Below are 114,504 nucleotides of genomic sequence, written 5' to 3' on the forward strand. Positions count from 1 at the left end.
CGGCTCGGGAGCCGGGACAGAGAGTGCTTGGGGAACGAGGTCTTTCGCACGCTCAACGCCCAACCCCGGCCCGAGGCACAGCGCATTCAAACGGTCATCCTGCAGCACATTGGCCAACGCCGCTGCATCCTTAACCTGTTTGAGCATGATGGCGGTGATCTGGCTCGCCACTTCCTGTTGCGCCGCAGGCGGCACGCCCAGGGTGACCAGCCCTGCCCCGATGCGAAGTGCTCCTCTGGCACCAAGACGTGCCGCGCCAGTGTGACCGGGGCCGCCAGAAAGGATGAGGGCGTGGCCGTGGGTGTATTTGTGGCTACTGCTGGATTTTCGGAGTGCTTCTTTCATGGCGGTTGAGCCGGAGACAACACGTGCTTCTCTATACATTTATGCCTCCGGCGGGGATATTTGCGGCAAGAAGAAAGTCACAGGCCGATGTCCTTTACTACGGTTTTGCCGCAAAAGTCGGGGCCAAAGTTGCTTTCATGACCAACTTTTTTCTTGTGAAATGTCACCGTTAGGTCCACGACGAAAATGCTGCAGTCCTCAGCGGGATCAAGTCCGGTATCGCCATTCAAACCACTCGGAACGTCAATCGCAACGGCGCGTTTTGGCCGTGGCCCACCGTAAAGGACAGCGATCTCTTCCCAGATTTCATCTGGTACTGGCCGATTTAGTCCTATTCCAAAAAGTGAATCCACAAGAAGATCTGCACTTCCCGCAATAGAAACCAAGTTTGGCCCCCATGCATTGGTCTTGCCGTCCCACCGCTCATAATTCACCTTTGCATCCGGCGGCAGTTTATCCGGATCGCCGTAGAGAAACACCTCCACCTCCCAGCCCCACTCTTTCAAAAGCCGTGCGACGACAAACCCGTCGCCACCGTTGTTTCCCGGCCCGCAGAGAACAACGGCCCGGTGCGGGGCTTTGGCCAGTTCCGGCCACTCCTCGAACACCGCATCAACCACGCCGCGCCCGGCGCGTTCCATCAGCTCAAGGCCGGTCACTTCTCCCGACTCAATCGCGGCCTGTTCGATGGCGCGCATTTGGGCTGCTGTGAGCAATTCGGTCATCTCTCTCCTGTCCCTCGATTCAATTTCGCCCACTTCGTGGGCAATGTGCCTAAATTTTGGGCATTTATAGTTTCACACCCTTCGTGCGCTGGCCACAGCATCCTATCCGATTGTTCCCCTGAAACAGAAGTGGTCTGCACTTCTGCGAAAGTAAGTCGGAGGAGACGACCATGAAAAAGATCGAAGCCATCATCAAGCCGTTTAAGCTCGATGAAGTGAAGGAAGCGCTTCAGGATGTGGGCGTTCAGGGACTCTCGGTGATCGAAGTCAAAGGGTTTGGCCGTCAGAAAGGTCACACCGAGCTTTATCGCGGCGCTGAGTACGTGGTCGACTTCCTGCCCAAGGTCAAAATTGACGTGGTTCTGGACGATGATCAGGTGGACGCCGCCATTGAAGCCATCGTGGAGGCCGCCAAGACCGACAAAATCGGCGACGGCAAGATTTTCGTCAGCCCGATTGAACAAGCCATTCGCATCCGCACCAGCGAGACCGGTTCGGACGCACTGTAACATCACTCCAAAACAGCAAGGGGATTTAGGACCATGAGCGCAAAAGACTTGCTCAAGACGATCAAGGACGAGGATGTCGAGTATGTTGACATTCGTTTCACTGACCCACGGGGCAAACTGCAGCATGTGACGGTTATGGCCGATCAGGTCGATGAGGACTTCCTCGACGAAGGGTTCATGTTTGACGGATCCAGCATCGCAGGCTGGAAATCGATTGAAGCCTCGGACATGAAGCTGATGCCTGACACCAATTCGGGTTACATTGATCCCTTCTATGCCGAGAAGACCATGTGCGTGCATTGTTCCGTGGTCGAGCCAGATACAGGCGAAGCTTATGAGCGCGACCCGCGCGGTACGGCGCAAAAGGCTGAGGCCTACCTGAAATCCTCAGGCATTGGTGATGTGTCCTACTGGGGTCCGGAAGCCGAATTCTTCTTGTTTGACGACGTGCGCTTCTCAACGTCGATCAACAAGGTGTCTTATGAGGTCGACGCGCTGGATGCGTCCTGGAACACTGACACCGAGTATGAGATGGGCAATATGGGTCATCGTCCCGGCGTCAAGGGCGGGTATTTCCCGGTGAACCCAATTGACGACGCACAGGACATCCGCTCTGAAATGCTTTCGACCATGAAGCGTCTGGGCATGAAAGTCGACAAGCACCACCACGAGGTGGCCAGCTGTCAGCACGAGCTGGGCCTGATCTTTGGCTCGCTCACTGAGCAAGCCGATGAGCTCCAGAAATACAAGTACGTCATTCACAATGTCGCCCAAGCCTATGGCAAGTCGGCGACCTTCATGCCCAAGCCCATCGCGGGCGACAACGGCACGGGCATGCACTGCAACATGTCGATCTGGAAAGATGGCAAACCTCTGTTTGCAGGCGACAAATATGCTGACCTCAGCCAGGAAGCGCTCTACTTCATTGGCGGCATCCTGAAGCACGCCAAGGCGCTGAACGCCTTCACCAACCCATCGACCAACAGCTACAAACGCCTGATCCCAGGCTTTGAAGCACCGGTTCTGCGGGCCTACTCCGCGCGTAACCGGTCAGGCTGTGTGCGCATTCCATGGACGGAAAGCCCCAAGGCCAAGCGCGTCGAGGCGCGGTTCCCGGATCCATCCGCCAACCCATACCTGTGCTTTGCGGCACTGCTCATGGCCGGGCTTGACGGCATCAACAACAAGATCGATCCAGGCGAGGCAATGGACAAGAACCTCTACGATCTGCCTGCCGAAGAGCTTGAAGGCATTCCAACAGTCTGTGGCTCTTTGCGTGAGGCGATTGACGAGCTCCGGGCAGATCATGCCTTCCTGCTGGCCGGTGACGTCTTCACGACAAGCCAAATCGAGGGCTACATCGAGCTCAAGATGGAAGAAATCGAGGCGTACGAACACACGCCGCACCCGATGGAATTCCAGATGTATTACAGCTGCTAAGCGGCTCTGGGATATCTCCCTGCTGGGCGCCCGTCTTGGGCGCCCTTTTTTTGCGCAGTTCGGGCGAGTTTTCAAAAGTCGTTGTCAGGTCAGGCGAGCAGGTTAAACTGCGCCAGTCTTTTATAAGTACCGGAGAAATTTCATGCTGCCTTCTTTCAAATCGCTTGCTTTGGGTTTTGGTCTATCACTCGGCGCGACGGCTGCGCTGGCCGCGCAATGCGGAAACACCTCAGCAGGGTTTGACGCGTGGAAGGCGGCCTTTGCACAAGAGGCCAAGTCGGCCGGTGTGGGGCAACGTGGCCTTCAGGCGCTGGCTCAGGCGCAATACGCCAAGCGCACCATTGCCGCGGACCGCAATCAGAAGAGCTTCAAGTACAGTCTTGAGAAGTTCATGCAGGTGCGCGGTGCGAATGCGATCATCTCAAAGGGGCGCAAACGCAAAGCGCAAAATGCGGCGTACTTCCAGGCCATTGAGCAGCAATATGGCGTGCCAGCCGGTGTGATCCTGGCAATTCACGGCATGGAAACCGGCTTTGGCGGCTTTATGGGCGACAGTTCGGTCGTCTCAGCCATTGTGACGCTCAGTTTTGATTGCCGTCGGTCTGATTTTTTCAAACCACATGCCATTGGTGCTTTGAAACTGGTCGATCGCGGCAGCATAACCGGATCGACCAAGGGCGCGAAACATGGCGAGTTGGGGCACACACAGTTCCTGCCAGGCAATGCGCTGAAATACGGCGTGGATGGCAATGGTGACGGGCGCGTGGACTTTTACAACCAGACGGATGCCCTTGTTTCTACTGCAAACTTTTTGCGTCAGAAGGGCTGGAAACCCGGTCAGGGATATCAGCCGGGGCAACCCAATTTCCGTGCAATTCAGGCCTGGAACGCGGCTGGCGTGTATCAAAAAGCCATTGCGATCATGGCCGCAAAGATTGACGGCTGAAGCGTCAACAGACTGTTTCCTGATGAGGCGCATTATTGCCCGGAAAAGCCATATTTGGCGGCGTTTCCCGGAGCAAAGGTCATGAAGAGGTCAAATTCTTATCCCATCACCGGCGCAGTTTTGGGGAAAACTATTTGTGTAAATTTGTTCGTAGATAAGGGTATTCATGCAAAGCCAGGATCACGGGGCGATAGTAGCGTTTGGATATCGTAGCGCTGAAATTCCAGCGGTGCGTGCCATCGCATCGCGTGTTCAAAAAGCCATGCAGGTGGCCGATGACAGCCCTGCGACAGTCACCTGGGATGGAGAGCAAATCGCCATTCTGGATCATGTTGGTGTGCGCGTGGCTGTTGGACGGCAAGACGCTTCGGTCAAGGGGTATTGCAGCCATTTGGTCATGGCCGTGGGCAATGCCCCAGATATGGAAGGGGCAAGACCCAATCGCAAAACCCACTCAAAACGCGCCGATCGGCTGGCAGCTTGGGTGGAACAGGCCATGCCCTATGACACCATCCTGCGGGCCGAGACGCCCGAAGATGTGGATGGCAAACTGGTGCGCAGTTTCCTGGAACTTCTAGATCATGCTGAAGGCATGATGCCGTCCGAGAAAACCTTTGATACACAAACGATTGTTGACCGCTCTTCAGCCGTTGATGCATCCGTAATCGACCCACCGCCGGTGGGTCACGACGCGCCAGTGCCAAAGCCCGTGCGCGACCGTTTTGACCCCAGCGGCATCATCGAAGTTGAGGATCTCGAAAAGCCTCTCCGCGAAACGCCGCAGTGGCTTCAGGACCAAGCAGAACCAACAGAGCCCTTGCGCCTAACCGTACATACGATGGCATTGTCGTTAATGCTCTACAGCGCACCGCTTGGGGCGTTTTTGTTCACCTATTCCATGCTGCGCGACATCACCAAAAAGAAAGGCGAGGAAACCGCTTAAGTCCTAACGCTTTAGGGGCTGGCTTCCATTCCTGTCTGCGCCCCTTTTGCGATCACGAATGTATGGATCGAAAACACACAAGCCCGCGTTTTCGGCAGACGCAGAATACACTGCCGCTCTGATCGGAAGAACGGAAACACTTCTGCATGCAGACCCTTATACTCACCATGACGGCGCTCCGGCTGAAATAGAACCGGGTCTTCATAGTGCAAAGCATTGAAGCGCCATAATGGACGCTCTGGTTGAACCCCATCAAAAAGCCGCTGGACCCTTTGGGCGATGCTTTCATCATAATCGGGCACCGGATCGTGGATCAGGGTCAGCGGTCGGCCGACCTTTTCTGACAAATACCAATTGGCCGGAAAGCAAAGCGCTGCGGCTGTGAGAACATGCTCTTCGCCTTGTTTTAGCATCAGGCACATGTCTTCCTGCACCAACCGCCCCAGCGTGACCATCGGCTGGTTCCGCTCGACGGGCACCAAGACACCATCAGGACGTGTCACATGTGCAGCTTCGATTTGGTAGTTTGTGCCGTGACTGCCAAGCCAAGTCAGGACAGTCTCCAAGAGCTCCAGCGCACTCTCTTCGCTGCCGTTTTGCATGGCAATGACGTCATCGCGGCGCGTCATGATCAATTCGTCGCGCAAGGCCATTTGCCCGGCAAAGGCGTCATCCTGTATGATCCAGTCGCGCATCTCAAGCGGCGCTGTGCCCGGCAAGGATTTGGACGACACGTCATACGGGATCTTGTCTTGCAGGATTGGGCTCATCTTGGCTCTGAGCCTCGATGATAGTGGCTGGTCATGCAATAGTCTTTGCGTGGGCCTTTCACATGCCACTCAGCCGTCCAATGCGGCCATTGGCCAAAGTCATAGCGCACTTTGTACATATCCGGATCGCACCAATGTTCGGCTTGCGCCGGACCCTTGGTAATGTGATGAAACGGCCGCCTGTCCTCAAAGAAAACCTCTAGCTGACCGCCCTCGCTCGCCGACCAGACATAATCTCGCTCAGCGCGCATGCTTTGCCCGCTGGCCAGCCGCAATTCGCCGCTCTCGTGATACCGCAGGTCGTCTCCATCAGGCGTAAAGACAGCGCGTCCCTCAAACTGCGCCGTGGCGCCGTCGGCATGGGCTATTTGGCGTGTGATGTGCCATTTACCGATGAAATCCTGCAATCGGGGAAACAACTGCCCGCTCCTGCCTTGCTGCGCCTTTCCCAACGGTCTAAACCGCGCGCAACCACACATGCAATTCCAAAGGTCTGCACACTATGATCCCTCGCTATTCCCGCCCCGATATGGTCGCCATCTGGGAACCGGCCACAAAGTTCCGCATCTGGTACGAGATCGAGGCGCATGCCTGTGACGCGATGGCGAATCTTGGGGTAATACCGCGCGAGAATGCCGAGGCCGTATGGAAGGCCAAAGATGTCGAATTCGATGTGGCCCGCATTGATGAAATCGAGGCCGTCACCAAGCATGACGTGATCGCCTTTCTGACCCATCTGGCCGAACATGTGGGATCCGAGGAGGCCCGCTTTGTGCATCAGGGCATGACGAGCTCGGATGTGCTGGATACCTGCCTCAACGTGCAGCTGGTCCGTGCCGCTGACATCCTTCTTGCAGATATGGACGATCTATTGGCCGCGCTGAAGCGCCGGGCGTTTGAACATAAAGATACCCTGCGCGTGGGGCGCAGCCATGGCATTCATGCTGAACCAACCACCATGGGTCTGACCTTTGCCCGGTTCTATGCCGAGATGGATCGTAACAAGAACCGCTTGGAAAAAGCCCGTTTTGAAATCGCCACAGGCGCGATTTCCGGCGCTGTGGGCACCTTCGCAAACATTGACCCGGCGGTTGAGGAACATGTGTGTGAAAAGCTGGGCTTGCGCGCCGAGCCGATCAGCACGCAAGTCATCCCGCGCGATCGTCACGCGATGTTCTTTGCGACTTTGGGTGTAATCGCGTCCTCCATCGAGAACATTGCCGTTGAGATCCGTCACATGCAGCGCACCGAGGTTCTGGAGGGCGCAGAGTTCTTCTCAATGGGGCAAAAAGGCTCGTCCGCCATGCCGCACAAGAAAAACCCGGTTCTGACCGAGAACCTGACTGGGTTGGCGCGGCTAGTTCGTATGGCTGTGGTCCCAGCGATGGAAAACGTGGCGCTCTGGCATGAGCGTGACATCTCGCACAGCTCAGTTGAACGCATGATTGGCCCAGATGCCACCGTCACCCTCGATTTTGCGCTCGCCCGGCTGACCAGTGTGATCGACAAGATGCTGATCTTTCCCGAGAATATGCTTGATAACATGAACAAGTTCCCCGGACTGGTCATGTCCCAGCGCGTGCTCCTGGCCCTGACCCAAGCCGGTGTGAGTCGCGAAGATGCCTATGCCATGGTGCAGCGCAACGCGCTCAAGGTCTGGGAACACCGCACGGATTTCAAAGAAGAGCTTTTGGCCGATGCGGAGGTATGCGCGGCGCTATCTGTCGAAGAGATCGAGGAAAAGTTCGACATGGGCTACCACACCAAACATGTCGACACGATTTTCAAACGCGTGTTCGGTGAACGCTGAACCACCGCACCCAACGCGGCGATAAATCCTGAAATTTAGGGAATTTTAATCCTTATTTAGGGTTTTGTTTCCGCCTTGTTCCTATTCTGCGTCAAATTGAACAAATAGAGAACATCATGGGTGACCACACGCTTGCGCGGCTCTCCGCCCCGGCACCGGCTTCCGCGCGCCTGACCAGACGGCAAAAAGCTGCAATCATTGTACGGTTCCTTCTGAAAGAGGGGGCCGACATTTCGCTATCAGACCTGCCAGACGACATGCAGGCGCAGCTGACCACGCAAATGGGCTCGATGCGCTATGTGGATCGCGGCACTCTCGCTGATGTTGTGGCTGAGTTTGCCGGAGAGCTTGAAGCGATGGGACTGACCTTTCCCAAGGGTGTGGCGGGGGCGCTCAACACGCTTGATGGGCGGATCAGCCCCCAAACGGCTGCGCGATTGAAAAAGGAAGCGGGCGTGCGCCAGTTTGGAGATCCTTGGGAACAAGTGCGCAACGCAGAAACCGAGGCTCTGTTGAACATTGTACAAACAGAGAGTGTTGAGGTTTCTGCGGTGCTACTCTCAAAGCTTGACGTGATGCGCGCCGCTGAGTTGATGGGCGAACTGCCCGGCCAAACGGCCCGGCGCGTGGCGTTAGCCATGTGCCAAACCGGGGCGGTGACCCCAGATGCCGTAGACCGGATCGGCCTGTCACTGGCCGCGCAACTGCACAATGTGCCGGAAACCGCCTTTGACGAGGGTCCGGTAGAACGGGTCGGCGCGATCTTGAACTATTCAACATCCCTGACCCGTGACGATGTGCTGACCGGGCTTGACGAGGAAGACGAAGGGTTTGCCGCCCTTGTGCGCAAGGCGATCTTTACCTTCGCCAACATCCCTGAGCGCCTGAGCCCCATTGATGTCCCAAAGGTGACCCGCGATGTCGATCAGGCCATCCTGGTCATGGCGTTGGCGACGGCGACCAAGGCCGAAGACACGCTGCCTGCAGCAGAGTTCATTCTGGAAAACCTTTCCAAACGCATGGCCGAATCTCTTCGAGAGGAAATAGCAGAACAGGGCAGCATAAAACAAAAGGATGGCGAAGCGGCCATGACGCAGGTCATCAATGCCATCCGGCAGCTGGAAGCGAACGGAGAAATCACCCTGGAAATCCCCGAAGAGGAAGACCAAGACGCAGGTTAAGCCATTGATCGTGACGCGCCCGCGCTAGTCCACTTCAAACAGAAAACACTTGTCGCGCCGGATCATCAGCCAAAGCGGCGTGCCTTGCTTGGGTAGAAACACCGCTGGCACCGTCGCCTTGAAGATTGACCGATCATGTTCCATTCGAAATTCGACCAGGCTTTCGGACCCCATGAACCGCGCGCGTTCCACAACACCACGCACAGCGGTCCCATCGCTGATCGTGGGGGATGGGCCGACCCCGTTGCGGTCAAAGTCGATTTTGACATGCTGTGGGCGCACAACAATATCCACCGATTGCCCATCAGCGATGCCAGGGGCGAGAAACTGACCAAAGGGGGTTTGGGCCAGAGCGCCCGACACTTCGGCGCGCACCACGTTCACATCGCTGAAAAACGCAACAGCGTCACGATCGGCTGGCGCGTTGAAGATATTGTAAGGCGCGCCTTGCTGCACGATCCGGCCATGGCGCATAAGCGCGATATTGTCAGCCATACGCATCGCCTCTTCTGGTTCGTGCGTGACCAGCAAAACAGCTGTATCCGCTTCACGCAGGACCTCTAGCGTCTCATCACGAATTCCATCGCGTAAGCGGTTATCAAGCCCGGAGAACGGCTCATCCATGAGCATGATCCGCGGGCGCGGCGCCAAAGCCCGCGCCAGCGCCACGCGCTGTTGCTCTCCACCAGACAATTCATGCGGAAACTTGGCGGCATAGCCCGCCAGCCCCACGCGTTCCAAAAGCTCTCCGATGCGTTTGTCCTTCGCCGCCTTGTTGCCGCTCAGGCCAAACGCCACGTTCTCGCCCACGCGCAGATGCGGAAAGAGCGCGAAATCCTGGAACATGAGCCCAATGTTTCGCCGCTCAGGCGGGATGCGGAACACCGTGTCGCACACCAAATTGCCATCGACCCAGATCTCGCCCGAGTCCTGCATCTCGACGCCTGCAATCATACGCAAGGTTGTGGATTTGCCGCACCCAGATGGACCTAACAGACACGTCACCTGCCCCGGCTGCACCTCAAGCGAGACATCATCCACCACAACGCGCCCCTCATAGCGACGCATCAGATGCTTGGTCTCAAGCCGAGGCGCGGTGTCTTGCAACTTGGTCTTCTCCGGTTTCCCGATCAAAACAATCGGATAAGTCTTGCGCAGATAGCAACCCCGTACAGTCTGCGCAAGAGAGTGCAAGTTGGTCACGCAACATCGCGTTTGTCTCAAATGCGCGTGAAATGCCCAAAAGGTAGGGGTTTCCTGACTTCGTTTTTCCCCTCGCAGACCCCAGATTATACATCACATTGTTAAGACATCTTATGAAAGACCGAAGACATGCGTACATTTCTGATCGCCTCACAAGTTCTTATCCTGTGCTGCGTGGCCTTGATAGGCGCCACAAGCGGCGCGCAAGACGCCAATGCCTGTGCTGTCAACGAAGTTCCTGCTGCGGGCCACTGCCAGCCGACGCGCTGATCAGTTCTTGGCGCGTTCGATGGCCGGGCGAATTTCGCTGTCCATCACCCGTTCTGTGATCGGACCCGCAAAGCGCAGCACAATCTCACCATCACCATTAATGACATAGGTCTCTGGCACACCGTACAGCCCCCAATCTAGCCCCATGCGTCCAGCGGCATCGGCGCCTATTCCGGCATAGGGATCTCCCAGCTCTTCCAAAAAGCCCAGTGCATTGCTGGAATCATCTTTGTAGTTCACACCGTAAATGGTGATGCCTTCTTCGGCCAATGAAGTGAGATGCGGATGTTCCACTCGACACGGCGCGCACCAGCTGGCCCAGAAATTTACCAGTTTGACGCCATCTTCGCGCAGAGTTGCATCATCAAAGAGCGGCTTTTGCGCCAGCTGCTCCAGTGCAACGACGGGCGCTTCGCGCCCTTCAAAGGCCGACGGCAGTTCATTGGGATTCTCGCGCTGCATTCCGACAAAGAACACTCCGGCCAGAAGCATGAAGATAACGGGTGGCGCGATCATCAATGGGGATACTTTAGCCATCTGATTGTCCTTTACCTTCAATCTCTTCGAGGTCTTTTTTGACTTTCCCAGCCCGCCGCCAGCTGACAATGACGAGCAACACCAGCAGCAAAAGCGACACCGCATAGGCCGACATCACCGCATCGGCGTATTTGCCAAGATCAGGGATCATGCGGTCAGCCTCTCACGCGCCATGAGCGCCCGCATCCGCCGCGCGCGAATTTCGGTCTGGGTGCGCAGGAAGACCAAGGCAACAAACAAGAGCACAAACCCCGCAATGCAGATGAGCAGCGGGTGATAGAAAACGTCATGCACATTCTCTTCCTTATCCAGGCTCAAAGATGCCCCCTGGTGTAACCCCTGGTTCCAGAAATTCACCGCATAACGGCTCAGAAGTGCAAAGACAGATCCGACAAGACACAGGATCGATGTCAGATCCGCCGCGGTATCGTCATTCTCAATCGCTTCCCAAAGCGCGATATAGCCCAGATAAAAAAGAAACAGGATTAAAAAGGACGTGAGCCTTGGATCCCAGGCCCACCAGGTGCCCCACATCGGTTGACCCCAGATCGCCCCGGTGGCCAGAGCAATCAGCGTCATGACCATGCCTACAGGTGCTGCGGCGCGGGCGGCCAAGGCGCTCACGTGATGGCGGCGCACGATCCAGATGAGCGAGGCCACCAGCATCATCAGCCAGGCGTTGATCGCCATCAGCGCCGAGGGCACGTGCAGGTAGATTATCTTGACTGTGCTGCCCTGCCGGAAGTCATCAGGCGTAAAGAAAAAGCCCCAGGTGAGGCCTGTCACAAGACAGATCAGCGCCGATCCGAACAGCCATGGTATAAACCGGCTGGTCGTGTCGATGAACTTCTTGGGATTCGCATATTCCCAAAGTGACGCCACGGGTTCTCCTCCCCTTCTTTCTCAGCGCAGGTTAACTCTCAATACCGCAGCCGCGGCAAAAGGCAAAAGCGCGATGGTGCCGCAGGTGATCCCCGCCAGCATCAGCATGGGTGTGGTTGTGTCAAACCCGTCCACCCCGCGCCGCGCCGCCTCGGCACCAAAGATCAATGTGGGGACATAAAGCGGTAAAACAAGCAGGCTGAGAAGCAGTCCACCGCGTTTTAGCCCCACGGTAAGTGCCGCGCCAAATGTGCCGATCATGCTCAGCGCCGGTGTGCCCAGCAAAAGCGACAGGATCAGAGGGCCGTATCCGGCTGCAGGCAAGTTCAAAAGAACCGCCAGAATCGGTGCGGCCAAGACCAAAGGCAGGCCGGTGGTTAACCAATGCGCCAGCGCCTTGATGGCGGCGATGGCCTCCATTGGCAAAGGCGCGGTGGCCAGAAGATCCAGCGAGCCGTCCTCCCAGTCGAGCGCAAAAATGCGATCGAGCGACAACAGGCACGCAAGAAGCGCACCGATCCAGAGCGTGCCCGCCGCGATACGCGACAAAAGTTCCGATTGCGGGCCGACCCCAAAGGGCACCAGCACGACGACGATCAGGAAAAACGCGAGACCCAGGCCAAATCCGCCCCCAGCCCGGATTGCCAGCCGTATGTCACGTAACAGCAGCGCCTTCACAGGAAGGCCTCGTCAAACTCATCGAGCTGCGCTGCACTGGCGCGGAACGGTGTGACATCCAGCGTCTTCGCCTCATCAAGCCCTAGGTCGATATGCGTGGCCAAAAGTGCTGAGCCGCCCTTTCCCAGATGAGTGCGAATGACTTCGGCGAACATCTCAACCGCACGCACATCAAGCGATACGGTCGGTTCGTCCAGCACCCAGATGGGCCGCCCCGTGACCAAAAGCCGTGCAAGCCCAAGGCGACGTTTCTGCCCCGCGGAGAGAAGCCCCGCCGGACGGCTGCGCAAAGCATTGAGATCAAAAGCGTTCATGGCCGAGGCAATGTCGTTCTGCCCAAAAATCTGCGCCCAAAACTCGAGATTTTCCTCGACCGTCAGCGTGGATTTCAACCCATCCGCATGCCCAGCATAGACCAGCGTATCCGGGGCCGCGTCGACCTGCCCCTCAAGCGGCGGCTGCAACCCTGCGATGGTGCGCAAAAGCGTCGTCTTGCCAATCCCATTGGGTCCCCGCAGCACCAACGCTTCGCCGGGCGACAGCGAAAAACTCACACCTTCGAGCACGCGAATACCGCCACGGGTGATGCTGAGGTTTTGGACGGTCAGGCTCATGAAACGTCCATAGCTGAAAGGATGACGCGCCGAAAGATCGTTCCTTTGTTGGCATTGGGCATAGTTGGACATCTCATATCGGGCCTACAGATACGCTGCGCCAAACTATCAACACATTGATCTAAGACAATGCCATCATTGGTTTTTCAACTTTAGATGTAGTGCCGAGGTGATTGACACCTCTGTTTGAACAAAAGGGCTATTGGACGTGGAAGGCGCGGTTCTGCTTTTGTTGTTGCTCATCGGGGCGGTCGCCACTGCATATAAGATGTGCGGTGATTTTGGCGAGAAGACAGCGCCCAGGGAAGAACCCGCAACAACAGAAGACCTGCCCAAGCTTCGTGCTCCTGGGCGGCATGCGACGTTCGACCCCCAAAGCGCCAAGCCCGTTACCAAGGCACGTGTCATCAAAGGACGGGCCTATATCGTCGATGGTGATACTGTTGTCATCCAGAAGACCCAGATACGTCTCTTTGGTGTTGATGCGCCGGAAATGAACCATCCCTATGGGATCAAGGCCAAATGGGCGCTTGTCGCATTGTGCAAAGGCCACACCATACGCGCCGAAGTCACCGAGATCGACCACTACGGGCGAACCGTGGCGCGCTGTTATCTTGAAGACGGGCGAGACCTTTCTGCGGAAATGGTGAAATGTGGATTGGCGATAGACTGGGCAAAATATTCTGGCGGGTGTTACCGCAGGCTGGAAGTTCCAGATGCGCGCAAGAAAATGTGGCTGGCAGATGCGCGCCAGAAGGGACGCATGTTTGTTTGGGAGCAATTCGAAGCAAAACAGCGCACGCGCAACGCGAACCAATGATGTAGGTAACTCCTCAAACCCCCAAAAGCGCCGCGGCGACCCGGCGGCCTTCGGAGACGAGCACGTTGTAGGTGCGGGCTGCGGCGGGGGAGTTCATGGGTTCGACCCCTATGCCTGCGGCCTCGATGGCCTCGCGAAAGGCAGTGGGCACGTGGGCGGTCTCTGCGCCCGTACCAATAAAGAGCACGTCGATCTCATCTTTGAGCGTCAGCAACGACGCGGTATCTTCGTACCCACCCCAGTCAAACGTGCCGCCAGGGTGGACACAAACAGGCGCTTTGGCCACCTCACCGCCGACGCGAAAGAACCCCGGACCGTAGCCGTCGATGGGTTGGGCATCGGTGAACGTCACTTCGCTGAGGCGCATGTGGTTTATCCTCCCCAGAATGGCAGGCCTATGATGGCAGAGAGCGCAATGACCAAATAGGCGATGCCGCGGTAGATTTTTTCCTGTCCCGGACGGAACAGCCAGCCGCCCAGAATGTTGCCCAAAAGATAGGGCACCATAACGCAAAAGCCCAGCACGAGGTTGCCCGGCTCGAGCCGATCATAAAGCCAGAAGACCCCCAGCATGAGCAGGTCGACCGCTACGAGGTAGAGCATAAGCGTCGCGCGCACCACATGAGCGGGATGGGTGCTGGCCATGTAGAGCATGATAACAGGTGGACCGGGCAAACCCGTCGAGCCGCCCAGAAAACCGCCCAGCATACCTGTGCCGGTGATCAGGCGTGGGGTGAGCGCACCGCGATAGCGGTAGCCGGATATGAGCAATACAAGGAGGGCCAATGCAATGAGTGAAACGGCGTACCGAAAGGCCTCCGCTGGCACTTGCGCGAGGACGAGAACACCGATTGGCAAGGCAATGACCAATCCCAGGACAAGTCGGGACATATCGCCCGGATGGCGATCCCTCAGCGCCCGGGGCACATTGGGCAGCGGCCCGAAAAGATCCATCACCAAAAGCGTGGTGAGGGCGGCAAAAGGGCCCAGGAACGTGCCAGCCACCGGCAGGTACACCATCGCCGTGCCAAATCCCGAGAACCCCCGCACAAGCCCTGCGGCCAGTGCCGCACCCAAGAGCCAGATCAGCCCCGGCTGTGCCAGGGCCTGAGACCAAAGCTCAGGCATCTACGTTGGCGAACTGCGTGCCTGCGGTGGTATCGGGTTTGGACCAGTCGCGCTTGACCCCCAACCAGAGAAGCACCGCACTGGCCACGAAGATCGAGGAATAGGTCCCCACGATCACGCCCCATATCATCGCAAAGACAAAGCCCCGGATCACGTCGCCTCCCAACACGTAAAGTGCCATCAACGCCAGAAGCGTGGTGACCGAGGTCATGACAGTCCGGCTGAGCGTTTCATTGATCGAGATATTGAGCACCTCGGAGAGGTCTTTTTTCTTGTACTTGCGCAGGTTCTCTCGCACCCGGTCAAAAACGACCACCGTGTCGTTGAGCGAATAACCCACAATCGTCAGAAGGGCGGCGATGATGGCGAGGTCAAACTGAATTTGCAGCTCTGAGAATATGCCTATGGTCAGCCACACATCATGCACAAGAGCAAGCACCGCGCCCACCGCAAACTGCCACTCAAACCTGAGCCAGATATAGACCAACACCGCCGCAATCGCGAGCAGCACGGCGATGACCGCGGTTTGAATAAGTTCGCCGGATACTTTTGGCCCAACGCTATCCACTGCAGTGAATTTCAGGTCAGGGACGACCTCTTGAAGTGCCGCCTCCACGGATCGGATAACTTCCGGCGTGACAGCTTCTTCGCCTTCCTGTGCCTGAATACGGATCATCGCGACATTTTTATCCGGACCGAACGTCGGATCAAAAATCTCGGTAATCGACACATCGCCTAACTCCAGCTGTGTGATCGCGTCGCGATATTGGCCGATATCGACGGTTTGCGCGCTTTCGGTCCGGATCGTGGTGCCGCCCCGGAAATCGATGCCGAAGTTCAGACCTTGCAGGAAGAATGAGATCACCGCCACGATGATGAACACGCCCGAAAGGCCCAGTGACATTTTCCAGCGCTTGAAGAAATCGATGCTGGTTTCTTTCGGCACAAGACGCAGGGCGCGGCCCTGAAGCACAGTCTTGGGGCGTTTGCGCTCAAACCAGATGATCACGATCAGGCGCGTGACGAAGATCGCCGTAAAGACCGACGTGATGATCCCCAGACCCAGCGTGATGGCAAAGCCTCGCACGGGGCCAGAGCCCATGGCATAGAGGATCAGCGCCGTAATGAACGTGGTGATGTTGGCGTCGGTAATGGCGCTGAGTGCTTTTTCATAGCCCAACTCGATGGCACGCGCCGGGCCTTTGGCGGTTTTGAGTTCCTCGCGGATGCGCTCAAAGACAAGCACATTGGCATCCACCGCCATCCCGATGGTCAGCACGATGCCAGCAATACCGGGTAGTGTCAGCGTAGCACCAATAAGGCTTAGCAAGCCGAATATAAGACCCACGTTGATCAAAAGCGCGATATTGGCAAAGAGACCAAAGAGACCATAGCTCGCCCACATAAAGGCCAACACGAGGCCGAAAGCGACGATGCTGGCGATCTTACCCGCTTCGATGCTATCGGCCCCTAGTTCCGGCCCGACGGTGCGTTCTTCGAGAAATTCCAGTTCCGCAGGCAAGGCCCCTGCCCTCAAAAGCACGGCAAGGTTGGTGCTGTCCTCAACCGTGAACCGACCAGTGATAATACCGGTGCCGCCGGGAATATGGCTCTGGATGACCGGCGCGCTGATCACCTCGTTGTCGAGCACAATCGCAAAGGGGCTGCCGATATTGGCGGCGGTGTAGTCACCAAATTTGCGGCCACCCGCCGGGTTAAAGCGGAAAGAGACTGCAGGCAGACCGTTTTGGTCAAAATCCGGCTGCGCGTCGACCAGTTCTTCACCAGTGACCACAGCAGCGCGTTCGACGATGTAAAAGACCCCCTCTTCGTCCAGGGACGGCAGGATTTCATTGCCCGCGCCGGGCGGATCACTGGGATCGCCCGTCCGGCCCACGACAGGCTGGAATGTCAGCTGCGCGGTGGTGCCGATGATCTCTTTGAGTTCCGCCGCACTGCCCACGCCGGGAACCTGTATAAGGATACGATCCGCGCCTTGGCGCTGGATGGTCGGCTCTCGCGTGCCCATCTCGTTGATGCGGCGTTCAATGATTTCGCGCGCGGTGCGCACGGTTTGCTCATCGCTGGCCTGCCGCTCGGCTTCGCTCAGCGTGACAACGATTGTGTCGCCTGCGACATCAACGTCGATATCGCTTGAGGACACACCGGAAAGCGGGTCAAAAATGGGTTGCGCAAGACCACGAACAAGACCGGCTGCATATTCGATCTCCTCGGGCTTTTCGACGAGACGCACGCGCAGTTCCGCAGTGTCCGTAGGTTGCAAGCGGATGGGGCCGACACGGCCGCGCTCCTCACGCAACAAGTCCCGTATTTCCGGCCACATGGCCTCGATCCGGGCCTGGTAGACATCCTCGACCTGCACCTCAGCCAAAAGGTGCGCGCCACCGCGCAGATCAAGCCCAAGATTGACAAGACCCGATGGCATCCAGCTTGGCCAGCTGGCTGCCTGTGCCTCAAGCTCTGCTCCCGTCGCGCCCTGTTCGAGGGCGACCATGGCGTCGTTATGCGTCTCGACCTTTGTGTAGAACCCATTGGGCGAGGCCAGCAGCAGCCCAAGCGCCACCAAGCCCCAAATCACCACGCGCTTCCAGAGGTCAATTTGCAGCATTATAATGCCTTTTCAAAAGGATAGAGAGGGTTCCGTGACAGGGTCAGATCACCCTTCGGCAGGCTCGGTTTTGGAGAGCACTTGGGCGATTGTCTGTTTGACCACCCGCACCCGGACGCCATCGGCAATCTCGACCTCAACCTCTTCGGCCTCTTTCACCTTGGTGACCTTGCCGATGAGACCGCCTTGCGTCACCACCTGATCGCCACGCCGCAGGGCCGCCACCATGGCCTGATGCTCTTTCAGCTTTTTCTGCTGGGGACGGATCAGAAGGAACCACATGATCGCGAAGATCAGGATGAGCGGGACAAACTGGGCGAAAGCTTCCATGCGAAAATTATCCTTATTCGGGGGCCGCGGGCGCCCCCGCGAATTGGCGGGAACCTATGTCTGGTGCCGCACATTTGCAAGGCGGAAAGGCGCGTCGGTATCACGTCGGTATTGCGTCGGTATCACGTCGGTGCAAATGGCGTGGCGCGCGATAATCGACTGGTTACATCTCTGCGATAGTTGTTTATCAGGTGCCAGACGATTCACGAGCCAACCAAGGACCTGACCGATGCATGACATTCGTGCCATTCGCGAAAACCCTGAAGCCTTTGATGCGGCCATGGCGCGGCGTGGGGTGTCGGGGGCGTCAGTGGACATCCTGAAGGTTGACGAGGCACGGCGCGCTAAAATCCTCGCCGCCGAAACAGCGCAGGCCGATCAGAACAAGGCCGCCAAGGAGGTGGGCGCGGCCAAGGCCAAGGGCGACGAGGCCGAGTTTGAGCGGCTGCGCGCACTTGTGGGCGAGAAAAAGGCGGAAGTCGCGGCCATGCAGACCGAGGCCAAGGCGCTGGATCAGGAATTGACCGATCTGCTCATGGGCCTGCCGAACCTGGCACTTGATGATGTGCCCGATGGCGAGGACGAGGACGATAATGTCGAGATCAAACGCTGGGGCACGCCGCGCGCGTTTGATTTTGATGCGCGCGAGCATTTTGAGATCGAAGGCGTGAAGCCGGGTATGGATTTCGAGACTGCGGCAAAGCTCAGCGGATCACGTTTCGTCGTCATGTCGGGTGGTGTGGTGCGCATTCACCGGGCGCTGGCGCAGTTCATGATCGACACGCATGTGGAGGAAAACGGGCTCTCCGAGACCTGGACGCCCGTGCTGGTGCGGCCCGAGATGATGTATGGCACCGGGCAGCTGCCGAAGTTCGGTGAGGATTCCTATGAGACCACCAATGGCTGGTGGCTGGTGCCGACCGCCGAGGTGACGCTGACCAATATCGTGCATGACAGCGTGGTGGAGGAAGGATACCTGCCCCGCCGCTATGTGGCGCATACGCAGTGTTTCCGCTCTGAGGCGGGAAGTGCCGGCAAGGACACGTCGGGCATGTTGCGTCAGCACCAGTTTGAGAAGGTCGAGATGGTGTCGATCACACATCCTGACCGGTCTTTGGATGAACATGAACGCATGACGCGCTGTGCCGAGGGCATTCTGGAAAAGCTTGGTCTGCCTTACCGCACGATTGTTCTTTGCACCGGCGACATGGGCTTTGGCGCGCGTAAGACGCATGACATCGAGGTGTGGCTGCCGGGTCAGAACACCTATCGCGAGATTTCGTCAGTATCTGTGTGCGGCGATTTTCAGGCCCGGCGGATGAATGGCCGGTTCAAGCCAGCCGATGGCGGCAAGCCACAGTTTGTACATACCCTGAACGGGTCTGGATTGGCCGTGGGCCGGTGTCTGATTGCGGTGCTGGAGAACGGACAACAGGCCGATGGGTCTGTGGAGCTGCCAGACGTGCTGCATCCCTATCTGCGCGGCAAGACGCGGTTGATGGCGGATGGGGCTTTGGGGTGAGGGTTTGATTTTGTCTGCTTTGCGGACAAAGTGTGAATTCGATCAGTATGTATGTTGGCGGTAAGCGCTTTCACCAAATGGCCGGGTCGTTCAAAGCAGCAACACAAGTGCATTTCCCCTTTAGAGCGTGCAATGGCTCTTCCGACAGTGACTGACCAATCCACCCCATAGGAAAACTAAGTGGCAAGGGTGCCGCGGCAGTGCCTTCGTCGAGGGGAAGGAACCCTACCTTACCATAAAATGCGGGGTCACCGTAGGTAATCGCCACAGAAACGCCGTTGTCACGCAGCACAGCCAATGCGTGCTTCAGGAGACCTTGCCCAATCCCCTGCCCATGCCGATCGGTCACAACGGCCATCGGGGATAGGATGAAAACTGAACGAGGATCGTCTTTGTAGATGAGGCGGGAAAAAATTGCCCCGGCAATGATTTCCCCGCGGTCATGAGCAGTAAAGACATAGATGTCTTCATGTGGAGTGCTGCTCAACAGGTTACTAACGAGGTTGCCGATCAAGGCACCTTCGTCAGCACCTTCAGAAGCGGTAAACGTCGCGGCAAACAGGTCGATAATCTGCTCCTCTACGCCCTCGGTCTTATCAGAAAAAACCACCCTAAAGTCCCATCCAGATCAGTCTGCACAATGTGCTATTAGATCAGACATTCTCCTTGCGCCTGTCAAGAATACCTTAGCCAATCGAACCGACGGCTCCGGGCTCAAACCGGTCATTCCTCCTAAGACCGCGCCAACGGGACGAAAGTTGTAGCCCGGGGTTCACCCCGGCTTTTCCATTGTTGGATATACGGGGCGGACACCGCCTAAAGACCAAGAGGTCCCGGATCAGGTCCGGGACTGGGGCTTGCTTATTCCGCAGGCACCACGCCCCCTGCCCGCGCTTTGGGAAACGGCACCAGGCGTTCGGTCTCTTCGTCCCAGAGCTTGAGCCGGAAGCTGGCGATGGCTTGTGGCCAGCGGATTTCGTCGTGCACGCGCAATTCATCGGGCAGGTTCTTCTGGGCATAGCGCAGCCGATAGGACGGGATTGCCGGATTATAGTGGTGCAGATCGTGATAGGCGATGTTGCCGGTGCCGATGTCCCACCAATGGCCCAGATCGAGACTGGAGGACCCTTCCAGCGTGGCCTTGCGGAAATCAAGATCGGGTTTGCGATCCCAGTAGGTCTCTTCAAAATTGTGCTGCAGGTAGACGAGGAAGACGCCAATGATGCCTGCGACCACCGCGCTGCTGCCCAATACGGCAAGGCCGGTGACGCCTAACGTGGCCCAGACGGCATAAATCCACACCACCAGCATCAGGTTATGTGCAATCACGCCCCAAACACCGACTTTCAGTGTGTTTTTCGGCCAGCGATAGGCGATGAAATAGGTGTAAATCCCGCCCAAAGACAGCATCACGGCCGGATTGCGGTAGGTGCGATACCACAGGCGCGTCCAAAACCCCGCCTCCTGCCATTCGCGCAGGGTCATGGTGTAGACCTCGGTCGTCTCGCGGTGTTCGAGATTGCCGAGATAGGCGTGATGTTGATTGTGGTTGTACTGCATGACGCGAAATGGCGTCAGTGAAAAGATTGACAGGATGTAGCCTGCGATATCGTTAAGCGGCTTGGTGGCGAAAAGTGAATGATGCCCGCAATCATGCTGCAGCACGTAAAGGCGCACCGAGGCAAAGGCGAGGATCACAATCAACGGCAGGCTGATCCACCAGGCGGGCCAGGCAAGGCTGGCGATGATGAGCGCGGCAAAATAGGCCGCCAGAGAGCATAAAAAACTCGTCCAGCCCATGACATCTGATTTATGGGAATAGTCTTTCAAATAGTCGCGTAAAGTCATTGTCCAATGCACCCCCGGGCAGAGAGATCGCCAGATATCGGCGATCCGTCATGCTCTTTCCCAAGAATGTGGAAGAATTTCCGCGAAAACAAGGGGCGCGGCGCGCTTCCGCGCAACTCCGCCAATTCTAACTGCGCGGCGTTTTTTTCGACAAGTGTTTGCGCAGGCGCGAGGGCGTGGATTTCTTGCGTTCTTTGTAAGGGTTTTTGTCCGATTGCGACCGCATTGTCAGGCGAATGGGCGTGCCTGGCATGTCAAAATCTTCTCGCAAGCCATTGACAAGATAACGAGAATAGCTCTCGGCCATCTTGTCAGGATGCGAGCACATGACGACAAATCCCGGCGGGCGGGTCTTGGCCTGGGTCATATACCGCAGCTTGATGCGTCTACCGCCTGGCGCAGGGGGCGGGTGTGCCTCAAGCATGCCAGTGAGCCAGCGGTTGAGCTGTGCCGTGGTCACGCGACGGTTCCAGACATCATAGGCTTTTTCGACAGCCGCGCGCAGACGGTCGAGACCCCGGCCCGTCTTGGCCGACACGGTGATGAGCGGCGCGCCTCTGAGTTGTGGCAAGAGGCGATCAAAAGCTTCTTTGAGATCACGCAGTTTTTGCTGTTTTTCGTTCTCGATATCCCATTTGTTCACCGCCACCACCACAGCCCTCCCTTCGCGCTCAGCCAGATCGGCGATGCGCAGGTCCTGTTGTTCAAAAGGAATGGCGGCATCCAAGAGCACGACCACCACTTCGGCAAATTTCACGGCGCGCAGGCCGTCGGAGACCGAGAGTTTCTCAACCTTGTCCTGCACCTTGGCCTTTTTGCGCATGCCCGCGGTGTCAAAGATCCGAACCGGCAGGCCATCCCAATCCATTTGAAGCGAGATGGCGTCCCGGGTGATCCCGGCCTCCGGCCCGGTCAGAAGGCGATCTTCGCCCAGTATCTTGTTGATCAGCGTGGATTTTCCCGCATTGGGCCGCCCGACCACAGCCACCTGGAGGGGCTTGGATTTGGTGGGTTTGCGAATGCCGGTGTCATCTTCTTCGTCAAGCGAGACATCTGTCTCCGGTGCTTCGGATTCCGTGCGTTTGGTAAATTGATCGGCCAGAGGCATGAGGGCGCTGTAGAGATCATTCATGCCCTCACCATGTTCAGCCGAAAGGCGGATGGGCTCGCCCAGACCCAGTCCAAACGCCTCGATCACACCGGCATCGGCGGCGAACCCTTCGGATTTGTTGGCCGCCACAAAGACATGCGCCGACCGCTTGCGCAGGATGTCAGCAAACATCTCATCCACGGGCGTCACCCCGGCACGGGCATCAATCAGGAACAGACAGACATCAGCCATATCCACCGCGCGCTCGGTCAGGCGGCGCATCCGCCCCTGAAGCGAGTCGTCTGTGGCATCTTCCAGACCTGCCGTGTCAATCACAGTAAAGCGCAAATCACCCAAACGCGCCTCACCTTCGCGCAAATCGCGCGTGACACCCGGCTGATTGTCAACCAAGGCTAGGCGCTTGCCTACCAATCGGTTGAAAAGGGTGGACTTTCCCACATTCGGGCGGCCCACAATGGCAAGGGTGAAACTCATCTCTTTAAGGCTCCGCGCCCGGCGGGTTCAGCGCCGAAAAATATGTTCAAAAGGCCCTAGCGGAAGGCCATAAGCTGACCTTTGGAGGACACGATATAGAGCGTGTTGCCCGCGACCACCGGGTTGGTGGTCGCCCCGCCCGGCATCTGAACCTCGCCCAAAGGCGCGCCATTTGTCGGGTCAAAGAAGCGCAAAAGGCCATCATTTGAGGCCACAATCAGGCGCCCGCTGGCGATGATGGGGCCGTGATGGGCAAAGATCTCGTTTTGTCGCTTCGGCTTGTTCTTGGTGAAGAACGGCAAAGACCGCGCCCAGATGCGCTGTCCTGTTTCAGCTGACAAGCGCAAAAGCTCGTTGCGGTCTGAGACCATGAAAATTGAATCGCCTGCAGGCCAGATAGGTGAAAGCGGCCCATCAGGGGCAGTCCACAAGCGTTCGCCGTTGCCAAGGCTCAAAGCCACGGTGCGGCCAGAGTGGTTGCCCACATAAACGCGTTCGCCATCAATCACCGGATCGCCAGTGATATCGCCAATAAGTGCGGTCGCGAAACCCTGACGCTGGCCAGCAATTTGCGAGTCCCAGCGCCGCAAACCGCCTTTTCTGAATGCGCCCTGAACTTCGCCGGATCCAAAGGCGAAAATTACAAATTTGTCAGAGACCGCAGGGGACGGTGCGCCGATGACGTTCTTGATGTCGGGCGACGCGGACAGCTGCCAGCGGATGCGCCCCGTATCACGCTCCAACGCCCAGGCCAGCTCATCGCCTGCGACGACATACACCAGATCGCCCGCCACACTTGGGCTCCCGGAGCCAGTGGCGCGCAAGCGTTGTTGCCAAACCTGAGCACCTGTTTGCGCGTCGAGCACCGTCAAGGTGCCGAAGCCGGATGAGACATAGAGGCGCCCATCGGCATAAGCCAATCCACCGCCGCTTGCCTCAGTTGAACTGTCATTCGCTGGCGTCAGGTCCTGGCTCCATAGGACTTGACCAGAGGTGGAAACCGCCGACACGAGCGCTTGGGAATCAAGGGTATAAATCCGGCCACCACCGACAACGGGGTCAGCCGTGATACGGCCTCGGCGTCCATCGCCTGTGCCGATATTTACAGACCAGAGTGAGCGCGGTGTGGCGCTCAGCGCGGGATGTGCCACGCGGGTGGACGGGCTTGAAATGCCCTGGGTCCACTCAGTGTTGGCACGTGTTGCAGGTAAGTTGAGCGGCGGGATGACCCCGGTCTCGACCTGCGACGCCAGAATCGTTTCGCCACTATCGTTGGTCAGGACCGAACGAATGTCTTCACGCTCGCCGACCAATACCGTTTCTTTTTCACTACATGCCGCCACAAGACATATGGCGCTCAGACCCAAAATGCGTGCTGCTGAAACCAATGCCGAAGCCCCCGTCATATTCGCGTCACGCCGCGCAATGTCGCGCAGGCGCAGTTATCCGTTTTAGTTGCCGTCGTCCTGACCCGATTCCGGGAGCGCAGGTGCCTGCGTTAACTCCCCTCCCAAGGCCACGACCATCTGTGCGGCGCGTTGGCGAAGGCCAATCGTCGCTTCGGCACTTTCGCCGATCTGACGCAAGCGGTCCAGTGCGGCATCATTATTTCCTGCCTCAATGTCGAGGTAGGCCAGTTGTTCGTCGGCCAGAAGGCGTACAAGGCCGCCACCTGGCAAAAGCCCATCCAGCCTTGAGCGGCGATCTTCCGCGCTTAACCCGTTGTCCGGCAAGGCGATGGCCTTAAGCACTGCAATCTGCCGATAAACCTGCGGAACATTTGGATCATCGGCCAAAGCGAGGAGTTGCGCCGCGGCTTCTTCGGGGGCGTCGGTCCCTGCTTCGCTGGCGGCCAGAAGCCCCAGAATGCCTCGCGCGCCACCCTCTGGTGTCTCAATTGCGGCAAGAGCCGCAGCACGCTCGGCGCGATCATCACTTTCCAGCGCGTTTAAAACCTGATCACCCAGTGCCTGAGCGGCTTGGCGCTGTTGTGATTTATTCCATTCGTTCCAAGCAGTTGCCCCGACCAGCAAAAGCACAGCAGCGACAGCAATCCAGCCATAACGCTTGAGCAGCTTGAACAGCTTGTCACGCCGGACTTCTTCGGCCACTTCTTCAATAAAACTGTCAGTGTTACTCACAGGCTCGCCCTTTGACCTTTGGTGTCTCTTAACGTCTTGCCAGAGCCCTGCCAAGAGGGGCTGGTCACAACATAGTCAGATGCGCAAGGCTGGGCCTTGAACACACATAGGAGAATATATAATCTGAACCATACAGTTTACCGTAGAATGTAAATACTTAAGTCTATTATCAATCAAGCTAATGCCGTAGGCAGGCCAAAGTCGCGCAGAAAGAGTAAAAATGCGTTTGTTTTCGATCTTTGCAGCCATCATTGTCGGGGCCCTGATTTACGGGTTTGTCCTTGAACGCGATCAGATTGCTACGCTTTTTGCGGCGGACAGCTCCTCCGAGGCGGCGACCGACGGCGAAGAGACGCCGACGGAAGGCAAACCAGACGCAACAAAGGTGCGCGTTGTAGCTGTAAGGTCCACAGCGCGGCGTGTGGATACTTCAGTAGTGGTGCGCGGCCAGACCGAAGCCGACCGTCAGGTCGAGCTTTTGGCACAAACCACCGGCGAAGTGGTTTCCAACCCTTTAAAAAAGGGATCTTTTGTCGAAGAGGGTGAAATTCTGTGCCGTTTGGGGCCAGGCACACGCGAAGCCACACTTGCCGAGGCGGTAGCACGGCTGGCCGAAGCGCGCGCGCGCGTGCCGTCAGCGGAGGCGCAAGTGCCGTCGGCAGAGGCCAGCGTCGAAGAAGCGCGGGCGCGGGTGCTTGAGGCCAATGCGCGGCTGCGTGAAGCACAGATCAATTCCAACGCAGCATCACGCCTCAGCGAAGAAGGCTTTGCATCGCAGACACGTGTTGCTCAAACAGAGGCCGAAGTTGAAGGCGCGCGGGCGCAAATTGTCAGCGCCGAGGCCGCGTTAAAAGCTGCTCTGTCCGGCCTTGAGAGCGCTGCTGCTGGCATTGAGGCTGCGAATGCGGGCGTTGAGAGCGCGCGCGCGTCTGTGGCATCGGCGGAAAAGGAAATTGACAATCTGACCATTTCGGCACCGTTTTCAGGACTTTTGGAAAGCGACACCGCCGAGTTGGGCAGCCTTTTGCAAACCGGGGGTCTCTGCGCTACGGTGATCCGCTTGAACCCTATGGTTTTGGTTGGATTTGTAAACGAAACGCAGGTCAACCAGGTCAATAGTGGCGCGCCAGCGGTGGCCGAATTGTCGTCACGCGATCAGGTCGAGGGCCAGGTTGTTTTCGTCTCCCGCGCTGCTGATGAAACAACGCGCACGTTCAGAGTTGAGGTCGAAGTGCCCAACCCTGACTACCTGCTGCGCGACGGGCAAACCGCTGAAATTCGCATCGAGGCCGAAGGTAAAGAGGCGCATTTGCTGCCGCAATCGGCCCTGACACTTAACGATGACGGCATGCTGGGTGTACGCGTGGTTACCCAGACCAGCCAAGCCGAGTTTGTACCTGTGAGGCTCTTGCGTGACACGCCAACCGGCGTGCTGATCACCGGTTTGCCAGACGCCGCAGACGTGATCATCATCGGGCAGGAATTTGTCGGCGATGGTGTGCCGGTTGAACCGAGCTTTCAGGAGCTTAGCCAATGACGGGGATCGTCGATTGGGCTGCCGCCCGCGCGCGGATGGTGATTGCCTTTATTGTGCTGTCGATTCTGGCAGGCACGTTGGCCTATATCAGCCTGCCAAAGGAAGGTGAGCCGGATATCGAGATCCCAGCGCTTTTCGTTTCTGTCCCCTTCCCCGGCATTTCGGCAGAGGATAGCGAGAAGCTTCTGGTGAAGGTCATGGAGACCGAGCTGGCCGATCTTGACGGGCTCAAGGAAATGACCGGCACCGCCTCGGAAGGTTATGCCGGGGTGGCGCTTGAGTTTGAATTTGGCTGGGACAAGACCAAGATCACTGCCGATGTGCGCGACGCGATGAGTGCCGCGGAGGCCGATTTTCCGGACGGGTTTGAAACCTATACGATCAATGAGATCAATTTCAGCACCTTTCCCATTATCATCGTAAGCCTCTCAGGCCCGGTGCCCGAACGCACCATGGCGCGGGTGGCCAAGGATTTGCAGGACCGGCTGGAGGCGCTTGATCCGATTCTGGAGGCCGGGATTGCAGGCAATCGCGATGAGATGGTCGAGGTGATCATCGATCCGCTGGCGCTTGAGGCCTACAACATCACCGCTGATGAGCTGGTGAATGTGGTGACAAACAACAACCGGTTGATTGCCGCCGGTGAGGTGCAAAGCGGTCAGGGGTCATTCGCGGTCAAAATTCCGTCTTCATTCGACGAAACGCTCGATATCTACAATCTGCCGGTCAAAACCAATGGCGACAGGGTCATTACACTGGGCGATCTCACCGAGATTAACCTGACTTTTGAGGATCGTGCGGGTACGGCACGGTTTAATGGCGAGACCACAGTGGCGTTGCAGGTGGTCAAACGCAAAGGCTTCAACATTATTGATACCGCTGCACTCATTCGTGAGGAAGTGGCAAAGGCCGAAAGAACCTGGCCTCAGGGACTACGCTCCGTGGTGCAGGTCGATACGTCCAACGATCAGTCACGCATTATCGAGTCCATGGTGAGCCAGCTGGAAGGCTCCGTTCTGACAGCGATTGCGCTTGTGATGATCGTAACGCTGGCGGCGTTGGGCATCCGCCCGGCCTTGTTGGTTGGCTTTGCGATCCCGACATCGTTCCTGCTTTGCTTCGCCCTTTTGGCCGTGATGGGCGTGTCAGTCTCAAACATCGTGATGTTCGGACTTATTCTGGCTGTGGGTATGCTGGTCGACGGCGCCATTGTCGTGGTGGAATACGCCGACAAAAAGATCGCGGAGGGCGAAGGCCCGATGCATGCCTATGTGGCAGCGGCCAAACGGATGTTCTGGCCGGTGGTAAGCTCAACCGCCACCACGCTCTGTGCCTTTCTTCCGATGCTTTTCTGGCCGGGCGTGCCGGGGCAGTTCATGCAGATGTTGCCAATTACGCTGATCTTCGTGCTGTCCGCCTCGCTCTTGGTGGCACTGGTCTATCTGCCGGTGATGGGCGGTGTGACCGGGCGCACAGAACGGTGGTTTGACGAACGTATTCGCCAGATCGCCAAGGGACACTGGCTATGGCACCTGCTCTTGCTGCCCATCGCTGTGGGTGCGGTCATGCTGGCTGGTGCGGCTGTGCCGTTTTTCATGGAAGCTATCAGCGCAAGATTTGCGGCTCTAGATCCAACGCGTATCCTTGGGTCGGTTGCGCCAACCCTTGTGAACGTCTTTGCATTGGCAATTTGCGCGGTCGTCTCCGGGGCCATCGGTCTGGCCGGTGTGATCGCCTTCCTAGTCAGCCTTATGGCGGTTTTCCGGCGTCTGCGCTATGTGCGTCGCGCAATTGGTGCGCGGGTCATGCCAGAGCGGCGGGAAAAAATCCAATCAGGCTATCAGCGCACCCCCTTTGGCTGGTTCATCCATCTCATCGCCGCCAACCCTATTGCGCCGCTGATCGCGTTTTGCGCGATTTTCGTCTTTGTGGGATCAGTCACGTTCTACTACATGGGCAACAATCGCGGCGTGGAATTCTTTGTCGAGTCCGAGCCAGAGAATGCCATTGTGCAGGTTCGCGCCAGGGGCAACCTGTCGATTGAACAAAAAGACGCTCTGGTGCGCGAGGCCGAAGCGGTTGTTCTGGCCCATCCCAACGTGCTCAACGCCTTTGCCTTTGCCGGGGATGGCGGATTGGACGTGAACACAGGTGGGGCCGCGCCGCCGCTTGATACCGTTGGGCAGGTACAGCTTGAGATCACCAAGTGGGAAGATCGCCCCACAACCTACGAGACCTGGTTCACAATTCCGATCATTGGCTATGACGTGCAGCGCCGTGTCATTGACGACAGTGCCGATGGCAATCGGACCATGGATGAATTGACCGAAGCTCTGCGTGAGATTCCGGGTATCCAGTTTGATATTCTCGCATTGGAGCAAGGTCCGGCCTCGGCCAAGCCGGTGCACCTGCGGCTCAAGGGCGACAACTGGGACGAGTTGCAAGCTTTCACGCAGGAAGCGAGGGCGCAGTTTGAAAACACTGAAGGTTTGAAACTGATCGAAGATACCCTGCCCCTGCCCGGTATCGACTGGCAAATCGACGTCGATGTGGAAAAGGCCGGGCGCTACGGGGCCAACGTGGCCGCCGTGGGCGGCATGGTACAGCTTGTGACGCGCGGGCTGCAGATCGGTACGATGCGCATCCCAAGCTCGGATGAGGAAATCGACATCCGCGTGCGCCTGCCCGAGGATGAGCGTCTCTTGTCGACGCTGGATACGCTCAAGATCCGCACGGCAGATGGGCTTGTACCGCTGTCGAACTTCATCACCCGCAAGCCGGTGCAGAAACTGGCTCAGATCGACCGCGTGGATCAGAAGCGGTATTTCGACGTCAAGGCCGATGTGATTGACGGTTTGACCGCGACGGTCACGGATGAAAAAGGCGAGACCACCGAAGTTCTGATGAACCCCAATGAGCGGATTGCCGAGATCACCAAATGGCTGGAAAGTGGCGTGGTGCCGGCGGGCATCGAATGGGAATGGACCGGTGATACCGAGGATCAGGAGGAATCCGGCGCCTTCCTGATGCAGGCCTTTATGGGTGCCTTGGGGCTGATGTTCATCATCCTGCTGGCGCAGTTCAACTCGATCTATAACGCCGCGCTGGTGCTTTTGGCGGTGATCCTGTCGACCACGGGTGTTCTGATCGGGATGCTGGTAATGAACCAGCCGTTTTCGATCATCATGACCGGCACAGGCATCGTGGCTTTGGCGGGGATCGTGGTGAACAACAATATCGTTCTGATTGATACCTATCAGGAATACTCGAAGTACATGCCGCGGATTGACGCGATCACGCGCACGGCGGAGGCGCGTATTCGACCCGTGCTGCTGACCACAATCACCACGATGGCCGGTCTTGCGCCGATGATGTTCGGGCTCAGCCTCAACTTTGTCGATGGCGGGTATACATTTAACAGCCCCACTGCCTTGTGGTGGAAGCAGCTGGCCACGGCGGTGGTCTTTGGCCTTGGTATTGCGACGGTTCTGACGCTTGTCTTTACGCCGTCTATGCTGGCCTTGCGCATTTGGGCCACCACCTACGTGCTCTGGGCCTCACAGCTTCTGGCCAAGCTGTCCATGGGCCGCACCAGCCGCGCCGCTCGTGACTGGGCACTGGCCCGACAAGCCAAGCGGCAGCGCCTGCCGGAGGTGATCTGGGAAGACGAACGCGAGCCTGCGATTGAGGCCGATCCTGAGCCTCTGCGCCTGACGTTCATTCATCGGGTGGGCAAGGATGATGGAGATGAACCGGGGCCTGGAGGCGTACGAGCGGCAGAGTAGGTGAGCGGCAGGTGCAGATTTTGATGTGCGGGTTTGCGGGACGAAGCGGGCTTTTCGAATGTTCGGCACAAATGCTATGGGTTTCTTAACTTGGGATGATGTGAATATGCGAAACTTAGCTTTGACATTGCTGCTGCTACTTGGTGCGCAATCAGCATCTGCTGACTGCCTTCAAGATGAGGATGTCGAAATCTTTTCCGAGTTGAAGCAACACTTTCTGGATGGTGATTTCGATTTATTTTTTGAAAAAGCCGATCCAGCAGAAGTGCTGACCGCTGAAACTCTACTCGAAACCAAAGTACTGCTCGTACAATATATAGGTGTTCCTGCAACCTGCATTGACATGTACAGGAAGCAATACTCCGAAAACTATGTCACACTGATCACCGTTTTCTTGGGGGAAAACAGAGAGACGGTCTATTTCTTTTTTTCGGCCATCAAAGTGAACGATGTTTTTGAAGTTGTTGGCGTCCAACTCTCAAATGAGTATGAAGAAATCTATAAGTTTTTGAGGTAATTTGTTTCGTTTCCAAACATACAGATTACATCGACAGACCAATCGCTAATGACTTCAAAAACCAACACATTGGAAAGTCCGCTTCGGGCTCAAAGCCGTCGCTTGCTAAATTTCACGCCACCTCATCGCGCTCTCGCGCCTGGCGTCGCCAGAGGCTCGCATAGCGTCCATCCCGCGCCATGAGCCCCTCATGCGTGCCGCGCTCAACAATATGACCGTCCTCCAGCACGACGATCTGATCGGCGTCTGAGATGGTGGACAGCCTGTGCGCGATGGTGATCACGGTGCGGCCTGTGCCCGCCAGTTTCAGCGCCTCTTGGATGCCCTGCTCGGTTTCGGTATCGAGCGCGCTGGTGGCCTCATCGAGAAGCAGGATCGCGGGGTTCTTGAGCAGGGTGCGCGCGATGCCGACGCGTTGCTTTTCCCCGCCGGAAAGCTTCAACCCGCGTTCCCCGACCTGCGTGTCATAGCCCTGTGGCAGACTGGCAATAAACTCGTGGATTTGCGCAGCCTGTGCGGCCTCCTCGATCTCGGCTTGCGTGGCGCCGTCTCGGCCATAGGCGATGTTGTAGCCCACCGTGTCGTTGAAGAGCACCGTGTCTTGCGGGACCACACCGATGGCGGCGTGCAGGCTGTCCTGGGTCACATCGCGCACATCCTGACCGTCAATGCGCAAGGCCCCGTCCTGCACGTCATAGAAGCGAAAGAGGAGACGCCCGATGGTGGATTTACCGGAACCAGAGGGGCCGACCACGGCCACGGTTTTCCCAGCTGGCACCTTAAGCGAAACGCCCTTCAGGATCGGTCTTTCAGGCTCATAGCCAAAGAAAACGTCGTCCAGCTCAACCGTGCCACCTTCAATTTTCAGGCTTTTTGCCCCGGTTTTATCCTCAACATCTGGCGCTTGCTCTAACAAATCGAACATTTCGCCCATATCAACCAAAGCCTGCCGGATCTCGCGATAAACTGTACCCAGAAAGTTCAGCGGCATGGTGATCTGGATCATGTAAGCGTTTACCATAACGAAGTCGCCCACGGTCAGCGCGCCACTCTGCACGCCCATGGCGGCCATAACCATGACGATGACCAAGCCGCTTGTGATCAGAAAACTCTGGCCAAAATTGAGGAAGGCCAGCGAATAGGAGGTCTTGAGCGCGGCGCTCTCATAGCCTTCCATTGCGCTGTCATAGCGCGCGGCCTCGCGGCCCTCAGCGTTGAAGTATTTCACCGTCTCGAAATTCAGTAGGCTATCGATGGCCTTTTGATTGGCATCTGTGTCCTGGTCGTTCATCTCCTTGCGCAGCTTCACACGCCATTCTGTGACCTTGAAGGTGAACCAGACATAGGCGGCGATGACGCCCATCACGACGGCAAGATACCAGAAATCAAAGAGCGTCCAGAGCACGATGCCGATGAGCATAAGTTCAAGGATCAGCGGACCGATGGAAAAGAGCAGAAAGCGCAACAGGAAATCGACGCCCTTAACCCCACGTTCAATGATCCGGCTGAGGCCCCCTGTCTTGCGCGTGGTGTGATAGCGCAGGGACATTTTATGAATGTGCTGAAAAGTTTCCAACGCAAGCGACCGCAGCGCGCGCTGCCCGACTTTGGCAAAGATCGCATCGCGAAGCTGCTGAAACCCCACATTCATCAACCGCGCCATGCCGTAGGCCACAGTCAGGCCGATGGCCCCGGCGGCCAGCATCCACGCGGCCTGCTGGCCCTCACCGGCCAACGCGTCCACGGCAGCCTTGTAGAAAAACGGCGTGCCAACCGCGATGAGTTTGGAAATCAGCAGCGCGATGAGGGCAAAGACCACGCGCCGTTTGACCCATCCCTGCCCATCTGGCCACAGATAGGGGGCGACACGGCGGATTGTGCGCCAGCCTTGTTCAGGCCGCTCCGTGGTCGTGAGCGTGCGTCGACGCATTGGGTCCCCTCAACAGTGTGAACCCAAGAGATAAGTCGGCTGTCCGGGATTGACCACCCGTTATTGGGGAACGGTAAACACCTGCCCGGGAAAGATCAGGTCGGGATCGCGGATGCGGTCGCGGTTGGCCTCGAAAATACGCACAAAGAGCGTGCCATCGCCGTAATTGTCCCGTGAAATGCCCCAGAGTGTATAGCCGGGCTGCACCGTGACAGCCTGTACCAATTCGGATTGCTCAAGAGCGGCCTCGGCCAGCACCTCTTCGTCTTCGCGTTTGAAAGGCGTTTCCACGCGACTGGTGACATTGCCTTCGGCGTCGACCTCGTCAATGCGCAGGGTATAGACCCCTGTGTCGACCTCAGGCAATTCCGAGCGCCAACTGCCATCTTCTTCGATTTGTGAGGTGATGACAGGCGCGTTGTCGATGTAGACACGCACAAATCCCTCCCCGGCCCCGCGGCCGGACAGTTGTACCTCGCCTTCGGTGGAGTATGTGATGGCATCGAGCGCCACGACCGACATAACCTCCGGCGATGTATCTTTTGGTTGCGCAGGTTGCAGGACCTTCACACCTTCGTCGTCTGACAACAGAACGGCAGAGTTTTGCGAGGTGGCATCTTCCGTCGCAGCCTCCGCGGTTTCCGAGGTGGTCTCCGCAGTTTCCGTTTCGGCCTCTGCGGTTTGTTCAGATGCGGCATTGCCTGGCTCGTCCTCGGCGGCAATCACTTCTGGCGCCGCCACGGGAGTGATGATGATATCCCCTTGAGAGTAAAGTACTTCTCCGGTCTCCGGCGATGTCATTGCAAGGCTCAGCACGCGGACTTCGGGGTCTGGCGCAACATCTACAAATTGCACGAACTCGCCATTGCCGTCTGCTACAAATGTGCTCAGCACCTCTTCATCCAACCTGATCGAGGTTTCCCAGCCAGGCTCGGCGCGTCCAGCAACGAGCATCTGCCCATCTGGTTCCAGGCGAAAGGTGCTGACGCTGGGCGGGAGTGGCAAAGAAGGTTTGGGCTCATCCGCAGCAGTGGACTCCGACTCGGGTGCAGGCGTCTTGGGTTGGATGTCGGCCTTGTCCGTCGCGCTTTCGGGTGAGCTTTGCGGGAGCGGTTGGACAGCCAGCTCAGGCGCAGTTGCCGTCTCTGGGTCGTCTGGAAACGGCGCAAAGACATTGGTCAGGTAAAGGCCGGCAAAGATCGCGATCACAGCCCCACAGAAAAGACCCAGCGTCCAGCCGCCAACAGATCCTGTCCACTTGCTCATGACATCCCTTCCCACCCATCGCACATCGCGCGGTTGCAGGAGCTTAGCAACCCGGGCTACATGGGTCAAAACAACCCTTCTCAGCAGTTGGTGATCTTATGAGCACACATTCAATCTGTGTCTTTTGCGGCTCACGTCCGGGGCAAGACCCGGCTTTTATGAACGATGCAACGGCCTTTGGCACGGCCTTGGCGCAAAAGGGCTGGCGGCTGGTTTACGGTGCTGGTGACGTGGGATTGATGGGGGCCGTGGCGCGCGCGGCACAAAAGGCGGGCGGCGAAACCTTTGGTGTGATGCCGGACAACCTGTTTGACCGCGAGATCGGCAAGACGGATCTGACCCACTACGTGGTTACCGAGACCATGCATGAGCGCAAGAAAGTCATGTTCATGAACTGTGATGCGGTCGTGGTGATGCCGGGTGGAGCCGGGTCATTGGATGAATTTTTTGAGGTTCTCACCTGGCGCCAAATCGGACTGCACGAAAAGCCGATATTCCTTTTAAATACAAAAGGGTATTGGGATAAGCTCATTCAGCTGATTGATCATGTGATTGAACAGAATTTTGCAGACAGCTCCTTGCGTGGATTTGCACAGATCGAAGGAACAGTTGAGGGGCTGGTGAAAGGACTGCACGAAGCGTTGAAATGAGGGCCGGCTATGCGGACAGAGCGGCCGTTCGCAGATATAGTCTGTTCAAGACACACGCCAGCGGCCAATGCACTCGAAAACCCTTCGCTCAAGCTGGAAACAAAATGGCACTTTTGATCTATCTGAGAAAAGGCCCGACCGAATCTATCGACTGGGCAAAGCGGGAAATCTACTTGGATCAAAGCTTTTATGAACTGTTATTTCGTCTTCACGAAAACTCAAAGCTGTCTTCACCCCTAAGGCAATTGGTGTCTATCGGTTATGGCGAAGAATGTGTCATAAACAACAAACATATCAGCGCCATGTTGGTGGAAGCCGCTTCTCTAGCTCAAAACAGTTTCGAACATCCTCAACTCGAAGCCTTTTTGGGAGTCTTGCGCAAAGCAGCCGAGGGAAATTGTGACCTAGCAATAGCAGGCGACATGTATCCAGATTTGTCCAACCGAAGGACAACTTGTATTCTTTAAGGCCAAGGCCACTAAAAGCTCAAAGCAGCCATCTGACGGTTTCGGTCGGTCATTTCAGTAGTTTTTGGAGCGCGAAGGTCGGCTCAGTGGACGATGTGACCATATGATAGGATTAGTTGCATAGTCGCTCTTGGATGATCCATGCCATTTGTTGGCGTAAAGTTTTTGAGTGATATAATTTGTATAAAGGTTTTCAAAACAGCTATTGATCTAGCTTTGCCGACAGGTTCTGGCGACTCTGGAAATCAAATGAACATAAACAAACGAGCAAAACTGATAAATTGATCAACAATCTACGTATCATCAGCGGGCTTATTTTATTTGTCTTCGTGCTGGGACATTTCATAAACCATGCGCTTGGTATTATCTCACTCAAAGCCATGAATGACGCGCTTTCCTATTCGATTGCACCTTGGCGTACGTATACCGGCACCATTTTGCTCCTCAGTGCACTGATAACACATGCGGTTCTGGCGCTGTGGTCGCTTTATCAACGAAGAAGCTACCGCCTGAAGACCTGGGAGTACCTTCAAATAATCCTGGGCTTTTTTATTCCGATATTTTTGGCGGCTCATGTCCTTTCTACGCGCGGCATATATGAAGTCTTTGGTATAGAAAAAGCCTATGGATTTCAGTTGTATGCACTGTGGGTTGCCTCTCCATATTACGGGATTCTACTCGCAGTTGGTTTGCTCACGGTTTGGACCCATGCCTGCATCGGCTGGCATTATTGGTTGCGATTGAAACCCTGGTATCAATACATTCAAATGCTGGCATTCGCTTTTGCAATTCTTGTGCCTGCATTGGCGGCGGCGGGCTATGTTTCTGCCGGTCTGAGTGTCACGCGGCTAGCGCAAAATCAGTCTTGGGTTGAAAGGCTGGACAGGAACATTGATACGGATCGGCAGATAATCTTAAACTTCATCTCTGACTATGAAGTCGCGACACAACTTACAGTCATTTCTCTTGTGATACTAATCGTTGGTTTCAACATCTTTCGCCGTGTGATGTCGAGGCGCGGTAACAAAGAAAAACTGAATTACCGAAGCCTTAACCTGAAGAACAAACAGCAGGTCAACCTTAGACAGGGTATCTCGGTTCTAGATCATTTACGCAGTGCCAATATACCCCATGCGTCTGTGTGTGGCGGAAAGGGACGGTGCTCAACATGCCGGGTCCGTATCGATGTGGGCCTGGAAAACCTTCCGCCCCCAAGCCTTGAAGAAAGCAAAGTTTTGTCGCGCATCGCAGCCGCACCAAATGTGCGTCTCGCCTGTCAGCTTAAACCCGATAAGGGACTGGATATCACCGCAATACTCAGCCCCGACGTAGGCGCCAATACGGGATATGCTACTTATTCGGGTGAAGATGGGCAGGAGCTGCAGATTGCGATTTTGTTTGCAGATATTCGCGCCTTTACCAAGCTATCGGAAGCAAAGCTCCCTTATGATGTATCATTCCTTTTAAATCGTTATTTTGCAGCGATGGGCGATGCCATCGAACAAACAGGGGGACATCTGGATAAATTTATTGGCGACGGGGTCATGGCGCTGTTTGGTTTGAATAAATCAATCGAGCGGGGCTGCGCAGATGCTATTCGAGCCACCCAGAAGATGGCTGAAAAACTGGAAGAACTTAATGATGCGCTCGCAGGCGATTTGGATGAACCTTTGCGTATTGGCATCGGTGTTCATACCGGCACAGCGATCGTGGGGAAAATGGGATACAAACGCACATCAAGTCTTACCGCGATTGGTGATGTCGTAAACACCGCCAGCCGCCTTGAAAACGCAACAAAGGAACTCGGCGTCCAAACCATCATTTCGGAAAAAACTGTGCTTTATAGCGGTATGACTTTGCCTCATGCTGAGCAACATGAGGTCACCGTTAGAGGTCGCGAACAACCGATAAAAGTTTATGCAGTAAGTGCTTAGTAGGTTGTTTGCAGTCCTCACTTCTTGGTGCCGCAAAAGGCCACAAGACATGTTGATCCGACAATAAGCTTTCAAAACCATTTGGGCTCTGACCAGCCATTCGGCTGATACCTGGTCGCGTGGGCAGATATCCCTCCGGGCAGGTCGAAAACATAGTTTTCCAAATCAAAAAAAGCCCCGAAGCCAGTCGGGGCTTTTTCATTTGAATTTCGGGTATCTTACATCCGGCTGGCGACGTTTTCCCAGTTGACCAGATTGTCGAGGAAGTTTGTGAGGTACGCAGGCCGTTTGTTGCGGAAGTCGATATAGTAGGAATGTTCCCACACATCGCAGCCCAGAAGCGCCGTTTGGCCAAAGCAAAGCGGGTTGACGCCGTTCTCAGTCTTGGTCACGGCGAGCGAGCCGTCTGCGTTTTTCACGAGCCAGCACCAGCCAGAGCCAAACTGACCCGCGCCTGCTGCGGAAAACTGGGACTTGAACCCATCGACCGAGCCAAAGCTCTCGCTGATCGCTTTTTCAAGCTCTCCAGGCATCTTGCTATCGCCGGGGCCCATCATTTCCCAGAATTGGTTGTGGTTCCAAAGCTGGCTGATGTTGTTGAATATACCATTTTGGGCGACAGCGGAGTTGTCGTAGGTGCCGGTGATGATGTCTTCCATCGATTTGCCGTCCCACTCGGTGCCGGCAATCAGCTTGTTGCCGTTGTCCACATAGGCCTTGTGATGCAGGTCGTGGTGGTATTCCAGAGTCTCGGCGGACATGCCTTTGCCAGCCAGAGCGTCATGTGCATAGGGAAGATCGGGAAGTTCAAAAGCCATGTGGGCCCCCTCAGTGTTTTGCGATGTTTCTGCGCCTACATGGTAGCGCGAGCAGGGCGAGGTCAAGGGGAGATGCTCGGGCCAGCCTTGTATACCAGCCTGATCTGTCCGGTCAGTGACCTCTTGGTCTTATGTGAAAAGCCCCACCTCACCCCCCGGTTCCGCCGCATCCTTGAGCAGGTCAAAGGCGTATTGCGCGACCGAACGGAAGCAGACAACTTCGATACGGGTCTCGGATGTCATCCAGAAGGCGGCCGCGATCTGGGCCATGCGGGTGCGGCGGATCTGGCCAGGGGCGAAGGCGTCAGCGGCCATGTCAACCGGGCAAAGCTTTGCGATGATCTCGCGCGCGGCGTCGCCATCGAGGCTGAATATCGCCCGCGCATCAGATACATTCGCTGCCAGAAAATGTTGACCTTTCAATGCCTTTTCTAGAACACCTAAAGTAGCCTCAACCTCAGCATAAGGCACCATCACCAAGAGCTCATCGGGGGACATCCACGCGACAGCCTTGTTGCCTTCGTGAAGGATCTCACGCTGCTTGGGCAGCTTCGCGCCAGTGGCCTCCAGCACCGCCTTTTTCATTTTGACCGACGCAACGTCTCCGCGCAGAGTGATCATCCCGCGCAGACCCATTTCTTCGACTTTCACGTACCCATCGAATTTTGCGCCTTGCAGGGCGCTGACTGCGCTAGACATTTTGCTTCTCCCCTTCGGCATCAAAGAACACAGGATTCACGATTTTGGCTTTGACGATGGTGCCGTCCACCTTGGGGAATTCGACCAATTCACCCATCCGGTCCGGACCGTGTTTGATCAACCCCATGGCGATGCCACGATCCAGCGTTGGCGAATAGTAGGTCGAGGTCACACGCCCCTGCACGTTGCGCTGACCGTTCTCGTTGGTGCCTTCGGCGGTGCAATAGGCCCCATCTGGCAGAACAGAGCCATCGACGGTTTCCAGCCCGACCAGTTTCCAGCGGTTTGGGTCGGCCATGTGGCTGCGGGTTTGGGCGCGTTTGCCGAGGTAATCCTCTTTCTTCTTGGAAATAGCCCAGTCGAGGCCAAGGTCCTGCGGGATGACCGTGCCGTCGGTTTCGTCGCCGATCATGATGAAGCCCTTCTCGGCGCGCATCACGTGGAGCGCCTCGGTGCCATAGGGCATCACGCCAAACTCAGCCCCGGCCTCCAGCAACTGATCCCAAAAGGCGCGGCCCTGAGAGGCAGGCACAGCAATCTCATAGCTCAGCTCACCCGAGAAGGAGATGCGGTAGACGCGGGCGTGAATGTCGCCAAAGCTGACATCCTTCCACGCCATAAACGGGATGGTCTCGGCGCTGAGGTCGTCTTTCGTCAACTTTTCCAGAGCCTTGCGCGCATTTGGGCCAACCACAGCCACCTGCGCGTATTGCTCGGTCACGTTGGCGACATAGACTTTCCAGTCCCACCATTCGCATTGCAGCCAATCTTCCATATGCGCATGGATGCTGTCGGCGCCGCCTGTGGTGGTGTGGCAGAGGAACGTGTCCTCGTCGATGCGCGCCACCACGCCGTCATCGGTCAGGAAGCCATTTTCGTTGCACATCAAGCCATAGCGGCAGCGCCCCGGTTTCAGCGTGCTCATCATGTTGGTGTAGAGCATGTCGAGTAATTTGCCCGCGTCTGGGCCTTTGACAATGAGTTTGCCCAGGGTCGAGGCATCGAGAAGACCCAAGCTTGACCGTGTCTGGTTGATCTCGCGCTTGACAGCGCTTTCGATATCTTCGCCCGGTGTCTTGCGGAAGCAATAGGGCCGCCGCCACTGACCTACGGGCTCCCAATATGCGCCGTTTTCCTCGTGCCATTCATGCATGGGTGTCCTTCGTAGCGGCTGAAAGATCGGACCACGGGCCTCACCGGCAATCGCTGCCATTGAGATGGGCGTGTAGGGCGGACGGAACGTGGTTGTTCCAGTCTGTGGAATAGGTTGATTTAGCGCATCAGAAAGGATCGCAAGACCATTGATATTGCTCAGCTTCCCTTGATCTGTGGCCATACCTAGGGTGGTGTATCTCTTAGCATGTTCAACGCTTTCAAACCCCTCGCGTGCTGCCAGTTGGACATCTGACACTTTCACGTCGTTCTGATAGTCGAGCCAAGACTTGGAGCGCAGTTTGATATTGGCCCCCTGCGGCATCAGCCAGATGGGTTCCATCGCAGCCATCTTTGGGCTGTCGGCCTCGGGCGCTTTGGTCGTTTTGGGTTTGCCGCCGGTTGCTTTGGCTGCGGCCCGGCCTGCGCTGACAGCATCCGAGACAATGTCCGCCAGATCCATCGCTCCATTTGCAGATCCCGCCACGGACACAAAGCCTTCGCCTTGGGCGCCTGTCGGGGCTTTCTCGGGATCAGGGCGGAACATGGCCTGCGCTTCATCCCAGATCAGTTTGCCCCCGCAATGGGACCAGAGGTGCACCACCGGTGACCACCCGCCTGACATGGCAACCACGTCACACGCCACTTCCTCTAAGGGCATCCCCTCGCCGGCTTGTGAACAAATGGCCACTCCCGTGACCCGTTTGCCGCCTTTGACCTTGGCGATGGCTTTGCCGTTTTCAACGCGGATGCCCAAATCGCGCGCCTCTTGCGCCAAGGCACCGCCGCCATTTGCGCGCGCGTCAACGATCATGGGCACATCAAGACCTGCGTTTTTCATCGCGATGGCCGTCTGATAGGCGTCGTCATTGTTGGTCACAACGACGGTCCGGTCACCAATGGAAACGCCGTAGTTGGCGACATAGTCCCGCACCGCGGAGGCCAACATCACACCAGGGATATCGTTGCCCGCAAAACTCAACGGACGCTCAATTGCCCCCGTCGCAGTGACAATCTGTTTCGCCCGTATCCGCCAGAGCCGGTGACGCGGCGTGTTTTTACTTGGAGAATGGTCGCTAACCCGTTCATATCCAAGTAAATATCCGTGATCATAGACCCCTGCACCCATCATCCGTAAACGCATCGTGACATTGGGCATGTCAGCCAAAGTCGACACGGTTTCGTCCACGAACTTATCCACAGGCATTTGATTGACAGTTCCGGTGTCAACCAGCGCACGCCCGCCCCAATGGGCGGTCTGCTCCATCAAGAGTACCTTGACGCCCGCCTCGCCTGCTGCTTTGGCGGCCAGAAGCCCGGCAATACCGCCGCCGATCACGACAACATCGTAGAACGCATAGAGATGTTCATACTTGTCCTGATCGCGGTCGCGCGGGGCTTTGCCCAGACCCGCCGACTTGCGGATGAACGGCTCATAGACATGCTTCCAGAGGGGCCGAGGATGGATGAACATCTTGTAGTAGAAGCCTGCGGGCAGGAAGCGTGCGAGTTTGCTGTTTATGGCGCCGACATCGAATTCCAGGCTTGGGAAGTGATTTTGCGATGTGGCGCGCAGCCCGTCGAACAACTCGGTTGTTGTGGCGCGTTGGTTGGGTTCAAACGTCTCGTCGCGCCCCATGTTCACCAAGGCGTTGGGTTCTTCCGCACCCGAGGCCACGATGCCGCGCGGACGGTGATACTTAAAAGACCGTCCCACCAGCATCTGGTCATTGGCCAGAAGCGCCGAGGCGAGCGTGTCGCCTTCAAAGCCGCGCAAGCGCTTGCCGTTAAAGGTGAATTCCAGCGCGCGCGTCTTGTTGACCAGACGCCCGCCCGTTGCCAGACGCGTGCTCATGAGAACTCCCTCCAGCTCCAGCCCGGCACCTTGGCCGAGATCTTGTCCTTGATGTCCTGCGGCGGCTCGGTGGTTTGCGCGCTATACGTGCCGTAAACCTCAAGCGTCATGGTGTTGCGTGCCGCCAGAAACCACTTGCCGCAGCCATTGGCATGCCGCCAGCGTTCGAAATGCACGCCCTTTGGGTTTTCCTTGGCGAACAGATAGGTGTGAAACTCATCGTCGCTGGAGCCGGGGCCAAACCGTTTGAGATGCGCCTCGCCGCCGCCTGCAAATTCGGTTTCTTCGCCCGTCACACCGCAGCACGGGCATTCAAGGATCAGCATGGACGTAGCTCCGAGTTGTAATAAATACCACATCCATTACTTTGGAAGTTATGGATGGTTTTTCTTGGCTGTTTGACATTTTTCAATACGTGCCCGTAGTGGCTATCATAGTTGTGGCTGTTTACTTTGCGTTTCGACGGGAGTCGTCCGGCGAACACAGACTTCAAGAGTCGCTCCGCAACAGCGTTTCGCGCGCATCGATTAGAAACAACGTCGATCGGAGTATCGGAGGCGGTGTTCACCTCGATAAGCCGGAGCAAAATTCTAATGGGAAAGATCGCGAAAGTTGAGGTTTTTAAAACTGAAGCGCGATACTGGCTTTTTATCTTGAAGGCTGGGAACTTACGAGAGGCGCGATTGACGCCCCACGATCCCAAAAAATTAATCGCCCGACGTGAAGGTCGCCTTGGTGCCGAATGTGGCTTTGTCGTCCATGGGCTCTGCGTCGTCGGTTGCAACAGAGGTTGGTTGTTGCTCAACTTCTGTTGCAGGCGGGGCTGACAGCTCTCCGCGGACCGAGCCAGTGGCAAAATTTGCGGCAACGAACACGCCCAATGCCACGACAACGACCAGAACCCAGAACAACGCCGCGCCACCGTCATCGTCGGACGGTTTGGGGCTGTAATTCTGGTTTTGCCTCCATTGGTTATAATCGGACATAAACTGCTCTCCACTCGACCTGTGACACCATATTGTGGCGGTACGTTAAGAATGGAAGAACAGCCCCCTTCACCTGGCAAAATTGGGCCGATCCCCGCGTTTTTGAACCGACGGGTTCGGCGCTTCTTTGCCGGATTGGGGGTCAAAACAGTGTTAGATGCCTGGAAATCGCAAGGTGTCATCAATGTGCCACACCCGCTGCTACGGATTCGTCGATGAAACGGCCCTCATAGAACCGGTCGAGGCCAAATTCTGCGGTCAGCGGCGAATATCCTTTGGCCATAAGTTCAGCAAAGCCCCAACCGCTTCCTGGGATGGCCTTGAAGCCGCCGGTGCCCCAGCCGCAGTTGATGAAGCAGTTCTCCAGCGGTGTTTTTGACAGGATCGGAGAGCGGTCGCCGGTGACATCAACAATCCCGCCCCACTGGCGCAGCATCTTGAGCCGTGCGATCATCGGGAAGGTTTCCACCAGAGCGCGCACGGTTTCCTCGACATGGTGGAAAGAGCCGCGCTGCGTGAAGTTGTTGTAGCCATCGGTGCCGCCGCCGATCACCATCTCGCCTTTGTCGGATTGGCTCATATAGCCATGCACGGTGTTGGCCATGACAACCACGTCCATACAGGGCTTGATCGGCTCAGATACAAGCGCCTGAAGTGCGACCGATTCAATCGGAAGCCGGAAGCCCGCCATATCGGCCAGATGCCCGGAATGACCGGCCACCACGATGCCAAGCTTATCACAGTCGATATCACCACGATTTGTGGTGACACCTTTGACCTTGCCCGCTTCAGAGCGGATACCGGTGACTTCGCATTTCTGGATCACATCCATGCCCATGGCCGAACAGGCCCTTGCATAGCCCCAGGCCACCGCGTCATGGCGCGCAGTGCCCCCACGCGCCTGCCACAAGCCCCCCAGCACCGGGTAACGCGGGCCGTCGATGTTCATGATCGGACACAGCTCTTTGACGCGGCTGGGGGATATGAATTCGGTTTTCACACCTTGCAACGCATTGGCATGAGCCGTGCGCTCATAGCCACGCACCTCGTGTTGGGTTTGGGCGAGCATGATCACGCCACGCGGGCTAAACATGATGTTGTAGTTCAGATCCTGGCTCAGCGTTTCATAGAGGCTGCGCGACTTCTCATAAATCGCGGCTGAGGGGTCCTGAAGATAATTCGAGCGAATGATCGTGGTGTTGCGGCCGGTGTTGCCGCCCCCAAGCCAGCCTTTTTCAAGGATCGCCACATTGGTCAGACCGTGGTTCTTGCCGAGGTAGTAGGCCGTCGCCAGCCCATGCCCACCTGCACCGATAATGATCGCATCGTACTTTTTCTTCGGCTCGGGCGACGCCCATGCCCGTTCCCAACCCATGTGATGGCTCAACGCCTCACGGGCGATGGCAAAGGCGGAATAACGTTTCATGCGGGGCCTCCGAAGCTCTGCGCGGATTCGCGATCACTGCGTATTGTCGTGGATATGCGACACTGGTCAATTTTTGTGGATACCCAGCGCGGCATCAAGGCGACAATTTGCGACATTCGCTAAACCGTTTTGCACGCAGATTGTGACTACTTGCCCCTTTTGCTCCACGGGATCGGTGGTTAAATGAAGCTCAAGTGAGGAAATAGCATGATTTTCTGGGCTATAGCAGGTGGACTGGCGCTATTGTGCGCGTTTGTTCTTGGGCTTTTCGGGCTTAAGGGTCAGGCCGGGGATGAACCGCCTGCTGCTTATGATTTGAAGGTCTACCGCGATCAGCTAAAAGAAGTGGATCGCGATCTGGCACGGGGCGTTATTGCCGAGGAAGATGCCGAACGTATTCGAGCCGAGGTATCGCGACGCATTCTGGCTGCGGATGCTCAGTTGCAGGCGACCGAAGCCACCGGAGGTAAACAGCCCCTTGGCCTTCGCATTGCAATCCTGGCGGCAGCTGTTGCTGTGGTGGGCGGTGCCGGAGCGCTTTACGCACGGATGGGTGTGCCGGGATACGAAGACCTGCCATTGCAATTGCGTCTGGCGACCTCGAATGAGGCACGCGCCAACCGCCCCTCACAGGCTGAGCTTGAAGAGGTTTTGCCGGAATTTGAGATCACCGAGGACATTCCGGAAGATTATCAGGCGCTCATCACGCGCCTGCGCGACACGGTCGAAAACCGGCCCGATGACATGCGCGGTCTGCAGCTTTTGGCGCGTACCGAGGCATCAATCGGCAATCTTCCGGCAGCGCATGCGGCGCAGACCAAGCTTATCGAGTTGAAAGGCGACGCTGCGACGGCTGAGGATTTTGCCAAATTGGCCGATATGATGATTTCGTCAGGTGGCGGGTTTGTCTCGGCTGAGGCTGAAATAGCCCTGCGCGAGGCGCTCGACCGCAACCCTCAAGAGCCGCGCGCGCGATACTATATGGGGCTCTACCTGATGCAGGTGGATCGCCCGGATATGGCGTTCCGCACCTGGGACGCGCTTTTGCGTGAGAGCACATCTGACGCGCCTTGGGTGCCACTTATTCGGGGTCAGATCGAAGAGCTGGCCTGGCGCGCGGGCGTTGCGCGATATCAGCTGCCGGATGAGAACCGCCGTTCGGGGCCAACCCTGGCCGATATGACAGCCGCGCGTGACATGACACCCGAAGAACGCGAAGGCATGATCCGCAGCATGGTGGCCGGGCTTGATGAACGCATCCGCGAAGAAGGCGGCACACCCGGCGAATGGGCGCGCTTGATCAACGCCTATGCCGTGCTGGGGGACGAGGACGAGATCCGGGATGTCCTGGCCCGCGCGCGGGAGGCGTTTGCAGGGGATCCGGAGAACCTGGAGATCATGGAAAACGCGGCCAAGGAAGCCGGGTTCGCGGAATGATCATTGACGACATCGCCGAGTTTGCCTCTGCCCTCCCGGGCATGCGGCCGTTGATTGGGTTGGATCTGGGCACCAAGACGATTGGCGTCGCGGCCTCGGATGCGCTTTTGAGCACCGCGACCCCGCTTGAAACTGTGAAACGAACCAAATTCATGCAGGACGCAACCCGGCTTTTGGAGTACGCAACGGATCGTGAAGCGGCAGGCGTTGTTCTGGGTTTGCCCCGCAATATGGATGGATCGGAAGGTCCACGCGCGCAATCCACGCGGTCATTTGCGCAGAATTTGGCAAAATTGACAGAGATTCCCATCACCTACTGGGATGAACGCCTGTCCACGGTTGCGGCAGAAAGAGCACTGCTTGAGGCAGATTTGACCCGAAAGCGTCGCTCTGAGGTGATCGATGCGGTGGCAGCGGCCTATATTCTTCAGGGAGCGCTGGATCGCTTGCGCCATCTGAAGGACCAACCGTTGTGAACGACAACACCCCAGTCTGGACACGCGACGAGATCGAGTCGCCTTGTGTGCGCATCTGCGTGGTGCATCCTGAGGCCCGGATTTGCACGGGGTGTTTCCGCACGATTGACGAGATCAGCCAGTGGTCCAAGATGTCTCGCGAGGACCGGCGCGAAATCATGGAAGCTCTGCCTGATCGTGCGTCTTTACTGCGCAAGCGTCGCGGCGGACGTTCGGCACGATTGAAGCGCGGTTAAGCGGCGCGGCGTGAGCGCCACCAACAGACAGCTTGAGGCCAGAAGGACCGGAAGATAGGCAAGCCGCGCTAAGGAGCTGTCAGCCATTGATCGGATGGCGTGGGCCATTCAGGGCGGAAATAGGCGATCATCCGGCCCTCTTCGGGTGCCTTGGCCTCCTCTCCCCAAGGGGCCACACCGTGGAGGGCTAAGCGATGTACCAGATAGGCCTCCCCTGGGCGCGCAGGCAGCACGCGGCGCTGGCAAGTCTCGAATACCTTCCGGCGGGTCGTTTTGTAGACATCTGTCAGATCCACCTGATCCCATGTCTCTTGCGGCACGTCTTTCAAAGCGTCGGTAAAGGCGGCCCGCATGATGTGATGGCTGCCGTCCCAGACCGTCAGCGGGCTGGCATCCCGACTTGCCTCTGACAGCGGCAGGCCAAGAATATAGGCGTGACGTTCTTTGAGATAGCGCCGCTTGTCTGGTCCCTCCGCCAATAAGCCGTCGACATGGGCCGCATCGCGTTTGAGGCGATAGGCAAAGGCCGCTTCCCCTTCACCTTCGCGGGGGCGAGGGTAGCCTGGGTAAATGACCGAGACTTGTGCGCGGTGCAATGGGAGCGTGCCATAGAGTGCTGATGCCTCGGCAAAAGCGACGCCCGAGAGCGGTTCAGATCCGGCCACTTGTCCCGAAGGATCATTGGGCAGCGTGTCCACCCCCACAAACCATGTGCCTTCGCAGCGCAGCCAGTGGCGTTCTTCCGGTGCCTGAACCCGCTCCTTGGCGACGTCCAACGCGGCTTTGGCCCAATCGCGCACAGCGGGCTCGCTTTCGAAAACAGTCCAGCCTTTTTCGAGAAAGTCGCTCATGCGACGACACCTGTAACTTCCGCCAGAGCTTCTTCGACCAGTTCTGGTCCCGCGCCGGGGCGCGTCGCCCCTTGGGACAAAACACGCCGCCATGCGCGGGCACCGGGTTGTCCGGCAAAAAGACCCAGCATATGGCGGGTGATCTGATGCAGCTTGCCGCCCTCGGTCAAATGCGCCTCGATGTAAGGCAGCATGGCGCGCACGGCGTCTTTACCCGTACGGTCCGGTGTGTCTTCTTCAAAAATGAACCTATCCGCGCTGCCAAGAATATCCACCGGTTGGTGATAGGCCGCGCGGCCGAGCATGACGCCGTCAAAGCCAGCCTCAAGGAGTTTTTGCGCCTCCGCCAGCGTGCCGACCCCACCATTGACCGACAGGTGCAGGGCGGGAAAGGTTTCCTTCATTTGCCTCACCAAATCATAGTCCAACGGCGGGATGTCTCGGTTCTCTTTTGGGCTCAACCCCTTGAGCCAGGCTTTGCGCGCATGGATGGTGAAGCGTTCCACGCCTGCGGCCGAGACACGGGCCAAAAATTCAGGCAGCACCTCTTGCGGCTCCTGATCATCCACGCCAATGCGGCATTTCACTGTGACTTCAACGCCCACCGCCCCGATCATCGCCGAACAGCACTCGGCCACAAGATCGGGATCCTTCATCAGCACGGCCCCAAATGTGCCCGACTGAACCCGGTCACTGGGACAGCCAACATTGAGGTTGATCTCGTCATACCCCGCCTCGGCCCCAAGCTTTGCAGCCTGCGCCAACTCGTTCGGGTCGGATCCCCCCAGTTGCAAAGCGACAGGATGCTCTTGTGGCGAAAACTCTAAGAGATGCAACGCACCACCCCGCACGAGAGCCGGGGCCGTGACCATTTCGGTATAGAGCAACGCATGGCGCGACAATTGCCGGTGCAGAAAGCGGCAATGCCGATCGGTCCAATCCATCATGGGCGCAGAAGAAAGGCGCGCGGCCTCGGTGGCTGCGTTTGAAGGCATTCAACGATCTCCTCAGGTGCGCCCGCTACCGGAACGGACCCGCTGTGCACACCATACGCACACGGCGTCTGTCCTGCCACCCCACCCCGTACAAAGACAGGACGACGGCGGTGTTTGGGTAGAGGTGCCTCAAAACAGGGGGCATTGCTGAACTCTCCCGCTTCAACAAATGTTGTAATGTTGGCCAGAATCGACTACGCTCTTAGCATGCCTAGACTCTCGATCGACATCTCGCCGGAAGACCATCAGAAGCTTAAGGCCATCGCTGCTCTCAAGGGGCAGAGCATAAAGGACTATGTCTTGGGTCGAGCGCTTGGCGACGCCCCTGCCCTCGACGGCATGAGCGAGGACCAGGCTTTCATGGCACTGGCCAACTTCCTGGAACCGAGGATCGAGCAAGCGCGGCGCGGCGAGCTTTCCGGCAAGTCCCTTGACGAGATCCGGCGCGAAGAGCGCAAGCGCGCAGGAGTCTAGCCCGATCCATGGCGAGCTACGACCTCACGCTTGCTGCGGAAGAAGACCTTCGGGATATCTGGCGGTACACGTTAGAAACCTGGGGACCAGAACAAGCGGACACGTACCTTGATCGACTTGGGGACTGCCTCGACGAGATCGGGAGCCGACGAGCGCCGCCAAGATCAATACCGCAATTGCCTGACGAGCTCTGCATCCATAGATGCCAGCGTCACTACATCTTCTGGCTTGAAATCGACCGCCCCATCATCATCGCCGTCCTACACGAGAAAATGGATGTCGTGCAGAGGCTGGCAGACCGGATCTAATGGCCAGGCTGAAAGCTTGCGGTCCAGGGCCCAGTTATCCCTGCCAATGCGGAGTCAAGCTGTCAAAGATGACTGATTTGAACTGGCTTCGTTCAGACCATGAAACAGAATGGTGCGTCCTTAATGGACAAAAGAGGGTCATCTAATGGCCAGCCTATCGCTTTTTCGGCATGTCGTAACGCACGCAATGCCACAGTCGCGGATACAGCGATAGGCCTGCGGATTACAGCCGAACGCATGATTAACCGAGGATTAACCGCGATACGTCAGCCTGCCAAGGTTTCGCAATACAGGGCTGGGGATCACGATGCACGAATTTCGCGGCGCAACGCTTCAGGAGGCCGTTCACAAGGCGCTCCGATATCCGGCGTTGTCGACAAAGAAGCTGGCCAAGGTGGCGGCGAAATTCGACTTCACTGCCTGCCTACGGATGGGAAACGTTCTGTTCGTCGGTGAGGGCAATCTGAGCTTTGCCCTGACGATGTCGTGCAAGCCGCGCGTTCCAACCTCCTCGATCCTGGCGACAGTTTACGAGGTAGAGGAAGACTTGACGGACACCGCCTACAACAATGCACGCAAGCTTCTGAAACTCGGATGCAGCGTCAAAACGGGCGTGGATGCCACACGGCTCTCCGACACCATCGGGAAACGCCAGTCCCGGACAATCATCTTCCAGTTTCCAAACGTGGCCTCCCGTGATCCACGCTACGGACAAAACCCAAATCATGTCCTGGTGACCCGCTTTCTCAAGAGCGCTCGGAACCATCTGAAACCGGGCGGCCTGGTGATCGTCTCGACCGTGGACAGCCCGTTCTACGAAGGTGCGTTCAAAATGGACGATGCTGCACGCAAAGCAGGCTTTGCGGCTCCGGACATCTACACTTTCGACCCCAAAGACTACCCAGGATATACCCACCAAAACACCGCCAATGAGGAGTCCGCCGCCGATGGCCACACCGCCTTCGCAACTTTCGTTTTTTCCGGATGAGTGGCCGGACGGGCTGACCTATCTGGAAAATTACATCCAGGACGAAGAGGCCGAAAGGCTCGTCCGTGAGATCGACGCGACCCCCTGGCGCACCGATCTGAAACGGCGGGTCCAGCATTACGGCTATCGCTACGACTACAAGGCCCGGCAGGCGCGGCGGGAAGATTTTCTTGGGCCACTGCCAGACCTGTTTCAGCACCTAGCGGAACGGTTGACCTCTGAAGGCCAATTTCAAACCGTTCCGGATCAAGTCATCATCAACGAATATCAGCCCGGACAGGGCATCTCTGCCCATATCGACTGCCAACCCTGCTTTGGGGAGACGATAGCATCCCTGAGCTTGCTCTCGGCCTGTGTAATGCGGTTTGCCTCGCTGAGGTCTTCCCGGCACATGGATCTTCTGCTTCAGCCCAACAGCCTTTTGGTTATGGCAGGTGAAGCCCGCCATGACTGGACCCACGCGATACCAGCCAGAAAGACGGATCTTGTCGAAGGCCAGACGTCCCAACGAACGCGACGCATTTCGCTGACATTTCGGCAAATGAAATTCGAGAATTGAGTTTCGCCGTTTCGAACACGACGAACCGAAGAGAACACGACGCCGCACGACATTGCGCGATCGAAACATGAACATGTGCTGCACACGCCTTCACTCAACCCTTTGAAATATAGCTTAAATCGCCACCATCCATCATGGGCGCGACAGAAAGCTTGGCGTGCTGGCGAAGGTGCATGGGCGCTTGGGTCAGCTTTGATTTCGTTTCAGATGGCACATATGGCATCACAGGCATTTCGACCAGTCGTTTTGACAGCGCGGTCCCTTGCAGGCATTGACAACACCGCGCTTTTTCGCGTTTTGAGAAGGCATAGGGGTATGGGAGATCGCAGCCATGACTAAGCCGATCAGCAGCATCAGAGGCTAAGGTGACGCTGCTTCTTTTGATCGAACAGGTCCTCAACGGGCTTCAGTTTGGCGTGATGCTGTTTTTGATGGCGGCCGGGCTGACGCTGATTTTTGGGGTCATGGGCCTGATCAACCTCGCGCATGGCTCGCTTTATATGGTGGGGGCCTTTGCAGCGGCGGCCGTCGCAGGCGCGACGGGGTCTTTCTTGCTGGCCCTGATGGCGGCACTGGCGGCAGCGGCGCTGGCGGGGGCTGTTGTAGAGATCACCGTGATCCGGCGCCTCTACGGCAAGGCACATCTCGATCAGGTACTGGCAACCTTTGCGCTGATCCTCATCTTCTCGGAAGGCACGCGGTGGGTCTTTGGGTCTTTTCCGCTGTTTCTTGATATTCCTGACTATTTGTCCGGTCCTGTGACCCTGCCCGGCGGGATCGAATATCCGCTTTACCGGCTGGCTCTGATCGTCGTTGGGTTGCTGGTAGCCGCAGGGCTTTGGTGGCTGACCGCGCGTACACGCATCGGGATTCAAATCCGGGCCGGTGAAAACGACCGCGAGATGATTGCAGCTCTGGGCGTCAACATCTCGGCGCTTTATACGCTGGTTTTCGCACTTGGGGCGGCTCTGGCGGGCCTTGCAGGCGCATTGGTCGGGGCCATTCAGTCGGTGCAGGTGGGTATGGGGGAACCCGTGCTGATCCTGGCCTTTGTGGTGATCGTGATTGGCGGGATTGGCTCGATCAAAGGTGCCTTCATCGGGGCCATACTGGTGGGCCTGACCGATACGCTTGGCGGTATTTTCCTGCCAGAATTGTTCAAACTCTTCATGGAAAGCGGCGCGGCGACGCAAACCGGATCAGCGCTGGCCTCGATGGCGGTCTATATCCTTATGGGACTGGTTCTCATCTGGCGACCCACAGGCCTTTTCGGGGCGCGTGCATGATCGCGGAACGGTGGATCAATGGCACGGTGATCGCTGGGCTTCTGGCCGTTCTGATCTATGCGCTGCTCATGGATGAACCCTTTACCATCACGCTTTTGACGCGGGTGGTGATCCTCGCACTTGCTGCCGTAGGGCTCAACATCGCGCTTGGGATCGGAGGCTTGGTGAGCCTTGGACATGCTGCGTTTTTCGGCCTGGGGGGCTATGCGATGGGTATTCTGGCCTCGCATGCACAGACCTTCACGCCGCTCGACCTTGGCCTTTTCACCCTGCCGGGCACAAAATCAATGCCCATCATCTGGTTGGTGGCCGTGATTGTGTCGGCATTGGTAGCTTGGGTGATCGGACTTCTCAGCCTGCGCACGACGGGTGTCTATTTCATCATGATCACCCTCGCCTTTGGCCAGATGTTTTTCTACTTCTCGATTTCCTGGAGCGCCTATGGCGGCGAGGATGGTCTTTCCATCTATGTGCGCAACGGGTTTCCAGGACTGAATACTCTTGTACCGCTGCAGTTTTTTGGGCTTTGCTTTGCGGCGCTTTGCCTTGCACTCGTTGTGTTCCATCGCCTGCAAGCGTCGCCCTTCGGCTTGGCACTCAATGCCGCGCGGCAGGTGCCAGACAGGGTGGAAACCGTAGGCTTGAACCCCATGCGGCTCAAGCTGGTGGCGTTCGTGATCTCTGGTGCGATCACTGGGCTGGCCGGCGCGCTGTTTGCCGATCTCAACCGGTTTGTCAGCCCGACTATGTTCAGTTGGCAGCTTTCGGGCGAATTGATTGTTCTGATCATCATCGGCGGCGTCGGGCGGCTGATGGGGCCAGTGATCGGCGCATGTCTTTTTGTCGCTCTTGAGCATTGGCTCGGGGGGCTGACCGACTTCTGGCACATCTGGCTGGGCGTGGTCCTGTTGTTCATCGTGCTTTTTGCACGCGGCGGTTTGATCGGGCTTTTGACCGGTAAGGAAGGCGCACATGTCTGAGCCGGTTTTGGCCACCTTTGGGCTTTGCAAGCGGTTCGGTGCATTGGCCGCCACGGATGACGTGTCGATTGACCTGAAACCTGGCGAAATTCACGCGATTATCGGCCCGAATGGCGCGGGGAAATCCACACTCATTGCTCAGATATGCGGTGGCCTACGCCCGGATGCAGGGCGCATTAAGCTTTTGGGACGCGATGTCAGCGAATTGAGCACTCAGGTACGTGCACAGGCCGGTTTGGGCCGGACGTTTCAAATCTCGGCCCTTGCGATGGAAGATACCGTTTTGGAGAACGCCGTGCTGGGCGCTTTGGGAGCTTCGTCACGTCCATGGCGGTTCTGGCAGCCGGTGTTAAACGATTCTGCCCTGAAAGAAACTGCCATGTCCGCGTTGGAGCGGGTTGGTTTGGCAGAAGATGCGGAAAAACGCACAGCGGATCTCAGCCACGGACAAAGACGACAGCTGGAGGTGGCGGTTGCGCTGACACTATCCCCAAAGGCATTTGTCATGGATGAACCGATGGCCGGGTTGGGAGCGGAAGGGTCAAAGCAAATGACCGGCTTTCTTGATACCCTGCGCGCTGAGGCACCTATCCTTCTCGTCGAACACGACATGGACGCGGTGTTCGCGCTCGCCGATCGGATCAGCGTGCTGGTCTATGGACGCGTTATCGCCACCGGATCCGTGGACGACATTCGGCAAAGTGACGAAGTACGTGCGGCTTATCTTGGAGAAAGCGCATGAGTATTCTTCGAGTTCAAGGGCTTAGCGCCAGTTACGGCACCGCACGGGCGCTCTTCAACGTCAGTCTTGAGGTGGCGGAAGGTGAAGTTGTCGCGCTCATGGGACGAAATGGCATGGGTAAGACCACGACGGTCAAGGCCATCTGCCGCATGATCGGGTCACAGGGACAATTGCAGTTTGACAACCAAGATCTCCACGCGCTGCCCAGCCATCGGGCGGCACGTCTCGGATTGGGGCTGGTGCCGGAGGGGCGGCGGTGCTTTCGCGATTTGTCTGTGCGCGAGAACTTGCTTGCTGCGGCAAGACCCGGGCATTGGACTTTGAAGACCGTGGGGCAATTGTTTCCAAGGCTGGAAGAACGGCATTCGCAGTACGCTGCGTCCTTGTCCGGAGGCGAGCAACAGATGCTTGCCTTTGGCCGGGCGCTGATGACAAACCCACGGCTGTTGATCCTGGACGAGGCGACCGAAGGGTTGGCTCCACTCATCCGTCAAGAAATCTGGGCGGCGATCAAACGTCTCAAAGCGGAAACTGGACTGGCCATTCTCTTGATAGATAAGTCATTGAAAGAAATCACACAAATTTCTGATCGCGGTGTCATCCTGAACCGAGGTTCGACCGTATGGGACGGTGCGATGTCCGAGCTAGGCCCGGACATCTCAGAGCAGTATATAGGGGTTTAACCCCGTTTTATGTGCCTGCGCCGGGGCCGGTTTGCTTGAAGGTGACAACCACGCCGCCACCGCCGTAACGCGATCCGCCGCGGTTGTTGTTCACAACTTGTCGCGGAATCCGAATTTTGACCTCTTTCTGAGCATCAGTCGGCTGCCAGGCACGATTGGTCAATACACACCCTGCCGGTAGATTGGCGTAGTTTTGGGATGGTGCCACTTCGTTCATAAAGAGGAGCCCATGCACCACCCGTTCGCGACCCAAAAAGACAGACCCAGAGCCCAGGACGCGACGCTCCACAAGGCTTGTCAAAACTGATTGTTGTCTGCTTTGCGCCCAAACGCCGCAAACCAATGTGCGACCTGAATGGTTACGAACTTCGGCGGCGACACTAATGCCACCTCCGCTGGAGTATTCCCCGCCGGACACCACATGCGACGGGCTTAGCTTGGACGTTGCTGCCCAGCCTGCCGTTGCAGCTGACATAAGAACAAGAGCGGATGCGGTTGTTTTCATTGCACTTTTAATCATAACTCGTTACCTTTTTTGTGTGTGAGTACAGAAAAGGTATCGCTGTTGTCGCGTCGATCAACATCACTCACGCGCGTCTCGCTAACTTGTGGACGAATTTGATCAGCTATGATCTTTCAACTGGCACGAAGAAATTCGTCAGTCTCTTTGATCAATTCCGGATACCAGGTCTCAAGCGTTGCACCAAACTCATCCCGAATACGCTCAACTTGGGCTGGTGTCAGATCCTCGCGCCATCCCCCTGCCCGGCCTTTGGCAAAAAAACTTTTCATGCCGGTGGGCCTTTCTGAAAACCCAAGCTTCTCTTCCTGTTTTTTCATGGCTTCAAAGCTTGTCGCCTTTATAGCGTGCGCCAGTTTTGGCCGATCTGTTTTTACCCCAAGAAAGTCCAGCAACCCTTTGACAACCTTGGCCGGCTTGTCGAGCATATCTTCGTATCGCACAACATAACGCGGCAATCCTGGCGCGGTGGTCCAGGCTGTGACATGTTCATCCCAACGCCCCAAGGCGTCATAAATGCCATTCTCCGTCCCCATGATGGCGTCAGGATTACACATCCGGTCAATGGTCTCGTCACTGGTTGCTGACACATGTCGCGCAAAACTCGGCACGACATCAAATGGGTTGCGGACAATGTAAACGGCACCGGCGGTCACATCTGGCGGAATAAGATGCGTTCCGAGGAAAAACACAGGCTTGCAGTGAGTTTTAACAAAGTGGCGGTTCTGCTTCGACCCCGCAATCAAGCGCAACACAGTTTGACGCGTTTTGCTCCAGTCTTGCAGCGAACGCCCTTCATATTTCCCACCAGCGGCTCTATCAAAGAAATCGGCTCGTGTGTCACCGGTTGTGAATTGGCGTAAATTATTGATATCTGGCGCTTTTCCAGGGGGCATAAAGTAATGCGCCAATAGGCTGCGCATCCAGGTGTTGCCGGACTTAGGATAAGACGCCAGCCAAATAATACGTCGAAGATCGCTCATTCAATGTAGCCATATTTTTTCATGATCTTGCGGTGATCCTTACGCAAACGTTTTGCAAAGTTTGCAGGTAAATCTGTTTTCCATTGTCCTGATGTGCCTTTCGCGAAAAAACGCTCGGCCTGTTCGGGCTTCTCGACAAACCCTTCCTTTTCTTCCTGCTTGCGCAACACGTCGAAGCTGGAAAACTCGACGGCTTTTGCAACACGATCTGGTTCAACAGTAACACCCACGTGCTCTAGGACCTTTGAAAAGTTCGTTTGTGGATCAGATTGAAGGTCTTCGTAGCGCAAAACCAGCATCGGGAAGCGCCGTTCTGCAGCCCAACCTTTTACATGTTCGCTCCAATTGCCCAGAAACTGCGCGGCAGTTGTCGCATCCTGAATAACATGTTCCGGGTTTGCCATAGCGTCAATTGCTTGCTCCAGATCCTTGTCAAAATGCCGGGCAAACGACAAAACAATATCCATAGGATTGCGCAGGATGTAAACTCCACAACGAGTATACCTTTCGGGTATTAACTCTACGCCAAATGCAGCTCCGCAAATGTTGTGTGTTTTTACGAAATTTACATCTGCGTTGTTGCGGATGATCGCTTGTAAGACTGGATCGCGATAGCGCAAAACGGAATGAGGGTCGTTAAAATCTACTCGGCCGTTTGAAACCATCCTGTAGGTTTTAGCAATGGCATCGCCCATGCCAAAGTGCCGAACCTGATTGATCGAAAGTGGCTTGTCCGGATTGGCCAGATAGTTTGCCAGAAACACACGCGTCCACGTGTTTCCTGACTTCGGATACGAGGCCAGCCACACGATGCTTTTTTTCATTTCTTTATCCGTCGATTTGCCTGAGTATTTTAAGATAAGGCATAGAAGACGATCGTAGGATTGTCACCCCCGACGCATTGGTTCAACACAAAAAAGCGGGAGGGCCGTAAAACCCTCCCGCCTAAATCTTAGTCAACGTTAAGCTATTAGAAGCTCAGGTTGATCGCAGTACCGAGGATTGTACCCTCTACGTCCTGGAACGCTGTCAGGTCAGAGTCACGCTCTTCGTAAATCAGGTAGATGTCCCAGTTTACGCCTGGCCCAAGATCGCGGCTGGCTGCAAGAGCATAAGCTTCACGGTCTGTCTCGCCAATTACGGCGCCACCGGCTGCAACGTTGTCTGTGTCGGACTGGTATGTCTCGAGAGAGAATTCCCAAGGTCCAGGTGCATCATAAGCTACACCGAGGCTCCAACCTTCAGAGTCACCGAAGCCACCAGCTGTACCACCAGCAACGATTTCGTTGTTGTCGTTTTCGCCGTAGCTACCACCGATAGTGAAGCCACCAAAGCCAACAGACAGACCTACACCCCAAGTTTCAGGGTCGCCTGCTGCTGCTGCTGTAGTTGGCGCATCACCAACACCGTAGCGCGCCGAGAAAGTCACGTCAGCAGTGCCGAAGGACTGGCTGTAGTTCAGACCGATATCGAAGATGTCGGAGATAACTGTGTTCGTATCTACAGAAAACGAGTTACCAGCGTTTACCGCGCCTTGGTTGGCATACGAAACACCGACTGTCAGGCCATTGAAGCTTGGCGTGTAGTAGGTGATACGCTGAACGTCGTTATTGCCCTGAACTTCAGTAAAGGACGAGAGGCCAGCCTGACGGAACGGCAGAGCGACCAGTGGTACACCAGCGCCTGTCGCGGCCGGGCCAGCATCAACACCCGTGAACGGGATAAATGTCGATGTCGAAGGTGAGTTGACGAACAGCGAGTGAACAGTTGGTGCACCCGTTGACAACAGGTAACCTGCTGAGTTTTCGGAACCGACAACCAGGCGACCGAATGTATCGCTGGAGATTGTAAGGTACGATTCGTCAACGCTGAAGCCGTTGTTGGCTTCGAACTGAACGTTCACACCAAAGGTCAGGCCGTTGTCCAGCTCGATCGAAGGTGAGAAGATGATTTCACCGTTTGTGTGAAGGTCAAAGCCGTCACCGTCAAAATCAGTGCCAGCAAGGCCTGGATCACCTACGCTGATGTCACCAATCGCGACGTGCTGGTTAAAGAAGCCACCCCAGTCGAGATTCCACTCGGCGGCGGAGGCCGGTGCAGCAGCAGCAACGCCGAGGGCGATGGCACTGGTGCAGAGAAGTTGCTTTTTCAAGGTTGTCCCTCCTTAAAGCAGGATTTCATTTCCGCCGCCCCCAACGCGGGTCACGGCTTGTATTGGGAATGGGCCATAAGCCCCCATGGAGTCAACGCAACCACCCCCGGCTTAGGCGCTCTGGCGATTCCTGTGACGTATTTCACACACAGTTTCGCGCACCACACTCAGATTCCGGCCAAATACCGCCAAACGCTCCTTATTTTGCGGGATTTTCTGAGGCTGATGAGACACGAAAAATCCGCTCAACATTGGCGCACGACTCGCTTTTCAGGGCTATCCGTGGGACGAACGCGACTCGCTCTTTTTGCAACCGAGGCTTTTGCGTCACAGTTTTGCAATGCCGCTCGGCTGACCCAGGGAGATGACGTCACCCAGCAAGCGTTTGGTCGTTTTGAGAGCTGCGCCAGTGTTTTCCAACATCCGCGGCATCACCAGCCATTCCAGTGTCCAAGCCGAACCAGAGCGCTCTTGTTCGTGCCCCATCGCCATTGTCATGCCGGTCTGCTGCAGCGCTGTATCGCGCGCCAGAGCCAATAGGATCTCCGCACCGACCGGATTTGACTTATGGGCCATAGCCGAAGATGTCCCGCCGCCCTTAAGCGTCGCCTCATCAACACCTTGCTGCGCCATTAATGCCAAATCTGCCCCAATTTTTCCCAGACTTCCGGTGATCATGGCCAACCAATTGGCGAGCTCAGCCATACCGTCGCGGCGGGTGTGCCATGGCGACTGAGGGACAGCAAGGTCAAGCTCTTGCGCCATTTGCCGCGCAATTTCCGCTGCAAAACCATCAAAGCTTTCACCATTCCCAACCGGCCCTGCCAACTGAATATTCAGCAGGCGTGGACGCAATTCACTGAGTCTCTCAAGATGTCCTTCGAAAGGTGCACGCCATTGTGCGATGCGATGGGCCACTTTGATTGGTAAAGCGGCCTGCATACGTGTGCGGCCCATGAGATCGTTGGCACCAAAGCGCGTGTTGAGATCATCGCAGGCCACCATGACCGTCTCTATATGCGTTTCAAATGACTCAAGAATATCCTTCGCTGCCAAAACAAAGGCCGTGTCAGTGACATCCTGACTAGTCAGTCCTTTGTGAATAGCTTCACGGAGATTAACGGGAACCTGCTCTTTGATCTGCAACACCAAATCCGGGACCGGCACACCATCTTTAGCAGCCGCGCGCATGAGGCGATCATGATCAACCTTAACACTTTTGATAGCCTTGGCCGCGGCATCTCCAAGGTCGGAGGGAAGTTTTCCGGCCTTTCCGGCTGCTTGCGCGTAAAGAGCCTCGATACGGAGCATATCCGCAACCTGCGCGGCGTCGCTCAGTCGTTCAGCTACCTCCGCATCCCCGGCCAAGGCTCGCATCCAGGATCGTGACGCAGTCATACGGCTGCTCTCAGACCAAGCATATCTCGGGCTTGCGCCGCAGAAGCCACCGGTCGTTCATATTTCTCACAAATCTCTACCGCACGCGCCACGAGAGCTGCGTTGGACGGGGCAAGGGCGTCTTTGGACAGCCGCACGTTGTCTTCCAGGCCTGTTCGTGTGTGCCCACCCGCGGCAATCGCCCATTCGTTGACACGGATCTGGTTGGCTCCAATCCCAGCAGCGCACCATTCGGCCTGAGGCGCGCGCGCCTGCATCAGCTGGACATAGAAGTCGAACACATCCTTATCGGCTGGCATGGCGTTCTTCACGCCCATAACGAATTGCACATAGAGCTTACCATAGAGACGACCTTCTTCATGAAGACGAATGGACTGCAGAATATGGCTTAGATCAAAGGCTTCAATCTCGGGCACGACCTCATAGATCTGCATTTCACCAGCTAGCCAGTCGACCAGATCAGGAGGATTTTCATACACGCGCGTCGGGAAATTGTTCGACCCAACCGAAAGCGACGCCATATCAGGCCTCAGCGGAAGCATGCCTCCCCGCGCCTGCCCTGCTCCGGATCTGCCACCGGTCGAAAACTGTACGATCATGCCTGGGCAGTGTTTGCGAATGCCCTCCCCGAGCAATGCAAACCGCTCTGGATCAGAGGTCGGTGTTCCATCATCCATGCGTACATGGCAATGGGCAATAGATGCACCTGCATCAAATGCTGCATGTGTCGACTCGATCTGTTCCTCAACGGTAATAGGCACCGCGGGGTTGTCGGCTTTTTGCGGCACAGAACCGGTGATGGCGACACATATGATGCAAGGCTTGGTCATAACCTTGAGTTTTGACCCCGGAGCGCCCTGCCTTCAAGCCCTGATGCGACCTGGTAGTGCTTAAAGCCCGCGCTCCTCGAGCACTTTGCGCGCGTGTCGGAAGCATTCCAGCCCTTGCGGCACACCACAATAGATCGCAATCACATGCACAATCGCTCGAATTTCTTCCTTGCTCACCCCGTTGGTGATCGCCCCACGGCAATGGATTTCGAACTCATTCATCTTGCCCAAAGCCCCGATCATAGCGAGGTTCATCATTGAGCGCGTCTTGGCGTCGATCACATCGTCACCCCAACCAAACCCCCAACACCAGGCCGTCATCGCCTCCTGGAAGGGCTGGGTAAATTCATCCGCTGCCGCCAGATTTTTCTCAACATATTCAGCGCCCAAGGTGGCCTTGCGCTGTTTCAGCCCCTTGAGGAAGAGGTCTTCGTCAAACAAGCTCATGATACGATCCTTTCCGTGATCATTGGTCAATGGGGCGGAGTGCATAAAGATCATCCGCCGCTGTTCTGATTTTCAGATGGTCATGCAGGCGGTTGCGCCAGCCCTCGGGAATGCCGCTATAGCCGTAGATGCGGCCTGCCAACTGCCCGGTGACAGCGCCCACTGTGTCGGCATCCCCGCCCAGATTGACGGCCGCTAAAAGCACATCGCGAAAACTCTGGCCTTGCGTCAACGCCCAAAAGGCTGCGTGCAGTGTGTGCATGACATAGCCGGAGGCATCCTTTGGCGGGTCGTCGGGCCGGGGCAGCAGGCCTTGGTCACCGGTCACCATGAATTGTGCCATATTGGCCGCCGCCTGCTGGCAGCGCGGGCTGGCATGGGTCAGGCGGCTTTGCAATTGGGCCACCGCCATAGCGCTTTCCTTAACCGCGCCGTAAGCCAGCACCACAGGGGCCAGCCGCATGATGCCCCCGTTGCCACTCTGCGCGTCCTCCACGGGACCAGCATAGGGGTTGCCCGTCTGCTCATAGCGCCGCAGGGCGTCAGCGGTTTGATTTCCGATGTCAAAGCACACCCGGGTTGAGGACAAATAGCCATGGTCACGCCAGTTGATGAAACGCTTCATTGCATCCTCAGCGTCCCAACCATTGGCCGAGCGCAGCATTTGTGCCAGACACATCGCCATTGAGGTATCATCCGTCCACTGCCCGGGCTTGAGGTCAAAAGGCCCACCCCCAACCAAATCCGTGATCGGCTCAAACTGTCCCCGCGTGGTGAATTCCAGCGTGGTGCCCAAGGCATCCCCCACGGCCAGCCCAACCAGCATGCCGCGTGCCTGATCCTCAGAGAAGGGCTTTTTATTCAAGGGTTTGGCACCTCATCATCAAACCGACCTGCGCGCGCACGCGCCTCAGCGCCCTGCTCTTCCTTTATGTCTTTTGCATCCAGTTCCTCAATCCTCAGGCCTTTATGCGCAAAGACGGGACGTTCCGCGCTGGTCAGTCCGCGCAGCCTTGATGCAATCGCATGTTTCTTGCGCACTTGATGAGGTTGAAAATGATCATAATCGCGCGGATTGTGGACCTGACCTTTGACCAGATCGCCCGCCGCAATGGCCGCGTCCACAAGTGCTTGTCCTGCCGGCGTGCGCGTGATGACACCGTTAAACCCCTCGTCCTCTCCTTGCGGATTGGCGTCGGGCCAGATGTCAGCCGCGGCCACATCGGCGGCCTCACCAATAGCATCGGGGCAAAGCTTGCAGCGCGTTTGAATGCGCCAGCCGGCCTCATCTGCCCACATCTCGTTGTAGGTTTTCTCAAAACAGCGCCCGTCCCGCGCCTCAATGCGGGTCGGACCCGGATTACCGTAGCCGCGATACCGAAAGAGCGTGACATCGTCTTCTGTCAGGGCAAGCTCCCGCAAAACAGCCTCGGACTTACCAAGATCAGAGGCGCCACCGCAGACCATAACGAGCAGTGCGACCAACAGCGCATCCAGCCTTGAGTCTGACTTGGCGCGCGCTTTGACCGCGCCCGCATCACAAGGTTTAGCAATAATCGCAAAAGGTTGCCCGCGCGCCAAAGCCACTTCGAGCCCGGCAAGAGTGTCTGTTGGGCCATAGCGTGATCCGGCATTGGCCCGCACGGCCTCCGGTGTCTCAGATATCACCCAGCGGCTGCGCATCGGCTGCGCCGGATCCGCCCCGCAATGCAATATGAACGCGGCTTTGCCGGAGCTGAGCAAATGCACCCCAAGAGCTGTCAACGCGCCGCCGGTGGCCGCCTTGAACCGCAGGTCAGGATCCCCCGCCCAGGCCTCATGCATTTGCATGTAGCTGCCCCAGATCGGATCAGATGACGCGCCACGCGCCTCCGCCTCGGCCACTACACCGGGACATGCGGCCAGAATGGGCGCATCAGCTTGGGGGTCTTCCTTCACCCTTGGCGCCGGACGGAGGCGTCCTTGTGCCGTCATGCGCATCACCCAGCGCTCGGGCGCTAACGCTTCGCACAGGCCACATCCGATGCAGAGCCCGTTTTCGACAACAGCGCGCACAGAGGTTGCTTGATATGCTTTGGTCATGCGCGCGCACCGTTTTCCAAATGACCGCCGATCACCGCAGCTTGATCGCGACATTCTTGGTCTGCACGTAGTTCCACAACGCTTCGCGCCCCTTCTCGCGGCCATATCCGGATTTTCCGTAACCACCAAACGGGGTTTCCACGCCACCTGCAAACCATTCATTCACAAAAATCTGCCCAGCGCGCATCTTTTGCGCCGCACGGTTGGCCCGATCGAGGTCGCGGGTAAAGACGCCGCCCACGAGGCCGTATTGCGTGCCGTTGGCGATCTTTATGGCCTCGGCCTCATCGCGAAACGGGATAACCGACAGAACCGGGCCGAATACCTCCTCCTGCGCGATGGTCATGTCGGGGGTCACCTGTGTCATCACGGTCGGTTCCAAAAACGCACCAGGGATGTTCATCTTGCGCCCGCCAGTGGCAACGCGGGCGCCTTGCGCTTCAGCCTCGGCCACCATATCGGCAGCGCGGTCACGTTGTGCCTCAGACGCCATGGCCCCCATGCCGCCGGTGCCCTCAATGCGTTCGACGCCCGGACCAACGGAGAGGGATTTGGCAACCTTTACAGCACGTTCCACCATTTCCGCCTCACGGCTTTCATGCACCAGCACACGGCTCATGGCGGAACAAACTTGCCCGGCATTGAAGAAAATACCCCAACGGATGTCGCGCTCAAATGCCTCAAGATCGGCGTCGTCATGCACAATGGCGGCGGATTTGCCGCCCAGCTCCAGCACGCTGGGCACAATGTTGCGCGCCGCTGCTGTTGCGATGGCGATACCGGTTTTGACCGAGCCTGTGAAAACGATCTGGTTGACGTCCGGGTGACCCGCGAGTGCGGCACCGGCCTCATGCCCCAGCCCGCAGAGGATGTTCACCGCCCCTTTAGGCAAGCCCACCTCCTCGGCCAGCTCGCCGAAGATCCAGCTGCTGAGCGGCGTCATTTCTGAGGTCTTGATGACGCAGGCATTTCCAGTGGCAAGCCCTGCCGAAAGCGAGCGCGCGGCGATCTCCAGCGGGAAGTTCCATGGGATGATTTGAGCCGAGACACCATAAGGTTCGTGGTGGGTGAAATCAAAATAACCGGACCCAAGCGGGATCGAGCGACCCTCGACGGTCTCGGCCTGATTTCCGTAATATTCAAAATACCGCGCCGCGCCGTCCATTTCGCGCTGTGCCTCCCAAAGCGGCTTACCTTGTTCCAGCGTCAGAATCTGTGCAATTTCATTGCGCTTTTCCAGAAACTTGCGGCCGATCTCCTGCACCATGCGCCCCCGCTCCACAGGCCGCATGTCAGTCAAGGCACCACTCTCATGCACCCGTTTGGCAGCTTGAACGGCACGATCCACATCGGCCGCGTCCGCGAGCGCTTGCTCGGCCAGTTTTTCGCCCGTTCCTGGATTGATGACATCAAGCCGTCCGGCACCGCCATCGACCCAGTCTCCGTCGATGTAGTTCTGCCAATAGTCTTTCATAATTCGTCCTGTTGTCTGCGTTTGACGCCCGGATCACAGCTTGACGCGATGGGCGTATAACCGGTCATAATGCGGACGCATGCGCCTGTGAACCTGCTGCACGCGCGGTGCGCATTCCGTGATGTCAAGATAGCGCCGTTCCTGCCGCTGCAACCCGGTGGATTGCGCCAGATTGGCATGGAAAGACCCGCCGTCCCACCAGCTATGCTCAGAGGGGTCTCCGCCGGGCTCCCAACTGAGCGCATCCGGCATAAATGGGATACCCACGGCGTCACAAAAGGCTTTGACCATAGGTTCGGGATTTTCAAGGATATCGTCACTATCGAAGACCGGAGACGGCGCACCATTCAAGGCCCAGAGCAGATCAAACAAGGCCCTTTGTTCGGGGAACCCGACCTCGCCTTCGTCAAAGTCGGGCCACTTGTTATGCATTGACGTAATGGTTTTGGCTGGGTCGCGGATGAGAAACGCGTGGGTGAAATGCGACAGAAATTCAGCATCCCACATGTGATTGATATAATGTGGAAAATCCTTGAGGAAGACAGGGCCTTGCGCGGCGCGATCCTGAATGTCCTGCCAGACGCTTTCGAGCGTAAGTCCCGGTGTGATGACATCGCCCTCTTTAAAGCGCTGCCAGAGCGGTTCTTCGCCCTGATACCAGGCTTCGCCAAATGGCTCATGCAGGCAATCCAGATCGCCACGCTGGCGCATCATCCATTCAAAAGCGGTCGAGGTGGAGCGGGGCACAGCCCAGAGCGCGATAATTTTATTCATGTAGATGTGTCCATTCAACACGCCCTGTGGGCGTGGCCTTCGGCGAGGATATTTTGAGCAAGAAGAAAGACATGAGCTAGAGTGTGTTCAGCAGTTGGCCTTGTGGCGACGTGGGCGCAAGATCGAGATCCTTGAAAATGCGCCAGTAGAGAGCCGTGTCATGGCCGATCACCGGCTTGCCCAGACGCGCCTCCAGCATTGGGGTGAGATGCAGCGGGCGTTGCGGTTGCCCCCCGGGACCGGTGCGAAAATTGCACATGCCGTTGATGAGATAGGCGTCGGCATCAGGGGCTTGCTCAGCCACATAGTCGAAGCTCTTGGTGGCCAGGTCGCCGTCAAACACCCAGCGACGGTCATTGACGGCCTCTTGGCTCTCAAACCAGCCCTGGTCATGGAAATTGCCGGCCCAGAGCACATCGAACCCGGCTTCTTTCAGGAACCCGACTGTGCCTTGCCACCATTCCGGCCAGTGATAGGCGGCATTGAGCGCCACCTTTTCGGCATTCATGGCACGCAGGGCCTCAACCATGGCGTAACCCGCCATATGGAAGCGGACCCCGTGCGTGTCAGACAGCCGCGCGCAGTGATCACGCACGCCGTCTACGCCCAGTCCGCAGGCATGCACCCAGTTAGAGCCGACCTGACCCGCCACATCAACGCCGTTACGGGCGCAGAGATGGACGAAATCTGCAAGCATACCAAAGTTTTGCTTGCGCTGATCCAGCCCATGCACATAGTCCGGCACATGCAGCATCCAGCCATGCACGCCGACACTGTCAGGGGCCATGCGCAGGAAGTCACTGGGAGCTGCATCGTAGTCGAAGGGCGGGCACGTGAAGGCCACCTGCTGCGGAAAGAGCTTATGCTCGGAGCGCCAGGTTTCGGGCATAAGCATCTTGTCACCCATCCACCGCCTCCCGCATCCATTGCTGCAACGTTGCCACCGAGTGCTCTGAATTCACCCCGCAACCGGGGTCCAGCACCAATGGGCCGGGCCGGTAGCCGCGCGATCCAAGACCGCGCTGGACGGATTCAACGAGGTGGATGTCTTCCTCCACAGTGGTTTCACGATCCTGAATTGCGAGCTTGCGAATAACCGCGCTTTCCTCGCCACGTTCGGTGAACCAGCCGCGATACACGGTGCAGCGGTCTACGCCGTCTGTTCGCCAGTGATAGGTGTTCAGCACATTGCCCGGGTAGCACTGAAAACTGACCATCGGCCATAGGAACCATGAGCGATACTCACCGGCATGCTGCACAGACATATCAATGGGATAGGTCATCGCATCAAGGTTCTGGCACTCGGTCGTATGGCGCAGGACATATCCCTTGTCCAAGGGTTGAATATCATAGGTTTCAGGCTTCACCACGCCTTCGGCAAAGGTCGGGTGATTGAGCGAACAATGATAGCATTCTGAGTAATTCTCAATCGACACCTTCCAATTGCAGTTTTCCGGGATTTCGACCCATTCCAGTGGCGCAAGTCGGTCAATATTGGGCACATAGGCGCGCAGTTCCTCGCGCACGCCGGGGAACCAGTCATCCATGGGGGCCGCGTTGTCATCGAGGTTCACAAAGAGGAAGCCATTGAAATCCTCGCAGCGCACCTCAGTGAGGCAAATCTGGCTTTTCTCGAACCCCGGCACGGATTTGATGTTCGGCCCGGCACGCAGCCCACCAGTCAACTCATAGGTCCAGGCGTGGTAGGGGCATACGACAACTCGGGTGTTGCCGGTGCCGCTCACCAATTCATGCGCACGGTGCTGACAGACATTGTAAAAACAGCGCACCACCTCATCCCGGCCACGGATGCAAAACAGGTTCTGTCCCGCGATCCGAAACGCAAAATAGTCGCCCACATTGGGGATTTGCCCTTGATGCCCGGCAAACTGCCATGTTCTGGACAAAAGCCCTGTCATTTCTTGCGCAAAAATGGCGGGGTCCGTGTAGTAGCGGGCTTCTAGGGATTTGACCAAGGGGGCGTTCATTCCGGCTCCTCCTGATAAATGCCAAGTTGATGGCGGCGTTTGTGGAATTGTGCGACGCGTTCGACGATCTCATCGCTGGCCACAGCTATCACGAAGCTCAGCAATGTTTCCAAAAGTGTGATCGTCGAAACAGAGGATGGAAAGAATTGCGGCGTGTCCGCGGCCACGACAAACCCGTGATGCGCTGAGAGCACGACCGGGCTGGCGGGGCTGTCGGAGATGCCCACAATGGTCATACCCTGCGCGCGCGCCAGCTTTACGGTTTCGATCACTTCGGTGCGATAGGGGCGGCATGTCATGGCGATCAGCACATCGCGTTCATCCGCCCAGGCCAGATCATCCACAGCAACTGACCCCGGGCGCGGAATGGCATGAAACTGTGTCATGCCCGTGCTGGCAAGATAGGTGAAGTTGCGGGCGTTGGCATTGTTGACACCCACACCAAGGGTAAAGACCTGACGCGAGTTCCAGATGGCCTCGGCGGCAGACTTGAGGTCTTCGGCGCTGATCCCGCCAAACGTGTCTTCCAAGTTGCGAATGGCCGCGCCGATCATGTCAGCATAGAGCCCGCCCAGATCGCCGGAACGCGAAATGCTTTGCAGCCAGCGGGCGCGGTCGGGAAACGACACCTGCCCACGCCGGATGGCATCGCGGAACGGTTCGCGGAAATCGTCATAGCCCTCGAATCCCACCTGGCGGGCCATACGCACGAATGTGTTGGGCTTCACCTTGGCGGCTTCGGCAATCTCACGCACGGTTGAGACGCCAACATCTGTTGGGTTTTCAAGCACATAGCGCGCGGCCTTTTGCGCCTCGGGCGTCAGGGCGTCCCACTCCTCCGAGAGGCGGTCGAGAACTGATGATGATACATTTGTGTCATTCATGATTGACGACGGTACACATGTACGCATACGCTGTCGAGCAAATTTACGACTCGTTTCACAGGAAAATGCAGATGTCGGATAAATCCTTCCCAAGCCACGCCCGCGTGGTCATCGTTGGCGGCGGCGTTATGGGGGTGGGCTTGGCCTATCATCTGGCGCATGAGGGCTGGACTGATGTGGTTTTGCTTGAAAAGGCAGAGCTAACATCGGGGTCTACCTGGCATGCGGCGGGGCAGATCACGCATTCCACTTCCTCCTTTGGCCTCGGGAAATGTGTGGATTACAATATCGGGCTTTATTCCGGCGCGCTGGAGACCGAAACTGGTCAGGCGGTCACATGGCACGGCTGCGGGTCCTACCGGCTGGCTTATACTGAGGATGAAATGGACTGGCTGCGCCATACGCTGTCCGTCGGTCGCTCGCTTAGGTTCAATATCGAGCTGGTGGGCCCGGACCATATCCGCAAAAACCATCCTTTCTACAATCTCGACGGCGTCATTGGTGCGCTTTACACGCCCGATGATGGCCATGTGGATCCCACCAACGTCACTATGGCCATGGCCGCTGGCGCGCGTCAGCTGGGCGCACGGATCATCCGCAACTGCCGCGCCACGAACATCACGCAGAGCGCCACTGGCGAGTGGGTGGTGGAGAGCGAGCAGGGCACGATCACCTGCGAACATGTGGTCAACGCAGGCGGCACCTATGCCCGCCAAATGGGCGAATGGTCGGGCCTGCAACTGCCGATGACGTCGATGACGCATCATTATTTTGTCACCGAACCTGTGCCCGAGTTTGAGGCGCTCGACCACGAATTGCCCGTCATTCGCGATGACAAGAAGGTGTCGGGTTATATCCGGATGGAGCAGAAACGCGGTCTCATCGGCATTTACGAAAAGGAAAACCCCAACGCGGTCTGGCTCGATAAATGCCCCTGGCATTACGAGAACTGGCTTTTTGATGCCGATTACGACCGGATCATGCCGTGGCTGGAAGAAAGCCTGAACCGGATGCCGATCTTTGCAGAACTTGGCATTCAGCGCGAAGTGCATGGGGCCATTTCACATCCGCCCGATGGCAACCCGATGATTGGTCCGGCACCTGGGGTCAAGAATTACTGGTGCTGTTGCGGCACGCAGATTGGCATTGGCTGGGGACCAGGGCTGAGCCGCGAATTGGCGCGCTGGATGGTGCATGGCGCGGCGGATATCTCAATGCGCGAGTATGATCCGCGCCGGTTCGGAGCTTACGCGAACAAAGAGTGGCAAGTCATTAAAGCGAAAGAAGATTATTGCCTGCGCCACGAAATCCCCTTCCCGCATTTCAACCGCCTTGCCGGGCGCCCCATCAAGCCCTCACCGCTTTATGAGCGCCTCAAGGAAAAGGGTGCGGTTTACGAAGAGGTCTATGGCTTTGAGCGCCCCCGCTGGTTTGCGCGCGGGGACGTGGCACAAGAGGATCACTATTCCTTCAAGCGCAACGCAGTGCACGACATGGTGGGCGCAGAGGTGCGCGCCGTGCGCGAGAGCGTCGGGATCATGGATGTCACGGCCTTCACGAAAGTCGAGGTCTCTGGCCCAGATGCCTACGCGCTGCTTGATCGGCTCACCGCCAACCGCATGCCGCAAAAAGTGGGGTCCATCACGCTCACCCATATGCTCAACAGGCGCGGGCGGATTGAGCTAGAGACAACAATCGTGCGCATGGCCGAGGATCGTTTTTACCTCGTGTGTGCGGCGTTCTTTGAGCAACGCCTGCTCGACCATTTGACCCAGCAGCGAAACGGTGAAGATGTCACCATCACGGCCCTGTCGCAGGGATGGTCGGCGCTCTCTCTCAATGGTCCAAGGTCTCGTGACGTTTTGGCCGCTTGTACAGAAGCGGACCTGTCCAACGCCGCCTTTCGCTGGCTCTCAGCGCAGGAAATCACTTTGGCCGGGCATAAGGTATGGGCGTTCCGGATGTCCTATGCCGGAGAGCTGGGCTGGGAGCTGCACATGCCCGACGCCGCCTGTTTGGATGTTTACGACGCGCTTTGGGCTGCCGGAGAGGCGCATGGCATCGCCGATTACGGCAGCTTTGCGATGAACGCGATGCGGATGGAAAAGGGCTTCAAGGGTGCAGGCGAGCTAACCAATGAAGTCACTCTGGCCGAGGCCGATGTGCTGCGATTTGCGCGCGACGACAAGGAGTATCTTGGCCGTGACAAGACGCTGAACACCGACTTGCCATGGGTTTGCGCTTATCTTGAGATTGAACCCGATGGGCTTGAGGACGGTCATGGCGGCGAAGCGGTGTTGCTGGATGGCAAGGTCGTGGGCTCCACAGCCTCTGTCGCCTATGGGCATATGGTGGGCAAGATTCTGGCTTTTGCTTACATCAAGCCCCACGCCAATGTGCCGGGACAAGAGATTGAGGTCGTCATCGCCGGCACCCCGCGCAAGGGCCGTATCCTCGGCGCACCGGCCTATGACCCCGAGAGCCTCCTGCCGCGCACGGATGCGCAGATGGTGGAGGTGTGAGCCATGTCGTTTTCTTGCAAGAAAACGTCTCGGAAAATTGCAATTTTCCGATTATCCACTGAAAGGATAGCCCGATGACCACCCTGCCCGCCACGATGAACGCCATGGTACTGACCGGCCACGGCGATCTGGACATGTATGCATGGCACGAGGACTGGCCCACTCCGCAACCCGGACCCACCGATGTGGTCATCAAGGTGGGGGCCTGCGGGCTCAACAACACCGATGTCAACACGCGCTCCGGCTGGTACTCCAAGGCGGTGGATGAGGCCACCACCGGCGGGACATTTCAGGAGGTCAACGAAAAGGACCCGACCTGGGGCGGCCGCCCCCTGACTTTCCCGCGCATTCAGGGTGCAGACGCGGTGGGTGAAGTTGTGGCCATGGGCGACAAGGTTGATCCCGGTCTGATGGGCAAACGTGTACTGATAGACGGCTGGGTGCGCGACTGGTCTGATCCGCTCAATCTGGACAAGACCGGCTATTTTGGGTCCGAAAAGGATGGCGGCTATGCCGAATACACCATGGCCGATATGCGCGATGTCGCGGTGGTGAACAGCCCGCTGAGTGATGCAGAACTGGCCACGTTTCAATGCAGCTACTCCACCGCCGAGGGCATGATGGCCCGCGCACAGGTAGACGCAGATGACACCGTGCTGATCCCCGGTGCCTCTGGGGGTGTGGGTGGTGCGCTTATTCAACTGGCCAAGCGGCGCGGCGCACGGGTGATTGCCATGGCGTCCGAGACCAAGCATGCGCAAGTGGCCAAGATGGGGCCGGATGTGCTTTTGCCCCGTGCGCCGGATGATCTGCGCGCCGCTTTGGGCGATGAAAAGATCACCGTGGTGGCAGATATCGTCGGCGGCGGCGGGTGGCCTGCCCTGATCGACGTGCTGGAGCGCGGTGGCCGCTACACCTGTTCCGGCGCGATTGCAGGACCGATGGTCGAGCTTGATCTGCGCACATTTTACCTGCGTGATCTGACTTTCACGGGCTCCACCGTGATCCCGCAGCATGTCTTTCACGACGTGGTCAAATATATCGAGCGCGGCGAGATCAAACCCATGCTGGCCGCCACCTACCCGCTCAAAGACTACACCAAGGCCCAAGCCGCCTTCATCGCCAAAGAGCATACTGGCAACATCGTGGTGGTGCCATGAGGGACGCCTGGGATCAGCTGCTCTCAGAGGCGCAGACCGCCCATGACCGCATCTCAGCCCTTCTGGAGTTCTGCGCCTTTCCCGGCGCTGTCCACCGACAAGATTGCGCACCCCATCACGACCCGCTGAGCGACAGGATGCAGATGGACGCGGGCCTCATTGCACCCGATGATCTGGTGCCCTTTCGCGATGCCCTCTGTGCCGCAGCAGCACAGGCCAAATGGCGCGATACCTACCGCGACACGGGTTATGGCGCGACGCTGCACGCGCATTTTGGATGCTACGAAGTGCTTGGGAGCGATACACCGCTTGGGGCGAAAGAGATGCGCAGTTTCGTAATTTACCAGGTGCCCGGCTTTCACTATCCCTTGCACCACCACCCCGCCGAAGAGCTTTATCTTGTGGTGGCCGGGGAAGGTGAATTTCACGTGGAAGGCCAACCCTCGCGGCATCTGCGACCCGGCGACACGGCCTATCACCCCTCCAATGTGCCGCATGCTCTGACCACCCATGACACCCCCATCATGGCCTATGTGCTCTGGCGTGGCGATCTGGCGACAAAACCTGTGTGGACCCATCCCGAGGCGCTCTCATGACCGCGCCGCCGGTCTTTGAGGCCGCCTTGGCCGAAGCACAGGCTTGGCATGCCGCCCTGCCCGAGGCCCGCGCCTTTTGCCCCTGGCCAGACGACATGACCTGGGCCGGGCGCAAGCCCCATGCGCTGCCCGCCACACGACATATCACCCAGACGCCAGGCGCCACCACGGCGCAGTCCTCGGCATTTTTGACCGCGATACAAGCGCTGATCCCCCATGCAGACTGGCGACACGGCTATACTGCGGCTCAGGTCGGTCAGGATTTTCTCGATCGCTTTTGCTGGTGCGAGCTGGCCGGGCCTCAGGGGCATTTCCACTCAAACCAGACCCGCCTGACCCTCGCTTACTGGGGGCCCAACCTCTTTTATCCACGCCATCACCACGCCGCCGAAGAACTCTATACCGTGATCTCGGGCGAGGCTCTCTTTCATGCAGATGGCACCCCTGATGCCACCCTCGGCCCCGGCCAGACGCGGCTGCATTTGACCCAGCAACCCCACGCAATGACCACACAAGACAGCGCGGTGCTTACTTGTGTCTTCTGGCGCGGAGGGGATTTGGCAGAAATGCCAAGCCTGTCGGCATGAAGATTGCGCGCATCGAGATATACCAGGTGGACTTGCCCGTGGCCGGTGGTGTCTACCGGCTCTCCGGTGGACGGGAATACCACACGTATGACGCCACCATCGCCCGGGTGATCACAGATGAGGGGCTGGAGGGTTGGGGCGAAAGCACGCCTTTTGGGTCCACCTATATCGCCGCTCATGCCGCGGGAACCCGCGCTGGGATCGCCCAGCTTGCGCCCGTACTTCTCGGTCGCGATCCGCGCCATCACGACCAGCTGTGGGATCTTATGCGCGCGGCACTTACGGGCCACCGCGACGCGCGCTGCGCTTTGGATGTCGCCTGCTGGGACATCTCCGCCAAAGCCGCGGGTCAGGCACTCTGCGATCATATCGGCGGGCGCAATGCGGGGTCTGTACCGGTGATCTCCTCCATCGGTAGCGACACCCCTGAGGCCATGCGCGCCAAGGTCGCCGCCCACCGCGCCGAGGGCTTTCTGGGCCATTCCATCAAAATCGGAGCGCCCGAATCCGAGGGCGGCCCAGCCCTTGATGCAGAGCGGATCAAGGGATGTCTTGCAGACCGGCAGCCCGGCGAATGGTTCCTGGCCGATGCCAATGCTGGGCTTAACCCAGAACACGCGTTGAGGATGCTGTCGCTCTTGCCTGACAGACTTGATTTTGTGCTTGAAGCGCCGTGCGCGACCTGGGGCGAAACCCAAAGCCTGCGCGCACGGTGCTCTGTGCCGATCCTGCTTGATGAGCTGGTGCAATCCGAGGCCGACCTGATCCACGCGATTTCACAGGATCTGTGCGATGGAGTAGGTCTCAAAACCTCAAAACAAGGGGGCATCACCCCCATGATCCGACAACGCACCATCGCGGCCAGCGCAGGATTGGTGATCTCTGTGCAAGACACGGTAGGCAGCGAGATTGCCTTTTCCACCATCCTGCACATAGCCCAGTCCACACCGCGCCGCTTGCTACGCTACGCGCTTGACACGCGTGCCATGACCACAGCCCGTTTTGCGTGTTTCGATGCGCCCGTCAAAAACGGCGGCGCAACAGCTCCCAGAGCGCCCGGCCTTGGCGTCTCCCCAAATATGGAGGCGCTCGGCGCGCCAGTGGCTGTTTATGATTGAAACCCTCTTTCTTTTTGCCCGAAATATCCTCGGGGGGAGCGTCGAAACAAGAGTTTCGACGTGGGGGGCGGATAGCCCCCGCCCACGGCGACGCCGAAGGCGGCGCAACCCACCAAAGTTAAGCCATGAAAATCACTCGCATCCGTCTTTACAAAACCAAATTACCCTACGTGGACGGCAGCTATGCGTGGGGCGCAGGCAATGCCATTTCTGTCGCCACTGCATCGGTCATCGTGGTCGACACAAATGCAGGCGTGCAAGGATGCGGAGAATTCACGCCCTGCGGAGAAAACTATATGGTCGCCCACTCCGAGGGGGTCGAGGCGTTTGCCCGACTTGCAGCCCCTCATCTGCTGGGCGAAGACCCGCGACAGGTCGCCCGCATGGAACGGCTGATGGATCACATCGTCCAGGGGCACGGTTATGCCAAAGCCCCCTTAGACGCCGCTTTCTGGGACATTCTCGGCAAGGCTACATCGCAGCCTGTCTGGATGCTCATGGGTGGCAAGCTTACCCATGGCGCGCCCATGTACCGCGTCGCCCCGCAACGCTCGCACGATGAAACCATTTCTGAAATGGAGCGCCACCGGGCCGCAGGATATCGCCAGTTTCAGATCAAGGTGGGCGCGAATTGGGCCACAGATATCGAACGTATCCGCGCCACCGTGCCTCTGTTGAAGCCGGGCGAAAAGGCCATGGCCGACGCCAATCAGGGCTGGCGGGTCGACAATGCCATTCGGGTGGCGCGGGCCACGCGTGATCTCGATTTCATTCTCGAACAGCCTTGCAAGACGTACGAGGAGTGCCAACAGGTGCGTCGCGTGGCCACCCAGCCGATGAAGCTCGATGAGTGTGTCACGGATCTTCGCATGGCTCAGCGCATTGTGGCTGATCATGGCGCGGAGATGTGCTGCCTGAAAATCTCCAACCTCGGGGGGTTATCCAAAGCCCGCCGCGTACGGGATTTCTTGGTGGAGAACCGTATCCCCGTGGTTTCGGAAGACACATGGGGTGGCGAAATCACCTCCGCCGCTGTTGCGCATTTCGCCGCCTCTACGCCTGAGGAATACCTGATCAATTCCACCGATCTTATGAACTACAACACACGCCCCACCGGCATAGGTGGCCCAACCACCAAAGACGGCAAGCTTTATGCGACGGACACGCCAGGTCTTGGCGTCACGCCAGACTTCAAGGCCCTTGGCGAGCCAGTTGCGACTTGGGGAGACGCGACATGACTATGACTTGCACCACCATCCTACTGATCGATGATGACCGCACGCGCGTCACGCGGTTTGATTTCGAACCTGGTCAGCAAACCGGATGGCATACACACGGGAAGGACTATGTGATCACCGCGCTCACCGATTGCCACATGCGCCTCGAAGAACCCGGCGGCACCTCGCGTGAGGTCACGGTGCCGGGTGGTACGGCCTATGCAAGAGACAAGGGCGTCGAGCACAACGTTATCAACTCCGGGGAAACACAAATGTCGTTCGTTGAAGTTGAACTAAAATGAAAATCACCCGCATCACCGTCTGGCAGCGCGATCTGCCGCTTGCCGAACCCTACTTTCTGTCTGGCGGGCGCTTGCGGTTTGACCGGCTCGACAGCACATTTGTGTGCATCGACACCGATGAGGGTCTTAGCGGCTGGGGAGAGGGGTGCCCCTGGGGGCATACCTATCTACCAGCACATGGCCCTGGGGTAAGAGCGGGAATCGAAACACTGGCACCCGCGCTTCTGGGGTGTGATCCGCGCAGTTTGGATCATGTGAACAAAGTGATGGACACGCAACTTCCGGGGCATCCCTATGCCAAATCGCCGATCGATATCGCCTGTTGGGACATTCTGGGACAAGTCGCAGGCCTGCCGCTCTGGCAACTTCTGGGCGGTGCAGAGGCGACCCCGGTTGCGGTCAATTCCTCTATCTCCACCGGCACACCCGAGGAGATGATAGCCCTTATCGAAAAAGCCGCAGCCAAGGGCTACACCGTGCATTCCGCCAAGGTCGGCGGCAGTGAGCCTGACGTGGATATCGCACGCATAGAAGGCATATCAAGCGCCCTGCCCAAAGGTCACCGTCTCACCTTTGACGTTAACCGGGCCTGGACGCCCGCCATGGCCATTGAAGTTCTCAACTCGGTTGCCGCGCGCGATTGGGTCGAACAGCCTTGTAAGACGCTCGATCAATGCGCGCATGTGGCCAAACGGGTGCAAAATCCGATCATGCTGGACGAATGCATGACTACGTTTCCCGATCATCTAGAAGCGTGGAAACTGGGTGCTTGCGAAGGGGTCAAGGTCAAGCCCAACCGTGTAGGCGGTCTGACCCGCGCGCGTCAGATCCGGGATTTTGGCGTCTCGGTGGGTTGGCAGATGCATATCGAGGATGTGGGCGGGTCTGCTCTGGCTGACACCGCTGCCATTCATCTTGCGGCGTCAACGCCAGATGAGAACCGACTGGCGTCTTGGCTCTGTCACTACCATCTGAGCGATGATCCTGTGCCGGGACAAGGCGCGCGCAACGCACAGGGCTTTGCCACCCCGACCAGCGCGCCTGGGCTTGGGGTGGCCCCCGAGCCTGACACGCTTGGCGCACCTGCGGCCGTCTATGAGGGGTAACCGATGACGGCGGCCCTCCTCTCAGCTTTGACGCAGTTGGCGCGACACATTGGCGGAGACCTGTCTTGGTTCGCAGATCGCATGGAGGGTCTAGAAATCTCTTCGGAAGCGCGGCCTATGCCACATCCTGTATGTGATACATTGCCCGCGCGTTGCCACGAGATTTCTAACCTTACGGCCCCCGCCACACAGGCGCTGATGCGCGCGATCCCGCATCTGCCCTGGACGCAAAGCTATACCGAAACCGATGGGTTCGACGCGCATTACCTCGCCAATTATGCCTTTGTGAATGTGGTCTCGCCGAGCGGACTCTACCTGTCGGACGAAATGCGCATCTCTGTTGGGTTCTGGGGCGAAGGGTTGATCTATCCGGATCACGCGCATGCGCCTGAAGAATGGTACGTTATGCTGGCTGGATCCTGCAATCTGACAAGCGATGGCGTTGGCACGCGGGTTCTGCGCGCTGGTGAGGTCGCGCATCACACGCCCTGGCAACGCCATTCGGCGCGCATGAACCCCGGACCACTCTTGGCCGCCGCTTATTGGCGCGGCGATGGTCTTATGGACAAATCGACGTTTTACGGAGGAGCGTCATGAAGATTACCAAGCTCACGCTCTGGGACGTGCCGCTGACAGCGCATGAAACCTACTACATGGCGGATGGCAAGACGTGCGATGACACGCCATCGGTGATCCTGTGCATCGAAACAGATACCGGCCTTCAAGGTTGGGGGGAATATTGTGCGATCCCGGGATATTTGCCGGCCTATTGGCGCGGCACGGCCCCCGCGGTGGAAGAAATGGCGCCGGTTCTGCTGGGGGCTGATCCGATTGGCCCCGCGGCGGTGATGGACCGGCTCAACGCATATCTGCAAGGCCACCCTTATGCCAAATCGCTCATCGACATGGCGCTCTGGGATCTGACGGGCAAGGCCGCCAACCTTCCGCTCTATACACTTTTGGGCGGGCGCATGGTGGCGGATATGCCGGTCTATCATTCCATCACCTGCGTGGCCCCAGAAGAGATGGCACGCATGGCCCGCGACGCGCAGGATCAGGGCATCACCCAGTTTCAGGTCAAGCTTGGCGCGGATGCAGATTGGCAGGCGGATGTTGAGCGCCTCAAAGCGGTGCGCGCCGAAGTCGGAGCCGGACCTTTGTTCTATGGCGACTGGAATTGCGGGGCGAGCGCGCTTGAGGCCACGCGCGTTGGCCGGGCCGTGCGCGATCTGGACGTGATGCTCGAACAGCCCTGTGCGACGATTGAGGAATGCGCCCATGTACGCCGTGCCACAGGTCTTCCCATGAAACTAGATGAAACGGCGCATGATATTCCGACCTTGCTGGACGGTCACGCCAAAGGCTGTATGGACGCCGTGGCGTTGAAACTCTCGAAATTCGGCGGGATTTCCGTCATTCGCGCGGCGCGTGAGATGTGTCTGATCCAAGGCACTCAGATGTGTATCGAAGATTGCTGGGGCAGCGACATCACCACCGCCGCGAGCCTGCATCTGGCCGCCTCCACTCCGGCGCGTGGCTTGATGAACACCTGCGATCTCAACCACTACGTCGCCCCCCGCATCGCGCCCGATGCGCCCGTGCGTCAGGATGGCCGCATTGCTGTGCCCGAAGGCCCCGGCCTTGGGATCACCGTGGATGACGCCGTTCTGGGCGCGCCTGCCCATATCTTTGATTGACCCCTGATGAGGACCGCTGGCATGTCTGAATTTTCAAATGAATATCCGACGCATGATCCCGACTGGGTGCAAGAGATGCACGCCAATCACTATCTGCAAAGCTGGTCCAAACAAGGCAGCAAGCCGCCGGTGATTACAGGCGCTGAAGGAAGCTGGTTCTGGGACAGCACTGGGAAACGCTATCTCGATTTCCAATCGCAACTGGTGAACGCCAACCTGGGCCATCAGCACCCCAAGATCGTGCAGGCGATCAAGGATCAGGCCGACAAGCTATGCTATATCGGCCCGGCCATGGGGTCCGACGTGCGCTCGGAACTGGCAGCCCTCATGACTGAGATCACGCCAGAGCCGATCACCTCCACCTTTTTCACCACAGGCGGTTCTGCGGCCAATGAATTGGCGATCCGTCTGGCCCGACACTACACAGGCCGCTCCAAGATCATCGCCCGCTATCGCAGCTATCACGGCGCCACCGGCGGCACGCTGAGCCTGACAGGCGATCCGCGCCACCATCTGACCCGTGGCGACATGCCGGGTGTGGTGCGCATGCTGGACCCCTATTGCTATCGCTGCCCAATGGGACATACCGACAGCGCAAACTGCCCGGTGAGTCAGGGGGCCCGCATCTTGAAGAACTTTTGATGTACGAAAACCCGCAAACTGTGGCCGCGGTGATTTTGGAGCCGATTGTGGGCACCAACGGCATTCTTGTACCCCCCGATGGCTATTTGCAATCCATCCGCGAAACCTGTGACCGGCACGGCATCTTGCTGATCTTTGATGAGGTGATGGCCGGGTTTGGACGTACCGGTGAATGGTTCGCCTGCGATCATTGGGACGTAGCACCAGATATCCTCAGCTCGGCCAAGGGGATCAATTCGGGGTACGTCCCATTGGGCACGATGTCTGTCTCCAAAACACTGGCTGACTGGCTGAAGGACTATCCCCTGCCTGGAGGACTGACCTACGCCGGTCACCCACTCGCTTGTGCCTCAGGCGTAGCAGCCATTCGCGCCATGCAGGAAGAAGGCACTCTGGCGCAAGCGACCGCTTCTGGGGAGTACTTGCGTTCAGAACTGGCCAAGCTGGCCAACAAGCATCCTTGCATTGGTGATATTCGTGGCAAGGGCATGTTCAATGCGATCGAGTTGGTCAAGAACCGCGACACCCGCGAGATGCTGGTGCCCTTCGCAGCCAAGGGAGACGCTGCTGCGCCCATGTCCGAGATGATGAAATTTGCAATGAATGAGGGGCTTTATCTGTCATTCTTCTCAAACTGCATTCGCCTCACACCACCCTTGAATATTCGTCGTGAGGATCTGGATCTCGGGTTGGAGATACTTGATCGAACGCTCGAGATCGCGGACGAACACTATCAGCCCTAAAACGTCCTGCCTTTAACCTGGGACATCAGATAAAGGCAGGGCGCACGCGACACGCATATCTTGCGCTGCATTCGACCCAAAGCTGTGATGCAGGTTTTGGGTCGAACGCTTTAAGCACTTTGTCCGGTCTTCCTTCGACGAGGCGCGTGTCGGAAAATCGGCGTTACGCATTTTCAAATCCGCCAAAACTCAAGTCGAAACCGTCACTGTTAGGTTGCGCCCGACGACACCGGGACTTTGAGTCACGCAGCGCAAGGCTTTGCTAAAAAGGAATATTTTATTCATTTGGGGAAGAAATTTTTTAAACTCTGCTCTTTTTTCTAGCTAACCGCATAATTAATAGGCAAACTTGCCCTGTGTTCGCCTTGTCTTCCCCCAAGCAAAGACGGGGCGAATGTGGCTTGATCGAGCCGGGACACAAGACACGGGCGATTTGCTCTGGTTCGAAAGCGAACCCCTAAAACATCAGCAAACGCCCCGCAAACGGGAGGACAGTTAATGGATACCGATATCGGTGCGCTTACGGTGATCTTTACCGAATTTTACTACTGGATCACCATTCCGCTGATGTTTTTGATTCACGTCGGCTTTTGTATGTATGAGGTCGGCGCGACACGTCACAAAAATCACGTTCACACTCTGATGAAGAACACCATGCTCATTCCGCTGGTGACGGTGACGTTCTTCTTCTTTGGGTGGTGGATTTACTTTGCCTTTCCAAACGGGCCTGGCATCACTGGCGGCATAACACAGTCTGACAATGCTGTGCCGTGGTCAGAACTGATGGGCACGCACCTCGGTGGACCTGGACCGGCACTGGAGTCCGCTCAAGGATATGGCGTTGAACTTGGCAATGGCTTCTGGAACCGTCTCAACGGTGTGTTCTGGGCGGCATTCCTGCTGTTTAGCTGGACCGCAGCCTCCATCGTTTCTGGCGCGACCATAGAACGTATCCGGCCATCAGCCTTCTGGATCCTTGCCGTTGTCATCGGTTCATGCACTTGGATCATCGACGCGGCCTGGGGCTGGCACCCAGATGGCTGGATGGTCACACAACTGGGCTATCACGATGCCTATGCATCTGGTGTGATCCACGCCATCGCAGGCGGTTTCGCCCTCGGTGTGGTCTGTGTGCTGGGGCCGAGGATCGGCAAGTTTGCCCCTGATGGCACCCCACGCAACATCAACCCGCACAACAAGTGGCTGGTCACAATCGGTCTTTTCCTGATTTATTGCGGGTTCTGGGGCTTCTACGTGGCCTGTAACGTGCCAATCATCGACCACCAGTCTCTGGGCGGAGCCGAAGGTGTCGTGAACTTTACTGCGACAACGATTTACCTAACACCAACAACTCTTTCCGCGATTGTCTTCAACTTCTTGATGTCTCTATCCGGCGGCCTGTTGGCGGGATATGTGGTGTCCAAGGGTGAAGCGTTCTGGACCTACTCGGCCGGTCTGGCAGGGGTGATCACAGCCTCAGCGGGCAATGACCTTTATCACCCGATCCAAGCGATGATCATTGGTGGTATCGGCGCGGTCTGTGCCTACAAGCTTCACTTCTGGGTCGAGCGCAAGTTCAAGATCGACGATCCGGTTGGCGCGATCGCCGTGCACGGCTACGCAGGCTTCATCGGCCTGGTGATTTGTGGCTTCATGCTTTGGGGTCACCCGGCAACAGCGGCCTATCATGAAACCGTTGCGGTCATCACACCGTGGGGTCAGTTCATGGGCGCGTGCATCATGTTCATCGTTCTGGGCTTTATTCCAGCGTGGATCGTCTCAAAGATCCTGATGGGGCTCGGCATGCTGCGTGTGCCGCCAGCGGTCGAACTTGTCGGTCTCGATATGAGCGAGGAAATCGCCGAGGAAATGGACGCGATTGCAATCTCGCAGGCTGATATCGAAGAGGCCAAGCGTCTCGGACTGCTAACATAGATAGGAGCGAATGATGTCTACAACTTCAGTTGAAACCTGGGCAGGTGCAGACCTGTCGCAAATCGGTCCAATCTATCCAATGGTGGGCACAGAAATGATCCTTGTGATCGTCGGAGTGGCACTCTGGCTTCTGTTTCACATCGTGCAGGCCGGGATTGAAAGACGTGAGATGGAGGCGGATGAGGCTGCCGCAAAAAGTCCGGAGAGGCTAAAGCGCGTTTTTGAAGAAGAAGCGCACGAATAGGCGACCGTCTTATCGCCCTCGGACGCGCCGGCCCCTCCGCCGGCGCGTTTCTTTTGTCACCCGTCAATTTTCAGAGGCTGGACAGTCCCAGAACCGTCTGACACTGGTGGCGCATGGCGCAGTCCCAAACCCAACCCAACGCAGATCAGGTGCAGAACGTATCGCTTGGCATTGCCAGTGCGGTGGCGGTTTTGATTATCTGGTCCGCGTTTTTCGTATTTTCCCGCGCTGGCGTGCAAACCACTCTGACTGCAGGTGATATTGCGGCTTTGCGGTTCACTGTGGCGGGGGTCATCTGCCTGCCTTTCCTGTGGGCGTGGTGGCCACGTCACATACCGATCTGGGCTGCCGCCATTTTGTCGATGACCGGGCCGGGCATGATCTACACGATGTGTATGTATATTGGCCTAAGCGAGGCCTCGGTTGCGTATGCAGGTGTCTTTTCAAACGGCGCACTGCCCATCTTCACTGGCGCTTTGGTTGCCTATGTTAGCCATCAATTGCCGGGCCGGATACAGGCTGCGGCACTGGCCATGATCGTCATCGGTGCTGTTTTGGTCGGCTCAACCGGGGTCGGGGCCGGGAACGGCAATGTGTGGCTCGGCATTGCCTTGTTCCTCACATCGGCCGCCATACAATCCATCTATATTTTCAGCCTGAGACACTGGAAGGTGAAACCGCGGCAGGCACTGGTGCTGGTCAATATTCCAAACGCCTTGCTCTTCTTGCCGATCTGGGCCCTCTTCCTGCCCAGCGGCATGGCGGAAACGCCTCTCAGCACAATCCTCGGCCAAGCTTTGTTCCAAGGGCTGGGGCCGGGGTTTCTCGCCGTTATTCTCTTTTCACTGGCCGCCAATCACCTCGGCCCGAATGGCACGGCCGGGTTTTCCGCCGCTGTGCCTGCCACGGCGGCTGTCCTCGCCATACCGGTGTTAGGAGAAATTCCCGTGCCGCTGGAATGGGCCGGGATCGGGCTTGTGTCTTTGGGGCTTATCCTTTTGGTCCGCGCACGGTGACGTTGCATCACTTTTCTCAGACCATGCTGGCGATACTTCGCTCTCTAAACTAAGTGGTTCAGGAACAGCTTCGCGCCGATAGTGCGACATGGTATCGTTCATGTCTCAGACCGGGCGCGGGGGTGGTGTTCAGGAGACCGTTATGCAGATCACCGTTGATGGAAAACGTCATGAGGTCGATGTCGAAGACGACATGCCGCTGCTTTGGGTTTTGCGAGATGAGCTTGACATCACAGGTGTCAAATATGGCTGTGGCATCGCGCAATGCGGCGCTTGTACCGTGCATATCGATGGCGAGGCTGTGCGGTCGTGTCAGGTACTGGCAGGCGACGTTTGGGGGGATGTGACTACCATTCAGGGGCTTGGTACGCCAGAGGCCTTACACGCAGTCCAATCCGCCTGGATCGACCATCAGGTTGCACAATGCGGGTATTGTCAGTCTGGTCAGATCATGCAGGCCGCCGCGTTGCTTGCGGAAACGCCGAACCCCACGGATCAGGATATCGACGACGCCATGTCCGGCAACCTCTGTCGCTGTGGCACCTACCCCCGCATCCGCGCGGCGATAAAGACAGCCGCGTCCAAACTGCGGGAGGTCTAGGATGAGCCGTTTGGGAAAGATCACGCGTCGGACGCTTCTTGTCGGAGCGGTGGCTGTGGCGGGCGGTGTGGCCTTTGGCACATGGCGGTACAAGACACCTTACAAGAACCCGCTTCTGACCAACCTCAACAAAGGTGACGCGGCTCTGACGCCCTATGTTTTGATCACGCCGGATGAGATCACCTTGATCACACCGCGCGCAGATAAGGGCCAAGGCGCTTACCATGCGCAAGCGCTATTGATTGCCGAAGAACTTGATGTGGAACTGGATCAGATCTCGATCACTCCCGGCGCGCCTGATGTGGTCTATTGGAACCAGGCTTTGGCAGACGAAGCGTCCGAGTTTCTCGTTCCAGCAGGCGGGTTTATGCAGGATACAGCACAAATCGCAGTTTCTGCAGCTTCCAAATTCATTGGCCTGCAGATCATGGGCGGATCAACCACCATTCCGGACGGCTTTGACAAACTGCGCGCGGCGGGGGCGTCGGCTCGCGAAACGCTCAAACTGGCCGCGGCAGAGCAAAGTGGCGTGCCTGTATCTGACGTGCGCACGCAGTCTGGTGCCGTGATCCTGCCCGATGACAGCCGCCTGCCCTACACCGCGCTGGCCGCCCGTGCCGCAACCCTGGAACCGGCACAGGACGTGCCGCTGCGGGAGCCATCCGAATGGCGATTGATCGGCAAAGAGACACAAAGGCTCGACATCGCGGCCAAATCAACCGGCACTCAGGACTACGGCATCGACGTTTCCATGCCCGGCATGGTGCATGCCACCGTCTTGATGAACCCGTCGCAGGGGGGTGGTTTGGGCAAATATGATACCTCTGAAGCGTTCAAGATCCGAGGTGTGAGTTCGGTGGTCGAAATCACCGGAGGCCTTGGCATCATCGCCGACAACACCTGGCGCGCCATTCAAGGGGCGCGCGCGATTGAGGCAAGCTGGCCCAAAGGGCCGATGCCCGACACCATGGACGCGCATTGGCTGGCGCTGTCGGATAGTTTCACCGTCGACGCACAAGACAGCCGCAAACGCAATGAGGGCGACGTGGACACTGCTATGGGGGCCGACGCGGTAACTGCCGAGTACCGCGCTCCGTATCTCGCCCATGCGCCGCTGGAGCCCCTGAACGCGGTTGTGCGTGTGGATGATGATGGCGCTGAGGTCTGGACCGGCACACAGGTGCCGCGTTTCCTTCAGGCGAACGTGGCGCGTCTTACCGGACTGTCGCCTGATCAGATCAAAGTGCATGGGCAGATGATCGGCGGCAGTTTCGGGCTTAGGCTTGAAGATGAAGTTGTCAAACAAGCCACTGAAATCGCGATGCAAATGAAGGGTGTGCCGGTCAAGCTCACCTATTCGCGCGAAGAAGACATGCTGCATGACTTCCCACGCCAGATCGGCATGGCCCGGATGCGTGGATCGGTGAAAGAGGGAAAAGTGGAGGCGTATGACCTTTCCATTGCCATGCCCTCGGTCACCGGATCGCAAATGGCGCGTCAGAACCAGACAGTTCCCGGGCCCGATAGCCAGATCGTGGCCGGGGCCTTTGAACAACCCTTCGCCATTCCGCATCATCGCGTCACCGGGTACCGCGCCCCAGAGCTGGCCTCGATCAGTTCCTGGCGGTCTGTGGGGGCGTCCTCCAACGGGTTTTTCTACAATGCGGGGCTGGATGAGTTGATCCATGCGGCAGGGGCTGATCCACTGGAAGAACGGCTCCGGCTTTGCAATGATCCGTTGTCTCAAAAGGTGCTCGAAGCCATTGCAGAGATGTCAAACTGGTCCGGCTCTTCGCCCAGCGCTGGCGTAGGTCGTGGTGTGGCTTTCACCAAATCCTTTGGTGTGCCCTGTGCCGAAGTAGTGGACATCAAGCAAACCGAAGACGGTCTGCGCATCACAGATGTCTGGGTGGCGGCCGAAGTCGGCACAGTTGTAGACCCGGTAAATTTTGAGAACAACGTCGCGGGCGGCGTCATCTTTGGGCTGGGCCACGCAATGTTTGGCGAAATCACCTATGAAGATGGTGTGGCCGAGCAGGAAAATTACGACCTCTACCCCTCCATGCGGATCAATCAGTGCCCCGAGATCACCGTGCGAGGTCTTGAGAACGGGGACAGAGTCCTGGGTGTCGGCGAGCCACCCGTGCCTCCCGCGGCCCCGGCCCTTGCATCCGCAATCTTTGCGCTGACCGGAGAACGCATGCGTGAAATGCCATTCTCGAAATTCGTTCAATTTGCGTGAGATTTTAAGGCGTTGTGATGCAAGCTTAGTGTCGCCTCTTGCCCTGCCATGTTGGCGGTGCTTCAAAGGGGAATGGGACATCCCCTCACCACTCTGATCCTTTTGACCCTTGGGGCATGTTCTGCGTTTGCAGCCGTGGCGCTCAACCTTCCCTTGCCATATCTTCTGGGGCCGTTGCTGGCGGCATCTTTGGTGGCCACGCTCGGACCCCAACATCTGCCATCTGATTACCAGTTCCCATCCTGGCTGCGGCTTGCTTTCATTGCCATCATCGGCCTGATGATCGGCGCACAGGTCACGCCGGAGCTGTTTTCTGATGCGCCAAGGCTCATGCTGAGCTTTGTCGCTCTCACCGCCTTTGTCGTCCTGGCGCATGGGTTCGGGTATGTCATCCTGCACCATATCGGCGGATATGACAGGCCCACGGCGTTTTACGGCGCCGCTCCGGGCGGACTTTTTGAATCCATCGCCATGGGAGAAGACGCCGGAGCAGATGCGGCCCGCCTGACGTTGCAGCAATTCCTGCGTGTTGTGGCCGTGGTCACGTTATTGCCTATCGGATTGTCGCTCTGGCTGGGTGAACCCGTGGGGAGTTCAGCGGGCATGACATTAGCCCGGCCAAGCGTGCCTTGGTCCGCCCTCCCCTGGATTGCCCTGGCAGGTGTCACAGGGATCGTTTTTGGACAAGTCCTGCGTCTTCCTGCCAAGCAACTGACCGGACCGATGGCCATCGCTGCTATCCTGTCGCTCACCGGCCTCTTGCATCTCGATGTGCCACAGTGGTTGGTGGACACAGCGCAGGTTGTCATCGGCACGGCCCTTGGCATGCGATTCACGGGGCTTACCAAAGCCTTGCTGTTTAAAGGCCTATGGCTGACGGCCTTGTCGGTCGGTGGGATGCTGGCCATCGCCGCTGGGTTTGCCGTGGCTCTGGTGGGGCCACTGGGCCAACCCTTTGATGTCTTACTCATCAGCTTTGCCCCGGGCGGAGTGACGGAAATGTCTCTGGTGGCCCTCAGCCTGTCGGCGAACCCGGCTTTTGTTACACTGCATCATATTTTTCGCATTCTGATAACGGTGGTGGGTCTGGGTCTCAGTGCCCGATGGCTGCGTGCTCGGCTTTGACAGGCGGCATGATCCCCGTTATCTGAACAAATGTTCATTTCCTGAAACGGAGCCCCACATGCACCTATCCGAAACAGCCGCGATCATCACCGGAGGCGCCTCTGGCCTTGGGGAAGCCACAGCCCGGCATTTCCGTGAAATGGGTGCAGCGGTGACGCTTCTGGACCGTGACACAGAGCGTGGACCACAGGTTGCGGATGAGATCGGCGCAACTTTCGTAGAAACCGACGTGACGGATGAGGCGTCAGTGCAAACCGCTCTTGATGCCGCCAGAGATGCCATGGGGCGCATCACAGCCGCTGTGAACTGCGCAGGCATTGCACCAGCAGAACGCACTTTGGGCAAAGATGGCCCACATCGGCTTGAGCTGTTCCAGAAGGTGATCGACATCAATCTGGTGGGCAGTTTCAACGTGGCACGGCTGGCCGCGGTGGAGATTGCCAAAAACACCCCTGCCCCGGATGGCACACGCGGCGTGATCATCAACACGGCGTCAATCGCGGCCTTTGAAGCCCAGAAAGGTCAAACCGCCTATGGCGCGTCTAAGGGTGGGATATTTGGCCTCTCGCTCCCCATGGCGCGGGATCTCTCACGCGAAGGTATCCGGGTGATGGCGATTGCCCCAGGCATTTTCGGCACACCTATGCTGCGCGGGTTGCCCCAGGAAGTGCAGGACAGCCTGGCTCTGGACGTGACCTTTCCCAAGAGGCTGGGCGATCCGGCGGAGTTTGCCGCGCTGGCCCGGTTCATTGTCGAATGCGACTACCTCAATGGCGAGGTCATTCGGATCGACGGCGCGATGAGGCTGCAATAATGCGGCACTACCAGATCGGTCAGGACCCCGGTCCTCTAGAGGACTGGCCGTTTGATAATCCACTGAGTGATTACAAGATCTTGTCAGGCACACCTCGTGCGTCTGGCAGGCTGGATATGGGCGGGCCTGGGCAGCTCACCCGGTCCGGTATCTGGCGCTGTACGGAGGGGCGGTTTTCCTGCATCGAACAGGGTGATGAGATGATGACCGTGCTGTCGGGGCGCGGTACGCTCACAGATATAGAGACTGGTGCTGTGCAGGAGCTGACGCCGGGAGACACGGTTTTCATCATGGACGGCATGCAGGCCATCTGGGAGATCGAAAAGGTGCTGACCAAGGCGTTTTTCGGGTTCAAGGCAGATGAGTATTAGTGGGAAGCCGAAATCTTTGTAAGATTTCGGACCGCGTTCTTTTCAAGACCGCGCCTGCCAGTTCTCCCACCGATCCACCCACTGACGGTACCAAACATCCGCGGCCTTCAGAAAATGCGGTTTATCAAAAGGATGCAATAAGTTACGCGAAAATCTTGTATGCTGATACGCTGTTTCAGCGCGCGCATCGCCCACGGCCAGATACCCCGCCTTGGCCCCTAAATAGGGCGCCATCACGGTGCCGGACCCGCTATAACCCATGGCAAAGCACACGCCATCCTGTTCACCCACATGGGGCATCTGTGCAAAGCTGAACCCGGTGTTGCCGGTCCAGGCATGGGTGAGCTTTGTTCCCTCGAGCTCTGGCCAGACTTCAACCATGGTTTGGCGCAACCGCTCGGCTGCCACATCCAAAGGGATATCGCGCATCGACGAGCGTCCGCCAAAGAGGATCCTCTTGCCATCTGGAGATACACGAAAGTAGCTATGCCGCGCGCGGGTTTCGACCATCATCCGCCGCCCCGGTGCCAAATGGCCAATCAGGTTGGCGGGCAATTCTTCGGTGGCAATCAGAAAGGATGGCAGAGGAAACACCCGCGATACATGCCAACGAAAAGGTCGCGTGGTGTAGCCATTCGTGGCCAGAACCAGCTTGTCAGCAGTGATCTGTCCTTTGGATGTGTAGGCGCAGTGGCGCGTGCCGTCGCGCTCAAGACGCTCGACACGCGCATGGCTCACGACAGGAATGTTACGCCTCTGAACAGCCGCCAGAATCCCGGCATGGTATTTGGCAGGGTGCAGCCCGCCATGCTCGGGGAAGAGAAGCCCCCCTTGATAGCACCCGGTTTCAATCTCACGCCCCAGATTTTCGCGCGGCACAAGCGCCACCTCGACTTTGCTCTTGGCGCTCACACTCTGCGCCAACCGCTGCTGGCTGGCATAATGAGACCCCGTCCAGGCCAGTTGAATGCGGCCCGTCTGCTGAAAGTCACAGGCGATGCTCTCGTCTTCGATGAATTGCCGCGCCCACGCCAATGCAGATGAGGCTTCGGCAAAGACACCGTCGGCCACGTCGCGCCCAAAATTTGACGCCAGTTTCTCCCAGCTCAGCCGAGGATGCGCGCCAACCATCCCGCCATTGCGCGATGACGCCCCCGCGCCCGGGATGCCAGCCTCGACCACCACAACACGCGCCCCACTGTCATGCGCAGCGATGGCTGCAGACAAGCCCGTGTAGCCCGCACCCACGATCAAAACATCCGCAGTGTCAGGCAAATCATCGTCGGTTGCTTTCGGCTCTGCCTCGTCCCACCAGTACGGCCGCCCCAAGGGTGCACTGCCAGTCAATTCTGTTTGCTTTGCCATGCGCCACCTCTCGCCAAAGACACACCAAGATTTACGCAGCACCAAGTGCCACCGCAATCGCTCAATGCAACATTCAGCCACTGGAGCGCTTTGTTATTATTGGTAAGAGAAGATTGGAGCGGGCGGCGGGAATCGAACCCGCGTCATCAGCTTGGAAGGCTGAGGTCTTACCACTACACAACGCCCGCTGCTCTCTGGAACCTGTTATTTCATTGGTTTTCCAAGGTCAATACTGACAGGAAGAAACAACAAACCTATCTCATGATCTATATAGGAATTGCTGCCCAGAAACGTTGGTTCGGCCCAAAACTAAAGGTGGACGGTACTGAAAACACAGGCTGTAACCACTCACTAAGGGCGGGAAGCAGTCGTTCGCGGCGCTGTGGCAAGAATGCGCGATAGCTGCGAAAGTAGACATTCATCGCGCAGATTGTTCCGATCGACTTGCTTTTCGGGTCACTTTCGAACCGCCAATTTGGTTTCAACCAAAGAAGAGACGAGCGCAAAGCCCGCCTTCTGGTTTGTTTGACAGTTCCAGTCTTCCGCCAGCCTGCCGGACAAGCAGATTTGAGATGGCAAGCCCCAATCCAGTGCCGGTTTCATCCGCCGTTCGCGCTTCATCGAGCGTCACGAAGGGTTCAAGAACGCGTTGAAGCTCGGCCTCGGGGATGCCGGGTCCGTCATCCAAGATGCTGATCGTGACTGGCGTCGCAGTGCTGTCGATAGTCACTGATGCACTAAACTTCAGGGCGTTCTCGACCAGATTGGTGACGATACGGTCGAATGCAGCGATATTGATCTGAACCGCCCCGGTTTTGCCGGAGACTGTTGAGTTCGTATTTCAAGCTGCGATTTTGTTTGATTTCAAGGCTTGTTCGTATTTCTCCTCCGCTTCGATTGGTGTGATGTAGCCGAGAGGTTCGAGCAAGCGTTCCCTATTGAACCAATCGACCCATTGCAGGGTTTCCCATTCGACCTGATCTTTGGACTTCCATGGCCCCAGCCTGTTGATGACTTCCGTTTTGAACAGGCCGATGATTGTCTCAGCCAGTGCATTGTCATAGCTGTCGCCGACGCTGCCGACGGATGGTTCCAATCCTGCATCGACCAAACGCTCTGTGTACTTGATCGATACATATTGCGATCCGCGATCTGAATGATGGATCAGTTTCTCAGCAGGTCTGCGCGCATGGATCGCCTGTTCGAGCGCATCCAAGACAAACTGCGTGTCCTGTGTTGTCGATGCTTTCCAGCCGACGATCCGGTTGGCGAAGGTATCAATGACAAAGCCCACGTAGACGAAGCCCCGCCAGGTGGACACAAACGTGAAGTCGGACACCCAAAGCTCGTTTGGCATCGCAGCCCGGAACTGGCGATTAACCTTGTCCAGTGGGCATTGATCGGCAGGCTGACCATAGGTGGTTTTGACCTTCTTGCCCCGCCGAACGCCTTGAATACCAAGCTGGCGCATCAAGCGTTCAACCGTGCAGCGGGCGATATCGATCCTCTCGCGCTTCATTGCATGCCACAGTTTACGTGCGCCGTAGACTGATCTGTTCTTCTCCCAAACGTCTTTCATCTCTTTGCGCAGATACGCATCCCGCTTGGCGCGATCCGATGCACGGTCAGGTTCGCGTTCAACGGCCAGATGCTCGTAGAAAGTCGACGGGGCAATCTGCAGAACACGGCACATCGGCTCGACCCCATGCACGCTTCGGTGCTCCTTGATGAAGGCAATCATTTGCGGAATGGGCGGTCGAGCTCCGCCTGTGCAAAATAAGCAGATGCCTTTTTGAGGATCTCATTGGCCTGACGCAGTTGCCGGTTCTCGCGTTCAAGTTCCTTGATGCGTTCCCTCTCAACCGTCGTCAGACCATCACGCTTACCCGTGTCTGTCTCATGTTGTTTGACCCAGATGCGCAGGCTGTCCCTGCTGCATCCAACCTTCTGAGAAATCGACAAGATTGCTGCCGATCTGCTCGCATATTCTGCCTCGTGATCCAAAACCATCCGCACCGCTCGGGCGCGCAGTTCCTCTGGATAACGTGTTCCGTTCTTCGTCTTTCCCATAACCCAGTATCCTTACTTCTGGGTCTCCGGCAAACAAGGGGCGGTTCAAACCAACGCTCCAAACGCAGGCGCTATCTTTTTTACATTCAAAGACTTCGACGAACTCGCTCAATTGGGTATGACCCAGGAAAGTATTTTGCAGGAGATTCAGGGGTCTCTCTTCGGGATCAAAGAGGCGTTCATCTTCATTGTCGCGCCGCCACCTGTTCGCGGGATCGGGTCTGCGGGTGGATGGAAGATGTATGTGCAGGACACGCGTGGTCGGGGCTTGCGTGCGCTCGAAACCGTGGCGCAAGAGCTCTCCGGCCAAGCGAACCAGACCGAGGGGCTGACGCGCGCCTTCTCGCTCTTCAACACGGCAACGCCACGGGTTTTTGCCGATATCGACCGGGTGAAAGCCGAGCAATTGGGCGTCACGCCTGACCAGATATTTGAAACGCTGGAAATCTATCTGGGATCGGCATTTGTGAATGACTTTAACTTTCTGGGCCGCACATTCCGTGTCACGGCACAGGCGGATGGAGAATTTCGAGATCAGCAGCGCGATGTGGAAAACCTTCGAACCAGAACGGCCTCGGGTGGAATGATGCCCATTGGTTCGGTGGCCACTTTTGAGGACACAACCGGTCCGTATCGCGTTGTCCGCTACAACCTCTTTCCGGCTGCAGCAGTGCAAGGTGCCGCCATGCCGGGTGTTTCAACGGGAGAGGCGCTTGAGAAAATGGAGGCGCTGGCAGCAGATTTACCGCCTGGGTTTAGTTTCGAATGGACCGAATTGGCGCTTCAGGAAAAGCTGGCGAGCAACAGTCTGGTCATTATCTTCACACTTGCCGTGGTTCTGGTTTTCCTGGTCCTTGCGGCCCAATACGAAAGCTGGGTGTTGCCCTTGGCGGTCATCCTCATTGTGCCGATGTGTTTGCTCACGGCCATCACCGGCGTTTTGTTGCGCGGTATGGACAACAATATTCTGACGCAAATCGGATTGGTGGTGCTGGTTGGGTTGGCATCAAAAAATGCCATTCTAATTGTGGAATTTGCCAAACAGGCCGAGGATCGTGGCGCTTCGGCCTTTGACGCGGCAATTGAGGCAGCCCGGCTGCGTATGCGACCAATTCTGATGACGTCATTTGCCTTTATCTTGGGCGTCGTGCCCCTGATCACCGCAACCGGCGCTGGCGCGGAAATGCGTCAGGCATTGGGAACCGCGGTGTTCTTTGGAATGCTCGGCGTGACCTTGTTTGGCTTGATGTTTACACCCGTATTTTACTACGTGTGCAGACGCACCTACCGGCGGTCTCGGTCAGACGTAACGTGAGACGATATTACCCTTTCCGGATGTGTGAGTTGAACTCATCTGTTAGGTGTCTGCGAAAATTCAAACCTCACGTTCAACGCACCTCTCCTCAGATGTCCGCTCTGAGCCGTACTCCCCCGGACGGGCATGCTCCTCACTTTTGACCCGATGCAAGGAGCGTCCATCTTGTCATGTGCTGTCTTTGGACCATTTGTCTGCAACTCGTCCGAACAATTTGCAGCCACGATCTCTGTGGTTCGATAGCGAATGAAGGTGCGCTGCCGCGCTTTCAGCCCCCCATGTTGCTCACAAACGGTTGCACGCTTGCGAGCCACTCCGCAGGAGCGTCTTGCGGGATCCAGTGTGAAGCATTCGGCACACGGGCGTCTGGCGGCCAGCTTCGCAAACTTGCCTGCAAAATTCAAAGCCAGTTGTCATCTGTCCCTTTCGTCAAATAATTTCTGACGACCGGATCAAGTTTAAGGCTGTCAGATGAATACACGCCGCAGGTTTTGAACAATTCACGGACAGAGCGATAAGTGTCGAACCGCTTCCATACAACTTTGGAAGCATAAGGAATGCGCCGCGGGAGTGATGCCAGAAAACACATTGTGCCAAAGAGATATGTCTTTTTCTGACGGGGTGGCGGCGTCAGGATATGCATGCTCAAGGCGCTTTCATTCCGGCGCTCATTGTCTACAACAAAAATCCGGCCATTCTGATACGATACCTTCCCATCGCAGCGCGTCCAGCGTCTTTGGCCTACACGATGCGTTTTTAAGGCTTCGATAAGTCGGCTGTAAACAATACCGTCACGTTCATCTAGAAAGACGGTGTTGACCATGATGTCACTGCCAGACACCGGCGCATGAAAGAAGATCTGGTAGGCACCGAGGAACGGCCTCAACTTGCCGATATCCCCTGGAAATACGCCGGACAGGGGGTCCTGGCCACTCTGGTCGGGGTGCGCTTTGCGATATCTATGGATGTCGGCGAACTCTGTGTGCGACTGCAATAGCGCGCGCTCGGTCACGTCAAAATACTGCGCGATGCGACGCAAATTATGGGCGGAAGGTTTGGAATGATCTGTAAGATACTTACTGAATTGCTGATGGTTGATCCCGATTTCACGGCAAACCATTGCAACCGAGGGTTTTTCCGCGCAAAGAAATCTGAGGTTTTGTGCTAAATCTGACAACACCGGCGCCAGCTCCTCCGTGTTTCGGCAGCAAAAGTCGCATAAAGTTACTCAAAATAGCATAAACTCGCACAATTGCTTGATGCAAGCTGGTCAGGAAGTTTTCGGCCCAGACTTAAGATTTCATGCTTCTGGGAGAGAGCCGAATGAAAAAGCAAGAATATATCCAAAAGATGGAACTCAAACTGATCAATCGCCAGATTGATCGTCGGCAGTTCATGCGCGGCGTGCTTGCCACCGGTCTGACAGTTTCTGCGGCCACAACGTTGGCGGATCGCGCGCATGCGGCAACGCCGCAACGCGGTGGTACGCTGCGCGCGGGTCTGGGCCATGGGGCAACAACGGATACGCTTGACCCTGGCCTTTTTGCGGCTGGTTTCATGATCCCGGTGGGCATCGCGATGAACGGCTATCTGACCACGATGGACCCCAACAGCGAGGTCAAGCCGTCTATGGCGGAGTCCTGGGAGGCGTCCTCAGACGCTAAAACCTGGGCCTTCAAAATGCGTCAGGGCATTGAGTTTCACAACGGCAAGACCGTCACGGCTGAAGATGTTATCACCTCAATTAACCATCACCGCGGGGAGGATAACACATCGGCTGCGGCACCTCTGGTTGCCGGGGTCAAGGACATCACCGCTGACGGTGAATTGATCATCTTCGAGCTTGATGCCGGCAACGCCGACTTTCCCGCAGTCCTGACGGACTATCATATTCCTGTTCAGCCGATGGTGGATGGCAAAATGGACTGGGAATCCGGTGTAGGTTGCGGACCATACCGGCTTGATAACCTGGAACTTGGTGTGACGGCGCGCCTTAAACGATTTGAAAACCACTGGAATGACGAAGAGGGTTTTGTCGACGAGTGGGAACTCCTCGCTCTGCTTGATACCAACGCCCGCATGACCGCTGTTCTGACTGGCGATGTTGATCTTGCGGACAAAGTGGACGTGAAAACCGCTGGCCGACTAACCGGCGCACCGGGTCTTACCGTGCACAACATTGCCGGGAACCAGCACTACACGTTTGCGATGAACACAAAGATGTCACCATATGATGACAACAATGTTCGTCAGGCCCTGAAATACGCAATCAATCGAGAAGAACTGGTTGAGAAGATCCTGTTTGGTTACGGCGCAGTGGGCAACGACCATCCGATAGGATCCGGCCAACGCTACTTCAACACCGAGCTGGAACAGAAGACTTTTGATCCAGACAAGGCGAAGTTCTATCTCAAAGAGGCAGGTCTGACGTCACTTGATGTCGAGCTTTCGGCCTCGGATGCCGCTTTCTCCGGTGCAATTGATGCAGGTCTTCTGGTTCAAAACTCTGCGACACAGGCAGGTATCAACGTCAACGTCGTCCGGGAGCCTAATGACGGCTACTGGTCTGATGTCTGGATGAAGAAACAATGGGTCGCAAGCTACTGGGGCGGACGCCCTGTAGAGGATCTGATGTTTACCCTTGCCTTTAAGAGCGGGGTATCCTGGAACGAAAGCTTTTGGTCGAATGAACGGTTTGACGGTCTTTTGGCTGAAGCGCGTGCGGAGCTGGACGAAGAAAAACGTCGCGCGATGTATTGGGAAATGCAGGACCTCGTGGCCAATGATGGCGGCGTGGCAATCCCAATGTTCGCATCCTACGTCTTTGCGACACGGGATGGTGTCGGCACGCCTGAGGTGATCGGTTCAAACCTCGATGTGGATGGCGCCAGCTTTATGAACCGCTGGTGGAAAACCTCGTGATCTCCCTGCCAAACCGCCCATTCAAGCAGGGGTGATTGGCAAATAATCGTGCCGGGGGCGGTTGTCCTCGGCACGATTTGTTAAAACAGGATCAAGCACGAGCCGGAGGATCACGACAATGCGGCTGTTCATGGCAACGCTGTCTACAGAAACGAACACCTTTTCGCCTGTACCTACAGCAATGTCGGGTTTTGAAGCATATTACCTGCGCCATGGAACGGCCACGCAAGAGCCGCCAAACCTTATGACCGAGGCCCTGCACGAGTGGCGTTACAGAGGCGAGGCTCTAGGCTGGGAGGTGGTTGAAAGTCTTGCAGCCATCGCAGAACCCGCGGGAATTACAACAGCGAAATGCTACGAGGCTCTATGCGCGGAAATCCTTTCTGATCTCGAGGCCGCGGGCGGGGCTGACATCATTCTGTTGCAACTGCATGGGGCGATGGTGGCTGAGGGATTCGATGATTGCGAGGGCGACATCACAAATCGTATCCGTGCAATGTGCCCCAAGGCCGTGATTGGCATTTCGCTCGATTTACACTGCCATTTGACTGACGCAATGATGCAAGCGTGCGACCTGATCATTTGCTTCAAGGAATATCCGCATGACGATGCGGCTGCCCGCGCAGCAGAGCTTTTCGATCTTGCCCGACGGACGTTCATCGGAGAATTAAAGCCCGTCATGCGCTGCCAGCCTTGCCAGATGATCAACATGTATCTGACAAAGACCGGTGCCATGCGAACATTTGTGGATCGCATGTCCAAGCTGGAAGAAGAACTTGGGCTGCTGTCCATCTCCCTTGCGCACGGATTTCCATTCGCTGATGTCGCCGACGTGGGAGCAAAAGTGCTGGTCGTGACAAATGGCGACCCTGATCTTGCCCGGTGCACCGCGCGTCTGTTGAGCAAGGAGTTTTTCACCATTCGTGACGAAGTTTCGTGCCATACCGTGTCACTCGACGAGGCGCTCGATCAAGCAACTGCACACCCACAAGGCCCTGTGGTCATTGCGGATATGGGTGACAATTCCGGCGGCGGTGCCCCAGGTGACGCGACTTTTGTGCTTCGGGCGCTGCAGGAACGAGAACTCGAAAACATAGCCAGCGGGATTTACTGGGATCCGATGGTTGTCCGGACTTGCGAGGACGCCGGTGAAGGCGCGACGCTTCGCTTAAGACTTGGAGGCAAGACCAGTTCAGCATCAGGAGCGCCTATCGATATCACAGCCACTGTGATGCGTATCCGTTCAGGGCTGGGCCAACATCTTGGCAAAGGGCGTGAACCCCTGGGCACGATGGTTTGGCTGCGCTGCAGTGGCGATTTGGACATCGTTGTCAACGACTTGCGGACCCAAGTTTATCATCCTGAGGCTTTCGAACAGATGGGGATCGATTTGTCCGCCAAATCAATTGTAACCGTAAAATCGCTTTTTCACTTTTATGCACCGTTTGAAAAAATTGCCTCAAAAATCATCCAGGCGGGGACGCCGGGCGGTACGTCTCCTGACTTCCAAAATATCGCATACACTAAATTGGAGTCCAAATTCTGGCCCAAATCTCAAATATCGCTTTGAGTAGGTTGTTCGCCTTCTAGCGAGCCAGACAAGCACACCTAAATTGTTCGAATTGACCCATACTTCTGCCTCATTGATGGCAAATGGGTAATCGTTGAGCGATAGAGGCGTATGACAAAACAGTATGTGTGCAACACCGGACATAGCGGCTCCAAACACAATCGGCTATTTCTCTCCAAGTCAGGCGAAAGAAAGAGCACGAAATTTGCGCGTTTTAATTGATATCGTTCATCCTGCGGACGTTCTTTTTTTCAAAAGGCCTATTGAGATGCTGGCCGCACGTGGAGATGAGGTGAAAATCCTGTCACGCAACAAGGACATTGCCTGCGAGTTGCTCGACGCATTCGGATTTGAACACCACCCCATTTCGTCTGCAAAAACTGGCACAATTGGGCTGGCCACTGAGCTTGCCATGCGCAATTTGGCGGTCCTGCGAGCGGCCCGCAGCTTCCGGCCTGACGTGATGATTGGCTTCGGTGGGGTCGCTATTTCTCATATTGGCCGGATCACCGGGATTCCTTCGATTAGCTTTTACGACTCTGAAAACGCGACGCTGCAAACACGCCTAACGTGGCCTTTCATTTCTCGCTTATTTGTTCCAGCCGGATATTCAGGATCCACTCCAAAAGGACGGACCGAGCGGCTGGCAGGAACGAAGGAATTGTCTTTTCTGCATCCCTCGAGTTTTCAGGCAGATCCAGATGTCGCGCTCGCCTCTGGACTAGACCCAGATCGTGACAATTTCTTTGTCCGCGTTGTCGCCTGGCGCGCCAATCACGATATTGGCAAAGCGGGTTGGACGCCAGACACTCTGCGATCGGTGATTTTGTATCTTTCGTCCTTTGGCAAGGTTCATTTGTCGAGCGAACTTGAGGTGCCTGACGATCTGAAACCCTACTTATACAAAGGCCCCAAAGGGTCAGTACACCATCTTCTTGCACATTGCCGCATGCTTGTCGGGGAAAGTGCGACCATGGCCAGCGAAGCAGCTGTACTTGGTGTTCCGGCAATTTATGCTGGCCGGGATTTCCCTGGCTATATGTATGATCTTGAAGCCGCGGGCATGGTTAGAAACCTTGCCAATGTCTCCGAGGAGAACTTGAAGAGTTTGATTGATGAATGGCTTGCTGTTCCCAAGTCCGAGATCAAAGCAGCTCGTGATATCTATGTCTCGACTTGCCCCGATTGGGCGGAGGCTGTGGTTGCTGCATTGGATGCTGAAACCGCACGTTGATTGGTCCTGATGGACGCCTTTGGTTAGAGATAGACGCTTAAAGACGCGCAAATAGTGGATAACCCGGCAACACTGTTCACAAAATGACAATAATTATTGGTTTTAGGCCCTACTGTTGCCACATTTTTTGAGCAATCGTAGCGCAACTATTATACAACGGCTCGATTGATGAAGCTCATAATCCAAATTCCTTGCTACAACGAGGAAGCGACCTTGCCCGAAACTCTTGCGGATTTACCCCGTGAAGTTCCGGGGTTTGACAAGGTTGAATGGCTCATCATCGATGATGGGTCTACCGACCGAACGGTTGAAGTTGCGGAAGAACACGGTGTTGACCACATCGTGCGTCAATCTCACAATCAAGGGCTCGCGGTTGCGTTTCTGTCTGGATTGGAAGCGGCCTTGCGCGCCGGTGCGGATGTCATTGTGAATACCGATGGCGACAACCAATATGCCGCGCGTTGCATACCTGATTTGACCCAGCCCATTTTGGATCGCCGGGCGCAGTTCGTCATTGGCGCACGCCCAATTTCCACTATCGAACATTTCTCGCTGGTCAAACGCATGCTTCAAAAACTGGGAAGCTGGGTTGTTCGACAAGCCAGCGGGACCAAGATTGACGATGCGCCAAGTGGGTTTCGTGCCATTCATCGCGACTCTGCGATCAAGCTCTATGTCTTTGACCGATATACCTACACATTAGAGACCATTATTCAGGCGGGTCGTCTCGGCATCCCAATGATGTCTGTTCCGATTGAGGTGAATGATCCGACCAGAGAGTCGCGCCTGATCCGGTCAATTCCGCAATATATCCGCAGATCGGTCAAGACGATCCTCAGGATCGCAGTGCTCTACCGTCCTTTGCGTTTCTTCACGTGGCTGTCGATCGTATCCGCCCTGCCCGGTGCTCTGGCATTCCTGCGCTTTCTCTACCTTTATGCAGCAGGTCAGGGGGATGGTCACATTCAATCACTGGTCATCGGCTCCGCCTTGATCGGCGTCGGCGCGATTTTCTTTGTTGCTGGGCTGATCGCTGATTTGGTTGCAGCAAACCGGGTTTTGTCAGCAGACATCCGTGGTCGGTTGCTGCGCGCAGAACTGGATGGAACCAAGCTGGAATGAGCCTGCTTCAAAACCGCACAGGGTTTTTCATCCTTGTGGCGCTGACATGCCTATGGGTCGTATTGGGTTTCTCCGCATCAGACGGGCTCTACAACACAGACGAGACTCTCTATCGTCTGGGCGCCGAGACGTTCCGAAGCACGGGAACCTTCGTCGTGCAAAACGGCTATGAGAGCTTTCGCTCTGAGGATCTCAGACATCTTTTGCTTGTTAACGGCCCAAGTGGTCTTGTTCCTCAATACCCGGTCGGGTCTGCCCTCGCCGCAACTCCTCTCATTGATGTTTTTGGATACAAGAGCCTGCTTGCATTGAATGTCCTGGCGGGCATCGGAGCGCTCTTTTCAACCTATTTTCTGGCCCTTCGTTTGTTCGGCTCTGACGACGTTGCAAACCTCACAGTTGTTGTCCTCGCTCTGTGCACTTTCTGGAGCGAGTATGTGGTGGGGCTTTGGCCGCACTCGGTCAGCCTGTTTCTGGTCACACTGGCTATTGTGTTTTTCTTAGCGGCTTTGGACCGCACCCGCGCCGCATGGCATCCCGCCTTTTGGGCTGGCATCTGTGTCGGTGTCGGAATGTCTTTCAGGTTGGAGGTCTTGCTTTTGCTGCCTGCTATTGCTGCAGCAACCATACTCTATGCGCGCAAACCGATCGAGATCATGATCGCTGGCGCTTTGGGGATGGCACCAATCATTGCCCTCCTATCCTATGCAAATAAAGTAAAGTTCGACACGTATAGCCCTCTGTCCTACGGGCAATCTGGCGGGGGGACTGATGCATCAACCTACTGGCCTCTGGGCCTTGCAATGCTGTTTGGATTGACCGGTTTGATTTTCTTGCGAAACAGAAGCGCAGCAAATGTCGAAAGAAAGTACATTCTCGCCGGCACTGCGGTGTTTGTTTTGGGGGTCGTAATCTTAAATCCCTTCGTTCCAATCCTGCAAAAACTGACTGGTGGGATTCACGCACTCCTTCTCGATTCAACGTCAATCCAGGATTCGCGACCCAAGGCTCTGATGACGTTACCGGATGGCACCGTCGCCTTCTGGGGGCTTCCGAAAAAGGCACTTTTCCAAAGCTTGCCGTGGCTGGGCTGTCTGGCTTTGCTGATCGGCCTTGTTTGGGGAGAGCGGCGTCGAAGCGTGGCAATTGCCTTGCTCTTTGTCACTGTTTGGGCGCTGCCGTTTATTCTGCGAAGCTGGCATGGCGGCATGAGTTCTAACATGCGCTATCTCCTGCCTGTAATACCACTGCTGGCCATGCTCTCAATCTGGGGAATCCTGGAATTGGCCCAAAGACGCGGCAGCGTAAATCCATACATATTTGGGATAGCAAGTCTTGTTGGTTTTGCGGTGCCATTGGTCTGGATTCTATTTGTCAAAGAGTCCACGTTTTGGATCAATCAGGTAGCATCGCTCTACCTGTTTTGCGCAATCGCTGTGCTTTCCTTCGTTGCAGGTTTTGTCAGGCACAAAGTACTAGCTCAAGTGTCTCTATATGCGGTCGCAGCGGGCTTAGGGTGGTCAAGTTATCTTGCGTTTCAGGACTACAGCCTGTCACAGTCACGTCGCACAGACACTGCGGCAATTGCCGAGGCAATTTCCAGCATCTCAGATCGTGCTGTACTTTACGGAGCGCCCGCTCATTTCTATCCTGCTTTCTCAAACCCCAACCAGTTGCTCGCCCGTCCACCAAACCCCGCAACACAGGTGGACGCAACATTTGTCAAAGCTGCATGCGGTGCAGGCTATCGCGTTTTGTTCGCAGATTACTTGATCGAGCAACTCGGAGATTTGGCAGGTTCTGTTTCTGAGTACATGTGGAAAGAGGGCATCAAAGGCCCGGGCATGGTCGAGTTCAATTGCGGCACCTGAAACGAGTGTTCTGTGCGTTTAAGGAACCGAACTGATCAATTTCGACGCACTAAGTTAAAATTCATGCAGGTTCTGGCGCTTTGCGCCGAAAGATCCTATCAGTATGTGGCACAAACGCTTTCGCCCTCAAATCCACGAGGCAACATCTCATCCTGCCAAGGCACGTACTCCGCACTAAAATGAACTGTCGCGCCGGGCGCATTTTCCCCCAGTAAAACGCAATGCGGTGAAGCCGCACTGGTTCGGGGGCCGGGCTTGAACCGCGCGGCCCCCTTCAGGCTCACACTAGCACCTGAAAATTCCAGGGCGAAATACCCATCGCCACCAATAAACCTACCCTTAACTTCCAATCCATCCGGAACGCTCTGTTCCACGATGAAAACATATTGACCGTTTGGTCCCTGCGAGACGAGCGTTGCGTACATGACAAGGTCGGGAGAAAGCCCTTGCGGAGCTTCACTCTCAAGCCCCGTGCACGCTCCGGCATTGGAGACACTCAAATATGATTTTCCCCCCAGATCTTGATACAATTAGATACTCGCTACGCTGACTAATGATCGTTTGGGGATGCAAATAACTTGCCACAGCCCGCCGGTTTTGCATGGCAATACAAAAAGTCACTTCAAAAAATCCTCCTCTCTCACCTCGCAGGGTAATTCCCATTATTCCGGCACTCTGTAAGGGGGGTGTTAAGCGCTGCGTTAAAGAAGTGTTAAAACCGAATTCTTTTTCAGTTTCCCTTTGAAATCATTATCTTGAGGCACTTAAATTTCCTAGAATGCCCAAAATCCCTTGTTTTTTTGACGTTTTTTTCGCGCCACCTGCCGCGAAAGCTAACGGCCTGTTGATTACGCAACGTCAATCTTGAGACGTGGGTGGCACCAGGACGCGGGTCACGCGTCTTTTTTTATTTTGGAGGATTTTATGAAGTTACCATTTTCAGAACCGTATCTGGCCGGATCGGCCCGAGCGCGCAGAGCCAAAGAGCTGCGCGACCTTGCAACCGAAGTGTCGCGCCTGTCACCGCAGGCGCTCACGCGCACGAACCAGGAAGAGGTGGATCATGCACCGAAATACCCCGCGAATTTCACCAAGGGGCTCGCGCATGATGAATATGGTGTGCTCAACGAACAGGACGACTATGCCTGTTTCGTTCAAGCCATCAATTCGCCAAATCCGAGTGATTTCGATAAAGAGATCACGCGCTTTGACGACCATTTCGACTGTCAGCCACTGGATGCCGACTACAAGCCTCTGAAAGACAAAGAGGGCAATAAGGTCAAAACCCAGTGGCGCGGTTGGGAAAGCCCGCGTGCCGGGCACGTGTATGAACTACAAGGCCCTGACGCCGGTGCCGTTGGCATGGCCCCTGCCCCGCGTGTCAGCACACCTGAATTGGCGGTGGAAATGGCCGAGGTTTACGGTCTTGCCATCCTTCGGGACGTGCCCTTCACCGAAATATGTGACGGCAAAGGCGACCGGCTTTGTGGTAAAAAATCTAAACCCGCCCAGCTTGACGCCAATCAGGTGGCCGCGCTCATCGCAGGCATGGACTTCTTTTCCGCGCCTGATGACAGCATGGATCAGTTCGCGCGCAACCGTAGGGATGCACGTCTGATTGGTGGGCCAATCACATCCGAAACTGCCTTTCGCGGGTCCACACCAGGCGCCATGGCGGGGCCATACCTGTCGCAATTCATGCTGATAGGATCGGATTCACGCGCAGGCGGCAATCCTGGTGCAGGGGTATCGAACTTCCCCGGCGAAAACTCCGGTTGGGATTTCCGTGATGGATTTATCCAGTATGGCTCAATCACAATCGACCAGCGCGGGCAATCCGCCAAAGGCTGCCTCGACTATATGACAGACTGGCCTTCATGGCGTGACGTTCAAAACGGCGCGGACTTCCGCGGATTGGATGTGTTCGAACCCAAACGTCGGTTCATCACCACGCCTCGCGATCTGGCAACTTATGTGCACTACGACCAGCTGTATGAGGCATACCTGAACGCGGCTCTGCTGTTGCTGGAAATGGGAACACCAACATCCAAAGGCATGCCTGAGCCGTCATACACAGGTCACCGCACCGCCTTTGCAACATTCGGCGGACCACATGTTCTGTCGCTGGTTTGCGAGATCGCCACACGTTGCCTCAAGGCCGTCCGCCGTCAGAAGTTCAACTATCACCGCCGGGCACGTCCCGAGGCGATGGGGGGCGACTGACATTGGCCTGTGCCGGAGAGCTCGAAAAACTGGGCTGCGCCGGAGATGCGTTTGCGGAGATGCTGGACCAGATGCCCAAGGACCTCTTGAAGGCCGTTGTACATCACAACAAGGACCAAAACTCGCATGCGATGGCCAAGATGCGCCGTCTGGCCTGTGGTCACAAAGGTGCGGGTCTGCCGGGCTGCATCGACGAAGATTGTAACCTCTTGCTGCCAATGGCGTTCCCTGAAGGCAGCCCAATGCATCCCGCCTACGGCGCCGGTCATGCGACTGTCGCGGGCGGATGTGTCACGATCCTCAAGGCATTCTTTGAGATGTTTGAGGATTGCGACAGCAAGGTCGAGCGCAAACTCACCTATTGCGACGCCAAGGGCAACGACCAGCCTATTCGTTATGTCCCGAACGAAGATGGCTCTGCTCTTGTGCAGGATCCAAAGTCAAACGACGCACTGACGATCCAAGGTGAGCTCGACAAACTGGCGGCCAATATCTCTATCGGCCGCAACATGGCGGGCGTTCACTACTACTCAGATTACTACGACAGTCTGCGTATGGGTGAGCGGGTCGCGGTGGGTCTCCTGATGGAGCAAAGCCCGACTTACGTCGAACCGGTGGAGATGTCCTTCACCAGCTTCGACGGCGATCACATCTGCATCTCGGGTGCTGCCGGGGCCGCGCCTTCCATTTCCATCCTCGATCAGTCAGGACGTCCCGTCCAGCTGGCTGACTGGTGTCTTCGCCATGTGAGTGGGGCGGAGACCATGGAGGATCTGTAGCGGCATAGTCCTTCGTCGCTACAGCGAGCCCCGCATCTTACTCCTGAGATGCGGGGCTTTTTTTTGACGTGCGACGACGTGAACTCCGCTCAATAATCTTTCTCAAAGAACACGCCGACCCCAGAATTCCCATCCGTGCCTGTACTGCCACGCACAGTCAGGTTCTTGTTAATATCAAGATTGAGGTTGATCTCTTGGTTACCTTCACTGTCGACAACAACTTCTGAGTAGATGTTTTCGTTGATATAAGTCCCAGCGCGCACCTGGTTGGCCCCATCCTCAGTCGTGGTGACATCAAGATCACTCAAACCCAGAGACCGACGCAAAGAGCCACTCAAACCACCTGAGCGTTGGCCCGATAGCGTGGCGGCTGCGGCGACAAGCTGGGCTGCCTGAAACGGCGAAATGCTATCAAGCCCGCGTCCGAAGAGCAGCCGCGCGACAGCCTCTTCCTGCGGCAAATCCGGCTCTGACTCAAAGCGCACCGTGGGCGCGCTGGCGAGGCCCTCCAAGATGATGCGCACCACAAAATCATCTGATTGCGTCTCTGCGACAAAGCGCAGGAAGGGATCCAGCGCGCCGCGCAAATCAATCAAACCCTCCGTGAGGTCAAGCCGCCGCCCCAAAATGTCGAGCCGCCCACGGATCAGTTCGAACACGCCACTTGCCGTAACATTGGCCGTGGTTCCACCCAACCGCAATTGACCGCCCAATTCCGCATCAAGCCCACGCCCGCGTACGAAAATGCGATTGGGGGCATTGACCGTCAAATCAAGTGGGAAGGCTGCCGCAGGCCCTTTTGATTTTTGACCGGTCAGACCGGCGCGTTCCTGCGTGCGACGCACATCTACAGGTGTATTCACGTGGCGCATGTCCAGAATGCTACCCGGAGCCGCCGATGTGCTGGATGGCACCATCACTTCTGTCTCTCCAAGCGACAGGACGCCACCAATGCGCGCGCCGCCGGTCAGCGGGCCGTCTACTGTGACTTGGCCCGATACGGTCGTGCGGTAGAGATTTGGATCGGAAACGCCAAGATCATTGAGTGTTGCCTGAAGCGTTGCAGAAAATGGCGCGGCGAGGGCAATTGGCCCTGTCACCCGAAAACTGCCACCCGTTCCCGCGTTGCCAGTGATATCCGGGCGCGCCTGACCTTGTGACAGGTCCACTCTGCCAGCAAGCTCTTGAAGGACAAGACCTGACCCAGGCAGCGCCACCCTGCCCTGCTCTGTCGTAACCGTACCAGACAGCGCATCCAGTTGTGCGGGGCCATCCAGACGCAGCTCAAACCGCGCCAGCCCATCGATAGAATTGGGTGAGATGAACCCATTTGCGAGCCCCAAAGGTGCGGTGCCAACAAGCTCAAGCGCCAGTTGTTTTGCATAATCCTGGATTGTCCCCGTGATCTTGGCCTGGGTGCCACCCGGTCCCGTTGCGTCCAGCACAACATCGACAAGACGCGCTTGGGTATCTTGCAATGTGATCTGACCTTGCACGCTGGCCGGTCCGTCAAATCCCGGAGCCAAAACGCCAAGATCCGCGATGCTGGCTGACGTCGTGATTGGCGCGCCGGGTGCCGGGCTTTCGGCTGTGACATCAAGTTTTGCGGCAGCTAGATCAAGGTTGCGGATATGCGGCAGTGCATCAGGGTTAATCGCGAAAGATGTGTCAAACGTGACGTCGCCCGCCACAAGACGATCAAGGCTTGGCAAACCTGAGCGAAAATTCTGGGCGACCAAATTCGTCGTAAGGTCCACGATTTTTCCGCGCAATTCCCCAAACCCGTCCACGGACCAATCGACACGACCAGCAAGGGAGCGCCCCGCAATAGCAGACAGACGCGACAGATCTTCTGCGACCAGAGTGAGGTCGCCATCTACGGGCAATTCAGGGTCATCAGGGGTCAAGGAAACCGTTCCGCTAAGCGTTGCGCCAACGGCTTGGGCGGTGAGGTTTTCCAAAGAAATCGCACCGCCTTCGACCCAACGCAGACCGACCGAAAGGTTTGCCGGTCCGTCCATTTTGGGTTCAACGAGGGAGACTTCCGACAGCTCAGCGGCCAGATCAAGCTGTCCGCGCTCGGCATTCAAAGTGCCGTCCGCCGTTGCGTTGACGGCGTCGGTGCGGACCAAAAACCGGTTTAAAAGCGTGCCTTCGAGGTCTCTTTTGACGGCAAACGAGACAACGCCGTTGCCTTGCAAGAGAGGGTCGATGCGCTGATTGGAGATCTTCAAACCATCGGTTTTCGCATCAACATCTACATCAAATGATCCACCCAGTAGTGCGCCCATACCTTCTATACGGATCTCTGCTGCCCCGCTGAGGTCCCGCTCTGCAACACCTGAAAACCGCGAAAGGTCCGCACTGCGAAGTGTTGCGCGCCCTGCCACTGGGAAGCCTTCTGAAAGACCATCAACTGTGCCGTTTGCCTGCAAATCAACGTCTTCGCTTTGCAGCATCAACGACATGATCTCTAGCGGGGATTGTGCGGTCCAGGACAAGTCGGACGTGCCATTTATGGAAGACCCCAACAAACGGCGAAGATCAGGGGCGTCGTGGTTTAAACGCTGCGCATCAAATGTGATACTCGCGGTCACGCCCCCTGGGTTGCCACGCGTTATCGTTCCTTCTGCGGCAAGCACCGCACGGCCCACCTGCAGCTCATCACGTACAAGATCGCGCAATTTGGCTTCTGCCTGCCACACGTCGCCCTGATCGGCGTTGTATTGTGCCGACAGGTTGATTTCACGGACGGACACTTCCGTCCCAGCCACAGGCAAGCGCGTTACCGCATCTCCAGCAATATCCACCTTAAGATCAAAGCTTTGTGGCCATCCATCTGGCGACAGACGCACGCGCCCATTCAAATCCATCGCGCCTGAGGTTAGCTCCAGAACATCCAGATTGAGCCGCCCATCGGTCAGGTTTTGTCCCGCCACCGACAGCGATGCGTTTTCGCCCATGAAGCGGTGAAACTCCGGCTCGAACAACGGGCGCACGTCGCCAGACAGGTTGGCGGCGAAAGCATGCCCCATCTCTCGATCCTCGCCGGCTTCCATCGCGGAAATTTCGATCGCTCCGCCAAAGCGGCGAACACCGTCAGAGGAAAGCGCAATGTTGGCGGTATAGTCGCTTAGAGGAGCCTCCCCATTGAGCTGCAGTTGCAAACTGGGCGCACCGGGGATGCGCAACAGTTTTGCCACGAGCCCATCTCTGGCTTCTACAAAATCGAGAGCCAACGCCAGCACTCTGGTCTCATTTGAAAAGCCACCCTCAAACACAAGCTTGTCTTCGCGATCCGTGCGCAAAATCTGAGTTTTGGCCCGTGCAACACCATCATCGAGGAAAAAAGCGCCCTCAAGCGACAACACGGCCTGTTCACCCAACACAGGTGGCTTCAGAACGATGCGTTTCGCGTGAATCTCGTCGATGTTGATGGCCACAGGCAACTCAGGCAAGGCAAACTGCCACGCTTGCGCGTCTTCAGGGGATACGCCGCCCTCGCTCACGGGCATACGCTCCAAAACCATTTCGTCAGCGGTCAGTTCGTCTATTTCCAGGCGGCCAGCAAAAAGCGACGATCGAGACCAGACTAGGGAGGCATTGTTGAGAGTAAACCACACGCCGTCGTCGTCTGAAATCGTCAAACGCTCTAAGGTCGCGTTTGACGACAAGGCACCGCGAAACCCGGTGACAACGACCTCTCGCCCTGCTTCAGACAGATTGTCTTGCAGCCAGTTTTCGATGAAGCTTTTGTCATCCTGTTCAGCATTCTGCGCCAGCGCAAAATTGGCCACGCACAAGAACACCAAAAAGACCTTGATCAACCGCATCAAAACGCCTGCCCTATGCCTATGTAAAATTCGAATTGCTGACCCGCATCGCTGTCGACGGGCGTGGCAATGTCGAGCCGGATAGGGCCAATCCCTGTATCGTATCGCACACCAAACCCTGCTCCCGCGTGCACCTCTCCACTGTCACTGATGAAACTGTCGCTTCCGACAAAGCCTGCATCTGCAAAAGCTACGACCGACCACGTGTCGTTCAAACCATAGCGTAGCTCGCTGGAGATCGCCAAAAACGATCTCCCGCCGAGGCGGTTTCCGCCCCCGATATCAACAGCAAGCGATTCAAATGGTTGACCGCGTACTGTGTCAGAGCCGCCTGAAAAGAAAAGCATGTCGGGTGACACCTCGGTTAACCCCGCACCAACGACCGATCCGATTTGCGCGCGAAAGGCCGCGACATGGCGGTCTTTTTCGCCGAACCCTAGATAAGTCCGCGCATCCGCAAAGAACCGCGCGCCCGACCCGCCGCTTCCCACTGCTGCAAAGGGTGTGACTTTGGTATCAATGAAAATCCCAGAATGAGCATCCAGCGGGTCATCCCGGCTATCATAGGTCAGGCTGACCGGAAAAAGGACGTGCTCCAGCGTCCGGGACCCTGCGTCATCGTCAATGTCGGAAAACCGATAGGCGATGCCCACCTGCCCGGTCAGTTCATCATTGAAAATATGAGACAGCCCAATACCTGCCTGAGCGCTGCTTTCGCGAAAGCCCGGCTCGTCTTGCTCCTCGATTTCAAATCCCAAAACAAGAGACGTGTCCGGGGTAATGGTCGCAGGCCGGTCAAACCGGACGCCCACACGATAGTCGATCCCATCTGTATCGCCCCCAATGCCGCGCACCTCACCTTCGAACCGCAAACGCTCTGCGCCACCAAGCAAGTTTCGATGCATCCAGAACGCGTTGAGCGACAGTCCCTCCAGCGAGGCTATTTCGGCACCAACGCCAAAACGTCTTGGCTTTGCGTCAACAAGCTCTGCCGTGATGTCCAAGGTATTGCCGGGACCGGGCGTGTCAGCTTCGGTCAAAACAACTGATCGGAACGCACCCGTTCTGCGCAAGCGCTCGCTTGATCGTTTCAAGTCCTCGGGGGAGAATACCTCGCCCGTCGGCAGACCTGCAATTGCGCGCACACGGCTCGGGCGAACCCGTCCGGGCTCGGCGACGAGAAGGTCGCCAAAGGTCAGGCGCGGACCGGGGGCCAGACGAATGTCAGCGGCCAGTTCTGCGCGGGCATGATTGGCCGTGATCCGTTGATCAGAGACATTTGCCTTTGCATGACCCGCGTCACGCCACGCGTCGACACCCGCTTGTGCGGCCTCTACGACCCTGTCCGAAAGGGCAGGCTGTCCTGGCGCGAAACCTTCCGGAAGTTCCGTTGTTGGTGCAAGCGGAGCAACACGCGCCGTCGAGAACCGAAAACGCGGACCGGGATCAATCAGGATATCCACCCGCTCTATCGCCTCGGGCCCTCCAAAGGGCGAGATATCAGCGGCTTCGCGACCATCAACACGGATGCTGATAACACCTCCGTAGTAACCGAGTTCATACAAAGAACTGAGAAGTCTTTGATAATCTGCACGCGCAGCAGAAAGAATATCCTGGGCGACGGGGTTGTTCTGCGCTGCGGTCTCGACCGTCAAGGATGCCGCGCGCAACCTGTTCACAAAGCTTTCGGACGCTTGCAGACGCACGTCCACGGCCAGCGCCATCGGGACATAGCACAACACTACCACGCAACTCAGCCAAATCTTGGTCGTCCAGCTATGAAACACGTCAGGCGCTCCGTTCTGCATATTGTTATTCCATGCGGATGACTAAGGTTCCACCGCAATTCGCATAGCGTCCGACCCAAAAACATGTAGCATTCGTGAGGCCCTTCAACTGAAGATTTGACCAAGAAGAGGAGCGTCTTTTGAATTTATCGACTCTTGCCACTGAGGCCGAAGCGCGAAATGCGCCTGTGCGTGCCGGGCTTATTGGCGCGGGAAAATTCGGCTCGATGTTCCTCAGCCAGGTGCCAACCATCCAAGGCCTTGAGGTTAGCGCGATTGCTGATCTGGACGTGCCTCGCGCCAAGGCAGCGTGTGAGACGGTGGGTTGGTCGCCTGAGCGGATCGCGGCCACGTCGTTCGAGGAAGATGGTGCAGCGCTTGCGGCACGGGATGATGTGGATGTCGTGATCGAAGCCACCGGCCATCCCCGCGCAGGCATCGCGCATGCGCGGGCCGCCATTAAGGCGGGCAAACATATCGTGATGGTCAATGTCGAAGCCGATGTTCTCGTCGGCCCGGTGCTGGCAGCAGAAGCCCGCGCGGCGGGTGTGGTCTATTCCATGGCCTACGGGGACCAGCCCGCGCTTGTGTCCGAAATGGTTGACTGGGCAAGATCCGCCGGGTTTTCCGTGGCCGCTGCGGGCAAAGGCACCAAGTACCTGCTCGCCTATCACTCGGTCACGCCTGACGAAGTTTGGGCGCATTACGGCCTCTCGCCCGAAGACGCCGCCGCGGCGGGCATGAACCCGCAAATGTTCAATTCCTTTCTCGACGGCACCAAAAGCGCCATTGAAATGGTCGCGATTGCCAATGCTTGCGGTCTTAACGTGCCGACCGATGGCCTCGCCTTTCCGCCCTGTGGTGTGGACGATCTTGCGCATGTGCTACGGCCCAAGGAGATGGGCGGGCACCTTGAAGGGCGCGGCATGGTCGAAACCATCTCGTCGGTCGAGCGCGATGGTCGCCCGGTTTTCAGAGACCTGCGTTGGGGTGTCTACGTGGTGCTGGAAGCGCCCAATGACTATGCCGCCGCGTGTTTTCGGCAGTACGGTCTTCCCACTGACGATACCGGGCGTTTTGCGGCCATGTACAAGCCCTTTCACCTGATTGGCTTGGAACTTTCGATTTCCGTGCTCAGCGCCGCCCTGCGGCGCGAACCAACCGGGCAATCACGTGAGATGCGCGGCACGGTGGCGGCCGTGGCCAAAAGGGATCTGAAGGCTGGTGAAATACTCGATGGCGAGGGCGGCTATACTGTCTGGGGCAAGGCGCAACCTGTTTCGCACGCGAAAGACACGCTACCCATTGGGCTTGCTCAAAATGTGACGCTTACGTGTGACGTAGCCCAGGGGTCCACATTACAAATGTCTGATGTAACGCTGGCCGATGATCCGGTGGTTACTCTGTATCGGCAAGCTTTGGGCGACTGATCCGTTTAAAGTTAGGCCCCCTAGGCCAGAGACACGTTTTCGCGCACTTCCAGGAACGACCAGATGGACCGTGTCAAACGATTGGAATGTTTGACGTTTCGATACATCCTGATCTCCAAATCAATGGTCCACTCCGGCTCTCCAGTGTGCACCAATAGTTTACTTTCCAGATCCGGGGCCACCAGGCTCTTGGGCAGCCAGGCAACCCCGTCACCGGCACGCGCCCGGATGCGCAGCGCACCACCCATGGAGTTCTCATAAACGGTGCGTAACCGTGAGTTCAGCCCATGCGATTTGAACAGGGTGTCAAGATGGTTGCCAATCGGCGCGACATCACGAAAGCGCAGGTAAGGCATCTCGATATTCGGCGTGTCGAACGCAAATAGCGGCTTGCCATCCACATCAGGTTTACAAACCGGGATCATCTGGTCATGTCCGATGAGGATGGATTGAAACGGTGCCGCTTCGGATTTGTTAAAACCCCGGTATGCAATCACGAAATCTGCCTCTCGCTCTTCGAGATCCCGCATACAATTCGGCAGATCATCCGCCCGCAGCCGTGACATGATGGGGCCGTACGCCTCTTCCAGTGACAGCAACCATGCGGGATAAAACCGCCAGCTGATTGAGTGCTGGGCGGCAAAAGTCACCACATATTTATCAGGCAATGATTGCGCCTCAAGGATTTGGCTGCGCTCCTGCTCAATCCTGGATAGGGCTTGTAGCCCAGCCTCAAGCATCTGTGTGCCTGCCTCTGTCAGACGCACAGGATGACGTGTTCGGTCTACAAGCGTTGCGCCGACCCAAGTCTCCAGTGCTTTGATCCGCCGGCTGAATGCCGGCTGGCTGAGATTGCTCAAAACAGCGGCCTGAGAAAAGTTGCCAGTCCGCTGCAAACGCTGAAGATCACGAAACAAAGATGTGTCCATCCAAGCATCGTAATGCAAATTTTGCATAATGTCATTCGAACATAACATTGGATGCATCACGGATAATGTTTCAGGCTTTGGCATCTAGATTCTATCAAGGGGGCAAGTGATGGCCGAGGCTGAAACGTTAGAGCGCAAGGCGTCGCGCATAGATTTTGATCGCTTTCCGCAGATCAAACTGTGCCATCGCCCAACACCCATCGAAGCAATGCCACGCATGTCGGAGCTTTTGGGTGGACCGCGCCTATTTATGAAGCGCGATGACTGCACCGGGCTCGCCACGGGCGGAAACAAAACCCGCAAGCTGGAGTTTCTGGTGGGCGAAGCGGTGCGTGACAATGCGGACATGCTGGTCACACAAGGCGCGGTGCAATCGAACCATGTCCGTCAAACTGCAGCCGCCGCTGCCAAGGTTGGTATGAAATGCCACGTGCTCTTGGAACGTCGAGTGCCGGATCGGGACGCATCCTACGAGGCAACCGGCAATGTGCTTCTTGATACCCTTTTTGGGGCCACGCATGAGTTCCGCCCCGCGGGACTTGATATGAATGCCGAAGCCAAGGCCGTAACCGAAACTCTGCGTGCCGAGGGACACAAACCATATTTCATTCCTGGTGGCGGCTCAAACGCAATAGGCGCTTTGGGCTACGCCAATTGCGCCCAAGAGATTGCCGACTACTCAAAAGAAACCGGTCAGTCCTTTGACTGGCTCGTGATGGGCACAGGCAGCACAGGCACCCAAGCCGGACTGGTGGCTGGGTTCCACGCGATTGGCCATGATCTGCCCGTGATGGGCGTCAGTGTCCGTCAGCCGCGCGAAAAGCAAATGAATGCTGTGCACGCCTTGACCCAAAAAACGCTCGAAAAACTAGGAGCGGGTAGCATCCCACTTAGCAAAATCCTTGTCGATGACGGGTATGTAGGAGAAGGCTACGGTATTCCCGCAGAGTCCACTTTAGAGGCAATTCACATAACCGCACGTCAAGAAGGCATCCTTCTTGACCCAGTTTATTCAGCCAAAGGTATGGCTGGCTTTATTGGTATGGCGCGAAGTGGTTTTTTCAAACCGACAGACAATGTGCTGTTTCTGCATACCGGCGGCGCTACAGCGCTGTTTGCGTATCAGGAGCAACTTGTCGCGTCCTTACAATGACCAGACGCCCTTCAAGGGCGCATCAACCAACAGAGGAGAAAACTATGACATCCAAACTGAAATCCCTCGGCTTTGCAGCCGCAGTCAGCATGCTGGCAATGCCTGCGCTGGCTGCAGAAGAGGTCAAAATCGGCGTGCCGTCCTGGACCGGCGCGCAGGCTATTGCGCATGTGCTGGGCGAAGTTGTGACCTCGCGCATTGGCGGCAAAGTTGAATATGTGCCCGGCAACAACGCCACGATTTTCCAGGCGATGGATCAGGGTAAGGGTGATATCGACGTGCATCCCGACGTCTGGCTGCCCAACCAGGAAAGCTTTACCAAGAAATATGTGGATGAGGCCGGCACTGTGACGCTGTCGTCCAACCCATATGAGGGAAATCAGGGTTTCTGTGTTTCCAAAGACTTCGGCGAAGCCAACAACATCACAGATATTGCCGATCTGGGCCGTCCTGATGTGGCCGCACTTATGGACAGCGATGGAAACGGCAAAGGTGAAATGTGGATCGGCGCGCCGGGCTGGGCTTCTGCCAACGTGAATGAAGTCAAAGTACGGGACTACGGCCTGTTGGACTTCGTTGAGCCTGTTCGTGCGGAGGAAAGCGTAAAAACCGCGCGTATCAAGGACAGCATCGCCAAGGGCGAAGGCTATGCCTTCTACTGCTACAAGCCCCATGCGGTCTGGTTCCAGTTCGACGTCAAAATGCTCAGCGAACCAACATTTGACCCAGAAAAATACGTGATGGTTCAGCCGTCAGACGATGCAGATTGGTATGAGAAATCCAGCGTCGCGACAAAAGATGCTCTGAAAAACGTTCAGATCGCTTGGTCCAACTCACTTGGGGATCGCTCTCCGGCCATTGCTGAGTTCTTTTCGAACTTCCAACTGAATGCGGATGATGTCAGCGCCTTGGCCTATGACATCAGTGCGAATGGCACAGACCCCGCGGATGCGGCAAAGAAATGGATCGAAGAGAATTCGGACCGCGTGGACGGCTGGTTGGGTCTCTAAGACAATTGTTTCAAAACATGTTGCCAGCACCGGTTGCCTGTCGGTGCTGGCACACCTGAGCACCTGCAGGACATCTCCCCAATGACCGATGAAACCGTCATAGAAATCTCCAATGTCTGGAAGATTTTTGGCTCCAAACCCGAACAAGCTTTGGAAGCTATCCAAACACGCGGGCTGAGCAAGGCTGAGGTTCTGGCAGAGTTCAACGCTGTTGTTGGTGTGGCAGATGTGAGCCTAGAAGTGAAGCGCGGCGAAATCTTCTGCATCATGGGCCTTTCGGGCAGCGGCAAGTCAACGCTTGTGCGCCACTTCAACCGGCTTTTGGAGCCAACCGCCGGCAAGATTGAAATTGAGGGCACCGATGTGATGGCCCTCGGGCCGAAACAGCTTCAGCAGTTTCGAAACCAAAAAATCGGTATGGTCTTTCA

General features: G+C 56.9%; 109 protein-coding genes, 1 tRNA gene and 1 other annotated feature (2 of these 111 cut by a window edge). Of the genes, 58 read left to right on the plus strand and 52 right to left on the minus strand.

Annotation, left to right across the window (positions count from 1 at the left end; all coding sequences use genetic code 11):
- Positions 1 to 384, minus strand: partial view of an NAD(P)H-hydrate dehydratase gene (locus tag RZS32_RS01175; protein WP_317055212.1) — the 5' portion only. 552 nt of this gene lie to the left of the window's left edge; only the first 384 of its 936 coding nucleotides appear in the window; the start codon lies at positions 382 to 384; the stop codon falls past the left edge of the window.
- Positions 385 to 422: 38 nt separating this feature from the next.
- A complete protein-coding gene (locus tag RZS32_RS01180) occupies positions 423 to 1,070 on the minus strand; it encodes an NAD(P)H-hydrate epimerase (protein ID WP_317055213.1) in 648 nt (215 codons plus the stop codon).
- Positions 1,071 to 1,240: 170 nt separating this feature from the next.
- Here RZS32_RS01180 and RZS32_RS01185 point away from each other — a divergent pair, with 170 nt between their 5' ends.
- From RZS32_RS01185 to RZS32_RS01200, 4 genes are all read left to right on the plus strand, one after another.
- Entirely contained in the window at positions 1,241 to 1,579 is a 339-nt protein-coding gene (locus RZS32_RS01185) for a P-II family nitrogen regulator (protein WP_317055214.1), read from the plus strand.
- Positions 1,580 to 1,612: 33 nt separating this feature from the next.
- A complete protein-coding gene (gene glnA, locus RZS32_RS01190) occupies positions 1,613 to 3,019 on the plus strand; it encodes a type I glutamate--ammonia ligase (protein WP_317055215.1) in 1,407 nt (468 codons plus the stop codon).
- 142 nt (positions 3,020 to 3,161) lie between these two features.
- Positions 3,162 to 3,965: a lytic murein transglycosylase gene (locus RZS32_RS01195; RefSeq protein WP_317055216.1), complete on the plus strand. Its 804-nt coding sequence runs from the start codon at positions 3,162 to 3,164 to the stop codon at positions 3,963 to 3,965.
- Between the two features lie 166 nt (positions 3,966 to 4,131).
- On the plus strand, positions 4,132 to 4,908 hold the full coding sequence (locus RZS32_RS01200; protein ID WP_317055217.1) for a hypothetical protein: 777 nt from the start codon (positions 4,132 to 4,134) through the stop codon (positions 4,906 to 4,908).
- Between the two features lie 11 nt (positions 4,909 to 4,919).
- Here the strand turns inward: RZS32_RS01200 and RZS32_RS01205 are convergent, their stop codons facing one another.
- Positions 4,920 to 5,678 carry a heme-dependent oxidative N-demethylase family protein gene (locus RZS32_RS01205; protein ID WP_317055218.1) on the minus strand — a complete coding sequence of 253 codons (759 nt, stop codon included), beginning with the start codon at positions 5,676 to 5,678 and terminating at the stop codon, positions 4,920 to 4,922.
- On the minus strand, positions 5,675 to 6,097 hold the full coding sequence (locus RZS32_RS01210; RefSeq protein WP_317055219.1) for a DUF6314 family protein: 423 nt from the start codon (positions 6,095 to 6,097) through the stop codon (positions 5,675 to 5,677). Before RZS32_RS01210 ends, RZS32_RS01205 begins: the two co-directional genes overlap by 4 nt.
- Positions 6,098 to 6,180: 83 nt before the next feature.
- Here RZS32_RS01210 and purB point away from each other — a divergent pair, with 83 nt between their 5' ends.
- Complete coding sequence (purB, locus tag RZS32_RS01215; protein ID WP_317055220.1) at positions 6,181 to 7,488, plus strand: adenylosuccinate lyase; 1,308 nt, start codon at positions 6,181 to 6,183, stop codon at positions 7,486 to 7,488.
- 116 nt (positions 7,489 to 7,604) lie between these two features.
- Positions 7,605 to 8,669 carry a flagellar motor switch protein FliG gene (locus tag RZS32_RS01220; RefSeq protein WP_317055221.1) on the plus strand — a complete coding sequence of 355 codons (1,065 nt, stop codon included), beginning with the start codon at positions 7,605 to 7,607 and terminating at the stop codon, positions 8,667 to 8,669.
- A 24-nt stretch (positions 8,670 to 8,693) separates the two neighbouring features.
- Here the strand turns inward: RZS32_RS01220 and RZS32_RS01225 are convergent, their stop codons facing one another.
- Positions 8,694 to 9,737, minus strand: a complete 1,044-nt coding sequence (locus tag RZS32_RS01225) for an ABC transporter ATP-binding protein (RefSeq protein ID WP_317057828.1) — start codon at positions 9,735 to 9,737, stop codon at positions 8,694 to 8,696.
- A 264-nt stretch (positions 9,738 to 10,001) separates the two neighbouring features.
- Between RZS32_RS01225 and RZS32_RS01230 the strand changes: the two genes are divergently transcribed.
- Entirely contained in the window at positions 10,002 to 10,142 is a 141-nt protein-coding gene (locus RZS32_RS01230; protein WP_338548402.1) for a hypothetical protein, read from the plus strand.
- Here the strand turns inward: RZS32_RS01230 and RZS32_RS01235 are convergent, their stop codons facing one another.
- Genes RZS32_RS01235 through ccmA form a run of 5 tightly spaced genes read right to left on the minus strand, consistent with a single transcriptional unit; the run spans position 10,143 to position 12,853 of the window.
- Complete coding sequence (locus RZS32_RS01235; RefSeq protein WP_317055222.1) at positions 10,143 to 10,679, minus strand: DsbE family thiol:disulfide interchange protein; 537 nt, start codon at positions 10,677 to 10,679, stop codon at positions 10,143 to 10,145.
- Positions 10,672 to 10,827, minus strand: a complete 156-nt coding sequence (gene ccmD / locus RZS32_RS01240; protein WP_422395950.1) for a heme exporter protein CcmD — start codon at positions 10,825 to 10,827, stop codon at positions 10,672 to 10,674. The genes RZS32_RS01235 and ccmD overlap by 8 nt, the downstream gene beginning before the upstream one ends.
- Positions 10,827 to 11,561 carry a heme ABC transporter permease gene (locus RZS32_RS01245; RefSeq protein WP_339106764.1) on the minus strand — a complete coding sequence of 245 codons (735 nt, stop codon included), beginning with the start codon at positions 11,559 to 11,561 and terminating at the stop codon, positions 10,827 to 10,829. The genes ccmD and RZS32_RS01245 overlap by 1 nt, the downstream gene beginning before the upstream one ends.
- Positions 11,562 to 11,582: 21 nt before the next feature.
- Positions 11,583 to 12,239, minus strand: coding sequence for a heme exporter protein CcmB (gene ccmB / locus RZS32_RS01250; RefSeq protein ID WP_317055224.1), 657 nt, complete (start codon positions 12,237 to 12,239; stop codon positions 11,583 to 11,585).
- Positions 12,236 to 12,853, minus strand: a complete 618-nt coding sequence (gene ccmA / locus RZS32_RS01255) for a heme ABC exporter ATP-binding protein CcmA (RefSeq protein ID WP_339106765.1) — start codon at positions 12,851 to 12,853, stop codon at positions 12,236 to 12,238. Before ccmA ends, ccmB begins: the two co-directional genes overlap by 4 nt.
- A 208-nt stretch (positions 12,854 to 13,061) precedes the next feature.
- Here ccmA and RZS32_RS01260 point away from each other — a divergent pair, with 208 nt between their 5' ends.
- A complete protein-coding gene (locus tag RZS32_RS01260) occupies positions 13,062 to 13,673 on the plus strand; it encodes a thermonuclease family protein (RefSeq protein WP_317055225.1) in 612 nt (203 codons plus the stop codon).
- Positions 13,674 to 13,686: 13 nt separating this feature from the next.
- Here RZS32_RS01260 and RZS32_RS01265 read toward each other — a convergent pair whose 3' ends face one another.
- From RZS32_RS01265 to yajC, 4 genes are read right to left on the minus strand one after another with little or no spacing between them, the layout of a single operon-like run.
- A complete protein-coding gene (locus RZS32_RS01265) occupies positions 13,687 to 14,040 on the minus strand; it encodes an Mth938-like domain-containing protein (protein ID WP_317055226.1) in 354 nt (117 codons plus the stop codon).
- A 5-nt stretch (positions 14,041 to 14,045) separates the two neighbouring features.
- A complete protein-coding gene (locus tag RZS32_RS01270) occupies positions 14,046 to 14,801 on the minus strand; it encodes a sulfite exporter TauE/SafE family protein (RefSeq protein WP_317055227.1) in 756 nt (251 codons plus the stop codon).
- Positions 14,794 to 17,430: a protein translocase subunit SecD gene (gene secD / locus RZS32_RS01275; protein ID WP_317055228.1), complete on the minus strand. Its 2,637-nt coding sequence runs from the start codon at positions 17,428 to 17,430 to the stop codon at positions 14,794 to 14,796. The genes RZS32_RS01270 and secD overlap by 8 nt, the downstream gene beginning before the upstream one ends.
- 48 nt (positions 17,431 to 17,478) lie before the next feature.
- Positions 17,479 to 17,760 (minus strand): preprotein translocase subunit YajC, encoded by a 282-nt coding sequence (gene yajC / locus RZS32_RS01280; RefSeq protein WP_317055229.1) that lies wholly within the window; start codon positions 17,758 to 17,760, stop codon positions 17,479 to 17,481.
- 229 nt (positions 17,761 to 17,989) lie between these two features.
- On the opposite strand from yajC, the gene serS reads away from it, so the two are divergent.
- Entirely contained in the window at positions 17,990 to 19,282 is a 1,293-nt protein-coding gene (gene serS, locus RZS32_RS01285) for a serine--tRNA ligase (protein ID WP_317055230.1), read from the plus strand.
- 70 nt (positions 19,283 to 19,352) lie between these two features.
- Here the strand turns inward: serS and RZS32_RS01290 are convergent, their stop codons facing one another.
- From RZS32_RS01290 to RZS32_RS01310, 5 genes are all read right to left on the minus strand, one after another.
- A complete protein-coding gene (locus RZS32_RS01290; protein WP_317055231.1) occupies positions 19,353 to 19,892 on the minus strand; it encodes a GNAT family N-acetyltransferase in 540 nt (179 codons plus the stop codon).
- A 251-nt stretch (positions 19,893 to 20,143) separates the two neighbouring features.
- A complete protein-coding gene (locus tag RZS32_RS01295; protein ID WP_317055232.1) occupies positions 20,144 to 21,130 on the minus strand; it encodes a fatty acid desaturase in 987 nt (328 codons plus the stop codon).
- 127 nt (positions 21,131 to 21,257) lie between these two features.
- The gene (der, locus tag RZS32_RS01300; protein ID WP_317055233.1) at positions 21,258 to 22,715 is read right to left on the minus strand and encodes a ribosome biogenesis GTPase Der; all 1,458 of its coding nucleotides are present in this window, start codon (positions 22,713 to 22,715) and stop codon (positions 21,258 to 21,260) included.
- Between the two features lie 56 nt (positions 22,716 to 22,771).
- Positions 22,772 to 24,121, minus strand: coding sequence for a PQQ-like beta-propeller repeat protein (locus RZS32_RS01305; protein WP_317055234.1), 1,350 nt, complete (start codon positions 24,119 to 24,121; stop codon positions 22,772 to 22,774).
- A 45-nt stretch (positions 24,122 to 24,166) separates the two neighbouring features.
- Positions 24,167 to 24,856 (minus strand): tetratricopeptide repeat protein, encoded by a 690-nt coding sequence (locus tag RZS32_RS01310; protein WP_317055235.1) that lies wholly within the window; start codon positions 24,854 to 24,856, stop codon positions 24,167 to 24,169.
- 220 nt (positions 24,857 to 25,076) lie between these two features.
- Here RZS32_RS01310 and RZS32_RS01315 point away from each other — a divergent pair, with 220 nt between their 5' ends.
- From RZS32_RS01315 to RZS32_RS01325, 3 genes are read left to right on the plus strand one after another with little or no spacing between them, the layout of a single operon-like run.
- Positions 25,077 to 26,393, plus strand: coding sequence for an efflux RND transporter periplasmic adaptor subunit (locus RZS32_RS01315; RefSeq protein ID WP_317055236.1), 1,317 nt, complete (start codon positions 25,077 to 25,079; stop codon positions 26,391 to 26,393).
- Positions 26,390 to 30,178: an efflux RND transporter permease subunit gene (locus tag RZS32_RS01320; RefSeq protein WP_317055237.1), complete on the plus strand. Its 3,789-nt coding sequence runs from the start codon at positions 26,390 to 26,392 to the stop codon at positions 30,176 to 30,178. The genes RZS32_RS01315 and RZS32_RS01320 overlap by 4 nt, the downstream gene beginning before the upstream one ends.
- A gap of 58 nt (positions 30,179 to 30,236) precedes the next feature.
- A complete protein-coding gene (locus RZS32_RS01325) occupies positions 30,237 to 30,695 on the plus strand; it encodes a hypothetical protein (protein WP_317055238.1) in 459 nt (152 codons plus the stop codon).
- A gap of 112 nt (positions 30,696 to 30,807) precedes the next feature.
- Here RZS32_RS01325 and RZS32_RS01330 read toward each other — a convergent pair whose 3' ends face one another.
- Positions 30,808 to 32,625, minus strand: coding sequence for an ABCB family ABC transporter ATP-binding protein/permease (locus RZS32_RS01330; protein WP_317055239.1), 1,818 nt, complete (start codon positions 32,623 to 32,625; stop codon positions 30,808 to 30,810).
- Positions 32,626 to 32,685: 60 nt separating this feature from the next.
- Positions 32,686 to 33,891, minus strand: coding sequence for a LysM peptidoglycan-binding domain-containing protein (locus RZS32_RS01335; RefSeq protein WP_317055240.1), 1,206 nt, complete (start codon positions 33,889 to 33,891; stop codon positions 32,686 to 32,688).
- A gap of 98 nt (positions 33,892 to 33,989) precedes the next feature.
- Here RZS32_RS01335 and RZS32_RS01340 point away from each other — a divergent pair, with 98 nt between their 5' ends.
- The 3 genes from RZS32_RS01340 to RZS32_RS01350 all read left to right on the plus strand — a co-directional run bounded on the left by RZS32_RS01340 (position 33,990) and on the right by RZS32_RS01350 (position 36,942).
- Entirely contained in the window at positions 33,990 to 34,541 is a 552-nt protein-coding gene (locus tag RZS32_RS01340) for a TIGR00730 family Rossman fold protein (RefSeq protein WP_317055241.1), read from the plus strand.
- Positions 34,542 to 34,645: 104 nt separating this feature from the next.
- Positions 34,646 to 35,008 (plus strand): hypothetical protein, encoded by a 363-nt coding sequence (locus RZS32_RS01345; protein ID WP_317055242.1) that lies wholly within the window; start codon positions 34,646 to 34,648, stop codon positions 35,006 to 35,008.
- A 281-nt stretch (positions 35,009 to 35,289) separates the two neighbouring features.
- Positions 35,290 to 36,942 carry an adenylate/guanylate cyclase domain-containing protein gene (locus RZS32_RS01350; protein ID WP_317055243.1) on the plus strand — a complete coding sequence of 551 codons (1,653 nt, stop codon included), beginning with the start codon at positions 35,290 to 35,292 and terminating at the stop codon, positions 36,940 to 36,942.
- A 218-nt stretch (positions 36,943 to 37,160) separates the two neighbouring features.
- Here the strand turns inward: RZS32_RS01350 and RZS32_RS01355 are convergent, their stop codons facing one another.
- The 6 genes from RZS32_RS01355 to RZS32_RS01380 all read right to left on the minus strand — a co-directional run bounded on the left by RZS32_RS01355 (position 37,161) and on the right by RZS32_RS01380 (position 43,878).
- Positions 37,161 to 37,760 carry a superoxide dismutase gene (locus RZS32_RS01355; protein WP_317055244.1) on the minus strand — a complete coding sequence of 200 codons (600 nt, stop codon included), beginning with the start codon at positions 37,758 to 37,760 and terminating at the stop codon, positions 37,161 to 37,163.
- A 129-nt stretch (positions 37,761 to 37,889) separates the two neighbouring features.
- Entirely contained in the window at positions 37,890 to 38,459 is a 570-nt protein-coding gene (locus RZS32_RS01360) for a sarcosine oxidase subunit gamma (protein ID WP_317055245.1), read from the minus strand.
- Positions 38,452 to 41,466 carry a sarcosine oxidase subunit alpha family protein gene (locus tag RZS32_RS01365; RefSeq protein ID WP_317055246.1) on the minus strand — a complete coding sequence of 1,005 codons (3,015 nt, stop codon included), beginning with the start codon at positions 41,464 to 41,466 and terminating at the stop codon, positions 38,452 to 38,454. Before RZS32_RS01365 ends, RZS32_RS01360 begins: the two co-directional genes overlap by 8 nt.
- A complete protein-coding gene (locus RZS32_RS01370; RefSeq protein WP_317055247.1) occupies positions 41,463 to 41,792 on the minus strand; it encodes a sarcosine oxidase subunit delta in 330 nt (109 codons plus the stop codon). The genes RZS32_RS01365 and RZS32_RS01370 overlap by 4 nt, the downstream gene beginning before the upstream one ends.
- 381 nt (positions 41,793 to 42,173) lie before the next feature.
- Positions 42,174 to 42,452 (minus strand): hypothetical protein, encoded by a 279-nt coding sequence (locus RZS32_RS01375; protein WP_317055248.1) that lies wholly within the window; start codon positions 42,450 to 42,452, stop codon positions 42,174 to 42,176.
- 181 nt (positions 42,453 to 42,633) lie between these two features.
- Entirely contained in the window at positions 42,634 to 43,878 is a 1,245-nt protein-coding gene (locus tag RZS32_RS01380; protein WP_317055249.1) for a sarcosine oxidase subunit beta family protein, read from the minus strand.
- A 207-nt stretch (positions 43,879 to 44,085) separates the two neighbouring features.
- Between RZS32_RS01380 and ccmI the strand changes: the two genes are divergently transcribed.
- The 3 genes from ccmI to RZS32_RS01395 are packed head-to-tail and all read left to right on the plus strand — an operon-like array spanning position 44,086 to position 46,027.
- Entirely contained in the window at positions 44,086 to 45,315 is a 1,230-nt protein-coding gene (gene ccmI / locus RZS32_RS01385) for a c-type cytochrome biogenesis protein CcmI (RefSeq protein WP_317055250.1), read from the plus strand.
- Positions 45,312 to 45,791 (plus strand): Holliday junction resolvase RuvX, encoded by a 480-nt coding sequence (ruvX, locus tag RZS32_RS01390; protein ID WP_317055251.1) that lies wholly within the window; start codon positions 45,312 to 45,314, stop codon positions 45,789 to 45,791. Before ccmI ends, ruvX begins: the two co-directional genes overlap by 4 nt.
- Positions 45,788 to 46,027, plus strand: coding sequence for a DUF1289 domain-containing protein (locus tag RZS32_RS01395; RefSeq protein ID WP_317055252.1), 240 nt, complete (start codon positions 45,788 to 45,790; stop codon positions 46,025 to 46,027). The genes ruvX and RZS32_RS01395 overlap by 4 nt, the downstream gene beginning before the upstream one ends.
- Positions 46,028 to 46,095: 68 nt before the next feature.
- Here the strand turns inward: RZS32_RS01395 and RZS32_RS01400 are convergent, their stop codons facing one another.
- A complete protein-coding gene (locus RZS32_RS01400; RefSeq protein WP_317055253.1) occupies positions 46,096 to 46,878 on the minus strand; it encodes a hypothetical protein in 783 nt (260 codons plus the stop codon).
- On the minus strand, positions 46,875 to 47,873 hold the full coding sequence (dusA, locus tag RZS32_RS01405) for a tRNA dihydrouridine(20/20a) synthase DusA (RefSeq protein WP_317055254.1): 999 nt from the start codon (positions 47,871 to 47,873) through the stop codon (positions 46,875 to 46,877). Before dusA ends, RZS32_RS01400 begins: the two co-directional genes overlap by 4 nt.
- Before the next feature lie 207 nt (positions 47,874 to 48,080).
- On the opposite strand from dusA, the gene RZS32_RS01410 reads away from it, so the two are divergent.
- From RZS32_RS01410 to RZS32_RS01445, 8 genes are all read left to right on the plus strand, one after another.
- Positions 48,081 to 48,347 (plus strand): antitoxin, encoded by a 267-nt coding sequence (locus RZS32_RS01410; RefSeq protein WP_317055255.1) that lies wholly within the window; start codon positions 48,081 to 48,083, stop codon positions 48,345 to 48,347.
- Between the two features lie 8 nt (positions 48,348 to 48,355).
- Positions 48,356 to 48,655, plus strand: coding sequence for a type II toxin-antitoxin system RelE/ParE family toxin (locus RZS32_RS01415; protein ID WP_317055256.1), 300 nt, complete (start codon positions 48,356 to 48,358; stop codon positions 48,653 to 48,655).
- Between the two features lie 307 nt (positions 48,656 to 48,962).
- Entirely contained in the window at positions 48,963 to 49,643 is a 681-nt protein-coding gene (locus RZS32_RS01420) for a Rossmann-like fold-containing protein (protein WP_339106766.1), read from the plus strand.
- Positions 49,603 to 50,202 (plus strand): alpha-ketoglutarate-dependent dioxygenase AlkB, encoded by a 600-nt coding sequence (locus RZS32_RS01425; protein WP_339106767.1) that lies wholly within the window; start codon positions 49,603 to 49,605, stop codon positions 50,200 to 50,202. The genes RZS32_RS01420 and RZS32_RS01425 overlap by 41 nt, the downstream gene beginning before the upstream one ends.
- 365 nt (positions 50,203 to 50,567) lie before the next feature.
- Positions 50,568 to 51,488, plus strand: coding sequence for a branched-chain amino acid ABC transporter permease (locus tag RZS32_RS01430; protein WP_317055258.1), 921 nt, complete (start codon positions 50,568 to 50,570; stop codon positions 51,486 to 51,488).
- Positions 51,485 to 52,468 (plus strand): branched-chain amino acid ABC transporter permease, encoded by a 984-nt coding sequence (locus RZS32_RS01435; RefSeq protein ID WP_317055259.1) that lies wholly within the window; start codon positions 51,485 to 51,487, stop codon positions 52,466 to 52,468. The genes RZS32_RS01430 and RZS32_RS01435 overlap by 4 nt, the downstream gene beginning before the upstream one ends.
- On the plus strand, positions 52,461 to 53,210 hold the full coding sequence (locus RZS32_RS01440) for an ABC transporter ATP-binding protein (RefSeq protein ID WP_317055260.1): 750 nt from the start codon (positions 52,461 to 52,463) through the stop codon (positions 53,208 to 53,210). The genes RZS32_RS01435 and RZS32_RS01440 overlap by 8 nt, the downstream gene beginning before the upstream one ends.
- A complete protein-coding gene (locus RZS32_RS01445; RefSeq protein ID WP_317055261.1) occupies positions 53,207 to 53,893 on the plus strand; it encodes an ABC transporter ATP-binding protein in 687 nt (228 codons plus the stop codon). Before RZS32_RS01440 ends, RZS32_RS01445 begins: the two co-directional genes overlap by 4 nt.
- Positions 53,894 to 53,900: 7 nt before the next feature.
- Here the strand turns inward: RZS32_RS01445 and RZS32_RS01450 are convergent, their stop codons facing one another.
- From RZS32_RS01450 to RZS32_RS01515, 14 genes are all read right to left on the minus strand, one after another.
- On the minus strand, positions 53,901 to 54,413 hold the full coding sequence (locus RZS32_RS01450; RefSeq protein WP_339106768.1) for a hypothetical protein: 513 nt from the start codon (positions 54,411 to 54,413) through the stop codon (positions 53,901 to 53,903).
- A gap of 116 nt (positions 54,414 to 54,529) precedes the next feature.
- Complete coding sequence (locus RZS32_RS01455) at positions 54,530 to 55,396, minus strand: sulfotransferase domain-containing protein (protein ID WP_317055263.1); 867 nt, start codon at positions 55,394 to 55,396, stop codon at positions 54,530 to 54,532.
- On the minus strand, positions 55,393 to 56,220 hold the full coding sequence (locus RZS32_RS01460) for a sulfotransferase domain-containing protein (protein ID WP_317055264.1): 828 nt from the start codon (positions 56,218 to 56,220) through the stop codon (positions 55,393 to 55,395). Before RZS32_RS01460 ends, RZS32_RS01455 begins: the two co-directional genes overlap by 4 nt.
- A 146-nt stretch (positions 56,221 to 56,366) precedes the next feature.
- Positions 56,367 to 57,548: a porin gene (locus RZS32_RS01465; protein ID WP_317055265.1), complete on the minus strand. Its 1,182-nt coding sequence runs from the start codon at positions 57,546 to 57,548 to the stop codon at positions 56,367 to 56,369.
- A 327-nt stretch (positions 57,549 to 57,875) separates the two neighbouring features.
- Positions 57,876 to 58,946, minus strand: a complete 1,071-nt coding sequence (locus tag RZS32_RS01470; protein ID WP_317055266.1) for a 3-carboxy-cis,cis-muconate cycloisomerase — start codon at positions 58,944 to 58,946, stop codon at positions 57,876 to 57,878.
- Positions 58,943 to 59,776: a 3-keto-5-aminohexanoate cleavage protein gene (locus RZS32_RS01475; RefSeq protein WP_317055267.1), complete on the minus strand. Its 834-nt coding sequence runs from the start codon at positions 59,774 to 59,776 to the stop codon at positions 58,943 to 58,945. The genes RZS32_RS01470 and RZS32_RS01475 overlap by 4 nt, the downstream gene beginning before the upstream one ends.
- A 60-nt stretch (positions 59,777 to 59,836) precedes the next feature.
- Positions 59,837 to 60,223 (minus strand): carboxymuconolactone decarboxylase family protein, encoded by a 387-nt coding sequence (locus tag RZS32_RS01480; RefSeq protein ID WP_317055268.1) that lies wholly within the window; start codon positions 60,221 to 60,223, stop codon positions 59,837 to 59,839.
- A 19-nt stretch (positions 60,224 to 60,242) separates the two neighbouring features.
- Positions 60,243 to 61,088 carry an ADP-ribosylglycohydrolase family protein gene (locus RZS32_RS01485; protein ID WP_317055269.1) on the minus strand — a complete coding sequence of 282 codons (846 nt, stop codon included), beginning with the start codon at positions 61,086 to 61,088 and terminating at the stop codon, positions 60,243 to 60,245.
- On the minus strand, positions 61,085 to 62,305 hold the full coding sequence (locus RZS32_RS01490) for a Coenzyme F420 hydrogenase/dehydrogenase, beta subunit C-terminal domain (RefSeq protein WP_317055270.1): 1,221 nt from the start codon (positions 62,303 to 62,305) through the stop codon (positions 61,085 to 61,087). The genes RZS32_RS01485 and RZS32_RS01490 overlap by 4 nt, the downstream gene beginning before the upstream one ends.
- A gap of 31 nt (positions 62,306 to 62,336) precedes the next feature.
- The gene (locus RZS32_RS01495; RefSeq protein WP_317055271.1) at positions 62,337 to 63,779 is read right to left on the minus strand and encodes an aldehyde dehydrogenase family protein; all 1,443 of its coding nucleotides are present in this window, start codon (positions 63,777 to 63,779) and stop codon (positions 62,337 to 62,339) included.
- Between the two features lie 33 nt (positions 63,780 to 63,812).
- Positions 63,813 to 64,553, minus strand: coding sequence for a sulfotransferase family protein (locus tag RZS32_RS01500; RefSeq protein WP_317055272.1), 741 nt, complete (start codon positions 64,551 to 64,553; stop codon positions 63,813 to 63,815).
- A 76-nt stretch (positions 64,554 to 64,629) separates the two neighbouring features.
- Positions 64,630 to 65,460, minus strand: a complete 831-nt coding sequence (locus tag RZS32_RS01505; protein ID WP_317055273.1) for a hypothetical protein — start codon at positions 65,458 to 65,460, stop codon at positions 64,630 to 64,632.
- The gene (locus RZS32_RS01510; RefSeq protein ID WP_317055274.1) at positions 65,453 to 66,541 is read right to left on the minus strand and encodes an aromatic ring-hydroxylating oxygenase subunit alpha; all 1,089 of its coding nucleotides are present in this window, start codon (positions 66,539 to 66,541) and stop codon (positions 65,453 to 65,455) included. Before RZS32_RS01510 ends, RZS32_RS01505 begins: the two co-directional genes overlap by 8 nt.
- Positions 66,538 to 67,425, minus strand: a complete 888-nt coding sequence (locus RZS32_RS01515; RefSeq protein WP_317055275.1) for a MurR/RpiR family transcriptional regulator — start codon at positions 67,423 to 67,425, stop codon at positions 66,538 to 66,540. The genes RZS32_RS01510 and RZS32_RS01515 overlap by 4 nt, the downstream gene beginning before the upstream one ends.
- Positions 67,426 to 67,496: 71 nt before the next feature.
- Between RZS32_RS01515 and RZS32_RS01520 the strand changes: the two genes are divergently transcribed.
- The 20 genes from RZS32_RS01520 (at position 67,497) to RZS32_RS01615 (ending at position 87,463) form a co-directional block, all read left to right on the plus strand.
- Positions 67,497 to 69,947 (plus strand): FAD-dependent oxidoreductase, encoded by a 2,451-nt coding sequence (locus tag RZS32_RS01520; RefSeq protein WP_317055276.1) that lies wholly within the window; start codon positions 67,497 to 67,499, stop codon positions 69,945 to 69,947.
- Positions 69,948 to 70,021: 74 nt separating this feature from the next.
- On the plus strand, positions 70,022 to 71,107 hold the full coding sequence (locus tag RZS32_RS01525; RefSeq protein ID WP_317055277.1) for an alcohol dehydrogenase family protein: 1,086 nt from the start codon (positions 70,022 to 70,024) through the stop codon (positions 71,105 to 71,107).
- Entirely contained in the window at positions 71,104 to 71,703 is a 600-nt protein-coding gene (locus tag RZS32_RS01530; RefSeq protein WP_317055278.1) for a dimethylsulfonioproprionate lyase family protein, read from the plus strand. Before RZS32_RS01525 ends, RZS32_RS01530 begins: the two co-directional genes overlap by 4 nt.
- A complete protein-coding gene (locus tag RZS32_RS01535; protein ID WP_317055279.1) occupies positions 71,700 to 72,290 on the plus strand; it encodes a dimethylsulfonioproprionate lyase family protein in 591 nt (196 codons plus the stop codon). The genes RZS32_RS01530 and RZS32_RS01535 overlap by 4 nt, the downstream gene beginning before the upstream one ends.
- Complete coding sequence (locus RZS32_RS01540; RefSeq protein ID WP_317055280.1) at positions 72,287 to 73,408, plus strand: mandelate racemase/muconate lactonizing enzyme family protein; 1,122 nt, start codon at positions 72,287 to 72,289, stop codon at positions 73,406 to 73,408. The genes RZS32_RS01535 and RZS32_RS01540 overlap by 4 nt, the downstream gene beginning before the upstream one ends.
- A 125-nt stretch (positions 73,409 to 73,533) precedes the next feature.
- Positions 73,534 to 74,646 (plus strand): mandelate racemase/muconate lactonizing enzyme family protein, encoded by a 1,113-nt coding sequence (locus RZS32_RS01545; protein ID WP_317055281.1) that lies wholly within the window; start codon positions 73,534 to 73,536, stop codon positions 74,644 to 74,646.
- A complete protein-coding gene (locus tag RZS32_RS01550) occupies positions 74,643 to 74,927 on the plus strand; it encodes a cupin domain-containing protein (protein ID WP_422395930.1) in 285 nt (94 codons plus the stop codon). Before RZS32_RS01545 ends, RZS32_RS01550 begins: the two co-directional genes overlap by 4 nt.
- Positions 74,924 to 76,033 (plus strand): mandelate racemase/muconate lactonizing enzyme family protein, encoded by a 1,110-nt coding sequence (locus RZS32_RS01555; RefSeq protein WP_317055282.1) that lies wholly within the window; start codon positions 74,924 to 74,926, stop codon positions 76,031 to 76,033. The genes RZS32_RS01550 and RZS32_RS01555 overlap by 4 nt, the downstream gene beginning before the upstream one ends.
- 3 nt (positions 76,034 to 76,036) lie before the next feature.
- Positions 76,037 to 76,630, plus strand: a complete 594-nt coding sequence (locus tag RZS32_RS01560; protein ID WP_317055283.1) for a dimethylsulfonioproprionate lyase family protein — start codon at positions 76,037 to 76,039, stop codon at positions 76,628 to 76,630.
- A complete protein-coding gene (locus RZS32_RS01565; protein WP_317055284.1) occupies positions 76,627 to 77,730 on the plus strand; it encodes a mandelate racemase/muconate lactonizing enzyme family protein in 1,104 nt (367 codons plus the stop codon). The genes RZS32_RS01560 and RZS32_RS01565 overlap by 4 nt, the downstream gene beginning before the upstream one ends.
- A 21-nt stretch (positions 77,731 to 77,751) precedes the next feature.
- Positions 77,752 to 78,372: an aminotransferase class III-fold pyridoxal phosphate-dependent enzyme gene (locus RZS32_RS01570; protein WP_317055285.1), complete on the plus strand. Its 621-nt coding sequence runs from the start codon at positions 77,752 to 77,754 to the stop codon at positions 78,370 to 78,372.
- On the plus strand, positions 78,372 to 79,115 hold the full coding sequence (locus RZS32_RS01575; protein ID WP_317055286.1) for an aminotransferase class III-fold pyridoxal phosphate-dependent enzyme: 744 nt from the start codon (positions 78,372 to 78,374) through the stop codon (positions 79,113 to 79,115). The genes RZS32_RS01570 and RZS32_RS01575 overlap by 1 nt, the downstream gene beginning before the upstream one ends.
- A 498-nt stretch (positions 79,116 to 79,613) precedes the next feature.
- Complete coding sequence (locus tag RZS32_RS01580; RefSeq protein WP_317055287.1) at positions 79,614 to 81,050, plus strand: ammonium transporter; 1,437 nt, start codon at positions 79,614 to 79,616, stop codon at positions 81,048 to 81,050.
- Between the two features lie 13 nt (positions 81,051 to 81,063).
- Positions 81,064 to 81,294: a hypothetical protein gene (locus tag RZS32_RS01585; RefSeq protein WP_317055288.1), complete on the plus strand. Its 231-nt coding sequence runs from the start codon at positions 81,064 to 81,066 to the stop codon at positions 81,292 to 81,294.
- A 113-nt stretch (positions 81,295 to 81,407) separates the two neighbouring features.
- Positions 81,408 to 82,310: a DMT family transporter gene (locus RZS32_RS01590; protein WP_317055289.1), complete on the plus strand. Its 903-nt coding sequence runs from the start codon at positions 81,408 to 81,410 to the stop codon at positions 82,308 to 82,310.
- 142 nt (positions 82,311 to 82,452) lie between these two features.
- The gene (locus tag RZS32_RS01595; RefSeq protein WP_317055290.1) at positions 82,453 to 82,911 is read left to right on the plus strand and encodes a (2Fe-2S)-binding protein; all 459 of its coding nucleotides are present in this window, start codon (positions 82,453 to 82,455) and stop codon (positions 82,909 to 82,911) included.
- Between the two features lies 1 nt (position 82,912).
- Positions 82,913 to 85,153, plus strand: a complete 2,241-nt coding sequence (locus tag RZS32_RS01600) for a xanthine dehydrogenase family protein molybdopterin-binding subunit (protein ID WP_317055291.1) — start codon at positions 82,913 to 82,915, stop codon at positions 85,151 to 85,153.
- A 72-nt stretch (positions 85,154 to 85,225) separates the two neighbouring features.
- A complete protein-coding gene (locus tag RZS32_RS01605) occupies positions 85,226 to 86,278 on the plus strand; it encodes an AbrB family transcriptional regulator (RefSeq protein ID WP_317055292.1) in 1,053 nt (350 codons plus the stop codon).
- A 58-nt stretch (positions 86,279 to 86,336) separates the two neighbouring features.
- Positions 86,337 to 87,092 carry an SDR family NAD(P)-dependent oxidoreductase gene (locus RZS32_RS01610; protein WP_317055293.1) on the plus strand — a complete coding sequence of 252 codons (756 nt, stop codon included), beginning with the start codon at positions 86,337 to 86,339 and terminating at the stop codon, positions 87,090 to 87,092.
- On the plus strand, positions 87,092 to 87,463 hold the full coding sequence (locus RZS32_RS01615; RefSeq protein ID WP_317055294.1) for a cupin domain-containing protein: 372 nt from the start codon (positions 87,092 to 87,094) through the stop codon (positions 87,461 to 87,463). Before RZS32_RS01610 ends, RZS32_RS01615 begins: the two co-directional genes overlap by 1 nt.
- 42 nt (positions 87,464 to 87,505) lie before the next feature.
- Here RZS32_RS01615 and RZS32_RS01620 read toward each other — a convergent pair whose 3' ends face one another.
- The 4 genes from RZS32_RS01620 to RZS32_RS01635 form a co-directional block, all read right to left on the minus strand.
- The gene (locus tag RZS32_RS01620) at positions 87,506 to 88,828 is read right to left on the minus strand and encodes an NAD(P)/FAD-dependent oxidoreductase (protein ID WP_317055295.1); all 1,323 of its coding nucleotides are present in this window, start codon (positions 88,826 to 88,828) and stop codon (positions 87,506 to 87,508) included.
- 114 nt (positions 88,829 to 88,942) lie between these two features.
- Positions 88,943 to 89,016, minus strand: a tRNA-Gly gene (locus RZS32_RS01625).
- 293 nt (positions 89,017 to 89,309) lie between these two features.
- Entirely contained in the window at positions 89,310 to 89,627 is a 318-nt protein-coding gene (locus RZS32_RS01630) for an ATP-binding protein (RefSeq protein ID WP_317057831.1), read from the minus strand.
- Positions 89,628 to 89,669: 42 nt separating this feature from the next.
- Positions 89,670 to 90,898 (minus strand): IS3 family transposase gene (locus RZS32_RS01635; RefSeq protein WP_422395913.1). Its coding sequence is split into 2 segments (ribosomal slippage): positions 89,670 to 90,604 and positions 90,604 to 90,898, totalling 1,230 coding nucleotides; the frame shifts between segments, so codons are not numbered across the junction.
- Positions 90,495 to 90,611 (minus strand) — a sequence feature (AL1L pseudoknot). Its footprint overlaps the gene before it by 117 nt.
- Between RZS32_RS01635 and RZS32_RS01640 the strand changes: the two genes are divergently transcribed.
- Positions 90,897 to 92,213 carry an efflux RND transporter permease subunit gene (locus RZS32_RS01640; protein ID WP_317057832.1) on the plus strand — a complete coding sequence of 439 codons (1,317 nt, stop codon included), beginning with the start codon at positions 90,897 to 90,899 and terminating at the stop codon, positions 92,211 to 92,213. The two genes, RZS32_RS01635 and RZS32_RS01640, sit on opposite strands and share 2 nt — an antisense overlap.
- A gap of 400 nt (positions 92,214 to 92,613) precedes the next feature.
- Here RZS32_RS01640 and RZS32_RS01645 read toward each other — a convergent pair whose 3' ends face one another.
- A complete protein-coding gene (locus RZS32_RS01645) occupies positions 92,614 to 93,393 on the minus strand; it encodes a helix-turn-helix domain-containing protein (RefSeq protein ID WP_317055296.1) in 780 nt (259 codons plus the stop codon).
- Positions 93,394 to 93,536: 143 nt separating this feature from the next.
- Here RZS32_RS01645 and RZS32_RS01650 point away from each other — a divergent pair, with 143 nt between their 5' ends.
- From RZS32_RS01650 to RZS32_RS01670, 5 genes are all read left to right on the plus strand, one after another.
- Positions 93,537 to 95,135: an ABC transporter substrate-binding protein gene (locus RZS32_RS01650; RefSeq protein ID WP_317055297.1), complete on the plus strand. Its 1,599-nt coding sequence runs from the start codon at positions 93,537 to 93,539 to the stop codon at positions 95,133 to 95,135.
- Between the two features lie 118 nt (positions 95,136 to 95,253).
- Positions 95,254 to 96,705, plus strand: a complete 1,452-nt coding sequence (locus tag RZS32_RS01655; protein WP_317055298.1) for a M81 family metallopeptidase — start codon at positions 95,254 to 95,256, stop codon at positions 96,703 to 96,705.
- A 124-nt stretch (positions 96,706 to 96,829) separates the two neighbouring features.
- Positions 96,830 to 97,939 (plus strand): DUF354 domain-containing protein, encoded by a 1,110-nt coding sequence (locus tag RZS32_RS01660; protein WP_317055299.1) that lies wholly within the window; start codon positions 96,830 to 96,832, stop codon positions 97,937 to 97,939.
- Between the two features lie 168 nt (positions 97,940 to 98,107).
- Positions 98,108 to 99,061: a glycosyltransferase family 2 protein gene (locus RZS32_RS01665; protein WP_317055300.1), complete on the plus strand. Its 954-nt coding sequence runs from the start codon at positions 98,108 to 98,110 to the stop codon at positions 99,059 to 99,061.
- On the plus strand, positions 99,058 to 100,932 hold the full coding sequence (locus RZS32_RS01670; RefSeq protein ID WP_339106769.1) for a hypothetical protein: 1,875 nt from the start codon (positions 99,058 to 99,060) through the stop codon (positions 100,930 to 100,932). The genes RZS32_RS01665 and RZS32_RS01670 overlap by 4 nt, the downstream gene beginning before the upstream one ends.
- 98 nt (positions 100,933 to 101,030) lie before the next feature.
- Here the strand turns inward: RZS32_RS01670 and RZS32_RS01675 are convergent, their stop codons facing one another.
- On the minus strand, positions 101,031 to 101,462 hold the full coding sequence (locus RZS32_RS01675) for a hypothetical protein (protein ID WP_339106770.1): 432 nt from the start codon (positions 101,460 to 101,462) through the stop codon (positions 101,031 to 101,033).
- 394 nt (positions 101,463 to 101,856) lie between these two features.
- On the opposite strand from RZS32_RS01675, the gene RZS32_RS01680 reads away from it, so the two are divergent.
- Both RZS32_RS01680 and RZS32_RS01685 read left to right on the plus strand, forming a co-directional pair.
- Positions 101,857 to 103,155 (plus strand): hypothetical protein, encoded by a 1,299-nt coding sequence (locus RZS32_RS01680; RefSeq protein ID WP_317055303.1) that lies wholly within the window; start codon positions 101,857 to 101,859, stop codon positions 103,153 to 103,155.
- A gap of 2 nt (positions 103,156 to 103,157) precedes the next feature.
- Positions 103,158 to 103,934 (plus strand): hypothetical protein, encoded by a 777-nt coding sequence (locus RZS32_RS01685; protein ID WP_317055304.1) that lies wholly within the window; start codon positions 103,158 to 103,160, stop codon positions 103,932 to 103,934.
- Positions 103,935 to 104,023: 89 nt separating this feature from the next.
- Here RZS32_RS01685 and RZS32_RS01690 read toward each other — a convergent pair whose 3' ends face one another.
- Both RZS32_RS01690 and RZS32_RS01695 read right to left on the minus strand, forming a co-directional pair.
- Positions 104,024 to 107,767, minus strand: a complete 3,744-nt coding sequence (locus tag RZS32_RS01690; RefSeq protein WP_317055305.1) for a translocation/assembly module TamB domain-containing protein — start codon at positions 107,765 to 107,767, stop codon at positions 104,024 to 104,026.
- Positions 107,767 to 109,575, minus strand: a complete 1,809-nt coding sequence (locus tag RZS32_RS01695) for an autotransporter assembly complex protein TamA (protein WP_317055306.1) — start codon at positions 109,573 to 109,575, stop codon at positions 107,767 to 107,769. Before RZS32_RS01695 ends, RZS32_RS01690 begins: the two co-directional genes overlap by 1 nt.
- A 119-nt stretch (positions 109,576 to 109,694) precedes the next feature.
- Here RZS32_RS01695 and RZS32_RS01700 point away from each other — a divergent pair, with 119 nt between their 5' ends.
- Entirely contained in the window at positions 109,695 to 110,984 is a 1,290-nt protein-coding gene (locus RZS32_RS01700) for an NAD(P)H-dependent oxidoreductase (RefSeq protein WP_317055307.1), read from the plus strand.
- Positions 110,985 to 111,004: 20 nt separating this feature from the next.
- Here the strand turns inward: RZS32_RS01700 and RZS32_RS01705 are convergent, their stop codons facing one another.
- Positions 111,005 to 111,913 carry a LysR substrate-binding domain-containing protein gene (locus RZS32_RS01705; protein ID WP_317055308.1) on the minus strand — a complete coding sequence of 303 codons (909 nt, stop codon included), beginning with the start codon at positions 111,911 to 111,913 and terminating at the stop codon, positions 111,005 to 111,007.
- 109 nt (positions 111,914 to 112,022) lie between these two features.
- On the opposite strand from RZS32_RS01705, the gene RZS32_RS01710 reads away from it, so the two are divergent.
- The 3 genes from RZS32_RS01710 to RZS32_RS01720 form a co-directional block, all read left to right on the plus strand.
- Positions 112,023 to 113,066, plus strand: coding sequence for a D-cysteine desulfhydrase (locus RZS32_RS01710; protein WP_317055309.1), 1,044 nt, complete (start codon positions 112,023 to 112,025; stop codon positions 113,064 to 113,066).
- A gap of 44 nt (positions 113,067 to 113,110) precedes the next feature.
- Positions 113,111 to 114,076 (plus strand): glycine betaine ABC transporter substrate-binding protein, encoded by a 966-nt coding sequence (locus RZS32_RS01715; RefSeq protein ID WP_317055310.1) that lies wholly within the window; start codon positions 113,111 to 113,113, stop codon positions 114,074 to 114,076.
- Positions 114,077 to 114,157: 81 nt separating this feature from the next.
- Positions 114,158 to 114,504 carry the start of a quaternary amine ABC transporter ATP-binding protein gene (locus RZS32_RS01720; RefSeq protein WP_317055311.1) on the plus strand. The gene runs 709 nt beyond the window's last position, so the window shows 347 of its 1,056 coding nt (coding positions 1-347); its start codon is at positions 114,158 to 114,160; its stop codon lies off the right edge, out of view.

The organism is Roseovarius sp. W115, from assembly GCF_032842945.2.
Lineage (GTDB): Bacteria > Pseudomonadota > Alphaproteobacteria > Rhodobacterales > Rhodobacteraceae > Roseovarius > Roseovarius rhodophyticola.

What these genes read in the sequence shown, in the direction of transcription:
- RZS32_RS01525 (WP_317055277.1), top strand. Translation starts at nt 70,022, where the DNA reads ATGACCACCCTGCCCGCCACGATGAACGCCATGGTACTGACCGGCCAC.
- RZS32_RS01470 (WP_317055266.1), bottom strand. Translation starts at nt 58,946, where the DNA reads ATGACTGCGTCACGATCCTGGATGCGAGCCTTGGCCGGGGATGCGGAG.
- yajC (WP_317055229.1), bottom strand. Translation starts at nt 17,760, where the DNA reads ATGGAAGCTTTCGCCCAGTTTGTCCCGCTCATCCTGATCTTCGCGATC.
- RZS32_RS01200 (WP_317055217.1), top strand. Translation starts at nt 4,132, where the DNA reads ATGCAAAGCCAGGATCACGGGGCGATAGTAGCGTTTGGATATCGTAGC.
- ruvX (WP_317055251.1), top strand. Translation starts at nt 45,312, where the DNA reads ATGATCATTGACGACATCGCCGAGTTTGCCTCTGCCCTCCCGGGCATG.
- RZS32_RS01335 (WP_317055240.1), bottom strand. Translation starts at nt 33,891, where the DNA reads ATGAGCAAGTGGACAGGATCTGTTGGCGGCTGGACGCTGGGTCTTTTC.
- RZS32_RS01615 (WP_317055294.1), top strand. Translation starts at nt 87,092, where the DNA reads ATGCGGCACTACCAGATCGGTCAGGACCCCGGTCCTCTAGAGGACTGG.
- RZS32_RS01535 (WP_317055279.1), top strand. Translation starts at nt 71,700, where the DNA reads ATGACCGCGCCGCCGGTCTTTGAGGCCGCCTTGGCCGAAGCACAGGCT.
- secD (WP_317055228.1), bottom strand. Translation starts at nt 17,430, where the DNA reads ATGCTGCAAATTGACCTCTGGAAGCGCGTGGTGATTTGGGGCTTGGTG.
- RZS32_RS01315 (WP_317055236.1), top strand. Translation starts at nt 25,077, where the DNA reads ATGCGTTTGTTTTCGATCTTTGCAGCCATCATTGTCGGGGCCCTGATT.
- RZS32_RS01270 (WP_317055227.1), bottom strand. Translation starts at nt 14,801, where the DNA reads ATGCCTGAGCTTTGGTCTCAGGCCCTGGCACAGCCGGGGCTGATCTGG.
- RZS32_RS01480 (WP_317055268.1), bottom strand. Translation starts at nt 60,223, where the DNA reads ATGAGCTTGTTTGACGAAGACCTCTTCCTCAAGGGGCTGAAACAGCGC.
- RZS32_RS01420 (WP_339106766.1), top strand. Translation starts at nt 48,963, where the DNA reads ATGCACGAATTTCGCGGCGCAACGCTTCAGGAGGCCGTTCACAAGGCG.
- RZS32_RS01595 (WP_317055290.1), top strand. Translation starts at nt 82,453, where the DNA reads ATGCAGATCACCGTTGATGGAAAACGTCATGAGGTCGATGTCGAAGAC.
- RZS32_RS01505 (WP_317055273.1), bottom strand. Translation starts at nt 65,460, where the DNA reads ATGGGTGACAAGATGCTTATGCCCGAAACCTGGCGCTCCGAGCATAAG.
- RZS32_RS01180 (WP_317055213.1), bottom strand. Translation starts at nt 1,070, where the DNA reads ATGACCGAATTGCTCACAGCAGCCCAAATGCGCGCCATCGAACAGGCC.
- RZS32_RS01320 (WP_317055237.1), top strand. Translation starts at nt 26,390, where the DNA reads ATGACGGGGATCGTCGATTGGGCTGCCGCCCGCGCGCGGATGGTGATT.
- RZS32_RS01670 (WP_339106769.1), top strand. Translation starts at nt 99,058, where the DNA reads ATGAGCCTGCTTCAAAACCGCACAGGGTTTTTCATCCTTGTGGCGCTG.
- RZS32_RS01400 (WP_317055253.1), bottom strand. Translation starts at nt 46,878, where the DNA reads ATGAGCGACTTTCTCGAAAAAGGCTGGACTGTTTTCGAAAGCGAGCCC.
- RZS32_RS01545 (WP_317055281.1), top strand. Translation starts at nt 73,534, where the DNA reads ATGAAAATCACTCGCATCCGTCTTTACAAAACCAAATTACCCTACGTG.
- RZS32_RS01680 (WP_317055303.1), top strand. Translation starts at nt 101,857, where the DNA reads ATGAAGTTACCATTTTCAGAACCGTATCTGGCCGGATCGGCCCGAGCG.
- RZS32_RS01370 (WP_317055247.1), bottom strand. Translation starts at nt 41,792, where the DNA reads ATGCTGATCCTTGAATGCCCGTGCTGCGGTGTGACGGGCGAAGAAACC.
- RZS32_RS01195 (WP_317055216.1), top strand. Translation starts at nt 3,162, where the DNA reads ATGCTGCCTTCTTTCAAATCGCTTGCTTTGGGTTTTGGTCTATCACTC.
- RZS32_RS01705 (WP_317055308.1), bottom strand. Translation starts at nt 111,913, where the DNA reads ATGGACACATCTTTGTTTCGTGATCTTCAGCGTTTGCAGCGGACTGGC.
- RZS32_RS01620 (WP_317055295.1), bottom strand. Translation starts at nt 88,828, where the DNA reads ATGGCAAAGCAAACAGAATTGACTGGCAGTGCACCCTTGGGGCGGCCG.
- RZS32_RS01570 (WP_317055285.1), top strand. Translation starts at nt 77,752, where the DNA reads ATGTCTGAATTTTCAAATGAATATCCGACGCATGATCCCGACTGGGTG.
- RZS32_RS01655 (WP_317055298.1), top strand. Translation starts at nt 95,254, where the DNA reads ATGCGGCTGTTCATGGCAACGCTGTCTACAGAAACGAACACCTTTTCG.
- RZS32_RS01665 (WP_317055300.1), top strand. Translation starts at nt 98,108, where the DNA reads ATGAAGCTCATAATCCAAATTCCTTGCTACAACGAGGAAGCGACCTTG.
- glnA (WP_317055215.1), top strand. Translation starts at nt 1,613, where the DNA reads ATGAGCGCAAAAGACTTGCTCAAGACGATCAAGGACGAGGATGTCGAG.
- RZS32_RS01330 (WP_317055239.1), bottom strand. Translation starts at nt 32,625, where the DNA reads ATGCGTCGACGCACGCTCACGACCACGGAGCGGCCTGAACAAGGCTGG.
- RZS32_RS01610 (WP_317055293.1), top strand. Translation starts at nt 86,337, where the DNA reads ATGCACCTATCCGAAACAGCCGCGATCATCACCGGAGGCGCCTCTGGC.
- RZS32_RS01440 (WP_317055260.1), top strand. Translation starts at nt 52,461, where the DNA reads ATGTCTGAGCCGGTTTTGGCCACCTTTGGGCTTTGCAAGCGGTTCGGT.
- RZS32_RS01495 (WP_317055271.1), bottom strand. Translation starts at nt 63,779, where the DNA reads ATGAAAGACTATTGGCAGAACTACATCGACGGAGACTGGGTCGATGGC.
- RZS32_RS01305 (WP_317055234.1), bottom strand. Translation starts at nt 24,121, where the DNA reads ATGACGGGGGCTTCGGCATTGGTTTCAGCAGCACGCATTTTGGGTCTG.
- RZS32_RS01530 (WP_317055278.1), top strand. Translation starts at nt 71,104, where the DNA reads ATGAGGGACGCCTGGGATCAGCTGCTCTCAGAGGCGCAGACCGCCCAT.
- RZS32_RS01230 (WP_338548402.1), top strand. Translation starts at nt 10,002, where the DNA reads ATGCGTACATTTCTGATCGCCTCACAAGTTCTTATCCTGTGCTGCGTG.
- purB (WP_317055220.1), top strand. Translation starts at nt 6,181, where the DNA reads ATGATCCCTCGCTATTCCCGCCCCGATATGGTCGCCATCTGGGAACCG.
- RZS32_RS01450 (WP_339106768.1), bottom strand. Translation starts at nt 54,413, where the DNA reads ATGATTAAAAGTGCAATGAAAACAACCGCATCCGCTCTTGTTCTTATG.
- RZS32_RS01410 (WP_317055255.1), top strand. Translation starts at nt 48,081, where the DNA reads ATGCCTAGACTCTCGATCGACATCTCGCCGGAAGACCATCAGAAGCTT.
- RZS32_RS01225 (WP_317057828.1), bottom strand. Translation starts at nt 9,737, where the DNA reads ATGCGTCGCTATGAGGGGCGCGTTGTGGTGGATGATGTCTCGCTTGAG.
- RZS32_RS01690 (WP_317055305.1), bottom strand. Translation starts at nt 107,767, where the DNA reads ATGCGGTTGATCAAGGTCTTTTTGGTGTTCTTGTGCGTGGCCAATTTT.
- RZS32_RS01445 (WP_317055261.1), top strand. Translation starts at nt 53,207, where the DNA reads ATGAGTATTCTTCGAGTTCAAGGGCTTAGCGCCAGTTACGGCACCGCA.
- RZS32_RS01510 (WP_317055274.1), bottom strand. Translation starts at nt 66,541, where the DNA reads ATGAACGCCCCCTTGGTCAAATCCCTAGAAGCCCGCTACTACACGGAC.
- RZS32_RS01520 (WP_317055276.1), top strand. Translation starts at nt 67,497, where the DNA reads ATGTCGGATAAATCCTTCCCAAGCCACGCCCGCGTGGTCATCGTTGGC.
- RZS32_RS01585 (WP_317055288.1), top strand. Translation starts at nt 81,064, where the DNA reads ATGTCTACAACTTCAGTTGAAACCTGGGCAGGTGCAGACCTGTCGCAA.
- RZS32_RS01555 (WP_317055282.1), top strand. Translation starts at nt 74,924, where the DNA reads ATGAAAATCACCCGCATCACCGTCTGGCAGCGCGATCTGCCGCTTGCC.
- RZS32_RS01710 (WP_317055309.1), top strand. Translation starts at nt 112,023, where the DNA reads ATGGCCGAGGCTGAAACGTTAGAGCGCAAGGCGTCGCGCATAGATTTT.
- RZS32_RS01375 (WP_317055248.1), bottom strand. Translation starts at nt 42,452, where the DNA reads ATGTCCGATTATAACCAATGGAGGCAAAACCAGAATTACAGCCCCAAA.
- RZS32_RS01380 (WP_317055249.1), bottom strand. Translation starts at nt 43,878, where the DNA reads ATGAAACGTTATTCCGCCTTTGCCATCGCCCGTGAGGCGTTGAGCCAT.
- RZS32_RS01365 (WP_317055246.1), bottom strand. Translation starts at nt 41,466, where the DNA reads ATGAGCACGCGTCTGGCAACGGGCGGGCGTCTGGTCAACAAGACGCGC.
- RZS32_RS01565 (WP_317055284.1), top strand. Translation starts at nt 76,627, where the DNA reads ATGAAGATTACCAAGCTCACGCTCTGGGACGTGCCGCTGACAGCGCAT.
- RZS32_RS01235 (WP_317055222.1), bottom strand. Translation starts at nt 10,679, where the DNA reads ATGGCTAAAGTATCCCCATTGATGATCGCGCCACCCGTTATCTTCATG.
- RZS32_RS01650 (WP_317055297.1), top strand. Translation starts at nt 93,537, where the DNA reads ATGAAAAAGCAAGAATATATCCAAAAGATGGAACTCAAACTGATCAAT.
- RZS32_RS01345 (WP_317055242.1), top strand. Translation starts at nt 34,646, where the DNA reads ATGGCACTTTTGATCTATCTGAGAAAAGGCCCGACCGAATCTATCGAC.
- RZS32_RS01660 (WP_317055299.1), top strand. Translation starts at nt 96,830, where the DNA reads ATGTGTGCAACACCGGACATAGCGGCTCCAAACACAATCGGCTATTTC.
- RZS32_RS01490 (WP_317055270.1), bottom strand. Translation starts at nt 62,305, where the DNA reads ATGACCAAAGCATATCAAGCAACCTCTGTGCGCGCTGTTGTCGAAAAC.
- RZS32_RS01185 (WP_317055214.1), top strand. Translation starts at nt 1,241, where the DNA reads ATGAAAAAGATCGAAGCCATCATCAAGCCGTTTAAGCTCGATGAAGTG.
- serS (WP_317055230.1), top strand. Translation starts at nt 17,990, where the DNA reads ATGCATGACATTCGTGCCATTCGCGAAAACCCTGAAGCCTTTGATGCG.
- RZS32_RS01560 (WP_317055283.1), top strand. Translation starts at nt 76,037, where the DNA reads ATGACGGCGGCCCTCCTCTCAGCTTTGACGCAGTTGGCGCGACACATT.
- RZS32_RS01355 (WP_317055244.1), bottom strand. Translation starts at nt 37,760, where the DNA reads ATGGCTTTTGAACTTCCCGATCTTCCCTATGCACATGACGCTCTGGCT.
- RZS32_RS01415 (WP_317055256.1), top strand. Translation starts at nt 48,356, where the DNA reads ATGGCGAGCTACGACCTCACGCTTGCTGCGGAAGAAGACCTTCGGGAT.
- RZS32_RS01425 (WP_339106767.1), top strand. Translation starts at nt 49,603, where the DNA reads ATGGCCACACCGCCTTCGCAACTTTCGTTTTTTCCGGATGAGTGGCCG.
- RZS32_RS01460 (WP_317055264.1), bottom strand. Translation starts at nt 56,220, where the DNA reads ATGAAAAAAAGCATCGTGTGGCTGGCCTCGTATCCGAAGTCAGGAAAC.
- RZS32_RS01500 (WP_317055272.1), bottom strand. Translation starts at nt 64,553, where the DNA reads ATGAATAAAATTATCGCGCTCTGGGCTGTGCCCCGCTCCACCTCGACC.
- RZS32_RS01515 (WP_317055275.1), bottom strand. Translation starts at nt 67,425, where the DNA reads ATGAATGACACAAATGTATCATCATCAGTTCTCGACCGCCTCTCGGAG.
- RZS32_RS01360 (WP_317055245.1), bottom strand. Translation starts at nt 38,459, where the DNA reads ATGTCTAGCGCAGTCAGCGCCCTGCAAGGCGCAAAATTCGATGGGTAC.
- RZS32_RS01605 (WP_317055292.1), top strand. Translation starts at nt 85,226, where the DNA reads ATGGGACATCCCCTCACCACTCTGATCCTTTTGACCCTTGGGGCATGT.
- RZS32_RS01695 (WP_317055306.1), bottom strand. Translation starts at nt 109,575, where the DNA reads ATGCAGAACGGAGCGCCTGACGTGTTTCATAGCTGGACGACCAAGATT.
- RZS32_RS01435 (WP_317055259.1), top strand. Translation starts at nt 51,485, where the DNA reads ATGATCGCGGAACGGTGGATCAATGGCACGGTGATCGCTGGGCTTCTG.
- RZS32_RS01590 (WP_317055289.1), top strand. Translation starts at nt 81,408, where the DNA reads ATGGCGCAGTCCCAAACCCAACCCAACGCAGATCAGGTGCAGAACGTA.
- RZS32_RS01265 (WP_317055226.1), bottom strand. Translation starts at nt 14,040, where the DNA reads ATGCGCCTCAGCGAAGTGACGTTCACCGATGCCCAACCCATCGACGGC.
- RZS32_RS01455 (WP_317055263.1), bottom strand. Translation starts at nt 55,396, where the DNA reads ATGAGCGATCTTCGACGTATTATTTGGCTGGCGTCTTATCCTAAGTCC.
- RZS32_RS01600 (WP_317055291.1), top strand. Translation starts at nt 82,913, where the DNA reads ATGAGCCGTTTGGGAAAGATCACGCGTCGGACGCTTCTTGTCGGAGCG.
- RZS32_RS01205 (WP_317055218.1), bottom strand. Translation starts at nt 5,678, where the DNA reads ATGAGCCCAATCCTGCAAGACAAGATCCCGTATGACGTGTCGTCCAAA.
- RZS32_RS01575 (WP_317055286.1), top strand. Translation starts at nt 78,372, where the DNA reads ATGTACGAAAACCCGCAAACTGTGGCCGCGGTGATTTTGGAGCCGATT.
- dusA (WP_317055254.1), bottom strand. Translation starts at nt 47,873, where the DNA reads ATGCCTTCAAACGCAGCCACCGAGGCCGCGCGCCTTTCTTCTGCGCCC.
- RZS32_RS01475 (WP_317055267.1), bottom strand. Translation starts at nt 59,776, where the DNA reads ATGACCAAGCCTTGCATCATATGTGTCGCCATCACCGGTTCTGTGCCG.
- RZS32_RS01540 (WP_317055280.1), top strand. Translation starts at nt 72,287, where the DNA reads ATGAAGATTGCGCGCATCGAGATATACCAGGTGGACTTGCCCGTGGCC.
- RZS32_RS01340 (WP_317055241.1), top strand. Translation starts at nt 33,990, where the DNA reads ATGAGCACACATTCAATCTGTGTCTTTTGCGGCTCACGTCCGGGGCAA.
- RZS32_RS01325 (WP_317055238.1), top strand. Translation starts at nt 30,237, where the DNA reads ATGTTCGGCACAAATGCTATGGGTTTCTTAACTTGGGATGATGTGAAT.
- ccmA (WP_339106765.1), bottom strand. Translation starts at nt 12,853, where the DNA reads ATGAGCCTGACCGTCCAAAACCTCAGCATCACCCGTGGCGGTATTCGC.
- RZS32_RS01295 (WP_317055232.1), bottom strand. Translation starts at nt 21,130, where the DNA reads ATGACTTTACGCGACTATTTGAAAGACTATTCCCATAAATCAGATGTC.
- RZS32_RS01715 (WP_317055310.1), top strand. Translation starts at nt 113,111, where the DNA reads ATGACATCCAAACTGAAATCCCTCGGCTTTGCAGCCGCAGTCAGCATG.
- der (WP_317055233.1), bottom strand. Translation starts at nt 22,715, where the DNA reads ATGAGTTTCACCCTTGCCATTGTGGGCCGCCCGAATGTGGGAAAGTCC.
- RZS32_RS01580 (WP_317055287.1), top strand. Translation starts at nt 79,614, where the DNA reads ATGGATACCGATATCGGTGCGCTTACGGTGATCTTTACCGAATTTTAC.
- RZS32_RS01220 (WP_317055221.1), top strand. Translation starts at nt 7,605, where the DNA reads ATGGGTGACCACACGCTTGCGCGGCTCTCCGCCCCGGCACCGGCTTCC.
- RZS32_RS01550 (WP_422395930.1), top strand. Translation starts at nt 74,643, where the DNA reads ATGACTATGACTTGCACCACCATCCTACTGATCGATGATGACCGCACG.
- ccmI (WP_317055250.1), top strand. Translation starts at nt 44,086, where the DNA reads ATGATTTTCTGGGCTATAGCAGGTGGACTGGCGCTATTGTGCGCGTTT.